The sequence below is a fragment of the Amycolatopsis sp. NPDC051716 genome (genome assembly GCF_040681595.1).
In the GTDB taxonomy this organism is placed as follows: domain Bacteria; phylum Actinomycetota; class Actinomycetes; order Mycobacteriales; family Pseudonocardiaceae; genus Amycolatopsis.
This window is the reverse complement of sequence record NZ_JBFAZA010000008.1, coordinates 73,994-186,556: the sequence shown is the minus strand read 5'-3', so window position 1 is coordinate 186,556 and position 112,563 is coordinate 73,994. Positions and strand designations below refer to the sequence as shown.

103 protein-coding genes and 3 pseudogenes (2 of these 106 only partly in view) are annotated in these 112,563 nt (G+C 70.4%); 66 read left to right on the top strand and 40 right to left on the bottom strand.

The features are described from left to right. Together AB0M30_RS13460 and AB0M30_RS13455 are read left to right on the top strand one after the other, a co-directional pair. A protein-coding gene (locus tag AB0M30_RS13460; RefSeq protein ID WP_364583708.1) for a hypothetical protein crosses the window boundary here: on the top strand, positions 1-232 show its 3' portion. Its footprint begins 182 nt before the window's first position; 232 of the gene's 414 nt are visible here — the last part of the coding sequence; the start codon falls outside the window, past its left edge; it ends in the stop codon at positions 230-232. After that, entirely contained in the window at positions 232-555 is a 324-nt protein-coding gene (locus AB0M30_RS13455; RefSeq protein WP_364583706.1) for a hypothetical protein, read from the top strand. The genes AB0M30_RS13460 and AB0M30_RS13455 overlap by 1 nt, the downstream gene beginning before the upstream one ends. 391 nt (positions 556-946) lie before the next feature. Here the strand turns inward: AB0M30_RS13455 and AB0M30_RS13450 are convergent, their stop codons facing one another. Continuing rightward, entirely contained in the window at positions 947-1,390 is a 444-nt protein-coding gene (locus AB0M30_RS13450) for a hypothetical protein (protein WP_364583704.1), read from the bottom strand. Between the two features lie 359 nt (positions 1,391-1,749). Here AB0M30_RS13450 and AB0M30_RS13445 point away from each other — a divergent pair, with 359 nt between their 5' ends. The 5 genes from AB0M30_RS13445 to AB0M30_RS13425 all read left to right on the top strand — a co-directional run bounded on the left by AB0M30_RS13445 (position 1,750) and on the right by AB0M30_RS13425 (position 5,818). Next, entirely contained in the window at positions 1,750-2,106 is a 357-nt protein-coding gene (locus AB0M30_RS13445) for a hypothetical protein (RefSeq protein ID WP_364583701.1), read from the top strand. A 253-nt stretch (positions 2,107-2,359) separates the two neighbouring features. Then, entirely contained in the window at positions 2,360-2,974 is a 615-nt protein-coding gene (locus AB0M30_RS13440; RefSeq protein ID WP_364583699.1) for an RNA polymerase sigma factor, read from the top strand. Continuing rightward, positions 2,974-3,732 (top strand): hypothetical protein, encoded by a 759-nt coding sequence (locus AB0M30_RS13435; protein WP_364583697.1) that lies wholly within the window; start codon positions 2,974-2,976, stop codon positions 3,730-3,732. Before AB0M30_RS13440 ends, AB0M30_RS13435 begins: the two co-directional genes overlap by 1 nt. A gap of 137 nt (positions 3,733-3,869) precedes the next feature. Then, positions 3,870-4,763: a helix-turn-helix transcriptional regulator gene (locus tag AB0M30_RS13430; protein WP_364583695.1), complete on the top strand. Its 894-nt coding sequence runs from the start codon at positions 3,870-3,872 to the stop codon at positions 4,761-4,763. 89 nt (positions 4,764-4,852) lie between these two features. Next, on the top strand, positions 4,853-5,818 hold the full coding sequence (locus tag AB0M30_RS13425; protein ID WP_364583692.1) for a hypothetical protein: 966 nt from the start codon (positions 4,853-4,855) through the stop codon (positions 5,816-5,818). A gap of 40 nt (positions 5,819-5,858) precedes the next feature. Here the strand turns inward: AB0M30_RS13425 and AB0M30_RS13420 are convergent, their stop codons facing one another. Then, entirely contained in the window at positions 5,859-6,686 is an 828-nt protein-coding gene (locus AB0M30_RS13420) for a hypothetical protein (RefSeq protein WP_364583689.1), read from the bottom strand. A gap of 151 nt (positions 6,687-6,837) precedes the next feature. Here AB0M30_RS13420 and AB0M30_RS13415 point away from each other — a divergent pair, with 151 nt between their 5' ends. The 3 genes from AB0M30_RS13415 to AB0M30_RS13405 are packed head-to-tail and all read left to right on the top strand — an operon-like array spanning position 6,838 to position 9,521. Further along, on the top strand, positions 6,838-7,674 hold the full coding sequence (locus AB0M30_RS13415; protein ID WP_364583686.1) for an alpha/beta hydrolase: 837 nt from the start codon (positions 6,838-6,840) through the stop codon (positions 7,672-7,674). A gap of 22 nt (positions 7,675-7,696) precedes the next feature. After that, entirely contained in the window at positions 7,697-8,236 is a 540-nt protein-coding gene (locus AB0M30_RS13410; RefSeq protein WP_364583684.1) for a TetR/AcrR family transcriptional regulator, read from the top strand. 43 nt (positions 8,237-8,279) lie between these two features. After that, positions 8,280-9,521 (top strand): low temperature requirement protein A, encoded by a 1,242-nt coding sequence (locus tag AB0M30_RS13405; RefSeq protein WP_364583682.1) that lies wholly within the window; start codon positions 8,280-8,282, stop codon positions 9,519-9,521. Between the two features lie 170 nt (positions 9,522-9,691). Here the strand turns inward: AB0M30_RS13405 and AB0M30_RS13400 are convergent, their stop codons facing one another. Then, positions 9,692-10,408: a TetR family transcriptional regulator gene (locus tag AB0M30_RS13400; protein ID WP_364583680.1), complete on the bottom strand. Its 717-nt coding sequence runs from the start codon at positions 10,406-10,408 to the stop codon at positions 9,692-9,694. 182 nt (positions 10,409-10,590) lie between these two features. Here AB0M30_RS13400 and AB0M30_RS13395 point away from each other — a divergent pair, with 182 nt between their 5' ends. Beyond that, positions 10,591-11,064, top strand: coding sequence for an SRPBCC domain-containing protein (locus AB0M30_RS13395; RefSeq protein ID WP_364583977.1), 474 nt, complete (start codon positions 10,591-10,593; stop codon positions 11,062-11,064). A 197-nt stretch (positions 11,065-11,261) separates the two neighbouring features. On the opposite strand, the gene AB0M30_RS13390 is transcribed toward AB0M30_RS13395, so the two are convergent. The 4 genes from AB0M30_RS13390 to AB0M30_RS13375 all read right to left on the bottom strand — a co-directional run bounded on the left by AB0M30_RS13390 (position 11,262) and on the right by AB0M30_RS13375 (position 14,419). Continuing rightward, positions 11,262-12,218 carry an alpha/beta hydrolase gene (locus AB0M30_RS13390; RefSeq protein WP_364583677.1) on the bottom strand — a complete coding sequence of 319 codons (957 nt, stop codon included), beginning with the start codon at positions 12,216-12,218 and terminating at the stop codon, positions 11,262-11,264. After that, entirely contained in the window at positions 12,215-12,772 is a 558-nt protein-coding gene (locus tag AB0M30_RS13385; RefSeq protein ID WP_364583674.1) for a cupin domain-containing protein, read from the bottom strand. The genes AB0M30_RS13390 and AB0M30_RS13385 overlap by 4 nt, the downstream gene beginning before the upstream one ends. 51 nt (positions 12,773-12,823) lie before the next feature. Next, entirely contained in the window at positions 12,824-13,186 is a 363-nt protein-coding gene (locus tag AB0M30_RS13380; RefSeq protein ID WP_364583673.1) for a zinc-binding dehydrogenase, read from the bottom strand. A gap of 69 nt (positions 13,187-13,255) precedes the next feature. Then, a complete protein-coding gene (locus AB0M30_RS13375; RefSeq protein WP_364583670.1) occupies positions 13,256-14,419 on the bottom strand; it encodes an epoxide hydrolase in 1,164 nt (387 codons plus the stop codon). Between the two features lie 234 nt (positions 14,420-14,653). Between AB0M30_RS13375 and AB0M30_RS13370 the strand changes: the two genes are divergently transcribed. Next, positions 14,654-15,844: an amidohydrolase family protein gene (locus AB0M30_RS13370; RefSeq protein WP_364583667.1), complete on the top strand. Its 1,191-nt coding sequence runs from the start codon at positions 14,654-14,656 to the stop codon at positions 15,842-15,844. A gap of 21 nt (positions 15,845-15,865) precedes the next feature. On the opposite strand, the gene AB0M30_RS13365 is transcribed toward AB0M30_RS13370, so the two are convergent. Next, positions 15,866-16,303 (bottom strand): MarR family winged helix-turn-helix transcriptional regulator, encoded by a 438-nt coding sequence (locus AB0M30_RS13365; RefSeq protein WP_364583664.1) that lies wholly within the window; start codon positions 16,301-16,303, stop codon positions 15,866-15,868. A gap of 221 nt (positions 16,304-16,524) precedes the next feature. After that, complete coding sequence (locus AB0M30_RS13360) at positions 16,525-19,401, bottom strand: glycoside hydrolase N-terminal domain-containing protein (protein WP_364583661.1); 2,877 nt, start codon at positions 19,399-19,401, stop codon at positions 16,525-16,527. A 559-nt stretch (positions 19,402-19,960) separates the two neighbouring features. Here AB0M30_RS13360 and AB0M30_RS13355 point away from each other — a divergent pair. Continuing rightward, complete coding sequence (locus tag AB0M30_RS13355; RefSeq protein ID WP_364583658.1) at positions 19,961-22,633, top strand: RICIN domain-containing protein; 2,673 nt, start codon at positions 19,961-19,963, stop codon at positions 22,631-22,633. 272 nt (positions 22,634-22,905) lie between these two features. On the opposite strand, the gene AB0M30_RS13350 is transcribed toward AB0M30_RS13355, so the two are convergent. Both AB0M30_RS13350 and AB0M30_RS13345 read right to left on the bottom strand, forming a co-directional pair. After that, on the bottom strand, positions 22,906-23,988 hold the full coding sequence (locus tag AB0M30_RS13350; protein ID WP_364583656.1) for a cytochrome P450: 1,083 nt from the start codon (positions 23,986-23,988) through the stop codon (positions 22,906-22,908). Positions 23,989-24,150: 162 nt separating this feature from the next. Next, positions 24,151-24,492 carry a hypothetical protein gene (locus AB0M30_RS13345; protein WP_364583654.1) on the bottom strand — a complete coding sequence of 114 codons (342 nt, stop codon included), beginning with the start codon at positions 24,490-24,492 and terminating at the stop codon, positions 24,151-24,153. A gap of 191 nt (positions 24,493-24,683) precedes the next feature. Between AB0M30_RS13345 and AB0M30_RS13340 the strand changes: the two genes are divergently transcribed. After that, a complete protein-coding gene (locus tag AB0M30_RS13340) occupies positions 24,684-27,440 on the top strand; it encodes a BTAD domain-containing putative transcriptional regulator (RefSeq protein ID WP_364583652.1) in 2,757 nt (918 codons plus the stop codon). An 86-nt stretch (positions 27,441-27,526) separates the two neighbouring features. Here AB0M30_RS13340 and AB0M30_RS13335 read toward each other — a convergent pair whose 3' ends face one another. Both AB0M30_RS13335 and AB0M30_RS13330 read right to left on the bottom strand, forming a co-directional pair. Continuing rightward, the gene (locus AB0M30_RS13335; RefSeq protein ID WP_364583649.1) at positions 27,527-28,309 is read right to left on the bottom strand and encodes a hypothetical protein; all 783 of its coding nucleotides are present in this window, start codon (positions 28,307-28,309) and stop codon (positions 27,527-27,529) included. A gap of 315 nt (positions 28,310-28,624) precedes the next feature. Beyond that, entirely contained in the window at positions 28,625-29,131 is a 507-nt protein-coding gene (locus tag AB0M30_RS13330; RefSeq protein WP_364583647.1) for a ricin-type beta-trefoil lectin domain protein, read from the bottom strand. Between the two features lie 282 nt (positions 29,132-29,413). Between AB0M30_RS13330 and AB0M30_RS13325 the strand changes: the two genes are divergently transcribed. Further along, positions 29,414-31,993 carry an AAA family ATPase gene (locus AB0M30_RS13325; RefSeq protein WP_364583644.1) on the top strand — a complete coding sequence of 860 codons (2,580 nt, stop codon included), beginning with the start codon at positions 29,414-29,416 and terminating at the stop codon, positions 31,991-31,993. A 193-nt stretch (positions 31,994-32,186) separates the two neighbouring features. Then, positions 32,187-32,918 (top strand): annotated as a pseudogene (locus AB0M30_RS13320) (tetratricopeptide repeat protein); the annotation flags it as partial. A 214-nt stretch (positions 32,919-33,132) separates the two neighbouring features. Here AB0M30_RS13320 and AB0M30_RS13315 read toward each other — a convergent pair. From AB0M30_RS13315 to AB0M30_RS13305, 3 genes are all read right to left on the bottom strand, one after another. After that, a complete protein-coding gene (locus AB0M30_RS13315) occupies positions 33,133-36,288 on the bottom strand; it encodes a tetratricopeptide repeat protein (RefSeq protein WP_364583641.1) in 3,156 nt (1,051 codons plus the stop codon). A gap of 110 nt (positions 36,289-36,398) precedes the next feature. Then, positions 36,399-37,274, bottom strand: coding sequence for a hypothetical protein (locus AB0M30_RS13310; RefSeq protein ID WP_364583638.1), 876 nt, complete (start codon positions 37,272-37,274; stop codon positions 36,399-36,401). A 61-nt stretch (positions 37,275-37,335) separates the two neighbouring features. After that, positions 37,336-37,794, bottom strand: coding sequence for a peptidase inhibitor family I36 protein (locus tag AB0M30_RS13305; protein ID WP_364583635.1), 459 nt, complete (start codon positions 37,792-37,794; stop codon positions 37,336-37,338). 429 nt (positions 37,795-38,223) lie between these two features. Between AB0M30_RS13305 and AB0M30_RS13300 the strand changes: the two are divergent. Both AB0M30_RS13300 and AB0M30_RS13295 read left to right on the top strand, forming a co-directional pair. Then, positions 38,224-39,377, top strand: a pseudogene (locus AB0M30_RS13300) (glutathione-independent formaldehyde dehydrogenase). Positions 39,378-39,697: 320 nt separating this feature from the next. Next, a complete protein-coding gene (locus AB0M30_RS13295) occupies positions 39,698-40,042 on the top strand; it encodes a hypothetical protein (protein WP_364583632.1) in 345 nt (114 codons plus the stop codon). 122 nt (positions 40,043-40,164) lie between these two features. Here AB0M30_RS13295 and AB0M30_RS13290 read toward each other — a convergent pair whose 3' ends face one another. Further along, positions 40,165-40,392 carry a hypothetical protein gene (locus AB0M30_RS13290; RefSeq protein ID WP_364583629.1) on the bottom strand — a complete coding sequence of 76 codons (228 nt, stop codon included), beginning with the start codon at positions 40,390-40,392 and terminating at the stop codon, positions 40,165-40,167. Between the two features lie 402 nt (positions 40,393-40,794). Here AB0M30_RS13290 and AB0M30_RS13285 point away from each other — a divergent pair, with 402 nt between their 5' ends. Further along, positions 40,795-41,079, top strand: coding sequence for an isoamylase (locus AB0M30_RS13285; protein WP_364583626.1), 285 nt, complete (start codon positions 40,795-40,797; stop codon positions 41,077-41,079). Positions 41,080-41,113: 34 nt separating this feature from the next. Here the strand turns inward: AB0M30_RS13285 and AB0M30_RS13280 are convergent. After that, positions 41,114-41,188, bottom strand: a pseudogene (locus AB0M30_RS13280) (DNA-binding response regulator); the annotation flags it as partial. 156 nt (positions 41,189-41,344) lie between these two features. Continuing rightward, positions 41,345-42,247 carry an AraC family transcriptional regulator gene (locus tag AB0M30_RS13275; RefSeq protein WP_364583623.1) on the bottom strand — a complete coding sequence of 301 codons (903 nt, stop codon included), beginning with the start codon at positions 42,245-42,247 and terminating at the stop codon, positions 41,345-41,347. Between the two features lie 89 nt (positions 42,248-42,336). Between AB0M30_RS13275 and AB0M30_RS13270 the strand changes: the two genes are divergently transcribed. The 6 genes from AB0M30_RS13270 to AB0M30_RS13245 all read left to right on the top strand — a co-directional run bounded on the left by AB0M30_RS13270 (position 42,337) and on the right by AB0M30_RS13245 (position 47,793). After that, a complete protein-coding gene (locus tag AB0M30_RS13270; protein WP_364583621.1) occupies positions 42,337-43,401 on the top strand; it encodes an acyl-CoA dehydrogenase family protein in 1,065 nt (354 codons plus the stop codon). A 67-nt stretch (positions 43,402-43,468) separates the two neighbouring features. Continuing rightward, on the top strand, positions 43,469-44,326 hold the full coding sequence (locus AB0M30_RS13265; protein ID WP_364583618.1) for an oxidoreductase: 858 nt from the start codon (positions 43,469-43,471) through the stop codon (positions 44,324-44,326). A 47-nt stretch (positions 44,327-44,373) separates the two neighbouring features. Continuing rightward, positions 44,374-44,988, top strand: coding sequence for a helix-turn-helix domain-containing protein (locus AB0M30_RS13260; protein ID WP_364583615.1), 615 nt, complete (start codon positions 44,374-44,376; stop codon positions 44,986-44,988). A gap of 44 nt (positions 44,989-45,032) precedes the next feature. Beyond that, positions 45,033-45,626, top strand: a complete 594-nt coding sequence (locus AB0M30_RS13255) for a TetR/AcrR family transcriptional regulator (RefSeq protein WP_364583613.1) — start codon at positions 45,033-45,035, stop codon at positions 45,624-45,626. A 186-nt stretch (positions 45,627-45,812) separates the two neighbouring features. Then, on the top strand, positions 45,813-46,376 hold the full coding sequence (locus tag AB0M30_RS13250) for a hypothetical protein (protein WP_364583612.1): 564 nt from the start codon (positions 45,813-45,815) through the stop codon (positions 46,374-46,376). Between the two features lies 1 nt (position 46,377). Continuing rightward, entirely contained in the window at positions 46,378-47,793 is a 1,416-nt protein-coding gene (locus AB0M30_RS13245; protein ID WP_364583610.1) for an NAD(P)/FAD-dependent oxidoreductase, read from the top strand. A gap of 183 nt (positions 47,794-47,976) precedes the next feature. Here the strand turns inward: AB0M30_RS13245 and AB0M30_RS13240 are convergent, their stop codons facing one another. After that, entirely contained in the window at positions 47,977-48,828 is an 852-nt protein-coding gene (locus AB0M30_RS13240) for an NmrA family NAD(P)-binding protein (protein ID WP_364583608.1), read from the bottom strand. 166 nt (positions 48,829-48,994) lie between these two features. On the opposite strand from AB0M30_RS13240, the gene AB0M30_RS13235 reads away from it, so the two are divergent. The 7 genes from AB0M30_RS13235 to AB0M30_RS13205 all read left to right on the top strand — a co-directional run bounded on the left by AB0M30_RS13235 (position 48,995) and on the right by AB0M30_RS13205 (position 55,268). Further along, on the top strand, positions 48,995-49,627 hold the full coding sequence (locus tag AB0M30_RS13235; protein WP_364583606.1) for a TetR/AcrR family transcriptional regulator: 633 nt from the start codon (positions 48,995-48,997) through the stop codon (positions 49,625-49,627). A gap of 116 nt (positions 49,628-49,743) precedes the next feature. Then, positions 49,744-50,298: a sigma-70 family RNA polymerase sigma factor gene (locus AB0M30_RS13230; RefSeq protein WP_103343098.1), complete on the top strand. Its 555-nt coding sequence runs from the start codon at positions 49,744-49,746 to the stop codon at positions 50,296-50,298. 28 nt (positions 50,299-50,326) lie between these two features. Further along, positions 50,327-51,355 carry a hypothetical protein gene (locus tag AB0M30_RS13225; protein WP_364583603.1) on the top strand — a complete coding sequence of 343 codons (1,029 nt, stop codon included), beginning with the start codon at positions 50,327-50,329 and terminating at the stop codon, positions 51,353-51,355. 81 nt (positions 51,356-51,436) lie between these two features. Then, on the top strand, positions 51,437-51,895 hold the full coding sequence (locus AB0M30_RS13220) for an SRPBCC family protein (RefSeq protein WP_364583600.1): 459 nt from the start codon (positions 51,437-51,439) through the stop codon (positions 51,893-51,895). A gap of 72 nt (positions 51,896-51,967) precedes the next feature. Beyond that, positions 51,968-52,489: a MarR family winged helix-turn-helix transcriptional regulator gene (locus AB0M30_RS13215; RefSeq protein WP_364583598.1), complete on the top strand. Its 522-nt coding sequence runs from the start codon at positions 51,968-51,970 to the stop codon at positions 52,487-52,489. A gap of 107 nt (positions 52,490-52,596) precedes the next feature. Next, complete coding sequence (locus AB0M30_RS13210; RefSeq protein WP_364583596.1) at positions 52,597-54,240, top strand: MFS transporter; 1,644 nt, start codon at positions 52,597-52,599, stop codon at positions 54,238-54,240. A 50-nt stretch (positions 54,241-54,290) separates the two neighbouring features. Beyond that, entirely contained in the window at positions 54,291-55,268 is a 978-nt protein-coding gene (locus AB0M30_RS13205; protein WP_364583594.1) for a phosphotransferase, read from the top strand. A gap of 57 nt (positions 55,269-55,325) precedes the next feature. Here AB0M30_RS13205 and AB0M30_RS13200 read toward each other — a convergent pair whose 3' ends face one another. The 3 genes from AB0M30_RS13200 to AB0M30_RS13190 all read right to left on the bottom strand — a co-directional run bounded on the left by AB0M30_RS13200 (position 55,326) and on the right by AB0M30_RS13190 (position 58,262). Beyond that, entirely contained in the window at positions 55,326-56,273 is a 948-nt protein-coding gene (locus AB0M30_RS13200) for an NmrA/HSCARG family protein (protein WP_364583591.1), read from the bottom strand. A 68-nt stretch (positions 56,274-56,341) separates the two neighbouring features. Beyond that, on the bottom strand, positions 56,342-57,292 hold the full coding sequence (locus AB0M30_RS13195) for an alpha/beta hydrolase (RefSeq protein ID WP_364583588.1): 951 nt from the start codon (positions 57,290-57,292) through the stop codon (positions 56,342-56,344). Between the two features lie 31 nt (positions 57,293-57,323). Continuing rightward, positions 57,324-58,262 carry an NADP-dependent oxidoreductase gene (locus AB0M30_RS13190; protein WP_364583586.1) on the bottom strand — a complete coding sequence of 313 codons (939 nt, stop codon included), beginning with the start codon at positions 58,260-58,262 and terminating at the stop codon, positions 57,324-57,326. A 156-nt stretch (positions 58,263-58,418) separates the two neighbouring features. Here AB0M30_RS13190 and AB0M30_RS13185 point away from each other — a divergent pair, with 156 nt between their 5' ends. Next, a complete protein-coding gene (locus AB0M30_RS13185) occupies positions 58,419-58,940 on the top strand; it encodes a MarR family transcriptional regulator (RefSeq protein WP_364583583.1) in 522 nt (173 codons plus the stop codon). 214 nt (positions 58,941-59,154) lie between these two features. On the opposite strand, the gene AB0M30_RS13180 is transcribed toward AB0M30_RS13185, so the two are convergent. Both AB0M30_RS13180 and AB0M30_RS13175 read right to left on the bottom strand, forming a co-directional pair. Beyond that, positions 59,155-59,832 (bottom strand): response regulator transcription factor, encoded by a 678-nt coding sequence (locus AB0M30_RS13180; RefSeq protein WP_364583581.1) that lies wholly within the window; start codon positions 59,830-59,832, stop codon positions 59,155-59,157. Next, entirely contained in the window at positions 59,829-61,025 is a 1,197-nt protein-coding gene (locus tag AB0M30_RS13175; protein WP_364583579.1) for a sensor histidine kinase, read from the bottom strand. The genes AB0M30_RS13180 and AB0M30_RS13175 overlap by 4 nt, the downstream gene beginning before the upstream one ends. A 141-nt stretch (positions 61,026-61,166) precedes the next feature. On the opposite strand from AB0M30_RS13175, the gene AB0M30_RS13170 reads away from it, so the two are divergent. The 4 genes from AB0M30_RS13170 to AB0M30_RS13155 all read left to right on the top strand — a co-directional run bounded on the left by AB0M30_RS13170 (position 61,167) and on the right by AB0M30_RS13155 (position 65,931). Next, positions 61,167-61,610 (top strand): hypothetical protein, encoded by a 444-nt coding sequence (locus tag AB0M30_RS13170; RefSeq protein ID WP_364583576.1) that lies wholly within the window; start codon positions 61,167-61,169, stop codon positions 61,608-61,610. 84 nt (positions 61,611-61,694) lie between these two features. Beyond that, on the top strand, positions 61,695-63,911 hold the full coding sequence (locus AB0M30_RS13165) for a tetratricopeptide repeat protein (RefSeq protein WP_364583573.1): 2,217 nt from the start codon (positions 61,695-61,697) through the stop codon (positions 63,909-63,911). A gap of 80 nt (positions 63,912-63,991) precedes the next feature. Next, entirely contained in the window at positions 63,992-64,564 is a 573-nt protein-coding gene (locus AB0M30_RS13160; RefSeq protein ID WP_364583571.1) for an RICIN domain-containing protein, read from the top strand. A gap of 32 nt (positions 64,565-64,596) precedes the next feature. Continuing rightward, positions 64,597-65,931: a hypothetical protein gene (locus tag AB0M30_RS13155; RefSeq protein WP_364583568.1), complete on the top strand. Its 1,335-nt coding sequence runs from the start codon at positions 64,597-64,599 to the stop codon at positions 65,929-65,931. A 16-nt stretch (positions 65,932-65,947) separates the two neighbouring features. On the opposite strand, the gene AB0M30_RS13150 is transcribed toward AB0M30_RS13155, so the two are convergent. Next, on the bottom strand, positions 65,948-66,766 hold the full coding sequence (locus tag AB0M30_RS13150) for an alpha/beta fold hydrolase (protein WP_364583565.1): 819 nt from the start codon (positions 66,764-66,766) through the stop codon (positions 65,948-65,950). 101 nt (positions 66,767-66,867) lie between these two features. On the opposite strand from AB0M30_RS13150, the gene AB0M30_RS13145 reads away from it, so the two are divergent. Further along, complete coding sequence (locus AB0M30_RS13145; protein ID WP_360167455.1) at positions 66,868-67,248, top strand: helix-turn-helix domain-containing protein; 381 nt, start codon at positions 66,868-66,870, stop codon at positions 67,246-67,248. Between the two features lie 24 nt (positions 67,249-67,272). Here AB0M30_RS13145 and AB0M30_RS13140 read toward each other — a convergent pair whose 3' ends face one another. After that, the gene (locus tag AB0M30_RS13140; RefSeq protein ID WP_364583563.1) at positions 67,273-67,761 is read right to left on the bottom strand and encodes a carbonic anhydrase; all 489 of its coding nucleotides are present in this window, start codon (positions 67,759-67,761) and stop codon (positions 67,273-67,275) included. Between the two features lie 204 nt (positions 67,762-67,965). Here AB0M30_RS13140 and AB0M30_RS13135 point away from each other — a divergent pair, with 204 nt between their 5' ends. The 7 genes from AB0M30_RS13135 (at position 67,966) to AB0M30_RS13105 (ending at position 75,790) form a co-directional block, all read left to right on the top strand. Then, the gene (locus AB0M30_RS13135; RefSeq protein ID WP_364583561.1) at positions 67,966-68,904 is read left to right on the top strand and encodes an ABC transporter permease; all 939 of its coding nucleotides are present in this window, start codon (positions 67,966-67,968) and stop codon (positions 68,902-68,904) included. Further along, positions 68,904-69,899, top strand: a complete 996-nt coding sequence (locus AB0M30_RS13130) for an ABC transporter permease (protein WP_364583559.1) — start codon at positions 68,904-68,906, stop codon at positions 69,897-69,899. The genes AB0M30_RS13135 and AB0M30_RS13130 overlap by 1 nt, the downstream gene beginning before the upstream one ends. A 10-nt stretch (positions 69,900-69,909) precedes the next feature. After that, positions 69,910-71,583: an ABC transporter substrate-binding protein gene (locus tag AB0M30_RS13125; protein WP_364583556.1), complete on the top strand. Its 1,674-nt coding sequence runs from the start codon at positions 69,910-69,912 to the stop codon at positions 71,581-71,583. After that, positions 71,580-73,289, top strand: a complete 1,710-nt coding sequence (locus tag AB0M30_RS13120) for an ABC transporter ATP-binding protein (protein ID WP_364583554.1) — start codon at positions 71,580-71,582, stop codon at positions 73,287-73,289. Before AB0M30_RS13125 ends, AB0M30_RS13120 begins: the two co-directional genes overlap by 4 nt. A gap of 11 nt (positions 73,290-73,300) precedes the next feature. Next, positions 73,301-73,441: a hypothetical protein gene (locus AB0M30_RS13115; protein WP_364583552.1), complete on the top strand. Its 141-nt coding sequence runs from the start codon at positions 73,301-73,303 to the stop codon at positions 73,439-73,441. Positions 73,442-73,517: 76 nt separating this feature from the next. Continuing rightward, entirely contained in the window at positions 73,518-73,904 is a 387-nt protein-coding gene (locus tag AB0M30_RS13110) for an STAS domain-containing protein (RefSeq protein ID WP_364583549.1), read from the top strand. Next, positions 73,901-75,790: a SpoIIE family protein phosphatase gene (locus tag AB0M30_RS13105; RefSeq protein ID WP_364583547.1), complete on the top strand. Its 1,890-nt coding sequence runs from the start codon at positions 73,901-73,903 to the stop codon at positions 75,788-75,790. The genes AB0M30_RS13110 and AB0M30_RS13105 overlap by 4 nt, the downstream gene beginning before the upstream one ends. 40 nt (positions 75,791-75,830) lie before the next feature. Here AB0M30_RS13105 and AB0M30_RS13100 read toward each other — a convergent pair whose 3' ends face one another. Continuing rightward, positions 75,831-77,057 (bottom strand): PP2C family protein-serine/threonine phosphatase, encoded by a 1,227-nt coding sequence (locus AB0M30_RS13100; RefSeq protein WP_364583544.1) that lies wholly within the window; start codon positions 77,055-77,057, stop codon positions 75,831-75,833. Between the two features lie 189 nt (positions 77,058-77,246). Here AB0M30_RS13100 and AB0M30_RS13095 point away from each other — a divergent pair, with 189 nt between their 5' ends. Beyond that, positions 77,247-77,594: a hypothetical protein gene (locus AB0M30_RS13095; RefSeq protein WP_364583541.1), complete on the top strand. Its 348-nt coding sequence runs from the start codon at positions 77,247-77,249 to the stop codon at positions 77,592-77,594. Positions 77,595-77,597: 3 nt separating this feature from the next. Further along, on the top strand, positions 77,598-79,286 hold the full coding sequence (locus tag AB0M30_RS13090; RefSeq protein ID WP_364583537.1) for a transporter substrate-binding domain-containing protein: 1,689 nt from the start codon (positions 77,598-77,600) through the stop codon (positions 79,284-79,286). A 160-nt stretch (positions 79,287-79,446) separates the two neighbouring features. Here AB0M30_RS13090 and AB0M30_RS13085 read toward each other — a convergent pair whose 3' ends face one another. Continuing rightward, positions 79,447-80,004, bottom strand: coding sequence for a TetR/AcrR family transcriptional regulator (locus AB0M30_RS13085; protein WP_364583535.1), 558 nt, complete (start codon positions 80,002-80,004; stop codon positions 79,447-79,449). 82 nt (positions 80,005-80,086) lie between these two features. Here AB0M30_RS13085 and AB0M30_RS13080 point away from each other — a divergent pair, with 82 nt between their 5' ends. Next, the gene (locus AB0M30_RS13080; protein ID WP_364583532.1) at positions 80,087-80,824 is read left to right on the top strand and encodes an SDR family oxidoreductase; all 738 of its coding nucleotides are present in this window, start codon (positions 80,087-80,089) and stop codon (positions 80,822-80,824) included. Between the two features lie 30 nt (positions 80,825-80,854). On the opposite strand, the gene AB0M30_RS13075 is transcribed toward AB0M30_RS13080, so the two are convergent. The 3 genes from AB0M30_RS13075 to AB0M30_RS13065 all read right to left on the bottom strand — a co-directional run bounded on the left by AB0M30_RS13075 (position 80,855) and on the right by AB0M30_RS13065 (position 83,591). Further along, positions 80,855-81,181, bottom strand: coding sequence for a hypothetical protein (locus AB0M30_RS13075; RefSeq protein ID WP_364583529.1), 327 nt, complete (start codon positions 81,179-81,181; stop codon positions 80,855-80,857). A gap of 59 nt (positions 81,182-81,240) precedes the next feature. After that, complete coding sequence (locus AB0M30_RS13070; RefSeq protein ID WP_364583527.1) at positions 81,241-82,764, bottom strand: catalase; 1,524 nt, start codon at positions 82,762-82,764, stop codon at positions 81,241-81,243. Between the two features lie 83 nt (positions 82,765-82,847). Continuing rightward, a complete protein-coding gene (locus AB0M30_RS13065; protein ID WP_364583524.1) occupies positions 82,848-83,591 on the bottom strand; it encodes a GAF and ANTAR domain-containing protein in 744 nt (247 codons plus the stop codon). A gap of 550 nt (positions 83,592-84,141) precedes the next feature. Here AB0M30_RS13065 and AB0M30_RS13060 point away from each other — a divergent pair. Together AB0M30_RS13060 and AB0M30_RS13055 are read left to right on the top strand one after the other, a co-directional pair. Next, positions 84,142-84,642: a helix-turn-helix domain-containing protein gene (locus tag AB0M30_RS13060; RefSeq protein ID WP_364583523.1), complete on the top strand. Its 501-nt coding sequence runs from the start codon at positions 84,142-84,144 to the stop codon at positions 84,640-84,642. A 2-nt stretch (positions 84,643-84,644) separates the two neighbouring features. Next, entirely contained in the window at positions 84,645-85,175 is a 531-nt protein-coding gene (locus AB0M30_RS13055; RefSeq protein WP_364583521.1) for a pyridoxamine 5'-phosphate oxidase family protein, read from the top strand. A 372-nt stretch (positions 85,176-85,547) separates the two neighbouring features. Here AB0M30_RS13055 and AB0M30_RS13050 read toward each other — a convergent pair whose 3' ends face one another. Together AB0M30_RS13050 and AB0M30_RS13045 are read right to left on the bottom strand one after the other, a co-directional pair. Then, a complete protein-coding gene (locus AB0M30_RS13050) occupies positions 85,548-86,891 on the bottom strand; it encodes a hypothetical protein (protein ID WP_364583520.1) in 1,344 nt (447 codons plus the stop codon). A 474-nt stretch (positions 86,892-87,365) separates the two neighbouring features. Beyond that, entirely contained in the window at positions 87,366-88,583 is a 1,218-nt protein-coding gene (locus AB0M30_RS13045; RefSeq protein WP_364583518.1) for an amidohydrolase family protein, read from the bottom strand. 91 nt (positions 88,584-88,674) lie between these two features. Here AB0M30_RS13045 and AB0M30_RS13040 point away from each other — a divergent pair, with 91 nt between their 5' ends. After that, positions 88,675-89,118, top strand: a complete 444-nt coding sequence (locus tag AB0M30_RS13040) for a MarR family winged helix-turn-helix transcriptional regulator (protein ID WP_103336523.1) — start codon at positions 88,675-88,677, stop codon at positions 89,116-89,118. A 9-nt stretch (positions 89,119-89,127) separates the two neighbouring features. Here AB0M30_RS13040 and AB0M30_RS13035 read toward each other — a convergent pair whose 3' ends face one another. After that, positions 89,128-89,286 (bottom strand): hypothetical protein, encoded by a 159-nt coding sequence (locus AB0M30_RS13035; protein ID WP_364583516.1) that lies wholly within the window; start codon positions 89,284-89,286, stop codon positions 89,128-89,130. A gap of 705 nt (positions 89,287-89,991) precedes the next feature. On the opposite strand from AB0M30_RS13035, the gene AB0M30_RS13030 reads away from it, so the two are divergent. From AB0M30_RS13030 to AB0M30_RS13020, 3 genes are all read left to right on the top strand, one after another. Next, positions 89,992-90,492 (top strand): ricin-type beta-trefoil lectin domain protein, encoded by a 501-nt coding sequence (locus AB0M30_RS13030; RefSeq protein ID WP_364583513.1) that lies wholly within the window; start codon positions 89,992-89,994, stop codon positions 90,490-90,492. A 256-nt stretch (positions 90,493-90,748) separates the two neighbouring features. Beyond that, positions 90,749-90,913 carry a hypothetical protein gene (locus AB0M30_RS13025; protein WP_364583510.1) on the top strand — a complete coding sequence of 55 codons (165 nt, stop codon included), beginning with the start codon at positions 90,749-90,751 and terminating at the stop codon, positions 90,911-90,913. Further along, positions 90,910-91,113, top strand: a complete 204-nt coding sequence (locus tag AB0M30_RS13020; protein WP_364583508.1) for a hypothetical protein — start codon at positions 90,910-90,912, stop codon at positions 91,111-91,113. The genes AB0M30_RS13025 and AB0M30_RS13020 overlap by 4 nt, the downstream gene beginning before the upstream one ends. An 84-nt stretch (positions 91,114-91,197) precedes the next feature. Here AB0M30_RS13020 and AB0M30_RS13015 read toward each other — a convergent pair whose 3' ends face one another. Both AB0M30_RS13015 and AB0M30_RS13010 read right to left on the bottom strand, forming a co-directional pair. Then, entirely contained in the window at positions 91,198-92,043 is an 846-nt protein-coding gene (locus AB0M30_RS13015) for an SGNH/GDSL hydrolase family protein (protein WP_364583505.1), read from the bottom strand. A 27-nt stretch (positions 92,044-92,070) separates the two neighbouring features. After that, positions 92,071-93,141 carry a glycosyl hydrolase 53 family protein gene (locus tag AB0M30_RS13010; protein ID WP_364583503.1) on the bottom strand — a complete coding sequence of 357 codons (1,071 nt, stop codon included), beginning with the start codon at positions 93,139-93,141 and terminating at the stop codon, positions 92,071-92,073. Between the two features lie 204 nt (positions 93,142-93,345). Between AB0M30_RS13010 and AB0M30_RS13005 the strand changes: the two genes are divergently transcribed. After that, positions 93,346-96,282 carry a glycosyl hydrolase 115 family protein gene (locus AB0M30_RS13005; protein WP_364583502.1) on the top strand — a complete coding sequence of 979 codons (2,937 nt, stop codon included), beginning with the start codon at positions 93,346-93,348 and terminating at the stop codon, positions 96,280-96,282. Here the strand turns inward: AB0M30_RS13005 and yicI are convergent. Both yicI and AB0M30_RS12995 read right to left on the bottom strand, forming a co-directional pair. Beyond that, on the bottom strand, positions 96,260-98,554 hold the full coding sequence (gene yicI, locus AB0M30_RS13000; protein ID WP_364583500.1) for an alpha-xylosidase: 2,295 nt from the start codon (positions 98,552-98,554) through the stop codon (positions 96,260-96,262). The two genes, AB0M30_RS13005 and yicI, sit on opposite strands and share 23 nt — an antisense overlap. Before the next feature lie 76 nt (positions 98,555-98,630). After that, entirely contained in the window at positions 98,631-99,359 is a 729-nt protein-coding gene (locus AB0M30_RS12995) for a GntR family transcriptional regulator (protein ID WP_364583499.1), read from the bottom strand. Positions 99,360-99,436: 77 nt separating this feature from the next. Between AB0M30_RS12995 and AB0M30_RS12990 the strand changes: the two genes are divergently transcribed. Genes AB0M30_RS12990 through AB0M30_RS12975 form a run of 4 tightly spaced genes read left to right on the top strand, consistent with a single transcriptional unit; the run spans position 99,437 to position 103,241 of the window. Then, positions 99,437-100,711, top strand: a complete 1,275-nt coding sequence (locus AB0M30_RS12990; protein ID WP_364583496.1) for an MFS transporter — start codon at positions 99,437-99,439, stop codon at positions 100,709-100,711. Between the two features lie 49 nt (positions 100,712-100,760). After that, positions 100,761-102,128, top strand: coding sequence for an acyclic terpene utilization AtuA family protein (locus tag AB0M30_RS12985; RefSeq protein ID WP_364583494.1), 1,368 nt, complete (start codon positions 100,761-100,763; stop codon positions 102,126-102,128). After that, positions 102,121-102,438: a DUF4387 domain-containing protein gene (locus tag AB0M30_RS12980; RefSeq protein WP_364583491.1), complete on the top strand. Its 318-nt coding sequence runs from the start codon at positions 102,121-102,123 to the stop codon at positions 102,436-102,438. The genes AB0M30_RS12985 and AB0M30_RS12980 overlap by 8 nt, the downstream gene beginning before the upstream one ends. Beyond that, on the top strand, positions 102,435-103,241 hold the full coding sequence (locus AB0M30_RS12975; RefSeq protein WP_364583488.1) for an alpha/beta hydrolase: 807 nt from the start codon (positions 102,435-102,437) through the stop codon (positions 103,239-103,241). Before AB0M30_RS12980 ends, AB0M30_RS12975 begins: the two co-directional genes overlap by 4 nt. Before the next feature lie 50 nt (positions 103,242-103,291). Here AB0M30_RS12975 and AB0M30_RS12970 read toward each other — a convergent pair whose 3' ends face one another. Continuing rightward, positions 103,292-105,898: a hypothetical protein gene (locus AB0M30_RS12970; protein WP_364583485.1), complete on the bottom strand. Its 2,607-nt coding sequence runs from the start codon at positions 105,896-105,898 to the stop codon at positions 103,292-103,294. A gap of 125 nt (positions 105,899-106,023) precedes the next feature. On the opposite strand from AB0M30_RS12970, the gene AB0M30_RS12965 reads away from it, so the two are divergent. The 7 genes from AB0M30_RS12965 to AB0M30_RS12935 all read left to right on the top strand — a co-directional run. Further along, on the top strand, positions 106,024-106,512 hold the full coding sequence (locus tag AB0M30_RS12965) for a hypothetical protein (protein ID WP_364583482.1): 489 nt from the start codon (positions 106,024-106,026) through the stop codon (positions 106,510-106,512). A 78-nt stretch (positions 106,513-106,590) separates the two neighbouring features. Further along, positions 106,591-107,091, top strand: coding sequence for a SigE family RNA polymerase sigma factor (locus tag AB0M30_RS12960; RefSeq protein WP_364583479.1), 501 nt, complete (start codon positions 106,591-106,593; stop codon positions 107,089-107,091). After that, entirely contained in the window at positions 107,091-108,134 is a 1,044-nt protein-coding gene (locus AB0M30_RS12955; RefSeq protein WP_364583477.1) for a hypothetical protein, read from the top strand. The genes AB0M30_RS12960 and AB0M30_RS12955 overlap by 1 nt, the downstream gene beginning before the upstream one ends. Before the next feature lie 315 nt (positions 108,135-108,449). Next, the gene (locus AB0M30_RS12950) at positions 108,450-109,196 is read left to right on the top strand and encodes a methyltransferase domain-containing protein (RefSeq protein ID WP_364583474.1); all 747 of its coding nucleotides are present in this window, start codon (positions 108,450-108,452) and stop codon (positions 109,194-109,196) included. Between the two features lie 430 nt (positions 109,197-109,626). Next, a complete protein-coding gene (locus AB0M30_RS12945; protein ID WP_364583471.1) occupies positions 109,627-111,105 on the top strand; it encodes a BTAD domain-containing putative transcriptional regulator in 1,479 nt (492 codons plus the stop codon). Between the two features lie 17 nt (positions 111,106-111,122). Next, entirely contained in the window at positions 111,123-112,361 is a 1,239-nt protein-coding gene (locus AB0M30_RS12940) for a tetratricopeptide repeat protein (RefSeq protein ID WP_364583468.1), read from the top strand. 85 nt (positions 112,362-112,446) lie between these two features. Beyond that, positions 112,447-112,563, top strand: the 5' end (the start) of a protein-coding gene (locus AB0M30_RS12935; protein ID WP_103336567.1) for a peptidase inhibitor family I36 protein. Its footprint extends 291 nt past the window's final position; 117 of the gene's 408 nt are visible here — the first part of the coding sequence; it begins with the start codon at positions 112,447-112,449; its stop codon lies beyond the right edge, outside the window.

Here is a 112,563-nt window from a genome sequence, read left to right as displayed (position 1 = left end):
AGCTCGCTGGCTGTGGGAGGCCATCGTCGTCAACGACGAGACAGTGGCTGTCAGGCAGATCGAGCTGGGTTCGTCCGGGGTCGCTCGCTGCTACTGGTGGCGACATCTCGAGGATGACGCCGGCGGACTCACCGATCAGGCGCTTGACCTCGCCGAACCCGGCCTCGCCGCAGTACCCCGCTCTGTGTTCCGTGCGCTGTGGAAGAGCGGGTTGAGCGCACCTAATAAGTGATGAACGATGATGTCGGTGTGTCCCGCCGTCGTTGGTTTCCGTGGGCCGCTGCGGGTGCTGTGACGGCCGTGGCCGGCGGTGGCACCTTGTGGGTCGGGCTGTTGCGAGCCCAGCAAGCAAAGCCTCTGGCATCGGTGACGAACTCCGTCGTCGATGCGACGAACATCGACGTGGTACTGCAGGCCGGATCTATAGGGGGTGCGGTCACAGCCGGCGACGGCAACCTCGTCGGGGACCATGATTTGGTGGCCGGTCCCGGTGGGATCGTCGCCGGACCGGGCGTGCAGGCGTGGAGCGCCGGCCGGTCGGCGTTGCTGCCATGACGTCCGGGCTGACGCAAGGATGCGAGGCTGTGGCCGAGTCAGGTCACCTGATGCTCCGACCGCGCAGCAGCGAGCCGTTGTCGCTCGGGTTGCCGGCGGTCGAGAGGAAGGCCGTTCGTGGCGCCATCGGCTACTGCGTCCTGGTCGACGGCGGACGAGGGTCTGAAGGCGAGCCGGAACTGGCGTTCGAGCTGCTACCGCCGAGTCTGACGTCGGGTGTACGCGACGGCAGCTTCGTCGGCAATCCTGGATGGGCGAGCTTTGAGGGGGCCGCCCGCGCAGCGGCGATGGCGTCAGCTGGCCCATTCCGGTCTCGTGTCCGCGGCTTTCAGTGGCGCCTGTCGCCGGCAGGCGGCAGTGCCCGGCGCGATGTTCGGCGATCCGCATATCGTCAGGGCGTGGTGTGTCGGTTGCAGGTTGCTTCGGCCTGCTCCAGCCAGGTCAGGTACCAGCGGTCGAATGTGACGCGGTCGGTGGCGTCGGCGTGCGGGGAGACGGGACCGTCGGAGGCTCGTTCGTCGAGCCACACGTGGCCGGCGTCCGGCCCGTTGACCACCAGCAGGTCGTAGTAGCCACATCCCTGGTGGGACAACGGGATAGTGCCATAAGTGTCGGCTTCATCGCGATGCTCCCACGCCTGCACGAGTTCCGCGCGCCGGCGCACGGCCTCGGCGTGGTCGGCCGGGGTCGGGAACTGGTCAGGCGCCGGGACCGCATCGAACTGTGGCCACGGGTCGGGATGGAAGGCGTCGCGGTGAGGAAACGCGACGCGCAGGTTGAGCTGGGTCGGCCGTCGCCATTTGTCGCCGGCCCAGTGAGCGATCCCGTCGATCACCCGGAATCCCAGTAGTCCGTAGTACGGGCCCGCCCCGGCGGCGGCGACCTCGGTCAGGAAACTCCGGTACGGAAGGGGCAGGGTTGCGCCGGCTCGTGTCTCCCAGTCAAGGAGCTGCTCTCGTGTCAGGGGCGAGTCCAGCGCGAAGCCGTGGCCTGACGCGCCGAACACCTCGGCTTTGGCAGGCCGACCTGCCAAAGCCTCGACTCGTCTCCGCACACCCGCCCAGATCCCATGCACTGTCCGAGTTTACGCACTTCGAACGATGAACTGCCGACTCGCCCGCTCATCGGCAGAAGCGACCTCTGTGCGCTGGAAAAGGAGCGGAGGACCGTCGCGTGGTCTGCCACGATGGGCCGGTGGACGTCGCATGGCCGGAGCGGCGCGAGGATGTGGTCGCCGCACTCAGGGTTCTCGCAGCCGAGGCTCCTGCGCTGGGGGTTGTGGGTCGGGATCCGCGGTTTCCCGACCTGACGAACGCGGTCCACTGGCTGGTGGATGACACTTCGTGGGATTCGGAGGATCCGGTCGCGTCTGTCGGGACGATCCTTCGCGACGGTGCTGAGGCCGAGGTGATCCGCGCGGTCGTGGCCGCGGTCGTCCTCGTGTCGGATCGTCAAGGTGCCGCGGCTTCGGATGCGGCCTGGTTCGGTGATCGTGGCTGGTGTGAGGTCCGGCGGCTCGCTGCCGAGGCGCTGTCCTGTCTTGCGCCGTGACGGCGCGGCCGGCGGCGGCGCGCAACGTCCGTTCAGCGGTCGCCCGGCACCTGCCGGCATCCGGGTGGCCGGGTTCGGCGACGACCCGGTTTCCGGACCTCACGTCGTCGTCGTGAGCTGCGGCAGCATGCCGCGCCGTCACCACATCCACCCACGAGAATCACCGTGGCCGGTCCGTGGGACGCAACGATGGGGGAGCGAGCGGGGACAAGGGGGTGTGACATCGATTGTGGATCAAGGGTGGGGGCGAAGGATGCAGTCCGACGACAGCCCGGACGATCAAGACCCTCCTACCGGCAGTGACCAGGCACTATGGGCGCGAGCCGCAGGCGGGGACATCGCCGCGTTCGGGGAGTTGTTCGGCCGGCACGCCGGCGCGGTGTGGAACTACGCCTACCGGCTGACCGGGTCGTGGTCGGCGGCCGAGGACCTGACGTCCTCGACGTTCCTCACCGCGTGGCGACGCCTCGGTGACGTGACACTGGTCAACGAGAGTGCGCGGCCGTGGCTGTACACCGTGACCAGCAATCTGGCTCGCCGTGAGCAGCGCAGGCTGGGCCGGTTCTCCAGTGCGCTGTCGCGCCTGCCGCGGGGTCGGGTCGTTCGTGATCACGCCGAGGACGTCGCCGAGCAGGTCGACGCGGACCGCCGGTTGCGGGTGGTCCTGGACGCGGTCGCCACGTTGCCTCGCGCTGAGCGGCAGGCGGTCGAACTGTGCCTGCTGGGTGACCTGTCCACCGCGGCCGCCTCCGCCGTCCTGGGGATCACCGAAACGAGCGTGCGCGCCCGGATCTCCCGGGCCCGCAGCCGCCTGCGCGGCCTTCTGCAAGACACCACGCCCACCGTACTGACCACCGAGGAGCCGTGATGATCGACCTGCCACCGGACCGTCCGATGCCCGATCACCTGCAGAATGCCGTGTGGGACCGGGTCGTATCGGAACTGCCGGGCCGGCACCGCAGGAAGCTGGGCACGCCCTTGACGGTCGCCTCCGCGGTCGGTGTCCTCGCGGTGGGCGCCACCGTGCTGTTCGGACCGGTGCGTGAGCCGGGTCCGGGCAGCATCGCGGCACCGGCCGGCACCGGATCCGAGTCTCGTGCTCAAGCCAAGCCCGCACTCGACGCCGGGAAAGTGAAATTGGTCAGGGACTGCGTCAGCGCCACCCTCGCCTACGGGTATGCGGTGCCCGATCGGGACAGCTGGCGACCGGCCGCCGAGATCGACACGGATACCCGGCACGGATTCCTGGTCATCCGCAACGACACGTCCGCGGCGGTCTGCATCATCGACGATGGCGTGGCCGTCGGCATGATGGGTGCCGACGTCGACGGAATGGCCGGCAAGCGCTTCGGCTACGCCAAGCTCACCCCCGAGCGTCCCTTCAACTGCTTCACCGGCATCGGTGGTCTCGACGAGCCGACGTTTCAATTCGGGATCGTGACCGACGATGTGACCGCGGTTTCGCTCGTGGATCCGGACGACTCGGTGTATCCCGCGACGGTGCGCGACGGCACGTTCGCCGTGAAGATCAACCACGACGCACGCTACCGCGGCAGCTACCGCGCCCGAATGACCATGAAGAACGGGCATGTCCTCGAAGCCCCGTTGATCTTGAAACCCCGTTGAGGTAGCGGGAATCCGCGCCGGGTTCTCGTGCCACGTTCCTTCTCCGGCGATCGCCTGGCCGCGGCCCACCAGCCCCGTCGCTGCGTATCCCTGGCTGGGGCAGGCAGAGAGCGGAGCCGTCGGTCGATACTGGATCCATGACCGGAAAGCCACAGCTCGGGGACTTCCTCAAGGCCCGGCGATCGCAGCTGCAGCCGGAGGACGTCGGGATTCTCACGTACGGCGAACGGCGGCGGGTGCCGGGGCTCCGGCGTGAGGAGCTGGCGCTGCTCGCCGGGGTGAGCGCGTCCTACTACACGCGGCTGGAGCAGGGCCAGTCGTCGAGTGCCTCCGCTGAAGTCCTCGACGCGCTGGCCGTGGCGCTGCGGCTGGACGAGTCCGAGCGGCGGCACCTGCACGACCTGGCCAAAGTGGACCGGCGCCGTTCTCGGAACCTCGGGCCGGTGCGAGAGAGCGTCACCGTGGCAGCCGGTCAGCTGCTGGCAGCACTGGCCGATGTACCGGCGATCGTGCTGGGCCGCCGCGCGGACGTGCTGGCCTGGAACCGGCTGGGGCACGCGCTGTTCGCCGGTCACCTGGACTTCGGCGCTCCGACGACGCCGGCGGGGCGCCCGAACATGGCCCGGCTGGTCTTCCTGGACAGCCACACCCGTGAGCTCTACACGGACTGGCCGGGCAAGGCGCGAGCGGTGGTCGGGAACCTGCGGTTGGTGGCGGGAGGGCAGCCGGAAGACGCCGCGTTGTACGCGCTGGTGGGGGAGCTCACCTCGAAGAGCGCCGAGTTCGCCGCCATGTGGGCCGATCACCGGGTCAAGGCGTGCGCTGTCGCCGGCTACGAGATGCGACATCCGCTGGTCGGGACGCTCACGGTCCTGCAGCAGACTTTGAGCAGCGGCCCCGGTCCTACCGTCGTGGTCGCGACGACGGAGCCGGGCTCGTCTTCGCAGGCGGCACTGACGTTGCTCGACCAGGCCATCGACCACGATGCCTTCCCAGCGCCGTCCCCTTCGCGGAAGGACCAGGAGGTCTGACCTCACCCGCCCGGGTCACCCGGCCCGGGTTTCGCACACCTGCGCGTCAGCAAGTCGCTGACGCACGCCCTGAGAACAGTGGAGGAACCATGGACAAGAAGCTGTTCAAGTCGGCTGTGTTGTCGACAGTAGTTGCCGCGGCGGCCATGACCGCTATGAGCCTTACCCCGGCTTCGGCCGCGTCGGCGCCGTTGTGCGGCGCGAGGATCGCCGTGCACTTCGATCTGGCCGCAGGCCAGACACCGGAGAACGTCGCATTGGCTCCGGGCGGTGCCTTGGCGGTCACCTTCGCCAAGGGCCGCCAGATCGCGGAAGTGTCTCCGAGGGGCGCGGTTCGCGTTCTGGCCACCCTGCCCGAGCCCGCTGATCGTGGCGCCCACACCCCGGCCCTGGGTTTCCCGCTGACCGTCGGGATCACCCGCGCGGCGGACGGCACCCTGTACTTCCTCTACGCCACCGGCACATCCGATCTCACGGGTGTGTGGCGCCTGCGCCCCGGTGGCCGTCCCGAACGGATCGCCTCACTGCCGGCCAACGGCCTGCCCAACGGATTGGCGCTCGATCCGAGCACCGGCATGCTGTACGTCTCCGATTCGGTCCTGGGCACCATCTGGCGGGTGCCCAGGACCGGTGGAACGCCCACTGCTTGGTCGACGGCCCCGGAGCTCGCGGCTGAGGGCTTCCTCGGTGTGAACGGGCTGCAACTGCGCGACGGGTCGGTCTGGGCCACCAACCTCGACAAAGGCACCGTCCTGCGTATCCCGATCCGGCGGAACGGCAGCGCGGGCGAGACGCGGACCGTGGCCACCGGACTGACCGGAATCGACGATTTCGCCTTCACCGGCAACGGAAACCAGCTCCTCGCGACGCTCGATGCGCCGAACGAAGTCGTGCTCGTCCAGCCCGACGGCAGTCACTCGACCGTGTTGACCGCCGCCGATGGCTTGCAGAATCCCACGTCGGTCGCGGTGCGGGGCGACACCGTCTACGTGCTCAGCGCCGCGTACGTGACCGCCGACGACCCGAACTTGACCGTGGCCCACCTCGGCCGCTGACGACTTCGCCAGACCGCGGCCGGCGGGCGATCACCGGCGCTCAAGGGTTGTAGTCCACGAGGACCCGAACGCGGTCGAGGCGCCGCACGCCCAGGTCCTCCCGCCGGATCATCCAGAAGATGTCGGCGCCCGGCGCCCGGTAGATGGCGCACTGGGCCAGCAGGACCCAGTCCTCGTCGCTGGACGGCACCGCGTCGGGATCGGGCGGATGCCCGGATTCTTCCGAGAAGGCGGCCTGGCGAGCGGCCTCGTGGACCGGGTCGAAATCATGGCTCATGCCGTGCCCGCCCAGCATCAAGGTCGGGTAGTCCCACAGGTCTTTCCACAGCTCGGCCAGTGCTTCGCCGTGCGGATGTCCGGGCATCGGTGCGAGGTACCCGGGCGGCGGGACCGAGATGTGTCCATCGGTGGGGAGGCACACGCCGAGGGACAGGTGGATGTCGCCTTGGGGATATTCTTGGAGAATCTCGGCGGTGTCCTCGTGCACGTTGTCGCTGAGCCAGCTCGCCGGGCGGTGTTCTTCGACCGCCGTACCTTCCGGAACGTATACGGCGCTGCCGCTTTCCTCGTGGTCCGGATATCCGAAGAGTAGCAGTTTGCCGTCGGGCGGCAGCGGGATGTCCGTCGCTTCCTCGGGCAGGGCGGCGCAGTCGATGGTGGCGACCAAGGGGCACGAGGGCTCCGCGGCGTCGGCGGGAAGCATGATCGGTCCACCGAACCGGCCGACGACCGGACCGTCCCCGTCCGCGGTCAGGGACGCGAACGGACGGACGAGTGCCATCCACTTTCCCACCTCCGTGGCCGGAATGCCCTGCGCGAGCGCTTGACTCTGGAATTCGTCGAGGATCTGCGTGTTCCGGGAGTCCATGGCGCGCACCGTACCGCCAGGCCGGTGTGCGCCAGTTCGCCGCGGGAACCCCGGAAAGAGCCGCGGACCGGGTCGGCAGGGCCCATTGACGCGGTTGGCTAATGCCGCTAGCTTTACGCTATCGACGTTAGCCAGTCCCCAGGAGTGCATCGTGACCGAGTACCTGAGCATCGCCGGCAACACCATCGCCTATGACGTGACGGGGGAAGGGCCCCTGGTCGTTTTGGCGCACGGTATCGGCGACAGCCGCCACTCCTACCGGTTCCTGGCCCCGGCGTTGGCCGCGCAGGGGTACCGGGTCGCCAACGTCGATATCCGCGGGTGTGGTGACTCGAGCGTGGGCTGGGACGGCTACAGCCGCACGGACATCGCCGGTGATCTGGTCGCGCTCGTCCGCCGGCTGGGTGGCCCGGCCGTGATCATCGGCCAGTCGATCAGCGGGGGCGCCGCGACCATCGCGGCTGCCACCGCGCCGGAGGTGATCGCCGGGGTGATCGAGCTGGCGCCGTTCACCCGGGCGCAGCCTTTCGACCTCGGTGGGCTGGTGCGGGTGAAGCGTTTCCGGACCGGTTACACCCAGATGGCCTTGGTCATCATGCGTGGAAGACTGGCGAACTGGACGAAGTACCTCGATCTGGCGCTGCCGGTCAAGCCGGCCGACTGGGACGGTGAGCTGGCCCGGATCGAAGCGAAGTTGAGTGAGCCCGGCCGGATGCAGGTGCTGCAGGCGATGTGCAAGACCAGCCCGGCTGACGCCGGTGAGCAGTTGGGCAACGTGAAGTGCCCGGTTTTGATCATCGAGGGCAGCGCCGACCCCGACTGGGCCGACCCTCGTGCAGAAGGCGAAAAGATCGTCGCTGACCTGCCACAGGGTCTTGGTGAGCTGGCGGTCATCGACGGGGCCGGGCACTACCCGCACGTCCAGATGCCGGATGAGGTCGTCGCGCTGGCTTTGCCGTTCCTGGGCAGGACGTTGACTCGTGCCTAGGGCCGGGCTCACCCCGGCGATCGTGACTGAGGCCGGGGCCGCGCTGGCCGACGAGGTCGGCTTCGCGCAGCTCAGCATGGGCCTGGTTGCCGAGCGGCTCGGGGTGAAAACTCCGTCGCTGTACAAGCACGTCAGCAGTCAGGCCGACCTGGTTCATCGCATCGCTGTCCTGGCGGCGAACGAGCTCGCTGACTGTATTCGGGACGCGACTCAAGGGCGGGCCGGTAGTGAGGCCTTCACCGCGGGGGCGCAGGCGATGCGGCGGTACGTGAAGGACCATTCCGGCCGGTATGCGGCGGGCAACGCCGCCCGTCCGGCCGGGCCTGAGGACCCGCTGATCGCGGCGCTCGGCCGGGTGCTGGCTTCGTGGGCGGCGATGCTGCACGGGTATCGGATCGACCCCGGTCAGGAGATCCACGCTCTGCGGATGCTGCGCACCATGCTGCACGGGTTCGCGACACTGGAAGCGGCCAGCGGGTTCCGGATCGACGCGGACGTCGAAGACAGCTTCACCTGGATGGTCGACTTCGTCGACCGCGGCCTGCGGTCCTTGGACCGATGACTTGCCGTGTTCCACGGCCCTTTTGACAGGAGTTGCGAGGTCCGTGAGCGACCCGAACATCGTCGACGAACCCGAGGACACCAGGGTCGAACGGCACGCGAGCTGGGCCGAGCTGTTCTTCGACCTGGTGGTCGTCGCGGGCGTGGCGGCCTTGGCGCATGTGCTCGGCTCCGGCCCGGACCTCGCGGCGCTCGGTCTCTACGCACTGCTGTTCCTGACTTTCTGGCTGTCATGGACGACGTTCATGCTGTACAGCAACGTCGCGGCCGGGAAGACGCGCATCACCCGGCTGCTGATCGGGATGTTCGGCCTCGGGGTGATGGTCGCGTCCGTCCCGGGCGTGGCGCACTCGGTGCTCGGACACGACGGCGACCTCCGCCCGCTCACCGTGTTCGCGATCGCGTACGTCGCCACGCGCATCTACGGGTCGAAGTCGTGGAGCAAAGGCGAAGTACTCCTGGACTTCCCGGTGGTGCAGGCCTCGGCGGGACTGCTGCCCTGGATCGTGTCGATCTGGGTCGACGGGCAGGGGAAGCTCGTGCTCTGGGCGGTGGGGATCGGCCTCGACCTGCTGTTGATCCTGGTTGTGTCCGGCGACCGGATCCTCAAGCGGATCCAGGCGAAGTTCGCCGCGCAGGCCACCACCCGGCGCCGACCACGACGCGACCTTCGACCCGACTCGGACGTGCCGGCGATTCACGGGGTGTCCGTCGATCCGGCGCACTTCTCCGAGCGGCTCGGACTCTTCGTGATCATCGTGCTCGGTGAATCGGTGGTGCAGGTCATCGGCGCCGCGGCCGATGCGCACTACGACGTCGGCCTGCTGGCGACCGGATTGGCGTCGTTCGTGTTGCTGGCCGGCATGTTCGGCTTGTCCGTCGTGTTCGGATACGCCGGCTTGCCGCACCTGCGCGCCGGCCGCATCCCCGCGCGCGCCGCCCTGGGTCTGCACTGCCTGGTCACCGGAGTCGTCGCCACCGTGGCGGTGTCGCTCTCATCGGCGGTCAAGCACGGCTCCGATCCGCTGTCCGATCAAGGACGCTGGTTGCTGTGCGGCGCGATCGCGGCCTACTTCACCCTCGGCGTGGTCACCGGTGTGGCCAGCCACAGTTCGGATCTGCAGAGGACGGCCTCGCGAATCATCACCGGCATCGCGGTTCCCCTTCTGCTGGGCTTGCTCGCGACCGACGTCGCCGGCCGGACGCTGGTGGTCTGCATCGCCCTGGTGGTACTCGCCCATCTCTGGTTCGAACGGCGATTGACACCGATCCCGGGCCACGTCTGAAGAATTGCCCGCTAGGCTGTCGATCGGACAATTCCCGGTCGGTCGTCGCGGCGTTGCCCGAGGAACTTTCCTTCTCGGGAAAGGCTGTCAGCGTGATGGTTGTGGTGCGGCGACCGGTGGCTGGGTCGTTCCCGGCTCGCGCCGGGCCATCGTCTGGCCGGAAGCGCCCGTCACCGGCGCTTCCGAGCCTGTTTCGGACCGGTGGCGAACGTCGACAGGCCGGCTTCGAGCAACCGGGCCGCCCGCTGGACATCTGTGGTGACCGCGCGCTTGACCTGCTGCGGGGTGCGCTTTCCGTCCAGGTGCCGGCTCAGGCTGCCGAACTGGATCTGCCACAGCCCGAGCAGCGCCGTCGCCGCGATCTGCGGTTCGGGATCGTCGGCGCGCATCCCCGCCCGGTCGGCCAGCACGGTCACGGCCGCCGCCGCCAGTTGCTCGGTCGTGTCCCGTTGATGAGCGCGCAGCGCCGGAGTGGTCTGGATCATGTTGTTGAACCGGGCAAGCTGAGCGCCGGCCTCGGCCGGGTCGTCATGACCGGTCAGCCAGGACGTCAGGGCCTTCAGCTCGTCCGTCAGGATCCGCAGGGCCGCGTCGACGGGCGTGACCTCCGGATCCGCCAATCCGGTGCGCAGCACATCCATCAGGGCGTCGGGGTGGTCCAGAACCAGCGACTCCTTGGTGGGGAAGTAGTTGAAGACCGTCTTCTCGGACACGTCGCACGCCGCGGCGACCTCGGCCACGCGAACAGCCTCGAAACCGCGTTCGAGGAACATCGCCGTCGCGGTGTCGGTCAGCTTCTGCCGTAACTGCCGTTTCTTGCGCTCACGCAGCCCCTCGGACTTGGTCGCGTCGGACTGCGTGGTCCAGTCCACGGTCTTCACCCTCATGGCGGGGAGTGTAGGCGGCAGGTCCCGAATTTTCCAGCGACGCGAATTTTTCAGTCCCGCGGTCCTGATCGAGCCCGCCTCGATGGCACAGGGTGACTGACGTGTTTGCCGATCGGCCGGAGTGTTGTTACAGTCGCTATAAAGATACTGCCGCACGACCAAGGAGAACCCCGGTGAGTGACATGAAGATCGTGCGCGACTACCCCCAGCCGCGGCAGATCGTCTGGCGGGCCTTGACGGACCCGGCGCTGGTGCCGCTCTGGACCTCGACCGGCCAGGGCGGCCGGCCGGAGGGGTTCAGGACGGAGGTCGGCGCCAGATTCCGGTACATCGGCAAGCCCTTCCCCGGGTGGGACGGCATCGTCCGCTGCGAGGTCCTCGCCGTCGAGGAGCCTCGGCTGCTGCGCTACGACTGGCGCAACAAGGAGACCGACGAGCCGACGGTCGTGACGAACGCGCTCGAGGACCTTCCCGGCGGCGGCACGCGGCTGACCTGGGAGCACACCGGCTTTCGGGGCGTCGAGGGCATGGTCATGTCGAAACTGCTCGGCCGCGTGCGCCGCAAGATGCTTACCGAAGGGCTCCCGGCCGTCCTCGACGACCTCGACCAGGACGGCAATCTGCGTCCGGGCAGCGCGGCGCGCCCCGAGCGGTGACGCGTCCGACCGGCGAGGGCGTCGGCCGCCCGGTCAGGAAGATCCCGGCCGGCACCAGGGGAAAGGTCTCGCTCGGCAGCTGACATTCCGGCCGGATATTTCGCGAGCCAGGCGAGCATCGGCTTCGGTCGGCGTTGGAACTCGAGGCAGCCGTCCAGTGGGCGGTCGTTCCGTCGACCACATCGGAGCGTCTGTACTCAGAGTGACTGTAGGACGCGGTGGCGATCGGCTTGGGCGCGGTGGGCGACGTCCGTGGCGAAGGCGATGGCGTCGTACTCGTGGGGGACACCGGGGTGCAGGTGCAGTTCCACTGGTACCGCTCCGCGGCTGAGCGTCAGCGCGTAGGTGACGTCCTCGTCACGGAAGATGTCCAGCTGGCCCACCTCGATGTAGGCCGGCGGGAGTCCGGTCGCGTCGGTGAGCCTGGCCGGGGCCGCGGACGGATCGACCTGAGGTCCGCCGATCCGGTCGCCGAGCAGAGCCGTCCAGCCGGTGGTGTTGTCGTCGTAGCTCCAGGCGGCGAACGGTGCGAGGTGGGGATCCGGCGTGGTGTTGCGGTCGTCGAGCATCGGATAGATCAGAATCTGGTGCGCGAGGGCCGGGCCGCCACGATCGCGGGCCACGATGGCGACGGCCGCGGCGAGGCCACCCCCAGCGCTGTCGCCCATCACCGCGAGGCGATCCGGGTCGACGCCGAGTTCGCCGGCGTGCTCGGCCAGCCACACCAGCCCGGTGTACGCGTCCTGCACCGGCGTCGGGTGCGGGTGCTCGGGTGCGAGCCGGTATTCGAGCGACAGCATCGACACCTCGGTGTTCGCGACGTATCGGGAGACGGGCCCGTCGAAGATCGGGACATTGCCCAGGATCATCCCGCCGCCGTGCAGGTACAGCACTGCCGCGCGGTTGTCACTCGACGGCAGCCGGTACCACCGTGCGCGCAAGACGGTGCCGTCTGGGGCAACGACCTCCCGTTCGGTGATCTCGACGTCTCCGGCGATCGGTTGAGCGAGATTGTTCGCCTGCTCCAGCATCGCGTTCAGCGCGACGCGTCGATTCTCGACGTCGCCGACCGGCGGCGGGGGCGGCATGGGTCCGTTCTCGGTCGCCAGAGCGGCGAGTACCGCCCCTACCTCGGGGTCGATCTGCAGTGTCATGACGCTCCCTGTCCGGGCGGGGGGATCAGTTCGGTGCGGAACTGCGGTGCCAACGCCGCGGCCTTGGCGATGAAGGCCGCCTGCTTCGCGTCGTCGAGCGGCGGCGGTGCCTCGGTCCGCGTCGCGACCGCCTGGCCGACCAGGGTGAAGAACTCGTCCTGTCCTGCCGGAGCACACAGGCACAGCAGCCGGGCCGGGGCCTCGGCCAGGTTGCGGAAGCTGTGCGGTGCGTTCGCGGGCACGTTGACGGTCTCACCCGCCGTCAGTTTCATGGTCACGCCGCGGAAGGTCACCTCGACCTCGCCGTCCAGCACGGTGAACATCTCTTCGAAGTCGTGCCGGTGCGGCGGCGGGCCACCTCCGAGCGGGACGTGCATGTCGATGAGCGTGTACTTTCCGGCGGTGTCCTGGCCGCTGACGAGGATCGTGTAGGTGTCCCCGACCAGACCGATGTGCGGCAGGCTCAGGTCCTGATCGGGACGGGCCACGGTGAGAGATCGGGACAGGTCGTCCGCCGGGATCGGCGCGGGCGAAGGCAGGTGTTCATCGGTCACGGAATCTCCTTTTGTCGAGCGCGTCGGCGACCGGTCGGTCGCAACGCGCGATCACGGGCGGAGGACGACGCGTCCGGTGAGGCCGCCGGCGGCCTGGCGGCGGTGCGCGTCGGCAGCTTCGTCAAGGGGGTAGGTGTACTCGATGGAGGTGGACAACAGCCCCTGCGCGGCCTGGGCGAGCAGGGAGTCGAGCCGGTCGGTGTCCGGGGAGATCTGGTACACGTCGGGGGACATGGTGCGGTCGGGCTCGAGACCAGGTCGATCGCGGCGTCGACACCATGAGAGTAGCGCTCCCGGACTGCGCCGGTGAAGTCGTTCCGGCCGACCGTCACCGAGGCGAGCAAGCCCGCGTCGAGGTTCACGTACTTGGCGTAGGTGCCGCGCTGCCTCGGGGCCGCCGTAGCCGTTGATCACGGCAGCGCGGGTGGCCGCCGGGATTGCCGGGGTGGTGGGTTCAGCAGTCGTGTCGTCTCCTAGGTGGAATCAGGTCCGGTACGGGCGGAAGAAGGCGCGCAGTTCCTCCGCGTAGAACTCGGGCTCTTCGAGCGGCGCGAAGTGCCCTCCGCGCGGGGCCCGCGTGAACCGGACGAGGTTGGTGGTGCGCTCCAGCCACGTCCGCGGCGCCCGGCTGATGTTGCCGGGGAACAGCGTGAAGCCGGAGGGGGTCTCGACTCGGCGGCCTTGCTGTGCGGGCGGGATGTTGCCGTTCGCGTGGTACATCCGCATCGACGAGCCGATGGTCTCGGTGAGCCAGTAGATCGTGACGTTGGTGAGGATCTCGTCCATCGTGAACGACCGCGAGATGTCGCCGCCGCAGTCGCTCCACGTCCGCATCTTCTCGACGATCCACGCGGCGAGTCCGGCCGGGGAGTCGGTGAGCCCGACCGCCGCGGTCTGCGGCTTGGTGCGGTGCATCGCCATGTAGGCGCCCTCGGCCGCACCCCAGGCCGCCATGTCCGCCATCCAGGCACGTTCCCCGGGCGTCAGGTCGGCGGGGTCCCCGGAGTGGACCGGCACCCCCGCGTCCATGCGGTGGACGGCTGCGACCCGTTCGGGGTGGTTCAGCGCGAGGTAGTTGCTCACGCCGGCGCCGATGTCCCCGCCGGCGGCGCCGAAGCGCCGGTAGCCGAGGCCGTCCAGCAGCCGGGCCCACAGGCCCGCGACGGCGATCGTGTCGAGCGGCGGGCCGGGCGGGCGGTCGGAGTACCCGTAGCCGGGCATGTCGGGCACGATCACGTCGAACGCGTCGGCGGGGTCGCCGCCGTGCGCGCCGGGGTCGGTCAGCAGTGGAATGACCTTGTGGTAGCGCCAGAACGAGTCCGGCCAGCCGTGACAGAGCACAAGCGGCAGCACCGGACCGGCCGGGTCGACGGCCCGGGCGTGGACGTAGTGGATGCCGACCCCGTCGAGCCGGGCACGGAAGCGCGGGAACTCGAACAGGGCCTTTTCCTGGGCTGCCCAGTCGAAGCCGTCGGCCCAGTAGGCCACCAGATCACGAAGGTAGGCGAGGTCCGTGCCGAGAGACCAGCCGGCGTCCTCGGGTGCGTCCGGCCAGCGTGTGGCCCGCAGCCGGGTGCGCAGGTCCGCGAGCGCCTCGGGGGAGGCCTGGACGGTGAACGGCTCGGGAAGAAACGCGGATTCCGGCATGACTACCTCGCTACCTCTGTCGTGCGGCACCACGCAGGACTCACGCCCGGCGGGCGTCCACCTCGGACTGTTCGGCGCCCTGGGGGCTGGTGGTGGTGCGCATCGACGATGCATTTCCCGCATTGGGCAGCAGCACGCCTTCCTTTGCCCGGAACGAAATCTTGCCGTGTCACCTCGACACCCTACGGCATCATGTACGGGTCAGTATATACCGGGACATGCATAGGAGGAGTCGTGACGCGATATGTCATCGAGGGCGCCCGGGTGTTCGACGGCGAGCAGCTGATCGGCGTGCGGACCGTGGAAGTGGCGGGGTCGCGGATCGTCGGGGTCGGCGCGCCGGTGCCCGCGGCGGCCGAGCGGGTCGACGGCAGCGGTGCCACCCTGCTGCCCGGCCTGATCGACGCGCACACCCACGCCGACCTGGACACGCTCGGCCATGCCCTGCGATTCGGCGTGACCACCGAGTTCGACCTGTTCTCGTTCCCGCAGAAGATGGCGGGGGTTCGTCGCGCCGCCGCCGAACGGACCGACATCGCGGATGTCCGTTCGTCCTCGATGGGCCTGACGGCACCTGGCGGGCACCCGACCCAGCTGCACGGCGGCCTGAACGACCCGGAGCTGCCGACGGTCACCCGGCCCGAGGACGCCGCCCGCTTCGTCGACGAGCGGATCGCGGAAGGCGCCGACTACATCAAGGTGCTCATCGAGAGCGGCAAGACCCTCGGCAAGAACGTCCCCGTCGTCGAGGAGCGCATCGTCAAGGCGGCGGTGGCCGCCGCACACGACCGCGGCCGCATGGTGATCGCCCACGCGCTGACCATCGAGGCGACCCGGCAGGCGCTGGCCGCCGGTGTCGACGGGTTCGCGCACCTGTTCATCGACGGTCCGTGCCCGCCCGAGCTGATCGAGGCGTTCCGTGCGGGAGGGGCGTTCCTGACCCCGACACTGAACCTGCTGGCCTCACTCACCAACCAGCACGTCGGCGCCGACCTGGCGGGCGATGCCCGGGTCACTGGTCGCCTGCCACAGTCCTGGCTGGACAACCTCAGCCGTGAATTCGCCACGTTCCCGGCCGGCGACTTCGACGCCGCCCTGGCCGCCGTGAAGGCGATGCACGCGGCCGGCGTGCCGATCCTGGCCGGCTCGGACGCCAACCACCATTTCGGTGCGCCCGGCATGGCCCACGGTGCGAGCCTGCACGGCGAACTGCGGCTGCTCGTCCGGGCCGGTCTCACTCCGGCCGAGGCGCTGCGGGCCGCCACCAGCGTGCCCGCGACGACGTTCGGCCTGCACGACCGCGGCCGGATCACCCCGGGCGCCCGCGCGGATCTGCTGCTGGTCGACGGCGACCCCACCACCAGGATCGCCGACACCCTGTCGATCAGGGACGTGTGGCGGAGCGGTGTCCGGGCAGCCCGCTGAGATCCCAGGCGTCCGGCCTGGTCACGTCGGGAGGGCGGCCTCCGCGATCGATTGCAACGAGGTCCGCAGTGCCCGGAGACTCCGATCGGGCAGGCCGGCGAGCAGCGGGGTCATCACGTCCTCTACCAGGGTGTTGCAGCGTCGCACGAGCTTCTCGCCGTCCGGCGTGAGCCGATGCAGAATCGCCTTGCCGGCGCCGGGCCGGCGTTCGAGCAACCCGCGCTGTTCCAGACGGGCGACCACCGCGCCCGCGGACTGATCGGACTGCCCGATGAACAGGGCCAGCGCGTGGGTCGAGGAATCAGGCTCGGCTGCGACGGCGTACAGCATGCCCCACTGCGGCAACGTCACCCCGACCTCAGCGAGCGCGGCTTCGCAGGCCAGCTGCTTGCGCAGCTGCGCCCGCCGCAGCAGCATCGCGACATCGACCCCGCTGGGCACGTCCTGAGCAGCCGACACCCGGGCAGTATATAACAACACGTATACGCGGCTCGGAGACGCTCGCTCGATCGGTCTGGCGGTTCCGGTGGGACAGGGGACGGGGACCGGACCGCGGCGGAAGCCCTGAGCCGCCATCCGACTCCTACCAGGGGCTGCGGGGCCTTGCCCTTGTTGCGCCACAGGCCGCGGGTCTCGCCCGAACCTTGCCGCTATTGCGGTGAAGGACCAGGGCGACGGGGCTATCCGTCGACGATCTGCCATTGCTGGTTGGTGCCGGTGTTGGCGGGCCAGGCGATCACGCGGGCGCCGTCGTTCGCCGAGCCGCCTTCGACGTCTGCGCAGAGGCCGGTGCGGGTGTTGACCAGCTGGTAGTAGCCGTCGCCGGTGGTGGCGAGCTTCCACCACTGGTTGTCGCTGCCGGTGTCCTGGGACTGGTCCAGCTGAGTGCCCTGGCCGCCCCCGGCCGGGCTGTCGAGCAGCCGGCCGCTGTTGCGGTTGACCAGGCGGACCGAACCGTCCGGATTGGACAGCAGCTGCCACTGCTGGCCGGCACCGCCGGACCAGGTCCACTGGACGACCTTGACGCCGTCGGCCGTTCCGCTGCCGGTGACGTCGAGGACTTTGCCGCTGCGCCGGTTGACCAGCCGCACGTACCCGCTCTGCAGCGCGACGGTGATATCGATGCGCTGGTCTGCGGTCAGGGACACGATTCTGGCGTACGACCCCAACGGTGACGCGGTGACGGGTGCGGACGTGGTCACGGTCGTCATGCCCCGGCGGCTGATCAGCGTGACGTCCTGGCCGATCGCCGAGGTCACCGACAGTGTGGCCGTGCGGGCGGACAAGTCCCAGCTGAGGCTGTGGATCCGGATCCGGCCACGCGCCCGGACGCCGGTGATCGAGCCCTTGGTCAGCTGCCCAGGCAGGGCCGGGAGGATCTCCAGCACGCCCGGCCGGGAGTAGAGCAACGCCTCGGCCAGCACCCCGGGTATCGCGTGGGCGGCGTCGGCGTTGTAGGTCTGCAGTTTCGGGTTGTGCGAGGTCATCAGCGACCGGAAGATCATGGTGTTGCCGATGATCTTGCGGAGGTTGGCGTAGACCTTGCCGCCGTCCTTCAGCCGGGCGGCGGCCAGCGCCCGGTGCAGGCTCCCGTGGGCGGAGAGGTTCTCGTCGCCGCGCAGTTCCAGTGCCCGCAGGGCGGGGGCGATCAGGTCGGGCCGGGTCTCGGGGTTGATCTCGTGCAGCGGCCAGGCGCCGTACAGGTGGTGGACGTGCCGGTGGTTGTAGTTGTCGTTGAGGCTCGGCCACGACCACTCCGCCAGGGCGTTGTCCCCGTTGATCCGGTACGCGGGCAGTTTCCCGAGCAACGCCGTCCAGCGCTGGACGCCCTGGCCGCTGCCCTGCTCCACGCCGAGCGCGTTGGCCGCGGCGATGGCGGCTTGGAGGGCGTGCTTGCCGGCCATGATGTCGCCGGTGGCGTTGACGGACAGCAGCACACCGGTGTTGCTCGGCGCGTTTTCCATCGAGAACGCCGGGACGAACACGACCTTGCCGCTGGAGTCGGTGCGGGTCAGGAAGTCCTCGTAGAACAGCGCCAGTTCCATCAGCGCGGGGCCCAGCTTGTTTCGCAGGAACGCCTGGTCGCCGGTGACCTCCCAGTACTCGACGAGCGGGTGGAGCAGCCAGTCGGCGCCACCGGTCCAGGTCTGGCCGGGGAAGCCGGCGTCGAAGTGGAGCATGTGCCCGTACTCGCCGTCGGTCCGGGACGGGGCGAGGAACCCCCGTGCTCCGTAGAGGTTGCGCGCGTTGGTGCGCCACTGGGCGAGCTGGCCGAGGATGAGGGCGAAGTAGCCCTGCATGGCCTCGGGGGTGTCCAGGGTGTTGCCGCCGGCGACCTGGAGGTTGATGTTGGCGTCGGTGGTGAAGTCGTCGGCCCAGGCACCGGTCCACGTGCCCGTCCAGATCCCCGTCAGCCGTGGTGGCAGGATCCCGCTGGAGCTGATGAAGAGGTACCGGCCCGAGTCGTAGAGCCGTTCCAGCAGGGCGATGTCGATGACGCTCTGGTTGTTGTTCTGCCGGGTGATCAGCTGGCCGACCGGCAGTGCCCGGTCGGTGGCCGAGACGTCGAGGTCCAGCCGGGAGCGGTCGTACCAGGCGGTGTGGATCGCGGTGTGCCGGGCCAGCAGCGCGGGGTAGTCGGTGTCGATCGCGGCCAGCGCCGCGTGCAGCGGCTGGGAATCCCACGCGTTCGGCGTCTCGTACCGGTCGAGCTTGGTGAGCAGCAGCAGCCGCGTCGCTCCGGACACGACGATGGTGGCCCCGCCGGCGGAAACGGTGCCTCCGGCCGGAACGACGCGCGTGACGCCTTCGTAGCCGAACGCGCCCTGTCCGGCGGGATAGGTGCCGCGCAGGTTCAGGTAGCCGGAACCGGTGCCGACGGTGGCCCGGGTGGCGAAGCCCACGCTGCCGGGCACGCCGTCCAACGCGGTGTTCACACTCAGGGTCGCGTCGATCGTCCGGCCGGGTGCCGGGGTCAGTTCGTGGACGATCACCCGGTCGGCGCGGGAGACGAACGCCCGGCGGGTCCACGTGCCGTTGCCGTCGGTCCAGCCGGTGGTGACCTCACCGGTGCGGAAGTCCGTCAGCCGGCTATAGGCGTTGGCCGTGGTCATGTCCGGCGTGGCGATCCGGAGTTCGTACGCCGGGTGGTAGGTCTGGGTCCAGCGCAGTGACCAGCCGGCCGCGAAGTCCCGGTTCGCCCCGGCGTAGTCACCGGCCAGCGCCTTGTCCCGGACACCCTGCAGGCGTCCCGAAATCACCGGCGGGGTCACCGATCGGCTGCCGTTGGGCAGGACGAGGCGGTGGTAGTTGAAGATCACCTTCTCCAGCGCCGGCGCGCCGTACAACGTGGCACCGTACTCACCGTTGCCGGTCAGGAAGCCGTCCGTCCAGGCCGTGGCCGGGCCGGTGTCGTAGATCCCGCGTTCGGGCAGGGTGATCCGCGATGGTACGGCCGCCGCTGCCGCAGTGGTGCGCAGCCCGCCGGGCAGGGCGGCGGCTCCGGCGGTCAGCGCGGCGGCGGTGAGGAAGCGCCGGCGGTCGATGGGCAGGTCCATCACGGAAGCTCCTTCGCCGAGCCGGTCAGCGGCGTGGACAGCCGCCTGAGCAGACCTCGCGGCTCGGCCGTGAGAGAGCGACGTTCCGCGGAGACGTGACAGCGGGGATACGGCGAGTGCGACAACGGAACCCCCATCAGCATTGACGGTGAGCCGGACCGTGGCAGGATGTGAACGCTAACACGAGGCGTCGGGTGTCTCAATACCGTGCGGTCGCTCGGTTATCGGATTACCGGTCAACCACGCGGGGCCGGCGCTCGCCTTTTTGTTCGACGGGTCTCGTCCCGAGCCACGCGCAATGGACGGCCGGTCCGGGACCGGTGAAATTTTCAATTCCGGGCGCTCCCGGTGAAATTTTCAAAAGCCCGCTCGCGCCCGGATGGTCGATGCCACATCGAGCGCAAGAATGCGCCGTGAAACGAACCTTGTTTCTTGACGTCGCGCACGACGGGGTGCTGTCATTGATCCCTGCTTACGCCGACAGGGTGCCTTTCCCCGGTGCTGCGAACTCCGCTCGGTTCGTGATGGCGACCCCGACTCCGACGAAAGGGCTCGTGTCATGCGACGACACCTCCGGCCGCCGCGCCGCCGGGGCTTCACGCCGGTGCTCGCGGCGCTTCTCATCGCGGTCGCGGGAACGGGTCCAGCCGCGGCGGCGGGTCCGCGCACCGCGGAGCCGGTTCCTGTCACGTCGATGTCGCGGGTGGACGGTTTCACCGCGGGCGACGGCGCGATCGGGGCGGTCGATCTGGCCGGGACGTGGAGTTTCACCCCGGCAGGCCGAACGACGACGTCGATCACCGTACCCGGTGGTGGCTGGTACAAGCAGGGTTTCACCGACGTGAACGAGGCGGTGTACTCGCGGAGCGTGACGGTGCCGGACTCGGGTCAGCCGCAGTCGGTGTGGATCGAGTTCGGTGCGGTGAACCACCAGGCGACGCTGTCGGTGGACGGGCGGGTGGTCGCCACCCGGACCACGGCCTTCACCCCGTCGAACTTCGACATCACCGCGTTCGCCGCCCCCGGCACCACGCACACGATCAGCGTGGCGGTGAAGGGCCGCGGCGCGTTGCGAAACAGCGCGGGCAAGTACCTGGTCCCGGTGGCCGCCGACTGGTCGGAGGCCGTGCCGCAGGGCATCTTCCGCTCGGCGTTCCTGCGGACGTACCCGGCGGTGTACGTCAGCGACACGTTCGTCCGCACGTCCGTCGCGAACCAGTCCCTCACCTACGACGTCTCCGTGACGAACACCTCCGCCGTCGCCCGGTCGGTGACCCTCACCGGGACGCTCGCCTCGGACGGGAGCGGCTCGTTCGCCTATCCGGCCTTGCCGAGCCGGACGATCAGCGTGCCGGCCCACTCGACGGCCAAGGCGATCGTCGGCCCGATCGCGTGGAACCTCGGCACGACCTCGTACTGGTGGCCGAACGTGCCCTACCGCCCGGGGTACCGGGCCCAGCTGCACCGGCTTTCGGTGCACGCGGCCACCGACGACGGGCGCACCAGCGACGCCGCGTACCGGTTCGGGTTCCGCGAAAGCACGCAGAACGGCGAGTACTTCGAGCTCAACGGCGTGCGCGTGAACTACCGCGGCGACAACCTCCAGGGCGCCGACTACGACCGGATCAACAGCGGCGGGAAGGGCGACGCCTACGACACGCTGCCCGGATTCCTCCCGCCGTCACCGGGAAATCCCGGCTGGCCCCAAGCGGTCGACAACTACCAGCGGCTGAACTTCAACGTCGTGCGGGTCCACCAGGAACCGGCCAGCCCGTACATGCTGGACGTGGCCGACGAAATGGGCCTGATGGTCATCGACGAGAGCGGGGTCCGCGGCGGTGCGGAGGACTTCGCCGGCGGGCACGACAACATGGTCGACCACGTCCGGGCGTTGACCCTGCGGGATCGCAACCACCCGGCGGTCGTCCGCTGGAGCCAGGCGAACGAACCCAGCTTCAGCAACGATTCGGAGCAGTTCGAACAGGACCTCTACGCGGCGGTGAACGGCACTGACGGCACCCGCCCGATCAGCGTGGACGCCGCGCCCGGCGCCGACTCGCCCAGCCGGTACCCGAACATGAACCAACCCAACTTCGCGATCTTCGCGCACTACCTCGACGGCACCGGCCAGTACGGCGAGCGGGTGCCGTCCGTCACCGGCCGGCCCGACGGCGAGGGGGAGTACATCTGGCCGAAGTGCAACACCAAGCAGGGCTTCGAGTGGTTCGCCACGGCGACGGCCGCCAAACGCGGCAAGGGCGCCAACGACCTACGGCCCTACACGCTGCTGTCCGCTTGGGCGGGTGTCATCCCGGGCGTGCGATCCACGGACTTCACGCCCGAGGAGGGCGGCCATCCGATCTACGGCGCGGACAACCTGACCGATCCGTGGAGCAACCCGCAGTTCCAGCGGGTCCAGGCCGCGTTCGACCCGGTCGCCGCGCTCGACCTGCCGTACTGGTCGGCGTCCGGTGTCTCGGACGCCAATGACACCTTCCCGCTGCCGCAGGCCGTGCCGAGCTACGCCGCCAACGCCACGGTGACCCGCACGGTCACCGTGTTCAACGACGACCTCGCCGGTACCGCCGTGGACTTCGCCTGGAGCGCCCGGCTCGACAGCCCGACCGGCGCGGTGATCGCGTCCGGCGGCGCGACCCTTTCGGTTCCGCTGGGCTCGCGGGTGGCCCAGCCCGTGTCGTTCACCACCCCGGCCGCGGGCTCGCGGGTGTACCTCGTCCTGTCGACCACCAAGGCCGGCACGGCCGTGTTCGGCGACGCGGTCGAGTACTTCACGCTGGGCGGCTCGAGCACCGGCCCGGCGCCGGGCACCTACCGCATCGTCAACCGCAACAGCGGCAAGCCGCTGGCCATCGCCGGCAACTCGACGGCCGACGGCGCCAAGGCGATCCAGCAGACCGGGACCGCGACCTGGACCCTCAGCACCGTCCAAAGTGGCGCCTACACCCTGCGTTACACCGCCAGCGGCAAAGCCCTCGACGTCAACGGCTCCGCCACCACCCCCGGCCTGCAGCTGCAGCAGTGGGCCGCCAACGGCGGCACCAACCAGCAGTGGTACCTGCGTCCCACCGGCGACGGCTACTACACCATCACCGGCCACGACAGCGGCCTGGTCGCCGACGTGTACGGCCAAGCGACCACCGATGGTGCGCAGGTCGTCCAGTGGACGGCCAACAACGGACCCAACCAGCAATGGCAGCTGACACCGGCGTGAGCGAACGCCACACCCCGTCCAACCGGCCGCGGCGGCCGAGTGCGGCTGAGGAGGACGTGGTGCGGCGTCGTTCTGGCCGCGGGCGTGTGCGGCATCGGCCGGCGACAGCTCGCCGACAATGCGGTGAGGCACAACGTCATTCCGGTGTGACCCCGGCCCGCGGATGTGGACGGCCGAGCTGGACGTCCACGCCCGCGGGCCGGGTGCCGGGTGTTACGGCCAGAGCCATTCGCGGGCCGGCTTGGTGTCGAAAATGCGTCGCAGCATCGCGGTCATGGTTGTTCACCTCCTTCCGATGTCGTGGTGGCTTGCTGCCCGGTGGCGCGGTGGAGGACGAAGGGACGGGGAACGTTGCCTTCGATCCTGATTGCCCGGGTGTCGCCTCCGGTGACGGTGAGGCGGGCGTCGTCGGCCAGGGCGATCAGCGCCTCGGCGATCAACGTCCGCGCCACCGAAGCACCGGGGCAGGCGAACGGGCCCGCCCCGAACGGAACGTAGGGGCCACACTCGTCCGGTTCCGCCCAGCGTCCGGGCCGGAACACCGCGGGATCGGTCCAGTGCTGCTTGTCGTGGTGCAGCAGGTACGGGCTGACCGACAAGAGGTCCCCGTCGTCGAAGGCGGTGCCGCCGAGTTCGGCGGAGCGGGTCAGGGTGCGGCCGAGCATCCACACCATCGGGCGGTGCCGCAGCGCCTCCCGCACGATCTGATCGGCGGGCCACGGCCACGGTGAGTCGTCCAAGTGGTGCAGGCAGGCCAGCAGCACCGACCACGCCAGGGTGGCACCTACGGGCGCGACGATGGATCGGAACATCGTCAGGTGCACCTCGGCCACGGTCCGGTCGGTCACCTCGTCCGGGCAGGCGCCGAGCACGGCGTCCAGCACATCACGCGCCTCGCCGACGCCGTGTTGCCGGCGTTGCCGGGCCTGCTCGGTCACTGCCGCCACCAGCCTGGCCCGCAGCAGCTCGGCGCGCGCCCGCTGCCATGCGTGCGGGGCGCGGAACACCACGCCGCCGTGCACGGCCTGAGTCATCCATCGCCGTGCCGCGGCGGGGGTGCCGGGGTGCAGCAGCAGGTCGGCCAGGCACTGGTAGACGAGCCCGGTACCGGCGGCAGGCCACCGCGTGGCCACCGGCAACTCGGCCACCGCCGGCGCCAGCGCGGCGCGGTACTGCGGTAGCCGTTTCCGCAGGAAGTTCCGCACCGCGTGACCCACCTCGACCTGCGCGGTCCGCGTCGGCAGCAGATCTGCGAAGAAGCCTGACCGGCCAGCGTTGAATTCCGGGCTGCGCAGCAACGCCTGGGCCAGATCCGCGTCACTGACGCACCATCCGCCCCACGGCAACTGGATCACCTCTGCCGCGCCGCGCCCGCGGAGGTCCCCTAGGTACGCTAGGGGATCCCGCCGGAAGCGGCGCCTCTCCCTGATCCTCATCGAACGACCTTTCCGTGCGCGTCCGGACGTTCCCGCCTGTCACGCGCCATGGCCGAGCCGATCGCGGCCGGCACAGTGACGCTAGTTCCAGTACATGACAACGGTCGTGTTGCCGGGCACGCTTCCGTACGAGTCACACGGGTCGGTACGTCGCTGGAACTTGTACCGGTACGCCTCCCCGGGGTTGCGTTCCCACACGTACGTCGTGTCGATGAAGGCGCAAACGGCGTACACGTGCTCGACGTGGATCGACCGGACGCCGGACTGCGGGAAGCAGAACGTCCCGTCGTCGCTGACCACCTCGAACGAGCAGTCCTGCGCGGACGCCGGCTTGGCGACGGCGGCGGAAGCCGGAGCGGCCGTGGCGGCCACCAGTGCTGCCGCCCCCAGTGCGGCCGTGGTGAGTTTTCTGAGCAGAGTCATCTTGGATCCCCCGTTGTTTGTCGAGTCGCCTGCGGTTTTCGTTCAGGAACGGAACCGATCCTGCGCCCGGCGTCTTGCCCGATTCTTGAACCGGTCGTGAATGCCCAGGTGAACGCGGGAATGCCGGTTCGGGTGCTGGCCAACCGCCGTCACGGGCCGGAAAATGGACGGACAGGGGCGAGGGGGACGAAATGGTGGCGATCAAGTTGCTCGGCGAAGTGACCGCGCAGGCCGGCCGACGACAGGTGGACCTGGGGCCGGCCAGACAGCGGTGCGTGCTGGCGGCTCTGGCGGTCGACGCGGCGCGGGTCGTGACGCTGGAACAGCTGGCCGGCCGGGTGTGGACACCGGAGGTGGCGGGACGGCGGCGGGCAAGCCTGCACAGCTACCTCACGCGCCTGCGCCGGGCTCTCGCCGGGGACGACGGCGCCGACATCGTCCGGCGCTCGGGTGGCTACGTGCTGGTCGGCGGGCATACCGACCTCGTCCGGTTCCGCGAGTTGTGCGCCCGTGCCCGCGGCGAAACCGACGACCGGCACGCCGAACGACTGCTGACCGAGGCACTCGCACTGTGGCGCGGCGAAGCGCTGACCGGCTTGGACAGCGAATGGGCGCAGGCCGAACGCGACCGCCTGCACCACGAGCGGCTGGCGGCCGAGCACACCCTCACCGACTTCCGGCTCCGCCTCGGCGAAGGCTCGGAGCTGCTGCCCAGGCTGGGCGAGCGCGTCTCCGCGCAACCGCTGGACGAACGGACCGCCGGGCAGTACATGCTGGCGCTGCACCAGGCGGGCCGGCCGGCCGAGGCATTGGCGTACTACCAGCAGCTCCGGGAACGGCTGGTGGCGGAACTGGGCACCGATCCCGGTCCGGCGCTGCGGGACCTGCACCGGCGGCTCCTCGGTTCCGATCCCACCCTCGCCGGCACACCGGTGCCCGCACCACCGCCGGTGTCCCGGCAACTGCCGGCCGCGCCAGTGCCGTTCGTGGGCCGCCGCGACGAACTGGACCAGCTCGGCACCGCCCTGCGGGACGCCGTCGGCCGGACCACCGTGGTCCTCTCCGCGATCGCCGGTGCCGGCGGGATCGGCAAGACCTGGCTGGCGCTGCACTGGGCCCACCGGTACATCGAAAAGTTCCCCGAGGGGCAGCTGTTCGTCGACCTGCAGGGTTTCAGCCCCGCCGGACCGCCCATGAACCCCATGATCGCGCTGCGCGGATTCCTCGACGCCCTGGGCGTCGAACCCGACCGCGTCCCGCTCGACCTGCACGCCCAGGCCGCCTTGTTCCGCAGCCTCATCGCGGGCAAGCGGATGCTCGTCGTCCTCGACAACGCCGCCGACACCGCCCAGGTCACCCCGCTGCTGCCGGGCAGCGGCACCTGCACCGTCATCGTGACCAGCCGCAACCGGATGCCGGGCCTGCTCACCGGGCACGCCGCCCGGCCCGTCCTGCTCGACGTACTCTCCGCCGCGGAAGCCCGCGCCGTGCTGACCGGCAGGCTCGGCGCTGCCCGCGTCGACGCGGAACCAGCCGCCGTCGACGAGCTGCTCGGCTTCTGCGGCGGCTTCCCGCTCGCGCTGGGCATCGTCGCCGGGCACGCCCACCTGCGGCCGCGCCTGGGCCTCGCCGACCTCGCCACCGAGTTGCGCGAGGCCGGGCTCAGCGCGCTCGACGACGACGACCCGGCCGCGAGCCTCCCAGCTGTGCTGTCCTGGTCCCAACGCGCTCTGCGCCCCGAATCGACCAGGATGTTCGTCCTTCTCGGCATCGCGCCAGGCCCCTGCATCCGGCTGCCGGCGGCGGCGTGCCTCGCCGGCCGTCCGGCCGGTGCGACCCGGACAGCGCTACGCGACCTCGAAAACGCGTCACTGCTCGCCGAGGGCGCCGCCGGCCGGTACTGGATGCACGAGCTGATCCGTGACTACGCGGCCGGGCAGGAGTTCGACGGCGCCGAGCGGAACGCCGCGTTGCGCCGGATTCTCGATTTCTACCTCCACACCGCCTACGCGGCGGACCGGCTCCTCGCTCCGGAACGCGACCCGATCGGCCTGGCCGGGCCCTCCCCGGCGTGCGCACCCCTGGAGCTGCCGGACAGCGCGGCGGCGCTCACCTGGCTGATCGACGAACACGTCAACTTGCTGGCCGCGCAGCGGGCCGCCGCCGCACTCGGCGACGATCGGTACGTGTGGCAGCTGGCCTGGGTGCTGAACACCGTGCACCACCGGCGCGGGCTCCTGCACGACGAAGTGGACGTGTGGCGGGCCGCACTCATCGGCGCCGGGCGCCTCGGCGAGCCGGCGACCAGGATCCTCGCCCTGCGCATGCTGGGCCGGGTGCTCGGCGAGCTGAACCACGACCAGGACGCCGAACAGCATTTCCGGCAAGCACTCACCCTGGCCGAGCGCGAGGGCGACCTCGTCGCGCAAGCCTATGTCCACGGCCACCTCGGCGCCCTGTCGGACCGGCGGGCCGACCATCAACGCGCGTTCGAGCAGACCCGCCGGGCCTACGAGCTGTTCCGGGCCGCGGGCAACCCGGTGCGAGAAGCCCAGACCGTGAGCAACCTCGGCTGGAGCGCAGCCCGGCTGGGTCGGTACGCCGAGGCCCGCAAGTACTGCGAAACCGCTCTTGCTCTGTGCCGCAGCCTCGACGACCGCGACGGCGAAGCGCACATCTTCGACAGCCTCGGCTACCTCGAAGACCGCGACGGCCACCCCGAACTCGCTGCCGGCTTCTACCGGCAAGCCATCGCCGTTCGTCGCGAACTGGGCGACCTCTACCAGACGGCGAACACCCTCGAGGACCTCGGTCGTTCGTATGCGACCGCCGGGAACCACCGGCAGGCTCGTGCGGCGTGGGGGGAAGCCGCGGACCTGTACCGAGCGCAGCGGCGAACCGACGAAGCCGCCCGGCTCGAGCGGGGGCTTGCCCAGCTGCCGGGGTGAGGGCCGCTCGCGCTCCCGGCGGCGGTCATCAGCCGGCCTGCGGCCGGCCGTTGACGCCCGGGCAGCCGTCGTGAACCTCCTTCGGGTCAACGGCGAATCGCATGCCCGGTGAGGAGGCTGACCGCGTGGGGGACTCGACCTTCCTCGGGTGGTTCGCCGAAGCATCGAGCGAGCGCTTCGACGACGACGCGCTCGAGCCGTTCTGGGGATACGCGGCCGAGATCGGCGTGAACGTCCGATAGCAGTACGACCGTCTCGCGCACGACATCAGGGTATTCCGGGGTCTGGTCCGGGTACACGATATCCATCGGGTCGGCCTGCTCCAGGCACTCGAGCAAGATCGACGCTGTCGGCGCGAACTCCCGGTTCACCACCGCATTTGCCGCCAGGTGTTGTTCCGGGGTATTGAGCAGTGCCCAAAAGGGCGGGCTGAGCGGTCGTGTGTCTTCCGGGCGCGCGCCTCCGTCGGAATCAGTTGCCTCCCAGGTGAGGGCCTCCCAGTCGACGCTCGCCGATTCAGTGCTGAGCAGCCGGATTGCTTGCTGGGTGAGACCAGGGTCGGGCACGTGGCCAAAACTTCGTGCAATGCCTTCGCCGACGATGTCGTGCAGTTGTGCGGTGGAGATTCGGTCGAGGTTCCCGTTGACGCCGGCGAGGAGAGCGAGGGTTTCCGCGATGGCGTCGTTGTCGCCGTCGGGGTTTCCCGGGCGTGCGATGTCGACGGCGAGCACGGCCTCGAAGGCGTTGGCGAGAAGGCTTGTCAGGCGAGGGAACCGGCGGTACAGGACATCGCGCACGATGCGGCGTTCCTCATCGGACTCGAAACGCCAGAACGCGGCTACCGCCGGCTCGTCCTGCTCTGCGGTCACTTATCCTCGCTTTTCCAGGATGGTCTCGAAGACGGCGTTGCCGTTGGGCTTGATCTGGCAGACAGCGTACGTCTCGTTCAGCGGCACCAGCAGGCGGTCGGCGTCGGCCGTGTCCGGCGGTCATGGCGGTGCATGCTTCGGCGTCGAGTAATACGCAGGCCCAGACCCTGCCGGGTCCGAACGCAGGCCCGGCAGGGTCGTTTCTCTGAGCACGGGCCAACCCGGCGCTCAGCGCAGGCGGGCCACCAGCGCCAGCCTGGTTTCGGCCTCGGCACGCTCGGCGCGGAGAGGCCGGCCGCGGTCGAGCTGCAGTTTCTAGCTGGACGGAACGAGCCATTGCTGGGGAAGGGATCCGTTGCACCTGCTGAGCCACGCGCCGTTGCCGACACCGGGAAACCCTCCGGGGAGCTCGAGGCAGGTGTTGCTGGTGCCGGAGACCCGCGAGATCAGGGCGGTGACAGCGCCGGGTACGGAGGACGCCGGCTGCCAGTTCTCGTTGCTGATCGCGTTGCAAGGCCACTGGCTGGCCAGGATGTGGCCGGACTCCCGTTCGCCCCCGGCATTCAGGCACAGGCCGCTACCGAGGTTGACGTAGTGGAGTCCGTCCCGGGTCCAGCGCTGCGCCGCCGACCCGTTGCAGGCTGCCTGGAGGATCAGTGCTCCAGCACTTGTCGATCCGTTTTCGGGCTGGAGGCAGACGCTCTGCATCGGATTGCCGATGCGGTCGGGGTTGGCGGCCGAAGCCGCCGTCGGGAACGCCAGGACGCCGGCGGCGAGTGCCGCGATGCTGCCGAGCACGGTCGGGAATGGACTCTTTCTCATCGAATTGTTCCTTTCGTTTGGCATGCCACTCGTGGCTTTCAGCGGCGTGGGGTGGCGCGGACCCCGCCCCGGCAACCGGCGCTCAGCGTGCGGCGGATCGTCATCCTGCCTCCCTCTGTCGCTCTCGGACCGGCAGGACGCTATGGCGAGCCTGAGGCTCGGTGACAGGGTGAGGCTGCCCATATTGGTGACTCGGCGGTGCCCACAACTCAGGGACGAGGTAGCCGGTACCCGACAGAAACGCCGGACCGACAACTCGGTCCATGCCATTACTATCCGTCTATGGAGTTGTGGGAACGCTCCTCGGCGTTGGACCTGCTGGACGCGCTGCTGCACAAAAGCGCGGCCGGTGGCCGGATTGCGCTGGTGCCGGGCGAGGCGGGGCTGGGCAAATCGGCGCTGGTGACGGCGTTCGCCGAGCGGTGTGGGCGGCGCGCCCGCGTCCTCTGGGGTGGGTGTGACCGCCTGGTCACCCCCAGGGCGCTCGGGCCCCTGCATGACATCGGCCGGCAGGCGGGTGGTGTGCTGGCCGCCCGGCTGGGTGCGGGCGCGGCTCAGGAGGAGATCTTCGCCGCGTTCCTGGACGAGTTGTCAGGGCCTCGGCAGCGACCCCGGCCGGTGATCGTGGTCGAGGACGTGCATTGGGCAGACGAGGCCACGCTGGACTGGATGGCGCTGCTCGGCCGGCGAATCGGGCGCCTGCCGGTGCTGCTGGTGGTGACCTACCGCGACGACGAACTGGGATCCGGACATCCGCTGCGGGGAACGCTGGCGATGCTGCCTGGTGCAGTGGTGCGTCGAATACCGCTGCTGCCGCTGTCGCCGGAGTGCGTGGGCGAGCAGGCGCGCAAGGCCGGGCGGGACCCGGCTCTGGCCTACCGGCTGACCGGCGGTAATCCGTTGCTGGTGACCGAGCTGGTCAAGGCCGGCGGACGGGCGGTACCGGGTGCGGTACAGGATCTCATCCTCGACCGGCTACGCGCATTGCCGGCGCCGGCGCGGGATCTGGCCCGGCTGGTGTCGGTCGTACCGACTCACGCAGACGCCGCGATCGTCGCCGGCGCGGCCGACCTGGTCGATATTTGCGTCGACGCCGGGGTGCTGATCTCAGCTGGCGACGGCGTGTCGTTCCGGCACGAGTTGCTGCGCAGCGCAGTGGAGGACGCGTTGTCGCCGCCCCGCCGGGCCGAGCTGCACCGACGGGTACTGGATGTGCTGGTCGGGGTGCCCGGGATCGATCCGGGCCGGCTGGTGCACCACGCGCGCCACGCCGGTGATTTCCGTGCCGTGCTGCGGTACGGGCAGTCGGCCGGGGCCGGCGCGGCCCGTCAGGGCGCGCACCGGGAGGCGGCGGCGCACTACCGGGCGGCCATCGATCATGCGGGCCGGCTGTCGCCTGAGCAACACGCCGGGCTGCTTGAGCGGTACGCGCTGCAGGCGTACCTGGCCGGGCTGCTCGTCGAGGGGCTGCAGGCCAGGCACCAGGCCGCGACCATCCGGGAAGAGCTGGCGCAGCCCGAGCAGGTCGCGGAGAACCTCCGCTGGATCTCCCGGCTGGCCTGGTGGACGGGGCATTCGGCGCAGGCCCTGGAGGCGGCTGATCGGGCGGTGGGTGTCCTGGCGGCCGGGCGGCCCCTCCGGCAACTCGCCATGGCGTACAGCAACCGGGCTCAGGTGCACATGCGGGCCTACGAGCACGGCGCGGCAATCGCCTTGGGGGAGCGGGCGCGCGCACTCGCAGAACAAGTGGGCGACGTCGAGACCGCGATCCACGCGACGATCAACGTGCAGACCGCGCGGTTGGCCGACGAAGCAGGCGACGCCCAGGCAGCGCTGGAAGAGGCACACGAACGCGCGGCCGCCAACGGATACGTCGATCTGGCCGTCCGCGCCAAGCTGAACCTGGCCTGCGTGACAGCCGAAGAGCTTGCCCAGTACGGAAACGCCGTCGCGCTGATCGACGGGGCGCTCCGCTACGCCCGGGAACAGAACCTCGACGGCTACGCCCAGTATCTGATCGGCGCTCGCGCGAACGTGCGGATGCAGCGCTGCGATTGGGCTGGTGCGCTCGCCGACGCCGATGCCGCGCTGGCCCGGCCGGGGCAGTTCGCCGTCACCGCGGTGATGCCGCTCGTGGCCAGGGGCCGAATCCAGGCTGCGTGCGGGAATCCTGATGCGATCTCCACCTTGGACGAAGCGGCACGCCGAGCCGGCCAGATCGGCGAAGCTCAGTGGCTGGCACCGGTGGCCGCGGCCCGTTCGGAGTACTTCCTGTGGAACGGCGATGCCGACCGTGCCGCCGACGAGGCTCGGCAGTGCCTCGAACTGACGGCGCCGGTGCACCAGCCGTTCCAGCTCGGCGTGCTGGCGTACCGGCTTTGGCGGGCTGGTGCCACCGAGCGCCCGGCGACCGCCGTCGCCTCGCCGTTTCAGTTGATGATCAGTGGCAGCTGGGCGGAGGCGGCGGCGGAGTGGGCCGCGCGCGGAGCCACCTACCTGCGGATCGAGGCGATGTCGGCCGGTGATCCCCCCGCGGCCGTCGAGGCGCTGCGGACCCTGGACAGCCTCGGCGCGACCCGGGCGGCCGGGTGCCTACGCGCCGCGCTGCGGCGACGCGGTGTCACCGGAATGCCGCGCGGTCCCCGTCGCAGTACGACGGCCCAGCCGGCGGGTTTGACCGTCCGTCAGGTGGATGTCCTCGCCCTGCTCGCCGACGGGTTGTCCAACGCCGAGATCGCGGGCCGGTTGACCTTGTCTCGCAAGACCGTCGAGCACCACGTCTCCGCCCTGCTGGCCAAGCTCGGCGTAGCCAACCGCGTTCAGGCCGCCGCCGCGTACCGGAACCACGGCTCGGCAAGGTAGTGTCCCCGGGGTTCGCACCGTGCCGCACGATTCTGCTGAATCGGCCTCCGCCGGGGTGTGGACCACTTTTTCCGTGGTACGCGGCCGAAGTTCGGCGCGATTCGCGTCATCGCCGGGCGGGCGAGTCCGGACGAACGGTGTGCTCCCACTGGGTGAACCTCGATGGGTTTTGCCCTGGAGCGGCGCGGTGGCGATGGATGCTGGGGTGAAGCCGACGTGCTCGGGAGGTGCGCAGGTGGCGACACCCGAACCAGACCGTGTTGTCCCTGCGGCCGACAAGAGTCCACAGGTCAGCAACGAGTCGACCGCCGGCTCGATCCACAACGTGATTCAAGCCGGTGTAATCCACGGCGGTCTGCACATCCATGCCCCCACCCACCACGTGGTGCCGCGCCGATTGCCTCCGCCACCGGGTGCCTTCGTCGGCCGGAGCGCCGAACTGGACGTTCTCGACGAGGTGTTGGCCGCTCCCGTCCGGGCGACGCCGTCATCGCAGGACGGCCAAGGGGTGGCGATCTGCGCCATCAGCGGGGCAGGCGGGATCGGCAAAACCTGGCTTGCTCTGCACTGGGCACACCGCAACATCCACCGCTTTCCCGATGGGCAACTCTTCGTCGACCTGCGCGGCTTCAGCTCTACCGGCCGGCCGGTGGAGCCGCTGACCGCGGTTGGCGGATTTCTCGACGCCCTTGGTGTCGACCCCGTCCACAGCTCTGCCGACCCGGATGCTCAGGCCGCCCGGTACCGCAGGGAGGTCGCGGGTAAGCGGATGCTGATCGTGCTGGACAACGCCGCCACCGCCGACCAGGTCGAGCCGCTCTTCCCCGGCACGGCCACCTGTACCGTCCTGGTCACCGGCCGGAGGAGACTCGACTCTCTCATCGAGAGATATGGCGCCCATCATCTGCACCTGGACACCCTCAGCCACCAGGCGGCGACATCCGCGCTACCGCCCGAGCACCGGATCGAACCGGTGCCACACCCGCCTCCGGCGGTGCAGCACATCACCGCGTCCGGCCAGGGCTCCGTTGCCACGGGCGCCATGTTCGGCAACGTCACCCATTACCACCTTCCCGACACACGGATGCCGCCCGCGCCCATGGACGCCGGTGACGGCACCGGACAGCACCAGTGACCGGCTAGCCGAACCTGCCGATCGGCTGTACATCGAAATGGAAAACAAGGAGGTTGCTGTTCGGGTCCGAGGTGCTCACCAGGTGTCGAATCTGGTCCGCCTCTGCTTTGCTGCCGACCAGCTCGAAAAATATCGCGGCCACTTTGTATTGTTCGTACAGTGGTTCCCCGAATATATGCGGTTCGGCTCGGGCAAACGGGATCAGGATCTCGATTCCCTCGTGGATCGTCTCCCAAACATGCTGTAGGTCTTGGCGTACCGCCAGCCTGGCCATGGCGAGGGAAAGTAACGCCTTGGCAAGGTGAGGAGCGAATTTGTGCGGATTCTTGTGTGCCTGCTGGCGAAAAATGCGAACGGCTTCCTCTGCCGCCGCCAGCGCCTCGTGCTGTCGCCCGGACTGAGAGAGGAGCACGCCGAGGTTGCCCAGAGCCATGGCGAAGTCGCTTGCGTACAGTTCCGGTTTGGCCGTCCTGATGCGACGGTAGATGCGCGCGGCTTCGTCGGCCGCTGTGATCGCTTCTTGCAGTCGTTGTACTTTGGCGAGGCGAATGCTCAGATGGTCCAATGTGCCTGCGAGACCTGCCTCATACCGTTCCGGGTCGACTTGGGCGAGGCGTCGGTAGATGCCCACGGCTTCCTCGGTTGCCGTCAAGGCTTCCTGCTTGTGTCCCGCTCCATGGCACACTACGCCGAGGGCGGACAGCGACCGTGCCAAGGCCGGAGTGGCCTCATGCGGCTTTTTTTCGGCTAACCGGCGATGAACACGCGTCGCTTCTCTAGCGGTCTGCGCCGCGTCTTCCCGCCGTCCTCCCTCGTGGAAACGCATGCTGAGGTGCTCCAACGTCTGACCGAGTCTCTGCTCGAAAGCCGACGGGTTGACCTCCACGATCCGCCGGTAGATTTGGGCGGCTTCGGCGGTCGCTGCCACCGCCTCGTCCGGGCGGCCGGCTTCCGCCAGCCTGTCACCGAGGTTGTGCAGGGACATGGCAAGATCCGGCATGAAGGTCCGCGGGTTGGCTTCCGTCAGACGCCGGTAGAGCTTCGTGGCCTCGGAGAGGGAGAAGATGGCTTTCTCTCGCTGTCCGGCATCCTTGACATCCTGAAAACAACCATAGTTGTTGAGGATGCCGGCGAAATAATCCGCCCATTTCGCGTCATCGGACGCCGCGCCGGCCAGCTGGGTCATGATGCGTAGCGCCTCCTCGGCAGCGGCCATTGCTTCTGTCCTCCGGCCGACCCGGGAGAGGGCGGCGCTGTAGTTCTCCAGCGCGCCTGTCAGGTTGATCGCAGCCGTCTGCGGAGCACTCTCCGCCGGGCGTCGCAGGATTTGAACGGCTTCCTCTCCGGCGGCTACCGCTTCGTGCGGGTGGGCCGGCGTCAGGTGCCCTGCGAGAGCGGCCAGCGATGTGCCCAGCCGCCATGCGTGGCGTTCAGGGTTCTGCGCGGCCAGTTGCCGGTACAAGGCGGTAGCTCGCCGTGCCTCTGCCAGACCCTCGTCGTCGCGGCCGGCATACCACAGCCGTGGGGCGAGGTCGTAGTGGATGCGGGCGTGCACGGCAGGATCGTCGGTGCCCCCGAGACGGTGGCGGGCGATGCGGGCGGCGACGTCGGCGATCCCGGGGTCGAGATCAACGGCGTGCTCGGTGGGGAAGTGAGCGGCGATCTCCTCAAGGAGTTCGGGGCTGATGTCCGCCATGCTGGCCAGTGTGGACAGCGCGGCGCTTCCGGCCGCCACGGCCAGTTGTGGGTCGCTGTGCAGAATCGGGTAGAGGTGCAGGGGACCCAGGTGCGGCCATCGCTCGGCGGCGCTGGTCAGCAGCACGATGGCCCGAGGGGTCCAAGCGGCCGGCAGGTGGTCGGGCCCGCGTGCGAGCAGTGCGGTCGTGGTGGGCGCGGCCCAGTCCTGGGCCGGGTAGTCGGCGCGGTGACCGGGGAAGGTGAGGGCAAGGAAGTCCTCGGCCAACCGGTCCGGGTTGAGCGGCTCGAGGACCGTGTCGCGGATCGGATCGGGCGAGGGGTAGCAAACCGTGTGATCGGCGATGACTTGCTCGGCGGCCGGCGGCCGGCGGAGGATTCGCCCGACCACGCCGGTGCCGGTGGTGCGTTGGACCGGTCCGGTGAGGGCCGCGGTGAACACCGTCCGGTTCATCACGGACGGCGGGGTGTGGAAGACCCGGGCGGCCGGGTCCAGCTCATGGGTCGAGTCGCCGTACAGGCGCGCCCAGTGCAACTGCTCGCGATCCAGGAGGTAGACGGTGAGACCGGCCAGGTCGGGGGGTGGGCGCGAGCCGGTCCGGCTGGCCTCGACCGCGACCAAGGCAGCCATGTGCAGCGCCAGTGTGAGACCGAAATCCGGCTCGTCGAGGGCACCCGGCGGCGCGATGTCCGCCGTGGACGGGATGCCGTACGGGGTGGCGAAGCTGTCCCGGGCGACGGCGAACATCGCGGCGCGCGGCCCGGACTCGTCGACCGGCAGCGGCTCGAGGAGCTGGGTCGATGTGCTGACCTCCCGGTTGGCGAGGCTGGCCCGGATCGCCGGCCAGGGGTCGGTGGTCCGCGCCAGCAGCAGCACACGGGTCGGCATGCCGAGCTGGTGCAGCAAGGCATTGCTGAACAGCCAGGTCAAGTGCGTCAGCGGCCACCGGTCGGCGTAGTCGACGAGCAGCAGCAGTCCTGCCTCGTTGCCCAGGCGCAGGTCCTGGCTGCCGGGCGGAGGAAGGACGGTGCCGGGGCCGTGCGTGGCCGTGACGACCTTCCAGCGCGCGGCCGTGCTGTCGGCCGCGAACTGTGCCGCGAGCCGGGTTTTGCCTTGCCCGCCAGGGCCGTGCAGCCACCGGTAAGCGAGCCTGGGGCCGGTCTGGCGCCATTCGTACAGCTGAGCGAGTTCCTCCTGCCGCCCGGTGAACGGGACGACCGCGTACCGGGAATTCAGCATGCGGCTGGGCAGCTCCCGCAGAAAACCGGGATCCGCCACCGGCCCGGGGGACCAGTTCTCCAGCAGGTACAGGGGAAGCCCGTCGCCGAAGACGTGGATGTCCGCACCGACAACCCCGTATCCGAATCCGCTCTCGACGTGGATCACCTGCCGCGGACCCGCGAGCTCCTCGTCCGGCGTCCCCACCTGGGGGTTCCACCGCCGTGGGATCTCGGGATACGACATGTGGCTTACTGTAGAAACGGCGAACCTGCTTCGTGAACGGCTGCTGAAGTTGTCCTTGTTTTGTCCCCTGGCCGTGGGGCTGCGAAACCGGTGCCGGCCCCGAAGTGCCGTCACCCGGTGATCTTGCGGGCCGCGGCCAGTTGCCATTCCTTGTGCTGCTGCTCGCGTGCCAGGTCGGCGGTGTGGTACGGCACAAGCGCTTCCTGCACCACCCGCTCGACCGCGACCCACGTCCGGACCCAATCGGCCCGTTCCTTGCACCGCACGTCCCGGGTGGCGACGGCTATTTCGTGTGCCGACGCACGGCCGGCACCGAACGCGGGGTCGCCGATCGCGGCTTGCGGGTCGCGGTACCGGAAACCGGCCTCGGCCATGCACCGCGACCACGCCGCCGCGGCCGCGGTCACCGGCGGGGTGGTCCGGGTGATCTCGTAACTCCGTTGGCTCAACCCGAAACTCACCGGTTCCTGCCCGGGTTTCGCATCGGGTGCGAGGGCGCGGTCCGCCTCACCCGCACAGCCGCCGGACGGGACGTCGTGACGGTCGCTCCTGCCGGTGATCATCGCGACGACGTCCGGCGATGGCTGTTCCGGCACGCCGGTGGGGCGTCGGGTGAACACGGCCGGCTCGCGGTAGCCGTACGTCGCGGCCTCGGCCACGTCGACAAGACCGTGCCGCCTCGGCTTGGCGGCGTCTCGCACGGGATCGACCGGCGGGAAGGTGAACACGAGCCCCCGAGCGGCGAGGCAGCGTTCCATCACCGTGTTGCGTGCCTTGACGACTTCCAGTTCCTCGACCGGCGTGAGCTGCGACCGGTCGAGGGGGAGATCGAGGCCGTGCACGGCCGCCAGGTCGCGGGGGACCTTTCCGAGCGCGGCGTCGAGGTCGCCCGCACCGAAGCCGGGCGTCGCGGCGGGCGCCGCCGAGCAGGCCGCGGCGACCGCCAGCACTGCGGCGAACGCGGCCAGGCGATGGAATGTGGCCACGGCTGGACCTCCGGGTCGCGACCGGGGCCGCGCCTCTCCGGCGCGGCCCCGATCCGGGCGGCTAGAACTGATCGCGGTTCGCGCAGTCGAAACCGCCGCCGGTACTCCCAACCCACTTGAAGCTCGCGTTCTGGTTCTTCATGGTGGAGTTGAAGTTTCCGGAGGAGTACGCGCCGAACGTCTGCGAGGCGACGCTGCCGTTGCAGCCGCTGTTGTAGTAGACCGTCGCGGGGAAGGCGAAGTTGTTGCGCACCGACGCGGCGTTGTTCTTCACCTGGACGCCCAAGCCCCTGGTGGTGGTGCCGGCCTTGTTGAACAGCTCGTCGCCGAGGTTGCCGTCGGAGAGCAGGTAGTCGGCGTGGGCGCCGCCGTAGTCGCTGTTGAAGTAGAAGCAGAAGTGGTAACCCGGGCAGGCCGAGCTCGCCGCCGGGCTCGCGGTCGCCGCCTGGGCTGCCGGGGCCGCGATGAGCCCCGCCGCGGCCAGAACGGCGCCGATCGCGGTCCTCCGTACCTTCGACATCGTGTTCCTCCCTCGATAGTGGGTCCTGCCGTTGCCTTCACGCCCGAACTGCAGCGGGGTTGAGGCCGCGCGCGGGGGAGAACCCGAGTGGAGTAACCGGCATCGTCGGAGAACCAGCATGAGCCGGTCCGGCGCGTCCGCTGTCCAATGCGGCCGTCACCGGGGAAGGGGACGAACGGCTGACGGCAGGGGCGCCGGTGGTGCGGACCTGCTCGAGGCGCGCCAATTTCCACGGCGTCTCCTTCGCGCGCGCCCGGTCGCCGACCTGGTGTGTCACGTTCCAGGACGCATCCGATGCGGGGCGGCTACCCCTTGGCCATCCGGCTAACCCACCGATCGAACACGTCCAAGCGGCCGGGGTCGGTCGTGGTTTAGCGGGTTCTCCGGAGGAAATCCGGCCCCGCAGGCAGCTACGACAAGGAGGCAGTGATGAAGGCAGTGGTGTACGAGGTCCGCGGCAGGTCAGTGTCAAGGACGTGCCGGACGCGCGGATCGAGCGGCCGGCCGACGTCCTGGTGCGGATCACGTCGGCGAACATCTGCGGCTCGGACCTGCACATGTACGAGGGCCGGACCGGCTTCGAGACCGGCCGCTGGTTCGGGCACGAGAATCTGGGTGAGGTGGTCGAGGTCGGCTCCGGGGTCGACAAGGTCCAGGTGGGCGACTGGGTCGTCCTGCCGTTCAACATCGCCTGCGGGCATTGCAAGAACTGCGAGCGTCAGCTGACGAACTACTGCCTGACCGCCCAGCCCGAGCCGAAGATGGCCGGTGCCGCGTACGGCTTCGCCGACATGGGCCCGTACGCCGGCGGACAGGCCGAGCTGTTGCGCGTGCCCTGGGGTGACTTCAACTGCCTGCGGCTGGGCGAGGACGCCGAGCAGCGTCAGACCGACTACGTGATGCTCGCCGACATCTTCCCGACCGGCTACCACGCCACCGAGATGGCCGGCGTGCGGCCCGGTGACCAGACGGTCATCTACGGCGCCGGCCCGGTCGGGCTGATGGCCGCGCTCTCGGCGACCATCCGCGGGGCGAGCAGGGTGATGGTCGTCGACCGGCGCCCCGACCGGCTGCGGCTGGCGGAATCGATCGGCGCGATCGCCATCGACGACTCGAAGGTCGACCCGGTGCAGGCGGTTCTGGACGAGACGATCGGGCTGGGTGCGGACAACGGTTGCGAATGCGTCGGCTACCAGGCGCACGAACCCGACGGACGGGAGAAGGCGAACCTGACGATGAACCGGCTGGTCGCCTCGGTGCGCTTCACCGGGCGGATCGGCAACGTCGGCGTCTTCGTGCCCCAGGACCCCGGGGCCGAGGACGAGCTGGCCAAGCAGGGCAAACTCGCCTTCGACTACGGTATGTTCTGGTTCAAGGGCCAGCACATCGGCAGCGGCCAGGCGCCCGTCAAGAAGTACAACCGGCAGCTGCGCGACCTGGTCGCCGCGGGCAAGGCCGAACCGTCGTTCATCGTCAGCCACGAGCTGCCCCTCGAACGCGCGCCGGAGGCCTACGAGCACTTCGACAAGCGAGACGACGGCTGGACGAAGGTCGTCCTGCACCCGGCGATGGCGGGTGCCTGACAGGACGGGAAGCTGAACGGACGCCGGATCGCCGTCTTCGCGGCCGACGGGGTGGCGCAAGTCGAGCTGGAGCGCCGCGAACGGCGCCGGCGCCCGGACCGTCGCAGCGGCGAAATCCAGGCGCGCGACCACGACTTCCGCAGCTGCGCGCGTCGACCTTGCCGCGACGGTGACGATTCCCGGCTTCGTTGTTCAGCGATTGTCGTTCAGCCCGGTCAGAGCCTCTCCTGAACACCGCGCGCCGGTATGACTTGATCGTCGAGAACACGATCGCGTCGGCCACGAAGCTGAGGCCGGGGCGTCACAACGGAGGGGACTGTATGAGATCCGAGCGGACGACCACGACGAAGCCGAGAAAGACACGGACCGTGGTGTTGCGCGCGCTGCCGGTCGCCGCGGCGGTGCTGGCGCTGGCGGCGGTCGCGCCCACGGCGGCCCAGGCCGCTCCGGCCGGGACAGCGCGGACGCAAGCGGTGCCCGCCGCGGTCAGAGGGCCGGGTCCAGGGCCGGTCGGCTACTCCTTCACGGGCTACTACACGTGGAAGTCCGACTGCGAGAACCGGGGACGCGACGGTGTGGCCCAGGGCTCTTGGAAGGGCTACGAGTGCATCAACGGCAGCTGGCTCCCCGGCGACGACTACGAACTTTGGGTCCGCTTCTGGTGACATCGCCAGGCGCACCGGACGCGGGGGGACATCAGGGCGGCGCGGCACCGGTTCCCGGCTCCGCGCCGCCCTGAGACGGGACAGTCGTGAGGTCGCGTCCGACCTGGTCAAGCCGGTCAGAGTCACATCAACGCGGGCGCTCCGCGAGGCGCACGCCGCCGACCGGGGAAGAGGACGTTTGAGCGGCGGTGTGAGTCCGGCAAGCATTCCTGCGGCAACCTGGCGGCGTCCCACACCAGGTGGGTCGTGCCGCTCGCCGGGAGGCAGTGCCACTGCCCGAAGCCGTCGGGCAGGTCCATGCCGAGGACGAGCAGCATCCCGCCGGGCAGGGGGAGCGGTCCGTGCAGCACCGACAGGGTTGTCGTCGTGGTCCCAGCCGAAGGAGGACGGCGGCGAAGCCTTGCTCCGCGATCACCACACGGGCGGCCTCGAGGATGCGGCGCCGCGCATCGGTCTGGCGTGCGGCCACCCGGGCTCGGTCGCGCACCACCGGTTCCGGAGGTGACAGGTTCTGGCACGTGCACCGCTCCTGACCGTTGCTCGACCGAGGGAGGTTCACCCGTCCGGATGTCGGCAGCAGGGCACACGGCGGATCACTCGCAGGCGAGGCGATACCGCGTCGCGGCGGCGGCCGATCGATCGAGTGATCACGGTGTCGGCGGGGGTGATCGGCGACGGCGGGATGGCATCATGGACGCGCTCAACGTCGAGCGCCCGGACTCCGACAGACACACTGAGAGGGCTACCGCGGAGTGATCAAGATCTGCCGAGGCCGCGACGGAAGCGGCGCGAAGCGCATCGTCTTCAGCTTGCCCGCCGACGAGCCGCCCGGCCGCGTCAGCGTGGTGGGTTCGTTCAACGACTGGACTCCCGGCCAGCACGACCTGCAGCCCCGCACCATCGGACGCCGCTCCGTCAGTGTCGAGGTGGCCGCCGGTGTCGCCGTCCAGTTCCGCTACCTCGGGGAAAACGGTTATTGGTTCGACGACCCCGATGACCCGGACGTGCTCGGCCGGATCGCCGACTCGCCGGCGTAGCAGCCCCCGGGATCACGACTCGGCACTTGTGGCGAAGCCCGGTCCGATAGGCGAACACGACCGCTTGGACCCGTTGGCGCAGGTCCAGTTTGGTCAGGATGCCGGAAACGGCGGCGGCGCGGTCGTGAACATCGCCTCCTGGCCGTCCTGGTTCGTCTTCCCGGCAGCAGCGCCTACCCGGTCTCCAAGGCCGCCGTCTGGAGCATGAGCAACGCGCTGCGCCAGGAACTGGCCGGGCAAGGCACCCTCGTCAGCTCCTGACCGATCAGTGAACGTCGGCGGCGGTGAGGGTGGGCGGGGTAGTGCGGAACCGTCCCGGCGAGACGCCGTACTCGCGGCGGAAGGCGGCCGAGAAGGCGAACTCGGTCGAGTACCCGACTCGCGGGGCGATGCTCGCCAGCGCGGCGTCGGTTTCCCGCAGCAGCCGGGCGGCGCGGCCGAGCCGCCAGCCAGTCAGGTAGCTCATCGGCGGCCGGCCCACCGCGGCGGTGAACAGCCGGGAGAAGGCGGTGCGGGGCATCCCCGCGACCTCGCTCAGCCGGCCCACCGTCCACGGCCGGTGCGGGTTTTCGTGGATCTCGCGCAGCGCGGCCGCGATCCCCGGGTGGGCGACCTCCGGCCACCCCGCCGCGGTGTCCCGCTCGTGCCACTGGCGGAGGACCTGGACGAGGATCAGGTCCAGCAGCGCCCGCCGCGTCGCGCCGGAGCCCGGCCGGGCCGCCGAGACGTCGGTGAGGAGGAGGTCGATCAGGGAGCGCAGCTCCGGGTGGCGGTCGTAGTCCGGCGACAGCGCGATGAGGTCGGGCAGCGCGCGCAGGTACTGGGGTGCGTGGCCGTGGTCGAGCCGGTAGGCCCCGCATAGGAACTCGAAGGCCGCGGGCTCCGGGGCCGGCGGGGGCGCGCCCAGCTCGAACAGCGGGATGTCCGCCAGCGCGCGGGGTTCCTGGCTGAGGCCGTGCTCGGCGCCGGACGAGGTGAGCACGATGTCGCCCGGGCGCAGGGCCACGGGCTCGTCGTGGCCGATCAGCCAGCAGGTACCGCGCGTGATGATGTGGAACCCGCTGCCGGCGAACGCGGCGAACCTGAGGCCCGCCGGAGGCTGCTTGATCACGCGAGCCCCGGCGCTCCCGACCCGCACGGTGCGGATCACCTCGCTGATCAGGTCCATACCGGCGATGCTACCGGCGCACAGCCGCGTATGAACCGGTGCCGCCGGCGCATGGCACGCCGCGCGCGTCCGGTGCTTGAGTCGGTGGAGTGATCGAATACGCGAACGCCGGAACCACGGACCTCCTGCGCGCCCACGCCGGAAAAGTGGAACAGAACGAGCGGCCGGCGGCCGAAGGTCTGGCCGCCCTGCACGAGGACGGCGTCTTCGCCTGGCGGACCCCGCGGGAGCACGGCGGGGAATGGGCGGACACGGAGACCATCGCGCGCCGGCTGACCGGCCTCGGCCGGGCCTGCCCGTCCACCGCGTGGGTCGCCGGGACCTGCGTCACGGCCAAGAACCTCGCCGTTCGCTTCTTGCCCGGTTCCGCGACGCCGGAGTTCTTCGCCGATCCGGACGCGCTGTTCTGCGGTTCAGGGGTGCCCGGCGCGCGGGGCGAGCGGGTTCCGGACGGGGTGCGCGTCACCGGCCGCTGGCCGAACGTCTCGGGCTGCGAAGACGCGGTTTGGGCCACGCTCGCGTTGCTGGTCGACGGCGAGTTCTCCTTCGCGGTGGTGCCGACGGCCGACCTCGTCGTCGAGCGCACCTGGGACATGGCGGGCATGCGCGGCACCGGCAGCCACACTTTGGTCGCCGACGGCGTCCTCGTGCCGGTCGGCCGGATCACGGCGGCGGCGCCCTTCCCCCTGGGAGACTTGATGCTGTACGCCATCACGGTGCTCGGTCCGGTGGTGGGTGCCGCCCGAGGGGCGCTCGACGCCGTCATCGCGATGTTCGCCTCGGACCGCAAACCGTTCATGACCGCGTACTCGCGCATGGGGGAGTCGGCGGGGGCCCGCCATTGGCTGGCGGAGGCCGCCTATCTGGTGGACCGCGCCGAGAAGACGATGCTCGAGGTCGCCCGCGAGGCGGGCTCGGCCGAGTTGCCCCCGGCGGACGGGCCGCGGCTGCGCATGGCCCTCGCCGACGCCGGTCGGGACTGCCGGGCCGCCCTCGAGCGGATGCTCGACCTGCACGGTCCGAGTGGTTTCGCGACGTCGAACGCCCTGCAGCGCTTCTGGCGGGACATCGCCGTCGGCAGCAGGCACCCGCACCTCAACCCGTACCTCGCGGTCGAAACCCTGGGCACGGCCCTGGCGCCCGCCGAGCAGTGACCGACCGGGTCGGCGGCGATCGTCGACACAGTGTCGAGTTTTCTCGACAAGGCGTAGAGTCGAGGGCATGACGAAGCGAACCCTCCTGATCACCGGCGCGAGCAGCGGCCTCGGCCGCGCCTTCGCCGAAGGCGCGCTGGCGGCCGGGCACACCGTCGTCGGCACCGTGCGCAAGCCCGAAGACCTCGGGCGGTTCGAGGCGCTCGCGCCCGGCCGCGCCCACGCGCGTCAGCTCGACGTGACCGACGACGAGGCGGTTTTCGCCGTGGTCGGCGAGGTCGAGCGCAGCGTCGGCCCCATCGACGTGCTGATCGCGAACGCCGGATACGGGCACGAGGGCGTGTTCGAGGAGTCCCCGATGGCCGAGCTGCGTGCGCAGTTCGACGTCAACGTCTTCGGCGTGGCGGCCACCGTCCACGCCGTCCTGCCGGGGATGCGGAAGCGGCGCTCGGGGCACATCTTCGCGGTCAGCTCGATGGGCGGGCTGATGACCGTCCCCGGGCTGGCCTACTACTGCGGGAGCAAGTACGCGGTGGAGGGCATGCTCGAAACCCTGGCCAAAGAGGTCGCCGGGCTCGGCGTGCGGGTGACCGTCCTCGAGCCCGGTTCGTTCCGGACGGACTGGGCGGGCCGCTCGATGGTCCGCAGTGAGCGGTCGATCGCGGACTACGACGAGCTCTTCGAGCCGATCCGCGCGGCCCGGCAGGCCGCCAGCGGCCACCAGCTGGGCAACCCGGCCAAGGCCGCCGAAGCCGTGCTCGCCGTCATCGAGGCGGAGCAGCCGCCGGTGCACCTCGTGCTCGGTTCGGACGCGTTGCGGCTCGTCGCGAGCGGCCGGGCCGCGGTGGCCGCGGACATCGAAAGCTGGGAAGAGCTGTCGCGATCGACCGACTTCCCGGACGGGCACCGGATCGCGGCGAACTGACCGCCGTGCCATCGTGAGGGGTACCGGTGGGAGGGGAGGGGCACGCGATGCCTGACAAGGCGGTCCGGCGGCGGTCCGGCGCGCCGTCCAAAGGGGACCTGCGCGAGCTGAAGATCCTCGAGGTGCTCGAGGAATTGCTGGCCGAGAAGAGTTTCGACGCGCTCACGACCGGCGACATCGCCGAGCGCGCCGGGCTCTCCCGCGCGTCGATGTACTTCTACTTCAGCTCCAAGCAGGAGGCGCTCGTCGCCCTCTTCGCCCGGACCGTCGAGGCGCTGCACGAGAAGTCGCGCGCGGCGGCCGGCGACCCGGCGGCACCCGCGGACGCGATCGCGACGGCCCTGCGGCGCACCCGCGACCGCTGGCACGAGCACGGCCTGGTCATGCGCGTCGCGATCGACCAGTCCTCGGCCATTCCCGAGCTGGGTGCGTTGTGGCGGGAGACCGCGGAGATCTTCATCGACGCGATCACGGCGATCCTGGTCCGCGCCGGCGTCCCGGACGGCGACGGCCCCGCGGGCGCACGGGCCGTCGCGGGGGCGGTGTGCTGGATGATCGAGCGGACGTTCTACCACGCGTCGGCGGCCTCTCCCGAAGCGCTCGATCAGGCCGCCGAGACGTGCCGGGTGGTGTGGCTCCGGGTCGCGGGGATCGAGCCCTGACCAGCTGTACGATACCGACCGTTCTATCTGTTACACTCGGGCGGATGGTGCACAACACCCGAGGCCAGGTATCCGAAGCGCGGTCGAGGCTGCTCGCGACGGCCACCCGGATCTTCTACGCGGAGGGGTTGCACTCCGTGGGGATCGACCGGATCGTCGCGGAGGCGCAGGTCACCCGCGCCACGCTGTACCGGCACTTCCCCGGCAAAGAAGATCTCGTCGTCGCGTATCTGCAGGGTGTGCACGAGATGGAGCGCGAAGGGTTCGGCAAGGTTCTGGTCAGCGGCCTGTCGGCCGCGGACAAGCTGCGAGCCATCGCCGGATCGATCGCCGACGGCATCCGCTCCGCCCAGTTCCGCGGCTGTGCGTTCCTCAACGCGGTCGCGGAGTACCCGGATCCCACGCACCCCGTGCACCAAGCCGTCCTCGCGCACCGCGAGTGGTTCCTGAACATCGTCACGGACTTGCTCGCGCAGGTCGGCGACACACCGCCGGAGCTCGCGGGACGGCACTTCGTCATGCTGCGCGACGGCGCGATGGTCTCGGGTTGCCTGGCCGACTCGGCCGGCGTCGGCGACACGTTCCTGCAAGGCGTCGACGGGATCCTGCGGCACCGCATCGACTCCGCCTCGAAGTAGCCGATCGGCGTAACCGAGCCGGCACCTGTGCCGCCGGCCGCCGTGGGCGATCGGCGCGGTCCTTTCCCGCGCGTAAGGATTCGGATAGAACGTTCTGTCTTGACAACGCGTGGCGCGCCGACCAGGCTGAAGTGAGATAGAACGTTCGGTCTCGTCGGGGAGGTTCCCCGCCGTCTCGAGAGGATCATGGTGACTACTGTCGACTCGCCCGCCGTAGGTGGGTTCGCCCCGGCTCTGCGCCGGCTGTACTTCGTGCGCTTCGCGTTCGCCATCGTGTGGGCGGTCCTGATTTTCGTGACGACCAAGTCGGGCCTGGGAGTGGTCGGCATCGGCTTGGCCGTCCTGTACCCGCTGTTCGACGTGGGTTCGGCCATCGTGGACGCCCGCTCGTCCAAGGGCGGCGGGTCGGTGACCGCGCTGTACGTGAACATGGCGATCAGCCTGCTCGCGGCCATCGGGATCGGGATCGCGTCCGCGTCCGGTGTGCCGGGAGTGCTGCGGGTGTGGGGCGCCTGGGCGATCGTGGCCGGGGTGGTCCAGCTGATCGTCGGCGTCCGCCGCCGCAAGATGGGTGGCCAGTGGCCGATGATCCTCAGTGGCGGCATCTCCGTGCTGGCCGGCGCGAGCTTCGTCATCGGCGCCTCCGCGGCGAACGCGTCACTGGCCAATGTGGCCGGTTACGCCGTGCTCGGCGGCGTCTTCTTCCTCGTCTCGGCGATCCGGCTCGGTCGCGCCGCGAAGGCGAACTGACATGAGCACGTACGACGTCGTCGTCATCGGGGCCGGCCCGGTCGGGGAGAACGCGGCCGACCGGGTGGTGCGGGGTGGCCTGACCGCCGCGATCGTCGAGCGCGAACTGGTCGGCGGTGAGTGCTCCTACTGGGCGTGCATGCCGACCAAGGCGTTGCTGCGCAGCGGGGCGGCGCTGCGCGCGGCCCGGCAGGTGCCCGGCGCGCGGGAAGCCGTGACCGGTGAGCTCGACGTGGCGGCGGTGCTCCGGCGTCGCGACTCCTTCGCCTCGAACTGGAACGACGAGGGTCAGGTGTCGTGGCTCGAGTCGGCCGGCATCCCGCTGTACCGCGGCCACGGCCGGCTCACCGGAGCCCGGGTCGTCGAGGTGACCGGCGCCGACGGCACCACCACCACGCTGACCGCGCGGCACGCGGTGATCGTCGCGACCGGCAGCAGCGCACTGGTTCCGGACATCGACGGCCTCCGTGCGGCCGAGCCGTGGACCAGCCGGGAAACCGTCGCGGCGAAGGAGGTCCCGGGCCGGCTCGCCGTCATCGGCGGCGGGGTGGTGGCTTCGGAGATGGCGACCGCGTTCAGCGAGCTGGGGTCGTCGGTGACGATGCTGGCCCGCGACGGCGTGCTGCACCTCAACGAGCCGTTCGCCGGCGAACGCGTCGCGGAGTCGTTGCGGGAGAAGGGGGTTTCGGTCCGCATCGGCGCGGAGGCCGGCTCCGTCAAGCGCAACGAAGACGGCACGGTGTCGATCACGCTCACCGACGGCGAGCAGTTCGACGCCGACGAACTGCTCGTCGCGATCGGCCGCGCGCCGAACACCCAGGACATCGGGCTGGAGAGCGTCGGCCTGCAGCCGGGTGCCTGGCTTGCGGTCGACAGCACGATGCGGGTACTCGAAGCGGACGGCTGGCTCTACGCCGCCGGGGACGTCAACCGGCGTGTTCTCCTCACGCACCAAGGCAAGTACCAGGCCCGCGCGGTCGGCGACGTCATCGTGGCGCGCGCGAAGGGGGAGCCCGTCGACGACGCTCCTTGGGGCCGCCACGCGGCGACCGCCGACGAGCGCGCGGTGCCGCAGGTCGTGTTCACGGACCCGGAAGTCGCTTCGGTGGGTCTGACGGCGGCCAAGGCCGAGGCCGCCGGACTGCGGATCCGCGTCGTCGACTACGACCTGGCCGCCACCGCCGGTTCCGCCGTGCACGCCGAGGGCTACCGGGGACACGCCCGGATGGTCGTCGACGAGGACCGCAAGGTGCTCGTCGGGTTCACCCTCGTCGGCCCGGACGTCGCGGAAATGCTGCACGCGGCGACGATCGCGGTGGTCGGTGAGGTGCCGCTGGACCGGCTTTGGCACGCGGTCCCGGCGTTTCCGACCGTCAGCGAGGTGTGGCTGCGGCTGCTCGAAGCCTACGGCCGCTGACCCGCCCGACGCCCCGGCCCCGCCACGATCCGGCGGGGCGGGGCGCCCTCTTTCCCCGCCGGCGTGCGCGGCACTGAACTGGCCGGCCGAAGGGGTGAGCACCACCGCGCTCATGCCCGCGGGGCAGCGGATCTTCGAGATCGACCGGGCGGGCGGCGGTGTAGGGGCCGGCTCCCTTGCGGCTCAAGAGAAAGCCGCGGCGTGCTCGGCGATGAACGCCTGGGGACTGCGCGGTGCGGCGCCCGTGAGGGTCGCCACTTCGTCGGTCAGCCAGGCCGCGTCGCCTTCGGCGATCAGCCCGAACGCCTGGGCGTTCGAGGTCGCCACGGCCTCGGGGAGCCCGGCCCGGAGCATCGCGGCTCGATGCTCGTCCGGACTGATCCGGCGGTACTCGATGTGGTGTCCGAGGGTGCGGGACAGTTCCTTCGCGATGTCGCCGTAGGTGATCAAGGCCGGCCCGGTCAGCCGGTAGGTGCGGCCCGCGTGGGCCGCCGGTGCGAGGGCGACCCGGGTCGCGGCGGCCGCGACGTCCCTGGCGTCGATCATCCCGATCTGTCCGTCGCCGGCCGACATCGTGAAGTTCCGGGTCTGCCGGACCGACGGCGCCAGGGCGAGCAGGTTCTGCAGGTAGGCGTTGGACCGCAGCAACGTGTGCGGAAGGCCCGTGGCGGCCAGGTGCGCCTCGATCCGGGCCTGTCCCCGCCGCCGGTCGACCGGGGAATCGGGCGAGGCCTTGCTGGTGATCTTGACAATGTGCGTCACGCCGTTTCGCACGGCGCTGTCGACGACCGCGATTTCCTGCGCGGGCACGGCCGGGCTCACCAGGATGACGGTGCCGACGCCGGCCAGCGCCGCGTCCAGCGTGTCCGGGTGGTCGAAATCGCCGGTGACGACCTCGATCTCGTCGGCGAGGCCGGCGCGGTGCGCCACGCGGGACGGGTCGCGGACCAACGCCCGCGCGGGCTGGTGCCGCGCGGACAGCAGCCGCACGGTTTCGGAGCCGACCGTGCCGGTAGCGCCGGTGACCAGGATCATCGTGTCCCCTTCGGGTGGTGGAGGTTCGGAGCGGGGCGACGCGGCCCGCATCGGGTCGGTGAGCCCGGCCCGGCGGCCGCGAGGGACGGTTCTCGGCAAACTGGATCGCGCTATCCGATCTAGCCACGCTAGGATTGGATCGTCAAATCCAGTTCTGGAGGGTCGGATGCCGGCTCGCGTGGTGCCGCAGGAGGCGCCCAGCACAGCGAAGGGGCGCGCGACGCGCGAGCGGATCGTCGCCGCCGCGGCCGACCTGATGTACCGCCACGGCGTGGCGGGTACCAGCACCCCGGCGGTGCGCGATGCCGCCGGGGTCAGCTCGTCGCAGATCTACCACTACTTCGCCGACAAGGACGACCTCACGCGAGCGGTCATCGCGTTCCAGTCCGAGGCGATCCTGTCCCACCAGGCACCGCTGCTGGCCGAGCTCGACAGCATCGCGGCACTGCGGTCGTGGCGTGACGTGGTCATCGACGCCGCTCGCCGGCAGCACGGGACCGGCGGCTGCCCGCTGGGCAGCCTGTCCAGCGAGCTGTCCGACGATCACCCGTGGGCCCGCGACGCCTTGGCCGGCAGCTTCACGGCGTGGTCCGAAGCCATCCGCGCCGGTCTGGCCGCCATGATCGACGGCGGCGTCCTCTCGCCGGAGGCCGACGCCACCGCGCTGTCACTCGCGCTGTTGGCCGCGGTTCAGGGTGGCCTCGTCCTCGCGCAGGCCCAGCACACCACCGACGCCCTCGAAGCCGCTTTGGACACCGTGATCGCCCACATCCAGGACCACGCCGGACCGCCGGCCTGAACCGTCCGGCGGTCGCCTGACCAGCGATGTTCGTCATGGGGCGACGGAGCCTGAACGCTTTGCGCGCGCGTTGGCAAAGACGGGGTGTCAGGGCGAAGCGAAACCCGAGGAGCTTCATGTCGTCAGACGCGGAACTGATCGGTAGGTCGCTGCGCGGGGACACCGATGCCTTCGTGGAAGTGATCAGCCGGCACGAGACCGCGCTCGGGAACTACCTGGCGCGCAGAGTGGGGCGGCAGGCCGCCGAGGACGTGCTCGGCGATGTGTGGGTGGCGGCTTACGAGTCCCGTGCGAACTACGACCGTTCGTATCCCGAAGCCAGGCCTTGGTTGTACGGCGTCGCGCTGAACAGGCTGCGCCGGCACTGGCGGTCCGAACCGGCCGAGGAGCCGGCGTCGGACTTGACCGGCGTGGCGAACGACTGGGATCCCTGGCCGGCGGTGGATGCCCGCGTGGACACGCAGGCACTGCTGGGCCGGGCACTGGCCCGGCTCAAACCGGAAGAGCGGGAAGTGCTGGGCCTGGTCGCCTGGGAGGACCTGACCGTCGCCGAGGCCGGGCGGGTGCTCGACATCCCGGCCGGCACGGCCCGCCGCCTGTTGCACCAGGCGCGCAAGGCATTGCGTGAAGCCCCCGAAGTGGTCGCGCTGCTGCGAGTCCCGACAACCTGAAAGACAACCCATGGATGAAATGGATCTCATGAAGAATCTGCGTGACGTGCCGTCCCCGAGTCCCGAGGCCTATGACCGTGCCCGCACGGCACTGCAGGCGGCGATGGCGGAACCGGCGGCCACGGTCGTGCGACCGAAGCGCTGGCTCTCCTGGCCCAAGGTCAGCGTCGCCGCCGTGGGCGCGGCGGCCGTCGCGGCGGCTGTGGTGCTGGCTACCTCCGGCGGCAGCGTCCCGGCCGGCCCGTCCGACGCGGCACCGCAGGCGGCCGGCGGACCGCAGGCGGTCGAGGCACCACTGGTCAAGCTGGCCTCCGCGGTCAAGGCGGCCGGCACCCAGCCGGGAGACGCGTCGCTGATCGTCAACACGAAGTTCGGGCTGAACAACAAGCCGGACCTCAACTACACCATCTACACCGACAAGGGTGAGCAGTTCACGGGCGACTCGGAGAAGACCCTGGTGGACGCGGTCGCCAAGGGCGACGCCCAGCCTGCCACGCCGTACGACGGAAAGGTGATGGCGGCGGCCCGTCTCGCCGCGAACGGCGACGTCGAGAAGGCCAGGATCGCGATGATCACCGCGGCCGGCAACGCCCTGGGCGTCGGCCTGAGCCCCGCCGAGGCCGACAAGGCCTGGGCGGACGCCCAAGCGGAGACCGCGGAGATGTTGCGCAAGATCGGCAAGCCGGTACCCGCCCCCAAACCGCGTCCGACGGGCAAGGACCTGGAAAACCTGATCAACAACCACCTGTGGAGCAACGCCGAACACGCGCTGTTCACCAACGCCGCCGACGCGGAGGTCCGCGCGGGCGCGCTGAAGCTGTACGCGACCATCCCGGACATGATCGTCGGCAAGACCAGCGTCGACGGCCAGGCCGCGCTGACCCTCACCACGCCCCCCGCCATCCTGGACGGCAGTACGGACGTCCTCATCATCAACGCCGACAACGGCCTGCCGATCCGCGAGGAGATCACCTCGGCGAAACCGTCCAAGCACTATGTGGTGAACTACAAGTCCTCCCGCGTGACCCTCGCCGACGTGGCCGCGGGCAAGATCTGATCTTCGTACCGAACTATCCTGGGAGGGCCGAGATCATCTCGGCCCTCCCAGGATAGTTCCGTCCGTGCGCAGGAGGCCGGCATGGCTGTCGATGTGCAGACCGAGGTCGTGATCGGCCTTCCGCGTGAGGTGGTCGCCGAGTACGCGATCGATCCCTCCCACGCTCCGGAGTGGTACGCCAACATCGAATCCGTGGAATGGGAGACGCCGCCGCCGCTCGGCGTGGGCTCCCGGCTCGCGTTCGTCGCGCGGTTCCTCGGGCGGCGGCTGGCCTACACCTACGAGATCGTCGAGCTGGTTCCCGGTGAGCGGCTGGTCATGCGCACCGCCCAGGGCCCGTTCCCGATGGAGACGACCTACACCTTCGCCGCACGCGGGAACACCGGCACGCACATGACATTGCGCAACCGAGGCGAACCGAAGGGCTTCTCGGCGATCAGCGCGCCGCTGATGACCGCGGCGATGCGGCGCGCCAACCGCAAGGACCTGGCTGCTCTGAAGGCCTTGCTGGAACGAACTCGCTCCGCGCCGGAGCAGTGACCGGAAAGCCGGCGCGCCGTCCGGGTCCGGGCCGACGCCTACGATGGTTGTCCAGGGAGGTCCTGGCTGACCATGAAGACTGGTGACACCGAGGCGCAAGGGGCCGGTTCGGGCGATCCGGCGACGCCGCCGCCGACTTTGCTGTACCTGGTGAAGCAGGTCGAGCTGTCCGTGCGCGCCGGACTCGACGCTCTCGTCCGTCCGGCGGACATCACGACGCTGCAGTACACCGCCCTGACCGTCCTCGAGCGCCACCCCGACCTCACCGCCGCGCGCCTGGCCCGGCACTCGTTCGTCACCGACCAGAGCATGGCCGACATGGTGACCACGCTGCTGAACCGGGGGCTGATCGAGCGCCATCGCGACCCCGCCGACCGCCGCCGCCTCGTCATCGCCCTGACCCCCGCCGGGCAACGGCTGCTCGACGGGCTCCGGCCGCAGGTGGCCGCGTTGCAGGACCACATGCTCTCGCTGCTGTCCGACGGCCAGGCCGGCGAACTGCAGCACTCGCTGGAACTGTGCCGTCGCGCGTTGCTCGAGCGCCCGGTCGAAAGTGACCCACCACCCCGCCCGGTCGACGGAAAACCCCGGTAGGAGCCCACCTTCAGGCGATAGGCAGGAAACCTGTACATCTGGTTTTCGGTGTGGTTTGCTTCACAATCGTGAGTGATACCGTGGTCCCCGCCGACTCGGCTGCACCAGTGGAGCTCCGACGCGGCACCTTGGTAGCCGCGGCCGCCGCCGTCGCCATCGCCCAGATCGGCCTGTCCATCCCGGCCGTGATCAACGGCTTCATCAACCAGGACCTCCACACCACGTCGACGACGCTGACCTGGATCTCCGACGCCTTCCTGGTGCCGGTGACGCTGCTCGAGCTGTCCTTCGGCGTGGTCGGCGACCTCTTCGGCCGCAAGCGGCTGCTGGCCGCCGGCGCCGCGCTGATGGCCGTGGGCGGCCTGCTCGGCTTCTTCACACCCAGCGGCGGCACCGGCGTGCTCATCACCGGTCAGGTGGTGTCCGGCATCGGAGCCGCGGCGATCTTCCCGACGTCGATTGCGATGCTGGCCGCGGGTACACAGAGCGTCCGGCAGCGTGCGCACTCCATTTCGATCTGGGCCGCCGCCCTCACCGGCGCCGGTTTCATCTCCCCGGTGCTGGCGGGCCTGCTGGCTCGCATTCCCCATTCGGGTGGTGAGTACGCGAGTTGGCGCTACGCCTTCCTCGCCATGGCTGTCCTGGCGGTGGTCAGCTGTGCGATCACCCTGGTGGGTGCGCAGAACTCCGCCGCGCCGGTGGGCCGGTCCCTGGACTGGCCGGGCCAGATCACCATCGCGATCTCCCTGTTCGCGTTGCTGTACGCGGTGATCCAGGGAGCCGAGGACGGCTGGGGCAGCGTTCCGGTGATCGGCGGGTTCGTCGTGGCCGTCGTGTTCATGGCGCTGTTCGTGGCGATCGAGCGCCGGGTGGACCGCCCCCTGATCCGCTTGGACCTGTTCGGCAACCGGATGTTCACGGTCTCCGCGGTGGTGACCGTCGTCGGCATGTTCGCCTACCTGGGCACCGCGTACGCGACGAGCATCCGGCTGTCGGCCATCCAGGAGTACACCCCGCTCGCGACGTCCCTCGGCTTCTTCTGCCTGAACGTGATGGGCGTGGTGCTGTTCCCGGTCAGCACCCGGGTCGTCGAGCGCTTCAGCCCCGGCGTCGTGCTCGGCACCGGGATGGCGCTGATCGGGATCGGCGACTTCGTGCTCGCCGCCATTCCGGCCACGAACCTCTCCATCGGGGCGGTCGCGGCTCCGCTGCTGGTCGTCGGCGCCGGGTTCAAGCTGGCCGTCACCTCGATCACCGTCGTGGCCGTCAACAGCGTCCCGACGTCCAAAGCCGGCATGGCCAGCGGGGCGACGAGCATGTTGCGCGACGGCGGCCTGACGCTCGGGCCCGCCATCGTGGGCGCGATCGCGCTGACGAACGCCGCGAACGCGATCAACGCCGAAATCGCCTCGTCGCCTTCTCTCAAGTCCGCATTGGACAGTTTCTACGCCGCACCGCAGCACGTCCCCGCCGCACAGCGCCCGGCGGTGGAAGCCGCCGTCCACGCGGTGAAGTCCGGCCCGCTCGGGCAGAACGGCGTCCCGGCGACGGTACCGGGACCCGACGGCACACCGATCCCGTTCAACCCCCTCAAAGACGTCGCGTTCCACGCACTTTCCCACGCCTACGCCATCGGCTATCTGGTGTGCGGCATCGCCGCCGCGGCGGCGGCCCTCATCGCGTTGACGATGCTGGGCCGACGGCGAAACCAGGATGTGTTCACCGAACCCGATGCGGACGAACGGCCTTGAGCGCAGCCGGCTCTCGGGCATGACAACGGCTTCGGTTGTAGGCTGCGGAAATGGTCGGGATCCGGGCGCAGCTCGACAAAGTCGAGCTGCTCGGCGTGGTGCGAGCGGCGTTCGGGGAGCGTGACCTGGTCTCGGTGGAACGGCTGCGTGGCGGTTCCAAGAAAGGCGTCTACCGGCTGGTGCTGGATGACCGCACGACAAGCATCGCCTACGTGTGGAACGCCGACGAGAACTACTGGCCGGATGCGGCGTCGCAGGAGGAGAACGATCCGTTCGGTCATGCCAGTGGTCTCGAGCTGTTCGAAGCCGCTCATGCCGCCCTGTCCTCGGTCGCCGTCCGGGTTCCGCGGGTGGTGATGGTGGACCGCAGCAGGAGTGTGCTCGCGGGCGAGGTGGCTGTGCTGGAGGACGTTCGTGGTGGCACGCTCGAAGCCCTGGGGGAAGCGGACCCGCGGCGAGCCGGGCGGGTGTTGGCTCGCCTCGGTGACGTGGTTCGGGCGATGCACGGCAGCCGGCGCGATCGATACGGCCGCCCAGGCGCCGACCGCGCCGGTGGCACCGGTCCGGTGGAGCAGATCGTGCTGCGCCGCGCGTTGGGCCACCTTGCCGAGGCCGCGGCTCGCGTCGATCGGATCGCGGCGGTCGAACACCGGCTCCGCGACCTTCTCCAGAAGCGACATGCCGCGGTGGCTCCCCGTACCGAGTACGGGTTCATCCACGGCGAGCTGGGTCCCGATCACGTCTTGGTGGACGACCATGACGAGCCGGTGCTGATCGACATCGAGGGTGCCATGTTCTTCGATGTCGAGTGGGAGCACGCGTTCCTGGAGCTGCGCTTCGGGACCAGGTACTCCTTTTTGCGCCGCGACGACCTGGACGGTGACCGATTGCGTTTCTACCGCCTCGCCTTGTCTCTGTCGCTCGTGGCAGGCCCGTTGCGGCTCCTGGGCGGTGATTTCCCGGATCGGCCGGTCATGCTGGAGATCGTGGAACGAAACATCGGTCGGACCCTGGCGCAGCTTCCCTGAGAGCATCTGATGGACGCGACAGTGGCCACGACCCCAACGCTGTACTGCCGGTAGGGGTCATGCGGGCTTGACCGCTTCGACGTGCTCGGTCAGCCAGCTCCGGAAGGTCTGCAGGCGCGGGTTGAGCGACCGCACCACGTCCAGGTCGCGCGCACCGACGAAGGCACGCTCGCCTTCGACGTAGAACTGGAACATGTTGCCGAATTCGTCACCCGCGGGCAGGCCGATCGAGCGGAACTGGTCGTGCGTGAGCGGCCGGTAGTCGACCGGTTCACCGAGTGCGTCGGCGAACGCGGCGGCGTACTGGGCGCCGGTCAGGTGTTCACCCGCGATGCTCACGGTCTCACCCACATACCTGTCGCCGGCGGCGAACACTCCGTAGGCGGTGCGGCCGATGTCTTCGGCCGCGATGCCCGCCAGCCTGGACTCGCCCATCGGCAGGGTGAGCACGAGCCTTCCGTCCTCGCCCCGCCTCGGTCCGGTGCCCTGGGTGAATCCTTCCCAGTAGAAAGTGCTCCGCAGGTAGGTCGTCGGGACACCCGAGTCGCGGAAGAACGCGTCCGCCTCGGCTTTGACGTCGAAGTGCGGGACCGTGTAGCGGTCCTGCAGCACCGGGGCCCGCCCGGCGGACACGGGAATGACCTCGCGGGTGTCCTCCAAAGTGGACCAGACGACGTGGGCGACCCCGGCCGCCTTCGCGGCACGGGCGGCGTTCGCGGCCTGTGCCAGTTCGACGTCGGCGGACATGGACTCCCAGAAGTTGGTCACCACGTAGGCGCCGTGGGCGCCCTCGAACGCCTTGCGCAGCGACTCCTCGTCGTCCAGGGTCGCCTCCACCACCTCGGCGCCACGCTCGGCCAACGCGCGGGCCTTCGCCGAGTCCGCGTTCCTGGTGACGGCCCGGGCGGCGAACGGACCGTCCGGAGCGTCGAGAATCGCCCGGACCAGACCTCCGCCCTGCGCACCCGTCGAACCCAGCACCGCGATGATCTTCTTGTCGCTCATGAACACTCCCTCTGAAATGTCACCGCACTCTCGCGGCGACTTGCCTGGTCGAAATCCCGGCTGAACGGTCAGATCGCCTTGAGGACTCGGATGCGGTCGGCGATGGCGCGACGGGCGACGTCGGAGCCGAAGGCGATGGAGTCGAATTCGTGCGGTGCGCCGGGGTGGAGGTGGAACTCCACCGGCACGCCGGCCCGGCTGAGCTTCGTCGCGTAGGCGATGTCCTCGTCGCGGAAGACGTCGAGCTGCCCGACCTCGATGTAGGCCGGCGGGAGACCGGTCGCGTCTTCGAGCCGGGCCGGCGCCGCCGTGGCGGGGACGTCGGGGCCGCCGGCCGCGTCGCCGAGCAGGGCCGGCCACGCGGTGAGGTTGTCGTCGTAGGACCACAGCACGAAGGGCGCGATGTGCGGGTCGGGGGTGGTGGTGCGGTCGTCGAGCATCGGCATGAGCAGGAGCTGGCGGGCGATCTTCGGGCCGCCGCGCTCGCGGGCGAGGATCGACACGGCCGCGGCCATGCCGCCTCCGGCGCTGTCGCCCATGACGCCGATCCGCTCGGGGTCGACCCCCAGTTCGGCGGCGGTTTCGTGCAGCCAGCGCAGTGCGGCGTAGGCGTCTTCGAGCGGGGTGGGGTAGGGGTGCTCGGGGGCTCGCCGGTATTCGACCGACAGCATGGGCACGCCGCTGGCGGAGACGTAACGGGCGACGGGGCCGTCGAACAGGTCGATGTGGCCGAAGATGTAGCCGCCGCCGTGGAAGAACAGCACGGCCGGGCCCGGTGTCGCGCCTTTCTTGGTGTACCAGCGCATCGTGATCCGCGCGCCGTCGCCGGCGGTCGTGTGGTGCTCGCTCGTCTCGACGTCGGCCGGGATCGGCTGGGCGGTGCTCGCGGCTCCGATGATCGGCTCCCACATGGCGCGGCGCGCGGCGACGTCGCCCACGGCCGGCGGTGTGGCGTCCGCCATCGCGCCGGCCATCGGGGCCAGTGCCGCGGCGATTTCGGGGTCCAAGCTGAGTGTCATGGTCGCTGCCTTCCGGGATCGGGTGGGGGAGTCAGGCGGTGGGCGGGAGGACGATGACCTTGCCGTGCACGCCGCCTTCGGCGGCGCGCGCGTGCAGGGCGGCCAGTTCGGCCAGCGGTACCTGCTCGGCGACGTCGACGCGCAGTTCGCCGTGGTCGACCTGGGCGACCAGTTGCGCCAGTTGGTTGGCGTCGCTGCGGACGAACAGGTCGATGCCGCGCACGCCGCGCTCTTCGTCGGAAGGGGCGGGCATCCACACGGTCGTGTTGACCAGGACGCCGCCGGGGCGGACCAGGGTGACCAGCGTGGCCAGGTGTTCCGGGGTGACCGGGGCGAGGTTGAGCACGACGTCGACCGGTTCGGTCACCGCGGTGGTGACGTCGGTGGTGGTGTGGTCGATGACCTCGTCGGCAGCCTTGACCGTCTCGGTGCTGCGGGGGCCGGCGGTGGCGATGACGTGGGCGCCGGCGTTCTTGGCCAGCTGCAGGGCGTAGCCGCCGACCGCGCCTCCGGCCCCGTTGATCAGTACGCGTTGCCCGGTTGTCAGGTGGGCGTGGTCGAACAGCGCTTGGTACGCGGTGAGGGCGACCACTGGTAGCGCGGCGGCCTCGGTCAGTGGGACGGTCTTCGGTGCGGAGGTGAGGATTTCGGCGGGGGCGAGGACGTATTCGGCGGCGGCGCCGGGCTGGTCCATCGGCAGGAAGCCGACGACCTCGTCACCGACCGCCAGGCCGTCCACGTCTGCGCCGAGTGCGTCGACCGTGCCGGCGACGTCGATACCCGGGGTATGGGGCAGCGACGTCGCGATCGGGCCCTGCATGAACCCGCCCCGGATGTTGCCGTCGACGGAATTGAACGACGTCGCGGCGACCCGGACCCGGACCTGCCCCGCGGCCGGGACAGGCAGCTCGACGTCCTCGTAACGCAGGACGCCGGGGGCACCGTACTCGTGGAAACGCACTGCCTTCATCGGAGTTCTCGCTTTCACTCATCACTTGCTTCGAAGTCGAAGCAACTGGGAACGACAGTACTCGTGCTTCGAATTCGAAGCAAGTGACACCGGTCACCCTGGTTCGCGCTGCTGCTCTCGTCGAGCTCTTCGAATTCGAAGCAGTACACTCCGGGCATGTCTGACGCACCGCCGTCGCTCGACCCCGTGCAGCTCGGCGCCTACTTCGACCTCATCGAGGTGACCAGCCTGCTGCGGCACGCGGTCGAGCAGCAGCTGCGCGAGGCCGGCGACCTCAGCTACGTGCAGTTCCAGCTGCTGGCCCGCCTCGGCGACTCTCCCGCGGGCAGCCACCGCATGACCGACCTGGCCGACGGCGTCGTCTACAGCCGCAGCGGCTTGACCTACCAGGCGGGCCTGCTCGAGAAGGCGGGCTTGGTCGTGCGCGTCCCTTCCGCGGACGACGAGCGGAGCACCACGGTGACCATCACCGACGCCGGACGCGAGCGGCTCGCGCAAGTGCTGCCGGGGCACGTCGAGGTGGTCAGCGGCCTGCTCTTCGAACCGCTCTCCCGCGACGACGTCAAGACCCTGGCCGGCCTGCTGGCACCGGTGCGAGACCACATGCGCTCGGTGCCGCCTCGCTCGGCAGCGCCTCGCCGCCGCAAAGGCGAAGCCACCCGCGATCGGCGCCACTGACATCCGAGCGCTTCGCCACTAAGACCGTCGACGACAAGAGGGACGTGGTGCTGTTTCGGCTGCGCTGCCCGAGCTTGCTCGCCGTCCCTACTTGGTGGCGACCAGCCGGACCGATGCATTGATCGCTGCTCTCGCCGGAACAGGCTTTCGGGTCGTCAGTGCGTCGGGTGAGGTGGAGTCTTCGGATTTCGCGGACGACCGGCGATCGTTCCGCCTACCGTCTACGCGGCACGAGCCCGGTCTCGAAGGCGATGATCGCCAGGTGGACGCGGTCCCGAGCCTCGAGCTTCGCGAACAGGCGCGCCACATGGGTCTTCGCCGTCGCCGTGCTGATCACCAGCCGCTCGGCTATCTCCGTGTTCGACAGGCCCTGGCCGACCAGTGCCAGTACCTCGCGCTCCCGGTCGGTGATGTCCGCGAGGAGACCTGAGTCCGCGGCGGGCTCGGTGTCCGGTCGGGGGGCCGTGGGGACTCCGGCGAAGTCCGCGATCAGCCGCCGGGTCACGCTGGGTGCGATCAACGCGTCGCCGGCCGCCACCACGCGGATCGCGTCCAGGATCGCGTTCAGGGCCATGCTCTTGAGCAGGAATCCGCTGGCCCCGGCGCGCAGTGCGCCGTACACGTATTCGTCGTCGTCGAAGGTGGTCAGCACCAGGACCTTGGGCGGGTCCGGCTCGGCGGTCGCCTGCCGGGTTGCCTCGATCCCGTCCATGCCCGGCATGCGGATGTCCATCACCACCACGTCCGGCCGCAGCTCACGCACCAGACGCATCGCCTCGCGGCCGTCGGCGGCCTCGCCGACCACCTCCAGATCGTCGGTGTCGCCGAGCAGGATCGCGAGCCCGACCAGCATCAGCGGCTGGTCGTCGACCAGCAGCACCCGCACGCTCATGCCGGGAGCTTCGCTGCCACCCGGAAGCCGCCCTTCGGACGCCGGCCGGCGCTGAACTGGCCGGACAGCAACGTCACCCGCTCGCGCATGCCCAGCAGGCCGAAGCCGCGCTCGCCGGGCTGGGGACGGCCCGGCGCGCCGAGGCCGTCGTCGCCGTCGTCCACCACCTCGATCGTCACGCCCTCCGGCTCGTACCCGACCGCGACCCGGCACGTCCGCGCCCCGGAATGCCGCACCACGTTCGTCAGCGACTCCTGGATGATCCGGAACGCCGACAGCTCGATCTCCGGCGGCAGCGGACGCCGCTCGCCCTGCCAGCTCACGTCGACCCGCACCCCGGCGCCGGCCGTGTGTTCGGCGAGTTGCGGGACGTCGGCCAGGCTGCCGGCCGGCGCCAGCGGAGCGGCCGGCGGCATCGCGTCGTCCGGCTCGGCGCTGCGGAGCGCCCCGAGCATGCGCTGCAGCTCGAGCAGCGTCTGGCGGCCGGTGGTCTCGATGCCGGTCAGCGCCTGCCGCGCCTGCTGGGGCTTGGTTTCCACGACCCGCGCCGCCGCTCCCGACAGCACCGTGATGACCCCGATGCTGTGCGCGACGCTGTCGTGCAGTTCGCGGGCGATCCGCAGCCGCTCGGTGACGACGGCGCGGGCCGCGGTCTGCTCGTGCAGGGCGTCAAGGTATTGACGGCGCTTGCGATACACCCCTCCGAAAACCCACGCGACCGCGAACCACAACGCGTACTGCCCGGCCCACTGGGCCGTGTCGCCGAGGTTCTCCCCGGGGTAGACATCGATGTTGTCGACGAAGACGGCCGCGACGGCCGCCACGGAGCCGGCAGCGGCAGCCTTCGGCCGCCGGACGGCGAGGTGGCCGCCCAAGACGACGAGCACGACGAACACGGCCTCGGACCGCACGCCGAACAGGTAGCCGAGGACCGATTCGCCCAGGAGCGCCGCGAAGGCCGCCGCCGGCAGCCGGCGCATCAGCAGAACCGGGAGGGCGAGCACGACGCACAGACCCATCATCTGGATGGGCTCGAGGCCGGGAAACCGGAACAGGCTGCGGTGATCCGGAACCTGCGCGATCGACCAGCAAAGCGTCACAGCGTAGAAGCAGGCGGTGGCCAGCACCACGGCCTGTGACATCAGCCAGGTCATGCGCTTCGATGTCGAGAGACGCTGGAGAAGCTCTTCCATGCGGAGATCGTATTCAGCGACGCCGGCTCCGCGCGTCGTCCCGGGGATGTACACGCCGTACATCCCCGGGCCGACGGCCTGGGAACGGTGCCATCCGCCGGCCGACGCGACGGACGGCATTCTGTTCGTAGGTTCGTGACCATGACGAACGCACCCGGTATCCGAAGCCCGAGACGTCTCGGCAGGGCCTTCGCCACCGCGGGCCTGATCATGATCCCGTGGCTTCTCCATCTGTCGATGTCCTTGCCGCAGAAGGCGATGGATAGCCACTGGGCCCTGGGCTGGGTCGGTCTGGACAGTGGCGAGGCACTGGCCTTGTTCGCCACCGGCCGATTCCTGAAGCGGGCGGACAACCGCTGCACGCTGACCGCCACCGCGGCCGCCGCGCTTCTCCTGGCAGACGGCTGGTTCGACGTCACCGCGGCGGCACCCGGAAGCGAGGTGGCTCTCGCGATCATGATGGCCGTGTGCGTGGAAATTCCCCTCGCCATCGTGTGCACCGTCTTGGCCTTGCGGCTGACCCGCCACCCATTCCCGCAGTCCGAAACCACCGCGACCGGCCCGTTGACGGCCCAGTCGACCTGACGCTTCGCTCAAGAGCCGGCTTGGCCGGTGACGAGTCCCGGGAGCGAACCGCGGCGCTTCCGCAGCCGTCCTTACTATGTGGCGGTGCACCGGGGGCAGATGGCGTTGGCCGAGATGCTGGCAGGGCTGCGGAGCGGCCGCGGTCTCTCGCAGGAGCAGCTGGCGGAGCTGAGCGGGATCAGCGTCCGCGCGATCGGGGAGATCGAGCGGGGCGCCACCCGGCGTCCACAGCGCGAAACACTGCGTGCGCTCATCGGGGCGCTGGGCCTGACGCCGGAGGAGCAGGAGGCGTTCGCCCGGTCCGCCCGGACGGCGCCGCCGCCGGACACCCGGCGCAGGCGGACGGCGGCCCGCCCGGCGTTGCCCGCACCGGTCACCTCGATCGTCGGCCGGTCCGGCGATCTCGCCGCGGTGCTCCGGCTGGTCCAGGATCCGCCGGTGCGGCTGGTCACGATCACCGGCACCGGCGGGGTCGGCAAGACCCGCCTCGCCCTCGAGGCCGGCTGGCGGGCGGCGAGCCGGTTCGAATCCGTGCACGGCCTCGACCTGAGCGCCCTGCGGGACGCCGACGACGTCCCGCAGGCGCTCGCGGAGTCCCTGCGGACACCCGACCCGGCCACGCTGATCGGCGACGGGCGATGGCTGCTGGTGCTCGACAGCTTCGAGCACGTGGCCGCGGCGGCCACCACCGTGGCCGCGCTGCTGGCCGGGTGCCCGGGGCTGACCGTCCTGGCGACCAGCCGCTCGCCGTTGCGACTGCGGGGGGAACACCTCTGGCCACTGGCCCCGCTGTCCACTCCGGACAGTGACGACCCGGCAGCCCTGGCCGGCAACGCGGCCATCCGGCTGCTGGTCGAACGCACCGCCGCCGTCCGGCCCGGGTTCGCGCTCACCGGGGACAACGCGGTCGCGGTCGCGGCGCTGTGCCGCCGTCTCGACGGCCTGCCGCTCGCCCTGGAGCTGGCCGCCGCGCGGCTGCGCACCCAGGCACCGGCCCAGGTGCTCGCCCAGGTCCGCGACCTGCACGGTGACACGGTGGACCTGGCCGACCGGCACGTGAGCCTGCGCCGCACGGTCGAATGGAGCACGCGCGGGCTCACCGATCCCGACCGGCGGTTGTTCGGCCTGCTGGGCGCGTTCTCCGGCGGCGCCGACCCGGTCGACGTCGAGGCCGTGCTGGGCGCACCGCCGCTTTCGCTGGCGACGCTGGCCGCGCACAGCCTGGTCACCGTCACCGAACGGGCCGGCTGTCCCCGGATCGGCATGCTGGACACCATCCGCGAGGTCGTCGAGGACCAGCTCACCGGCGCAGGCGATCGCGACGCGCACGCCGGGCACTTCCTGCGCCTGGTCCGCGAGGGCGATCCCCGGCTGGGCGACGAGCAGGACAACGTGCGGGCCGCGATCCAGCAAGCCGTCGACGCCGCGCCGGCCCTGTTGTGCGGCGAAACCGTGCGCGCACTGACCAAGCACTACGTGGCCCGGGGCCGGTTCGCCGAGGGACGGCGGATGCTCACGGGAGCGGCCGGTGCCGCGCTCACCGAGCAGGCCCGGGCGTGGGCGTGGCACGGCGCCGCGGTCACCGCCAACGAAAGCGGTGACCCGGAGGCGGCGCTGGCTCTGGCCGCGTCCGCCGCCGAGGCGTTCGGCGCCGACCCGGACGGCCGGGCCGCGACGCTGACCCTGATCGGCAACGCCCACAAGTTCGCCGGCCGGTACGACGACGCCGCGGCCGCGTACACCGGCGTGCTGGACCAGGCGAGGACCACGGGCGACGCGCGCCGCGAGACGATCGCGCTGAACAACCTGGGCGCGCTGGCGCACGACCGCGGCTCGTTCGCCGAAGCGATCGAATATCACGCCGCCGCGCTGCGCCGCAAGCGCGAGCTGGGCGACCGGCGCGGCGTCGCGGTGGCTCAGCTCAACCTCGGCGCCGTGCGGAACGACACCGGCGACCACGCCGGTGCGGCCACCCTGCTGACCGAGTCCGCCGCCACGTTCGCCGCGCTCGGCGAACCGGGCTCGGAGGCGTTCGCGCTGGCCCTGCTGGCCCAATCGCAGGCAGGCCTGGCCCGCTGGGCCGACGCCACCACCACCGGCCGGCGGGCGCTTGAGCTGGCCCGGCGGGCCGAACACGCCCAGGCGACCGGGCTCGCGCTGCTCGCCCTCGGCGAGACGGCCGCCGCCGACGGCGACGCGGGAGGTGCCGCCCGGCTGTTCCGCGAAGCGCTGACGTTCCCCATCGGCCTGCCGGACCAGGCCCGCGTCCGCGCGCACCCGGCGATGGCCGCGGACCGCTGATCGGGAAACCGGCTGGTTCTGCCGGCTTTTCCGCCGGTTCCGCCTGGAGCCGGACGTGGGGTGATCCCTAGGGTTCGCGCATGCTTCAGCTACCTCGCGCGATCCGCGCCGCCGTGCTGGTTCCGCTCGCGACCGCCGCACTCGTGCTGACCGGTGCCGGGCCCGCGCATGCCGACCACACCATCTACCCGCCGGTGAGCGGCGATGTGCTGGCCTGGTGGACCAACGATGCCAGCTGGATCGGCGGCCTCAAGTGCCTGCAGGTCGACAAGGGACGTCTCGACGACTTCGCCCCGGTCGACCAGTTTTCGTGCCAGTACGGCAACAACCAGCGATGGCGGATGGGACAGGCCACCGACGACCCGGCCGTGTTCTGGCTGCAGAACGTGCGCACCGGCAAGTGCCTGGACGACTACGCCTACGGAATGAACCAGGGAAACCCCATCATCCAGTACACCTGCCTCGTCGGCACGAACCAGCAGTGGCGGATGCTCTGGGACAACTACTACGGCGTCGCGGAGTTCCAGAACGTGAACAGCGGCCTGTGCCTTTCGGTGGACGCCATCAACACCGACAACTACCGCCGGTTGGTGCAGAACCCCTGCTACGGCTTCATCAACGAACGGTTCCAGCCGGTCGAGCCGCCGCGGTGAATCGCCGTTTTTTTCCGCAGAGAAAGGCAATGATGAGAAGTCATCGAACCGGGCGCGGCACAGCCGGACTCGCCCTGTGCGCGGCGACCGTCGCGGCGCTGGTACCGGGGGGCGCCGCGGACGCCGCGACCGTGGCCGCCACCACGTTGATCAGCGTCGCCGTGGACGGCAAGCCGGGCGCCGGGGTGAGCGGGGAGCCGTCGGTGTCCGCCGACGGACGGTACGTGGCCTTCCGGTCCTCGGCCCGGAACCTCGTCGGCGGCGACACCAACGGAGTCGACGACGTGTTCGTGCGGGACCGGGTGGCCGGGGTGACCACCCGCGTCAGCGTCGACCGCAACGGTGCCGAGGGGAACGGCGCCAGCTGGGCACCGTCCATTTCGGCCGATGGCCGGTACGTCGCGTTCGTGTCGGACGCGACGAACCTGGTTCCGGGCGACACCAACGTGTTCCGGGACGTGTTCGTCCACGACCGGCTGATCGGGTGGACGAGCCGGGTCAGCGGCGGGTTGCTGGGCGCCCCGGGCAACGACGACAGTCTCCACCCGGCGATCTCGGCCGACGGGCGGTTCATCGCCTACGACTCGTTCGCCGGCAATCTCGTCGCCGGCGACACGAACCGCGTCCGGGACGTCTTCGAGTACGACCAGCAGCTGGACCGGACCGTCCGCGTCAGCGTCGATTCGAGCGGCACGGAGGTCAGGGGCGCGAGCCGGCTGCCGTCGATCTCGGCCGACGGCCGCTACGTCACGTTCGAATCCGACGCCACGACCCTGACCGGCTCCGACACGAACCAGGCGACCGACGTGTTCGTGCACGACAAGCTGACCGGGCTGACCGATCGGGTGAGCGTCAACGCCCACGGTGACCAAGGGCAAGGCGCCAGCACCTTCGCCACGATGTCGGCCGACGGGCGTTACATCGCCTACCAGTCGGCCGCGGGGAACCTGCTGCCGAATCCGGGGGACACCAACGGCAAGGTCGACAACTTCCTGCTCGACCGGCAGACCTCGACGGTCACCCGGCTGAACGTCCTTTCCACGGGCGGCCAGGACATCGACGGCACCACCCCGGACGTTCGCCCGTCGATCTCGGCCGACGGTCGTTTCACGGCGTTCGACTCCTTCGCGTGGAGACTCGTGCCGTTCGACCGCAACAGCGTGGGGGACGTGTTCGTCCGCGACCGCGACACGGCGACCACGACCCGGGCCAGCGTCGCCGGGAACGGCACGGAGGGCAACGGAAACTCCGCGACACCGTCGATCTCGGCCGACGGCAAGCACGTCGCGTTCCAGTCCGTCGCGACCAACTTCGCGACCGGCACCGACATGTGGACCCCCAACGTGTACCTGCGTGACCTCGGCTGAACTTTCGCCTGCCGGCTCAGCCGGCGACCAGAAGCGGCACCAGGGCGTCGGGGCGGTCCAGCGGGATGATGTGCCCGCAGTCCTCGATGAGGTGGGCGGTGAGGTCGTCGGTCACCGGGCGCAGCTGGCGGGCGAGGGTGCCGCCCACCGGGTGGGCGCCGATCGCCACGGTGGGCACGGTGAGCCGGCCCGCCGTGGTGGCGTCCGCGATCTGGGTCGCGCTTTCGGGCATGGCCCGGTAGTGGCCGAAGGCGCTGCGCAGGGCGTCGCGCCCGGTGTACGCGGCGACGAACTGGTCCCGGATCGCCGGTGGCACGCCGCGGCCGTGGGTGCCGGCGTCGAGGAACCAGTCGAGGTATCCGGCTTCGTGCCCGGCGAGAACCGTCTCGGCGAGGCCGGGGACGGCGTGGAACCCGAACCACCACGGCGGGCCGCCGGCGAGGAAGTCCTCGGCGCCGGGCAGGCGCCCGAGCAGGGACTCCATGAGGACGAGCCGGCGGACCCGCTCGCGCCGCCGCATGGCGAGCAGGAACGCGGGCGGGGTGCCCGCGTCGATGCCGACGACCGTCGCCGCCGGTTCGTCCAGCGCGTCGAGGAGCGCTTCGGCGTCGGTCGCCAGGGTGCCGGCGTCGTAGCCGCCGGCGGTGCGGGTGGTCGCGCCGAGACCGCGCAGGTCCGGGGCGATGACCCGGTGGTGCCGGGCCAGGTGCGGGATGACGGCGGTCCACAGCCGCCAGGTGTGCGGGAAGCCGTGCAGCAGCAGGAAAGCCGGTCCCTGCCCGGCGACGACCACGTTGATGTCGATGCCGTTCGCCGTCACCCGCTGCTCGCGCACGCTGTCTCCTGAAGGGGGGTTACCATTGGTTACCAGATGAGGCTAGGTAACCGGCGCCGCCGGGCCAAGACGGCACTTTCCCGACAGGTGGTGAGCTCCAGGTGACCCCCTCGCCGAAGGGCACGCGCGGTGACCTCTTCGACCCGGCCTGCCCGACTCGCAAGCTGCTGGACCGGATCGGCACGAAGTGGACGTCGATGGTGGTCAAGGTGCTGGCCGAGGCCGGCGCGGACGAGGTGCGGTTCGCCGAACTGCAACGCCGGATGCCCGGCGTTTCGCAGAAGATGCTGTCGGTGACCCTGCAGAGCCTCACCCGCGACGGCCTGGTCGAGCGCCGGGTGGAGCCGGCGGTTCCGCCGAAGGTGCACTACCGCCTCACCGGCCTGGGCCACTCCCTCGAAGTGCCGCTCGCCGCCCTGCGCACCTGGGCGGAGGAGAACATGCCGGCGATCGACCGGGCCAACGCCGCAGGACGTGACTGACGCCGGCGGTAAGCCACCGCGGGGTCACTGCACTTCGTTCAGCTTTCCGGTGGCGACGTCGAACACGAAGCCCCGCACGGAGTCCTTCTTCGGGATGAACGGGCTGTTCCTGATCCGGGCGATCGACTGGCGGACGTCTTCGTCGAGATCGGTGAACGCCTCGGCGGCCCAGGCGGGTTTGACCCCGACGTCCTCCTGGATGGACTTCTTGAAGTCGTCGTCGGTGAAGGTGAGCATGCCGCAGTCGGTGTGGTGGATGAGGATGATCTCCTCGGTGCCGAGCAGCCGCTGGCTGATGGCGAGGGAGCGGATCTCGTCCTCGGTGACGACGCCGCCGGCGTTGCGGATGACGTGGGCCTCGCCCTCCTGCAGGCCGAGGACGCCGTAGACGTTGATGCGGGCGTCCATGCAGGCGAGCACGGCGACGTGCTTGGCGGGCGGCAGCGGCAGCGGCCCGGTGAAGTTCGCGGCGTATTCGGCGTTGTTGGCCAGGAGTTCGTCGGTGACCGACATGGTGGTCCCTTCCACGTAGCGGGGTGGGCCGAGTGGACCCCTCCGCACGCCGGGTCCGCAACCGCGCCCACGAGCTGGAAGAGCGTTCCACGAAACGGACGTCGCCAGGGACTATCATTCCACCTGATGAGACGGTGGATCGATCACCGTCCGGACTGCCTAAGGTCCTGATCGTCACTCGATCGGCTGAATCTTGAAGGTGCTGTGATCAACCCTCCGCCGACACCCGCCGGTGTCCCGGCCCTCGCGGCACGTTCCCTGCCGGCCGCGGTGTGGCGTGCCGTCCGTTCCGGGTGGTGGACGTCCGTCTGCGCGCTCCTGATCGTCGTCATCGTGCTGCTCGCCGCCGGGGCCGACCTCTTCGTCCTGCTCGAAGGGCAGAGCCTGACCCCGGACATCGCCACGCTCGGCCCGACCGGGCTGCCCGCCGGGTCGCTGGGCGGGGTGAGCGGGTCCCACTGGTTCGGTGTCGAGCCGCTGACCGGTGTCGACCTCTTCGCGCTCGTCGCCCAGGGCGCGCGGACGTCTCTGCTCGTCGGCCTCGGTGCGACGGTGCTGGGCACCGCGCTCGGGGTCGTGATCGGGGTCAGCGCCGGCTACCTCGGCGGCTGGTGGGACCGCCTGGTGATCTGGACGGCCGACGTCATCCTCAGCTTCCCGTACCTGATCTTCATGATCGCGCTCGGCGCGGTCCTGCCGGTCGACTTCCCGCGGCAGGTCACGCTGGTCGTCGTCCTCGGGCTCTTCGGGTGGCCGCGGGTGGCCCGGATCGTCCGCGCGCAGACGCTGACCCTGTCCCAACGCGACTTCGTCGCCGCGGCCAAGGTCGTCGGCGGCGGGCCGTGGCACGTCTTCACCAAGGAACTGCTGCCCAACCTGTGGGCGCCGGTCATCGTCGTCGCCAGCCTGGCCATCCCGTCGATGATCGGCAGCGAAGCCGCGCTGTCGTTCCTCGGCGTCGGCGTCCTGCCCCCGACACCCAGCTGGGGTCGCACGATCAGCACCGCCATCGACTTCTTCGAGACCGACCCGATGTACCTGGTCTTCCCGGGGCTCCTGCTGTTCCTGATCACCCTCGCGTTCAACGTCGTCGGCGACGCGATCCGCGACACCCTCGACCCGCGGTCCGGCGGTGCGGCCTGATGCGCACCCTCCGCTTCGTCGCCACCCGGTTCGCCGGGATGCTGCTGGTCCTGTTCGTCGTCGCCTTCGTGACGTTCGTGGTGTTCTACGTCCTGCCCGCCGACCCGGCCCGGCTGGCCTGCGGCCGCCCGTGCTCGCCGGAAGGACTGCGGCTCGCGCGGGAGTTCATGGGCTACGACGTCCCGTGGTACCGGCAGTTCTCGGACTTCCTCGGCGGGATCGTCGGCGGCCGCACGTTCGGCACCGGCGCCGCGGCGATCCACTGCACGGCGCCGTGTTTCGGCTGGGACTTCCAGAACAACGTCGACGTGCTCCGCGAGATCGGCGGCCGGATCGAGGTCAGCTTCTCGGTCGCACTGGGCGCGGCCGTGCTCTGGATCGTCCTCGGCGTCGGCCTCGGCGTGCTTTCCGCGCTGCGGCGCGGAACCGCCGTCGACCGGATCACGATGGCCACCGCGATGGCCGGCGTGTCGATGCCCGCGTACCTGGCCGGGATGGTCGGCATCACGATCTTCGCGTTCGCGCTCGACGTCGTCCCGAAGTCCGGGTACGTGCCGCTGACCGAAGATCCGGCGCAGTGGGCGTGGCACCTCGTGCTGCCGTGGTTCGTGCTGGCGTTCCTGCACGCCGCGATCTACGCGCGGCTCACCCGCGGCCAGATGCTCGAAACCCTCGGCGAGGACTACATCCGCACCGCGCGGGCCAAGGGCCTCACCGAGCGGAAGGTCGTGGGCCGGCACGCGCTGCGCAACGTCCTGCTGCCGATCATCACGGTCTTCGGCGTCGATCTCGGCGGGCTGCTGGCCGGGACGGTGATCACCGAGCGGATCTTCGGCATGGCCGGCGTCGGGCGGTTGCTCGTGGACGCGATCGCGTCGCTCAACCTGCCGGTGCTGCTGGGCGTGACGCTGTTTTCGGCCCTGCTCGTCACGGTTCTGAACTTCCTGGTCGATCTCTGCTACGGCGCGCTCGATCCGCGGGCGCGCCTCGTCTGAAGGGGACACGATGAAACGGGGACACAAACTCGCCGTGGGGTTGGTGGCCGCCGTCACGCTGCTGACGGCGTGCGGGGCCAACGACACGCCGGCCGGCCAGGGCGGCGCCGTCAAGCCGGGCGGGAACCTCGTCCTGCTCAACGACGCGCCGTCGATCACCTGGGACCCGGCGAAGAGCTCGAACCTCGTCGTCACGACGCTCGGGCTGATCCACCGGCGGCTGACGTCGTGGGACGTCGCGCCGGGCAAGGACACCACGATCGTGCCCGACCTCGCCACCGACACCGGACGGCCGAGCGACGGCGGTCAGACGTGGACGTTCACCCTCAAGGACGGCCTGAAGTACGCCGACGGGACGCCGATCAAGAGCGAGGACGTCAAGTGGGGCCTGGAACGCTCGTTCGCGCCCGCGTTCTCCGGCGGCCTGGCCTACCACAAGGACCTGCTGTCGCCGGGCCTGGCGTACAAGGGCCCGTTCGAGGGCCAGGAACTCGACTCCATCCGGACGCCGGACGCGAAGACGATCGTCTTCCACCTCGCCCGCGCCTACGGTGACTTCAACTGGGTCGCGAGCACGCCGGCGTTCTCGCCGGTGCCGAAGGGCAAGGGCGCCGAGGCGAACTACGGTGACCACCCGGTCGCGTCGGGCCCGTACCAGCTGGCGAGCTACGAGCGCGGCAAGTCGGCGAAGCTCACGCGCAACCCGAACTGGAGCCGTGACGAGGACAAGACGCGCCTGGCCAACCCGGACACCATCGAGTTCCAGCTCGGGCAGGACACCAGCGTGATCTCCAAGCGCCTGGTGGACGACACCGGCACCGACCGCACCGCCTTCGGCATGACGTTCGCCTCGCCCGCCCAGCTGGCCCAGATCCAGGGCAACGCTTCGGCGAAGTCGCGGCTCGTGACGTCGGAATCCGGGGCGCTGGCCTACCTTTCGCTGAACACGCAGCGCGGGAACCTGACGAACCCCAAGGTGCGCCAGGCTTTCCAGTACGCCGTGGACAAGGCCGCGTACCAGGTCGCGAGCGCGGGCAGCGCCCAGCTGGCCGGCGACGTCGCCACCACCCTGATCACGCCCGGCCTGCAGGGCCGCGAGCAGTACGACCTGTACCCGGCGCCGCCGTCCGGCGACCCGGCGAAGGCCAAGCAGCTGCTGGCCGAGGCGGGCTTCCCGAACGGCCTCGACGGCCTGGTCATGGCCACCCACAACGAGCGGGGCTTCCCGGAGAAGGCGGCGGCGATCCAGGCCTCGCTGGCGCGGGCGAACATCAAGGTGACGATCAAGCCCCTCGACGACGACACCTACACGTCCGAAGTGGACACCAAGGGCCTGTCGGACTTCGACCTGACGCTGACCTCGTGGCAGCCGGACATCCCGTCGGCCAACGCGAACATCCAGCCGCTGTTCCAGTCGACCGAGATCGGCAACGGCGGGTACAACGAGTCCCGCTACAGCAACCCCGAGGTCGACAAGCTGATCGGCGAGGCACAGGCCACCGTGGACCCGGCCGAGGCGGGCAAGAAGTGGGCGGCGCTGGACAAGAAGATCCTCGCCGACTCGCCCGTGGTGCCGCTGATCTACACCCGCAACTCGTTCCTGCACGGGTCGAAGGTCGGTGACGTGCAGATCGGGCGGTTCCCGGCCTACGTCGACTACCGCAAGTTCGGGATCGTCCAGTGAGCGGAGCCGGGCTCCTGCGGCTGCACGACGTCGCGGTCTCGTTCGGGGACGTCGAGGCCGTCCGCGGGGTCGGCTACGAGGTCGACGTGGGCGAGGTCGTCGCGGTGGTCGGGGAGTCCGGCTCCGGCAAGACGGTCACCGCGATGTCCCTGCTCGGCCTGCTCCCGCCCACGGCCCGTGTGACGGGCCGCGCGGAGCTGGCCGGGCGGGACCTCTACGCGATGACCCCGGCCGAGCTGCGGGCGGTCCGCGGCGGCGAGGTCGGCATGGTGTTCCAGGAGCCGATGAGCGCGCTGAACCCGGTGTTCACCATCGGGGACCAGCTCGTCGAGGTCATCCGGACGCACCAGCCGCTCCCGGCCACCGACGCCCGGGACCGGGCGATCGAGCTGCTCACCCTGGTCGGGCTGCCGGAGCCGCGCGAGCGGTTCCGGTCCTACCCGCACGAGCTGTCCGGCGGGCAGCTGCAGCGGGTCGTCATCGCGATGGCGGTGGCGAACGAGCCGAAGCTGCTGATCGCCGACGAGCCGACCACGGCGCTGGACGTCACCGTGCAGGCGGAGATCCTCGAGCTGCTGCGGGACCTCCGCGCGCGACTGGGGACGGCGATCCTGCTGATCACGCACGACATGGGCGTGGTCGCCGACCTCGCCGACCGGGTCGTGGTGCTGCACGACGGCCGGGTCGTCGAGCAGGGCGACGCCGGGCAGATCTTCACCGCCCCGGCCGAGGAGTACACGCGGCAGCTGCTCGGCTCGGTGGTCTCGCTCAGCAGCGCGGCGACGTCCGGCCTCGAACGCGCGCCGGCCGCCGGCATCGAGGTCGGCCCGGCCCACGTCGCCGCGGCCGGGCACCCCGCCGTGGCGTCGGTTCCGGACGTTCCCGCCCGGGCGCCGTTGCTGCGCGTGGAGAACCTGGCGGTGACCTACCGCGGCCGGTTCCGCGCGGTCAGCGTGCGGGCTGCCGAAGGGGTGAACCTGCACGTGGAGCCGGGCGAGGTGCTCGGCCTGGTCGGGGAGTCGGGATCGGGGAAGAGCACGGTCGCGCGTGCGGTCACCGGGCTGCTCGCGCCGACCGCGGGGGCGGTCCGCATCGGGGACGCGGACATCACCCGGGTGCGCGGCCGGGCGGCGAAGGCGCTGCGGCGCCGGATCGGCGTGGTGTTCCAGGACCCGCTGTCCTCCTTGAACCCGCGCACCACGGTCGGGGAGAGCGTCGCGACCCCGCTGCGGCTGCACCGCGCGGCTCACGGGTCCGAAATGGACGGCCGGGTCGCGGAACTGCTCGACGCCGTCCAGCTCTCGCCGTCGCTGGCTTCGCGGTACCCGCACGAGCTGTCGGGTGGCCAGCGCCAGCGCGTGTGCATCGCGCGGGCGCTGGCGCTGCGGCCGGACCTGCTGGTGGCCGACGAGCCGACCAGCGCGCTCGACGTCACCATCCAGGCCCGGATCCTGGACCTGCTGCGCGAGCTGCAGCACGAATTCGGGTTCGCGTGCTTGTTCATCAGCCACGACCTCGCGGTGATCGAGCAGCTGGCCGACCGGGTGGCGGTGATGCACCGCGGCCACGTCGTCGAGCAGGGACCGGCGAAGGAGGTGCTCACCGCACCCGCACACCCCTACACGCGGCGGCTGCTGTCGGCGGCGCCGGTCGCCGACCCGGAGGCCCAGCGGCGGCGCCGCGAAGCCTGGCGGCAGCTGCGCTGAGCCAGGCCGGGGTGCTCGCGCGGGGTCGTGCCTTCGTGCTCGGCGCGGTGGACGCCGCGGTCCCGCAGCTCGGGAAACCAGCCCGTGCGGAGCCGAACATGACCGACTCGATCGTCTACAACGGCGACGCCAACCTGGTACACCTGAGCTGAGTTCCGGGCCGGGTACACCGGCGGGCGCCGCGCCGCTTGATGAGCACGGGCCGTCAGGTCGGGGCAGAATTGCTGCATGTTCGAGACATCTGATTCGGGCACCGAGGAACCGCTGGGAGATGCCGGAGGCGCGGCGGACGGGGTGAGACTCGAGACGCTGGACGACGCGCTCGTCCTGCGGATAACCGGAGCTCTCGACCTCTCCCTGGCACCGAAGGTCCGCCAAGGGGTCGACCGCGCGCGGCGGCTGGCCGCCCCGGTACTGGTCATCGACTTGACCGAGGTCGACTTCCTGGCGTCGGCGGGGATGGCGGAGCTGGTGCGGGCCCATCGCCTCACGGGGTCGATGGCCGTACGGGTCGTGGCCGCCGGGCGGGTCACCCTGCGCCCGCTCGAGCTCACGCGACTGGCCGACGAGCTGGTGATCGTTCCCACGCTCTCGGCCGCGCTGGATCGCGTGTGACCGCTCAGAGCGGATTCGATGACCTGATCGACGCGCTACGCGGCGTTTTCGTCAGCAGCGAAGGCGACCCGGTCGAGGTCAAGACCCACCAGTTGGACGACGTTCAGCTGCGCCGCTTGACGGATGGTGACCCGGACCACGGTCTGGCCGTGGTCGTTCCCGGCGATGCCCTGCTGGACGAGCTGCTGCCGGGGTTGACGGTGTCCGCGGCCGTCGGCGTCGTCAGGCGTGGACACGGTGTGCTGATGTTCGCCACCGACCCGGTCGGCGATCGCCATCGGGCCCTGGTGGAGGGCGCCGGCCTGGTGACCGGCCCGATCGCCGGGCTGGTGCGGGAGCTGCAGGCCGAAGCGTCGGTCCTGGACCTGTTGCACTCGGTGGGACGGGAACTGACCGCTCAGCTCGACCTCGACCTCGACCGGATGGTGCAGGAAGCGGCCGACGCGGTCACGAAAGCGACGGGTGCCGAGTTCGGCGCGTTCGCTCCCACGTTCGACGGCGCCGGTACCTTCCGCAGCGCCGATATCACCCAGGACCCCCGGCCCGGCCGGAACCCGCCCTCCTACGGGATGCCGGAGGGTCACCTTCCGGTGTGCAGCTACCTCGCCGTCCCGGTGATCAGCCCGACGACCGAAGGGGTGCTGGGCGGCTTCTTCTTCGGCCACTCGCAGCCGGACCGCTTCACCGCGCGGCACGAGTTCCTCGCCGAGGGCATCGCCCGCTATGCGGCCATCGCCCTGGACAACGCGCGGCTGTACGAGCGCGAACGCACCCTGGTCACCGAGCTGTCACGCAGCATGCTGCCGGTCGTCCCCGACGTCGCCGGGGCGCACGTGGTGACGCGGTACCTGCCGGCGGCGATGGGGAGCAAGATCGGGGGCGACTGGTTCGACGTCATCCCGCTCGCGTCCGGCGCCACCGCGTTCGTCATCGGTGACGTCGTCGGCCACGGTGTCACTGCCGCCACCATCATGGGGCAGGTCCGCACCGCCATCCGGTCCTACGCGCTGCTCGAGCTGCCGCCGTCCGAGGTCCTGCGCAACGTCTCCCAGCTGACCGCCGGACTGGCCGAAGCCAGCTTCGTCACCTGCTTCTACGCCGTGCACGATCCCGGGCGGCGCACCCTCACCTACGCCAACGCCGGCCACCTCCCCGCCATCCTGATCAGGCCGCCGGGCGAAACCCACCAGATCGGGGAGGCACTGGCCCAGCCGCTGGGCGTGGGCGCCGAGTTCCCCGAACGGACGACGTCGTTCCCGCCCGGGGTCGACTTGGTGCTCTACACCGACGGCCTGGTCGAAAGCCGCACCCGGGACCTCACCGTCGGCATCGAATGGCTGCTAGACGGAATTTCCCGCGTACTCGACGCGGCCGACCTGGAGACGGCGTGGGACGAGCTGATCTCCGAGCTCACCCTCGGCCGCCACGACGACGACATCGCGCTCATCCACGTCCACCGGCACTTCGATGCCCCGGCGGCCGAATTCCACCAGCGTGCCGACGCCACCGTCGACCAGCTCGCGGGCCTGCGCAGCGGCTTGACCCGGTGGGCGGCGGCGCTGGGAATGAGCGCCGAGCGCCACGAAGACCTGGTCCTGGCCAGCTACGAGGCCATGTCGAATTCGGTCGAACACGCCTACCGCGACCACCCGCGACCCGGCGTCGTGGAGGTGCACGGCGAGCACCACCGCGGCGAGGTGACGGTGACCGTCACCGACTACGGCACCTGGAAGGCGCCGGACGCCACCAACACACTGCGTGGGCGCGGTCATCTGCTGATCGGCGCCTTGGCCGACCACGTCTCGACCGTCCAGCGGGACAACGGCACCACCGTCACCCTGACCTGGACCCTTCCCGGCACCCCCGGACAACCCGCAGCGGAATAGCCCCGGTGCCGCCCGTGGACGCCGATGCGGTGCCCGGCGGTCACACCGGGTCGTCGGAGGTGCCGGCGGGGGAGGCGATGCCGGTGTCGGCGCCGTTGTCGGCTTGGCGTTCGGTGCGACCGGTCCCGTGCCAGTCCAGGCACAGCACGGTGGCGTCGTCCTGCAGGTGACCGTGGCTGGCGTGCGTCACGGCCCTGGTCGTGGCCCGCACCAGCTCCCTGGTGTGCAGCCCGGCGGTCTGGCGGATCAGGGCGGGCAGGTCGGCGCCGGCGGCGTCGCGTTCGAGCATGCCGTCGGTGAGCAGCACCAGCCGGTCACCGGGGCGCAGGTCCAGCCGTTGCACCCGGTACCGGTACGGCCGGACGCCGAAGAGCAGGTCTCTCTCCAGCTCGATCGGCTCCACCGCACCGTCGCGCAGCAGCAGGGGTGGGGGATGTCCGGCGTTGACCAGCTCGACCCGGCCCGTCTGCAGTTTCACGCGCAGCAGCAGCCCGGTCGCCAGTGCCACCTCGCCGCCGTGGTCGAGCAGGGCCTGGTTGGCGTGCTGCGCCTGCTCGGCCAGGTCGCGACCGGCTCGGCGGGCGCCGCGCAGCGCCCCCACCAGCAGGGTCGCCGTCAGTGCCGAGGCCACTTCGTGACCGGCGGCGTCGGTGATCGACAGGTGCAGGGTGTCGCGGTCCAGGGCGTAGTCGTAGGTGTCGCCGCCGATGTCGTCGGCGGGCACCAGGGCTCCGGCGATGGTGAACTGGGCCGCCTCGCAGCAGGCGGCCGAGGGCAGCAGCTGGTGCTGGATCTCCGCGGCCAGGCTCATCGGCGTGGTGCGCCGGCCGGTGTGGTAATGGTCGGTGAAGCGGCGGTCGGTGACGATGACGTAGGCCAGCGCGTGCGCGGCCTGCCCCAGCTCGGCGAGCACTTCGTCGTCGCAGAAGGGCACGGTCGCCTCCAGGACACCGACGCAGTCGCCCCGGTTGGTCACCGGCAGCACCGCCCGCACCCCGGCGTCGTTCTCCTCCCGCCACGGCTGCTGGGTGCGCAGCACCCGCTCGTAGACGCTGTCCCGCAGGTCGACCGGCTCCGGGGCGCGCCCGTCCGGGTCCTGCGCGGTCGAAGCGAGGCGCACCAGGTGTTCCTCGACGAGGTCGACCAGCAGGAACGACACGTCGAAGGCGCCCAGCCGCTTCGCGAGATCGCGGGCGACGACTTCGACCGACTCCACGGGCGGCGCGGTCTCGGCGGCCGCCAGCACGTCACCCGGTCCCAACCCCACACCGCCCACGGCAACTCCGATCACCCGGAACCCAACCAATCAATAACATCATCACATCCGGCCGGACAGAAGCCCGCCGGCGACTCACGAACGGGGACCGCCGCGCCGATGCGGCCGCCGGCCGGCGTAACACCGCCCAACCCGATCACGACTTCTGCGTGCCAGGGCGAGCTGACCGGGAAGAGGGCGATGGAGCTGCAGCTGAAAGTCATCGGCGGGGCGGGCTCGTTGTACCGGTGGCTGCTGGCCGACCCCGACACGGCCGGGTTCGTCCGGGGCACGGCCGCCGTCGAGGCCGAGGAGGATCTGGGCGCGTTCGAGGTGATCAACACCCTCGTCGCCAACGCGGCCGCTCTGTCGAGCCTGGTGGTGTCCATCCTCGCGTGGCGCTCCCATCGCCGGGCCGGCACGGACGAGGTCCGGATCGAGCACCACGGCGTCAGCATCGTCGTCCGGGATCCGGCACCGGAAACCGTCGCGGCGATCACGGCCGCGCTTGCCGAACCGGTGGATGTGGACGGCGATCAGGCGGTCTGACCCGTGCCGGCCTTGGCGGACCCCGGATCGTCGCGCGCCCTGCTGGTGGGCTGCGGGAGGTACCGCCACCTGCGTGACGTGCCGGCCGTCGCCGCAGGCGTGCGGGGGTTGCAGGCGGCGTTGACCGATCCCCGGCTGTGGGGTTTGCCGCCCGCGCATTGCCCCACCCTGACCGACCCGCCTTCGGCCGGGGACGTGCTCGACCGCATCCGCGACACCGCGGCGGCGGCCACCGACCTGTTCGTCTTCTCCTTCGCCGGGCACGGGTTCATCGACCTGGAGTCCGACGAGCTGTTCCTCGCCCTGCCCGGCACCGACCGCACCCGGCCGTGGACCGGGCTGCCGTATGACTGGATCCGCCGCGCGCTGCGCCACCCCGGGGTCCGGGCGAAACGCAAGCTGATCGTGCTCGACTGCTGCTACAGCGGTGTCGCGCTCGGCGGGACACTGGCCGCGGACGCTGCCGACCACGCCGCGGTCGACGGCGTCTGCGTGCTGACCGCCAGCGCCGAAACCAGAACCGCGCTCGCCCCGCGCGGTGAACCCTTCACCGCGTTCACCGGGGAGCTGCTGACGACGCTGACCCGCGGTATCCCCGGCGGGCCGGCCATCCTCGACATCGACACCGTGTACACGCACCTGCGGGCCGGCTTGCGGGCCAAGGGCCGCCCGCTGCCGCAGCTGCGCAGCCGCAACGCCGGCACCCGGATCCCGCTCGTCCGCAACCTCGCCGGGCCGCCCCTGCCACCGGCCACCCGGCCCGGCCGGAAAGCCCGGGTCACGACGGCCGCCCTCCTGGCCACCACCCTGCTCACCGCGGCCGACACCGTGCCGCTCCCGGCGCCCTCGCCGCTGGTCGCGATGGTGGCCTGCCAGGGCAGCGAGCCGCTCGCCACGCCTGCCGAGCCGGTCACCCGCACCCCGGCCGTCGCGGCGGCCACGGCGTCGCTGGCCGGCCGGCCGACCTTGAACATCGGCACGATGTTCGCGCGGCCGGGCCTGGCGGAACGCTGTCCCGACGGCACTTTGCGCGGCTTCGACGTCGCGATCGGCCGGCTGGTCGCCGCCGACCTCGGATACCCGCCCGAGCGGGTCCACTGGCTGGACCTGGCCGCCGCGGAACGGCTCTCCGCCGTGCAGACGTCTCAGGTGGACCTGGTGGCCGGGAGCATGGCGATCACCGATTCCCGTAGGCGATACCTTTCGTTCGGCGGCCCGTACGAGAGGTCCGGCCTGTCCCTCATGGTCGCCGGCGCCACCACGTCCGTCGACGGCCGCGACTCGTTGCGCGACCCGGCCGTGACGGTTTGCGCGGCCGAGGGCAGCTCCGCGGTCGAGAACTTACGCCCGTACCTGGACAACCCCGCCCAGCTGCGCACCCGCCGCACGGTCGCCGACTGCCTCCAGCTGCTCCTGCAGGGCCGGACAACGGCGGTGAGCGCCGACCGGTCGGTCCTGCTCGGCTACCTCCTCGGCCTCGGCGCCAAGGCGAAGATCGTGGGCCCCGCGTTCGCCGACAGCTCCTACGGCCTCGCCGTGAGCAAGGACCGGCACGAGCTGGCCGAGGCGCTCGACGACATCCTCGAGCACAGCTACCGGGACGGCCGTTACCAGTCCGCCTGGCGTCACTCCCTCGGCAAGCTGCTGCCCGAAGTCACCACCGGTCCACCGATCGACCGGACCATCGGCTGATCCGAGCCCTGTCCCGGCCGGCGAATACGCGCCGGCAAATCGTGCGGTGGATGCCGTGGACGGCTGCGACGCCACCCGACGATGAGCAGGAAGACCGTGGACGCTGGTCTTGGTGTCCTTTGTGGAGGGTGGATGGGCCGGCGCGCCGGGCGGCGCGGGGTCAGGCGCGCAGGCCGTCGACGATCACGGCTACGATCCTGGCCGCCCGCTCGTCCCACTCGGCTTCGGGGATCCGCGACAGTGCCCCGAGCAGCAGGATGACGTCGCCGGCATCGACGCCGCCGCGGATCTCCCCGGCCGCCTTTCCCCGGTCCAGCAGCGTTTCGAGTGCTTCGTCGAGCCGGTGGTGGTGGCCGGAGTAGAGGTCTTGCCACACCGGGACCTCGATCGCCGCCATGACGCCGCGTTTGACGCGCGCGTACTCGACCAGCCGGTCCAGCCACCGGGCCAGCGCGTCGAGCGGGGAGTGCTCCGCCAGCAGGGGCGCCACGGTGTCGACGAGCTGGGTCAGCTCGGCCCGGTACACCTCCGCCAGCAGGTGCTCGCGCGTCGGGAAGTGCCGGTACAGGGTGCCCTGCCCGACGCCCGCGGCCTTGGCGACCCGGTGCAGCTTCAGGTCGTCGGTCGCGCCGTTGGACTCGCTCAGTTCCGCCCGCGCGACCTCGACGATCCGGTCGCGGTTCGCGACGGCGTCCGAACGGCGCTCTCGTCCGGCCACAGCACTCTCCTCGCATAAGTGGACAAGTGTCCGGTACAGTCGAGGTTATCCGGACACTTGTCAGCTTAGTGGAGGCAGCACGATGAACGAACTGGACAAGGTCGTCGCGATCACCGGCGCGAGCAGCGGGATCGGCGAAGCGACCGCGCGGGAACTCGCCGGCCGCGGCGCGGCGGTCGTGCTCGGCGCCCGGCGCACCGACCGGCTGCAAGCGCTTGCGCAAAAGATCCGCGGCGACGGCGGCCGGGCGGAAGTGCTGGACGTCGACGTGACGCGGCGCGCCGACCTCGAGCGGCTCGTGGCGCTCGCCGTCGACCGCTTCGGCCGCCTCGACGTCCTGGTCGGCAACGCCGGCGTCGCCCGGATCGCGCCGGTGGCCGACCTGGACGTCGACGCCTGGGACGCGATGATCGACGTCAACCTCCGCGGCGTCCTGCACGGCATCGCCGCCGCGCTCCCGGTGTTCCGCGCGCAGGGCCGCGGTCACTTCGTCACGACCGTCTCGACGTCGGGGCTCAAGATCGTCCCGACGCAAGCCGTCTACGCGGGGACCAAGAACGCCGTGCGCACGCTGCTGGAGGCGCTGCGCCAGGAGTCCACCGACGGTGTGCTGCGCACGACGTCGATCTCGCCGGGGTTCGTGCGCACCGAGCTGGTCGACTACGTCGAGGACCCCGCGCAGCGTGAGCAGGTCCAGCGGGCGATGGCGACGCTCGGCATCAGCCCGGACGCCGTCGCGCGGGCGATCGCGTTCGCCATCGAGCAGCCGGACGACGTCGAGATCGGCGACCTGACCATCCGGCCCACCCGGCAAGGCTGAGGCCGGCCTTCGGCAGCTCGCCGAGGGTGCTCACGCGAGCATCCGCATGCCTCCGAACAGCAGCACCAGGAACGCGCCGATGCCGAAGCCGACCAGGAGAGCGCCGCCGACGCCGGCTCGCAGCCGGACTCCCGCGTAGGCCAACCCCAGGCACAGCATCATCCAAGCGCCCACCGAGGCGATGCTCAGCATCATGGTGGAGCCCAGTTCGAAGGCGACTTTCGCGCCGCCCGCCACGAACAGGGCGGAAACGATGACGATTCCCGCCGGCACCAATCGTTTCCGGGCAGGATGACCGATCGGCGCTGGTGCTGGATGAGTACTGGTCATGGCGACCTCCTCGTCGGATCGCCTCATCGTCGCACCGTTTGCGCCCGGAGATCCTTACCGCGCGGTTACCGGCATCCGGGTCGGGCTCAGGCCTTGTGCTGCATGCTCGACCGGGCCGGGTTGCCCTGGTCGGCGGCCTTCGGGTCCTTCTCGTCCTGCTTGGCCCGGACGCCGGACTCGATGCGGTCGCCGAGGTCCTTGTCGACGTTGCGCCAGTATTCGAACGCGCGCGCCAGCACCGGCTCGGAGACGCCGTTGAGCAGGTGCCCGACGACGTTGTCGACCAGCCGGCCGCGCTGGTCGTCGTCGAGCACCTCGCGGACCATCGTCCCGGCCTGGCCCCAATCGTCGTCGTCCTTGCGCAGCGTGTACGCCGTGCGGACCATGTCGCCGTCGGTGTGCCAGCCCGCCGGCTGCCCGTAGCGGGCGGGGTCGGCGTGCGGGCCGCCCTTCGAGTTCGGTGCGTACACCGGGTCGGCGACCTTGGTGTAGCGCATCGCCCCGTCCTTGCTGTAGCTGTGCACCGGCGCGACGGGGGCGTTGACCGGCAGCTGCTTGTAGTTCGCGCCGATCCGGTAGCGGTGCGCGTCCGGGTAGGAGAACAGCCTGCCGAGCAGCATCTTGTCCGGGCTCGCGCCGATCCCCGGCACCAGGTTGCTCGGCTCGAACGCGGCCTGCTCGATCTCGGTGTGGTGGTCGGTCGGGTTGCGGTCGAGCGTCATCCGGCCGACGTCGAGCAACGGGTAGTCGCCGTGCGGCCACACCTTCGTCAGGTCGAACGGGTTGAAGCGGTAGGTCTTGGCGTCGTCGAACGGCATGACCTGCACCTTCAGCGTCCAGCTCGGGTGGTCGCCGCGCTCGATCGACTCGTACAGGTCGCGCGTGTGGTAGTCGGTGTCGGCCGAGGCCATCTGGTCGGCTTCGTCCTGGGTGAAGCACTCGACGCCCTGGTCGGTCTTGAAGTGGTACTTGACCCAGAAGCGTTCACCCGCGTCGTTGACCCACATGTAGGTGTGCGAGCTGTAGCCGTTCATGTGCCGCCAGGTGCGCGGGATCCCGCGGTCGCCCATCAGCCAGGTCACCTGGTGCGCCGACTCCGGCGACAGCGTCCAGAAGTCCCACTGCATGTCGTGGTCGCGCAGGTTGTTGTCGGCCCGGCGCTTCTGCGAGCGGATGAAGTGCTGGAACTTCATCGGATCCCGGACGAAGAAGACCGGCGTGTTGTTGCCGACCATGTCGTAATTGCCTTCGCTGGTGTAGAACTTCACCGCGAATCCGCGCGGGTCGCGCCAGGTGTCCGGGCTGCCGCGCTCGCCGGCGACTGTCGAGAACCGGACCAGCAGGTCGGTCTTCGTGCCCGGCTGGAACACGGCTGCCTTGGTGTACGCGCTGACGTCACCGGTCGTCTCGAACCGCCCGAACGCGCCGCTGCCCTTCGCGTGCGGCTGCCGCTCGGGAACGCGTTCGCGGTTGAACTGCGCCATCTGTTCGATGAGGTAGTTGTCGTGCAGGAGGATCGGCCCGTCGGGACCGACGGTGAGGGAGTGCTCGTCGCTTTCGACCGGGATGCCCGCGTCGGTGGTGGTCGGTTCGGGACGGATCTGCGTCACTGTTCTCCTCCATCACGGCGACCGTGCACACCCGGCCGCGTTCACCTGCCCAATCGTGATCGCTTACCCGATCTCGCCCGGTTCTAATCTTGGCGGCGAGCGGTGACCTCGGCGACGAAGTTGGCGGCGACGTCGCGCAGTTTCCTGTTCTGCTCCTGCGACGCCTTGACGAGCAGGTCGAACGCGTCGTGGGACTGGATGCTGTGCAGGGCCATGAGGATGCCCTTCGCCTGATCGATCACCGCGCGAGAAGTCAACGCGGTGCGCAGCTGCCCCATGGTCTCGCGGGCGGCTTGGTGCCGGCGGGTGCTGCGCAGCGCGGATTCGGCGGCGGCGGTGTAGAGGTCCAGCAGGGCTGCGTCGAGCGCGCCGAAGCTGTTGCCGCCGGTGTCGTACAGGTTGAGCGAACCGTGGTACTGGTGGTCGACGAACAGCGGGGCGGACAGGTAGGCGACGACCGAGCATTCGTCCGCGGCAGCGGCGAACTCGGGCCACTGTTGTGCCGCCTCGGTCACCCTGACGCGCTGGAGTTCGCCGGTCCGGGCGGCTTCCAGGCACGGCCCCCGGCCGGCGTCGTACTGCGCCTGATCGATGTGGTGCGCGCTGTCACCGGTCGCTGTCGCTGTGTAGGGGGAGCCGTCGCGGAGCAGCGTGATGCTGGCGATTTCCGCGTCCGGTACCGCGTGCATGACCTGCCGGCACACTCGCTGCAGCACCACCAGCAGTTCCTCTTCCTCCGCGAAGGTGCCGGCCAGGCGATCGAGCGCGTCGGTGACGTCGTCCACTCTCCGTGCGGCGTCCCGCTCGTACAGCAGGTTGTCTTCCATGTGGTGCTCCATCGAGGTGGGGACGGGAGTCCGGGACAACAGTAGATGTTGCCGGGCGGCTCGGCAGGAGCGGAGAACCAGGTCGGCGATCCGGGCCGCGGCGGCGCCGATCGCGTGACGATAGATCGGGCAATCCACCTGAATATTTCGTCGGTGAAGGCGCTCCCGATCCTTTCCGGGCTGCTCTTCGGGATCCGAAGGATGGCGATTCATTTCACCTCCGACTTCTCCATCGGGCACCGGCGCGCCAGGCTGATACCGCGCCGGTCGCGCGGTCGGAGCCGCGGGCCCGCCGGCGGCGGTTCGCCACCGGCTTCGAGAGACCGGAGCGGGCATGGGCGAGCCTGGCCGCCGCGGCCGCGATCCCGGCGTTCGCGACGGCGTTCGCCAGCCCGTGGGGACTGCTCGTGCCCGCCGTCCTCATCGCCGCGTCCATCGCGGGGGACAGCGGGATGTACCGCTTCGTCCGCCACCAGCGCGGCGCGGTTTGGCACCGGTCGCCCCGGGGTACTACTGCTCTCGTAATGCAACCAGTTTCGAGGTGAGAGCGGTGAAGGAAGCGCGGTCGCGGTGTCCGATCAACCTGTCGCTGGAGATCTTCGGCGACCGGTGGACGCTGCTCGTCCTGCGTGACGTCGTTTTCGGCGGGGCGCGGCACTTCCGGGAGCTGCTCGGCGGTGAGGAACGGATCTCGTCGAACGTGCTGGCCGACCGGCTCGCCACGCTCGTCGAGCACGGGCTGCTCACCCGGGCCGGGGACGCGTCGCACAAGCAGAAGGTCACCTACAGCCTGACCGAACGCGCGATCGACCTCGTCCCGATGCTCGCGCAGCTCAGCGCCTGGGGAGTGCGGCACCTGCCCGTGGCCGACGCCTACGCGGCTCGCGCGGACGTGCTCAACGCCGGCGGTCCGCCGCTGTGGGAAGCCTTCATGGACGAACTGCGCGAGACTCACCTCGGCACCCGCCGCGGGGAGGTGCCGGACGGCCCGACCGTCACCGAGCGCCTCGATGCCGCCTACGCGGCATCCGCGACCGACCGAACGGAGTGACGATGGAAACCCGGCTCGACGAACGGTTCAGCGATCCCGGCTCCGCGGCCACCGGCTGGGCCGAAACCACGCGGGCGCTGGAAGAGGCCCAGATCAGCTGGCTCACGACCGTCCGTGCCGACGGCCGCCCGCACGTGACACCGCTGGTCGCGGTGTGGCTGGACGGGGCGGTCCACTTCGGCACCGGCACAACCGAACAGAAGTACCTCAACCTCACGGCGAACCCGAACGTCGTGCTGACCACGGGCCGCAACGCCTGGGACGATTCCCTGGACGTGATGGTCGAGGGCGCGGTCCGCCGCGTCACGGGCCGCTCGAAGCTCGAACAGCTCGCCGCGGCGTGGCGGCAGAAGTGGGACGGCAGCTGGGCTTACGAGCCGACCGACAACGGGTTCCGCCTGGGTGACCACGACGTCGCGGTCTTCGCCGTCGAGCCCGCGAAGGTCCTGGTCTTCGGCCGGCAGCGGAAGGAGCCCTCGGAGCCGCCGACGCATTCCACCGTGGAGTTCACCCACACCAGCCACCGCCCCTGACAGGTCAAGCCCGGCCGGCGACGGCGTCCTCGAGCAACGCCTCGACCGTCTCACGGGCCACGCCGTCGGTATGCGCCTCACTCGCGTTGGGTTCTTCGTCGTGGTCCTGAGCCGCCGGTCGTGCTCGAGCCTGGCGCCATCGTGACCACTCCGATGTTCCGCGCCTGGACCACGGCATCGGCGGTTCCCGACAGGTCGTTGCTATGCGCTCCCGCACCGGCCTGCGCCCCTGGAACTGCGGATTCGTCCTCGGGTCGGCCGAGGTGGACCTCGTCTGCCTCGGCGTGAGCGTCGTCGCCCACCGCTGCCGACCCGATGTTCACCGTGCCACCGAATACCTGGAAACCCTTGTTCATCCCAAACCCCTCGGCATCACGTTGTCGCTTTGGTCTTTTGAGGATTGTTCCGCTGGGTCGCCCGCGCCTGGTCACCCACCGCGAGGGCTCCGATGTTATTCGTACCGTCGAATTGAATGATGCCCTGATTGAGTATCGCGGCCTGCCGGGAGTGGAGTTCGTCCGTGTTGACGCCGTGTCCCTTGAGGAACAGGATCAGTGCTTCCAGAGTGTGCCGTTCGATGAGCTTGAAGTGCCGCTCGGCGTCGTTGGCCTGGAACCTGTTGGCGTAGTCGCCGGTGGCGGCGAATTCCCGCACCGAGAAGTCTGTTCCGTAGTCGAACTGCAGGTCGTGCAGTGCGTCTCGGCTCTGCCGACGGCTGGCGTGAAGGTCCTTGAGCAGGGTGAAGCTATCGAGCAGCCAGAAGGGTGCGGCGAAGAACGGCTTGATCCAGCCGGCGAAAGCCGATGCCACCTCGCTGTCCGTGAAGTCGCCGAATCCGACTTTTCTGGTAGTACGTTCGTCCATGCGCAGTGCCGGATGGAGCGGCGGCAGCACCGTGCGCTCGCACTCTGCGTAGAGCATGTGGTCATCGACAAGGAACCGCAGGAATGTGCTGGTAGCCAGTCCGCTTCGCTCCGACCGCAGATGGGCCACGAGATAGCAGCGCGCCGAATCGTCCACCTGGTTCGTCATCGTGGTGATCTCTTCCCGGCCCACTTCGAGAACCGGCGGCGCTTTTCGATCGGGGAGGAGGGCGTCGTGATCGTCGGACAGGTGCCCCTCGACGAACAACCGCTCTTGCACGTACAGGCCGGACAGTGTGGAGCGGGGGTCACCGGCCGCGGTCCCTGCGAGCACGTCCCGGAGGTGCGCCACCAATTCGGTCCCGGTGAACTGGCGAATCGCCCGGCCGCTGCCGTTCGTCAGCTCGGTGGAAGGCAGCAGCGGCAGGGCGAAAGACCACCCGCCGACCGGCACGCCGTGGCCGACGAACGGCCGGTGCCCCGAGAACAATGTCACGTTGCCCCGTTGGGCGCGTTCGATCGACTCGACACGCTCCTCCATCCATCGGCGCGGTGGCCGAGGTGCACCGAGGTCGGTCCGGAATCGTCCCCGCCGCAGCCGGTCGAAGACAATCTTCTTTACCAGGATGCGGTGCTGCACTGCCAGCACGGCGGCCGCCACACCGCCCAGCGGCGCGTAGGCCGGTGCGATGAACAGCACCGATATGGTTGCCGCCAGCAGCACGGTGGACAGTGCCCAATAGATGCGGTGGTAAAGCAGGGCGGTGAGGCAGTGCCGGAGGACAATCGTAAGGTCGACACCCGGAGTGGGAGCGACTGGTCGAAGCCGATCACGCAACAGCCTGCTCAGCACCTCGCGAGCGAACCTGCCGTCCAGGTACGGCGCCCCGCACAGGGCGCGAGTGATTTCGGTAGGATCGGCTGACGTGGGACCCGCCGCGTCAGCCGGGTCACCATTCTCGCTCCGCGCATTCATCCTGAGCCAATCCGGATCGTCGTCACCACTCGTTCGAACAACTCCAGTTTGTCGAACGAGTCGGGGACGCAGTGCGATTCAGGAGATTTCCCCCGATTGGACCACGCACTTCGATCTTCGCGAGAGCGTCCGGCATCGGCCACTGAGCCGGGCGCATTGGATCGGTGACGCTTTCGCCGATGTGGGTTTCGCCGACGCCGAACCGGTGCACCAGCGAGCCCGGCGGTCAGGCCGGTGGTTTCGGCGTCAGGTACCGGAGGCCGTGTCCCGCAGTCGGCGGGGCGCGCGGTACCGATCGATCCACCCGCCCCGCCGACGACCTGCCCACCGGGCGCGGAAAGCCGGCAGCTGTTAAGAATTCTCCAGCCGGCTGCCGCGTCGCCAGACCGCTCGGGTGTTGAGCGTGTCGCCGATGTTCGTCGTGGGGTCGCCGTCCACGAGCAGCAGGTCGGCGCGGAGTCCTTCGGCGATGCGGCCTCGGTCGCCGAGGCCGAAGCGGCGGGCTGTGGTTGCCGTCGCGGCGCGCAGTGCCTGGGCGGGCGTCAGGCCGGCGGTCACGAGGTACTGCAGTTCGTGGTGCAGGCTGGCTCCGTGGGCCAGGCCGCCGAAGAAGGTTTCGGCCATGGAAGCGTCGGTGCCGGCCAGCAGGTCCACGCCCGCCGCGGCCAAGGCCGCTACGGTCTCCAGGACGTCCTCGAGCTTGCCCTGGGGGTAGCGGTTGTAGCTCGACCGCAGCGTCTCTTCCCACTTGTCGTCGAGGCGGCGGGCGACCCGGGGGTCGTCGGCCAGGGTGCTGCCGGTGATGCCCATCATCGACGCGTCGAGGCTGACGCACGGGACGACGAACATCCCCGACCCGGCGATCAGGTCCACGATTTCCGTGGTGTGCGGGCGGTCCATGAACACGTGCACGACACCGTCGATCCCGGCTTCGGCGGCCATGCGGGTGGCGTCGAGGGTCAGGGTGTGCGCGACGGTGAGGGCGCCGTACTTCTTGGCCTCGGCGACGCCCGCGGTGAGCGTGGCCTGGTCGAGCATCGGCAGCCCGGGGTGTCCTTCGACGCTGCCGTCGTCGACCATGAACTTGATGTAGTCGGAGCCGCGCGCCAGGAGCTGCGGGATGTACGCGGCCGCCTGGTCCGGGGTGGTGGAGAACGGCATCAGGGGCATCACCGGCGGCAGGTCGCCGGCCGGCCGGAACCCTTCGGGCATGAGCTCGCTGGGGTGACCGCCGGGTGGGGTGATGCCGAAGCCGGCCGACCGGACGTCGGCGACGGTGTCGTCTTCGGTGATGTGCGCGCGGTTCTCGCGGGTGTTCATGCCCTGCATCTCCAGTTCGGTGGTGACGCCGAACCGCAGGGCCAGTGCGAGGGAGCCGGGGCTCGAGTGGACGTGCGCGTCGATCAGCCCGGGCAGCAGGGTCGCGCCCCGGCCGTCGACGACTTCGGCGCCGTCGGGTACTTCGCCGCCGACCTGGCGGATCTTCCGGCCGTCGAGGACGACGGTCTGCACTCCCAGCGTCTTCTCCCCGTCGAACACCCGGGCACCGGTGATGGCAGTGGTGGCCATGGCGGCCTCGCTTTCTCGCTCACAGTTACATACCTGATGCTATGCAGTTTGGCTCTGGTATGCAAATGCGGGGGGTACTACGATCCGGAAGATGACCGACGAGGACGCCCTGCTGGACCAGATCGGCCCGGCGCTGTCGCGGTTGCGCCGGCGTGTCCCGGCGTCGAGCCGTGACGTGTCCCGCAACCTGGTGCTGAACGTGGTCGCCGACGTCCCGGGGGAGCTGACGGTCGGCGGGCTCGCCGCGGAGATGGGCGTCGTGCAGCCGGTGGCCAGCCGATCGGTGGCGGCCTGCATCGCCGACGGCCTGCTGCGGCGGGCGGCCTCCCAGGCCGACGGCCGCCGGACGGTGCTCGAGCTCACCGAACGCGGCGAGGCCGAGCGAACCCGGTTCGCCGCCGAGCAGCGCGCGGCCTTCGAGGGCATCACCGCCGGGTGGTCGCCGGAGGAACGCACCCAGTTCGCGCGGCTCCTCGTCCGCTACACCACCGACGCCGGCGCTTGGTCCCGCCGCCGGGCGGAAAAAGAGCAGTGAGCCGCCCGCTCACCGGTTGCCCACCACCCGGCTCGGCTCGTCGCCGGGCCCGGTGGCGGCAGCGCGGGTGACGAGCCGCCCGAAGAGCGGGATGATCAGGAATTTCAGCAGGCCGTAGCCGGTGGCGGGGATCGCGATGACCGGGTCGGCGAGCACCGCGATGGCCACGGTCGTCGCCAGGGTTTCGTTGTGCGTTGGTCAGGCAGAACACCGCGGTCAGCAGCCCGGCCCGCGCCAAGTATCCGGCGAGGTTGGCCGACTGCAACCACAACGTCCCCGGTCTTACCGATCACCCTGTTGACCGGTCTGTTCGGTTGTTGTCGTTCAGGGACTGAACGACGACTCTGAACAGGATCGGCTCACCGGGTGCACCCCCACCGAACTTCGGACCCACCTCCGGCAGTTCGGATTTCTACAAGCCCGACCCGTCCGTCGCCCGATAACGCCAAGGTCGCCTGGACCAACTCCGTCGGCCGCGTTCGACTGGGCTGAAGGCAAGGCACTGTTCGCGATGCTCGGCCCGGAGGAGAAGAGGGATTCGGCTGTTCGGGCGACCATCTGCGAATGCGCGTGGGAATCAAGGGCACTTGCTGAGTCTTTGCCGTCTCGAGTCAGGCCGACGAGCGCCCTGCCCGACCGGAGGGTTCTGGGTTCGAGTCCAAGCGGGGGGTCTTCCAGACGAGAGAAGCCCAGGGGCGGCGGCCTGGGCTTCTCTGCGGACGCAGCGTCTGGCATCCCCACGTCCGGCGGGCTCCGCCATCAGGCCGGGCGCTCTGAGCTGCGCTTTGCAGAAACCTTGCAAGCGGTTCACACGATCGGCCGTCCACCCTGGTGCCAGTGCGCAACAAACGATTCACGAGAGGGGAACCGACAATGGAAACCAGGGGAATGGCCCGCAGATTCGCCGGCGCCGGAGCAGCGGCGGCCTTCGCCGCGACGCTGCTGGCCGGCGTCGCTACCGGGGCGCAGGCCGCCGGAGCTGCCACCACTGACACCGCGACGCAGGGCGAGTTCGGCGCCTCGGCCGTGTCGCGAATCCTGTACGCCAGCGACCACCGCTTCTGTGTGGACGCCTGGCCTGGAGACGTCGTGCAAACGATGTTCTGCGACGGCACGCCGACCCAGAACTGGGACAACTACACGGCGGGCAAGTTCAGGAACGTGGGCAACGGGCGTTGCCTCGGCTCCGATGGCGCGGTCGTCTTCACCACGGCTTGCACGTCTCCGTCCACCAACTGGACGACCACGTCCGGCTCGCCGAAAAAGTTCACGCACGTGGCGACCGGCAAGTGCATGCACGGCTATCCCGCAGCCGTGGAACGCGTCGTCGTGGTGGAGTGCTCGGGAGCCACGCGGTGGAGCACTCTCGTTTGATCACGACCTGGACGGGCCGTCGGCGCACCTGCGCCGGCGCCCTACCGGGTGGGCGGGACACGACCAGCGCACCGCCACCGCCCTCCTCGAGGCCGCCGAGCATGCTCTCCAGCACTCCGGCCCGGACGGCATCCCCGTCCGCGGCACAGCGTCGGACGTCGGCACGACCACCCGCGCCGTCTACAGCCTCTTCGGCTCCAAGCAAGGCCTCCTCGCCGCGCTCGCGGCCCATGCCTTCGACCTGCTGCGCGAGGGAATGGAGCAGTTCCCCGAGACCCCGGCACCGGGCGACGACCTCATCGAAGCCGGCCTGGTCATCCGCCGCCTCGCCGTCGAGCACCCCGCGCTGTTCCACATCGTCTTCCAGAACCGCGCCGACCTCACATCCGTAGCGAGCCCACCGTCCACACCGCCTCCATGAAGGCCCTCGCCATCCTCAAAGACCGGGTGGCGCGACTCGGCACGGCGGGCCTGACGACCGACGAGGCCGCCCTCTATTTCCGCGCGCAATGCGACGGCCTCGCCGGCCTCGAACTCGGCGGCGCCATCCCGGCCGAAGAGGGGGAACGCCTGTGGTGTGCCGGGCTGGCCACGCTGATCCGGGGCCTGAACGGGGCATGAATCGTGCAGGCAGCGCGCGAGAGCGGGCGAATCCCCTACGGACCTCCTGAAAGCCCGCGGATCCGCCCGCTGCGACGCACCCGGCTACTTGAGGTAGCCGGCGAGGCCGATCTGCTGATCGCGCAGTGCCTTGGCGACGACCCGCGCGATCTGGTCCGCGCCCGCGGCTTCGAAGTGCGTGTGGTCGTTGCAGAAGAACGCGCCCACGGCGCCCTTGCTGTAGTCGCCGTTGTTGGGGCACAGCTTGAGCGTGTTGTAGAGGGTGTAGCTCAGCTTGTGCAGGTCGATCACGGGCGCTCCGGTGGCGGCGCCCGCGGCCGTCGTCGGGGACAGGAATCCCCGGTTTCCGACCGCCGTGCTGCCGCTGCAGGTGATCGCCGCGACCGGGGTCAGCAGCACCGGGTGGGCACCTCGGCTCTTCGCCGCGTTCGCCATCGTGGTGAGCAGGCTCTGGTAGCGGGCCGTGCCGACGTGGCGTGGGCAGTTCGGATCGCTGTCGTTGATGCCGAACTGGATGAACAAGTAGTCGCCCGAGTGCATCCCGTTCGCGGGATCGAGCATGTCCAGCCAGCGCTGGGCGTAGGTGTTCGGGCTCACCACGCATTCTCCGGCGGAGTTCTTGGTGCCGGTCACGTTCGATTCGTAGAGCCACGTCTGGATGCTGCGACCCGACACGGCTTTGTTGACCACGGTCACCTGGTCGTTGAACAGCGGGTCGAACCTGCTGCCCCAGCCGACCGGACACGCCGACTTCGGATCCGCCATGGTCGAGTCGCCGGCGAGCCAGACCTTGACCGGGGTCGCTGCCGTGGCGTTCGACCCCGCCGGGCGCGCCGCGCAACTCGGTGCGGCGGACGCGACTGCCGGAACAGCGCCCGTCGACACCAGTGCCGCGATCACCGTCACGAGCGTGAGAATGAGCTTTCGCATAGCGGTCTCCGTTCTGGCGGTGTCGGGCTACCGGAAGCCGTCCATGATGGCGGTGGGCTTGCGGGTGGCGGCGTCCCAGGCGACATTGGCGTAGCCGGTGAACGGCGAATAGCCCTCCGGCTCCCAGTAGAACAACCCCTGCCCACCGGTGCTCTTGAGGGCGTTGAGGTAGGCCACCAGGGAAGCTTTCGTGGCGGACACCTTGCTCACCGGGCCGCCGAACTCGCTCTGCAGGAACGGTTTCCCGTACTGGTCGGAGATCTTCTTCATGTTCGCCACGATGCCGGAGGCCAGGCTCGCGCTGCCGTAGGAGGAAAAGACCGACATGTCCCACTTGCCGCCGTTGCCGGCGTAGCGGCTGAAGAAGGTCTGCATCGAGTCCCACTTCTGCGGCTGGGCGAGGTGGATGCACACGGTGGTGCTCGGCGACACCTGCTTGACCTGGTTGTAGGCGGCGTTGAGCAGGCCCGTCATCTGGGCTCCGTTGGAGACGCTGCCGACCGGGCGGCAGATGCCGCTGTTGATCTCGTTGCCGATCTGCACCCACGTCGGGAGGACGTCGTTGCTCTTCATGACGTTCATGGTCTGGTTGACGTAGGAGTTCATGGCCGACAGCAGCTGGCTGTAGCCCAGGTTCTTCCACGCCGCGGGCGGGTTCTGCACGCCGACGGAGTTCCAGGTGTCGCCGAACATGTAGTCCAGCATGATGGACATGCCCGCGGCCTTGACCCGCTTGGCGAAGGCGGCGACCTCGGTGATGCCGCAGTGACCGTTGGCCGGATCGCTGGGCGGGTTGACGAAGGTGCGCAGCCGGATGGCGTTGATGCCGTAGCCCTTGAGGATGGTCAGCAGGTCCTGGCTCTGCCCGCTGGAATTCTTCCAGGTGTAGCCGTGGGCTTCCATTTGCGGTGCCCAGCTGATGTCGGCGCCCTTGACGAAGGCAGCCGCGGCGGCCGTCGCCTGCGTCGCGGTACTCGCGCCCAGTGCGAGCGCGCCCACACCCGCGGCGGCGCCGAGCAGCACGCTGCGGCGTCCCAGCGGAGACGATCCGAATTCCGGCCCTTGGTTCACGGGGAACTCCGTTTCGTGCGTGGTCATCCGATCTCCCTTGATCGACGACGAAGCCGCGGTGCCATGATAGCGCTTTCAGAGAGAAGGCCGACAACGCTTCGACTAATTCGAAGTCGGCGCGCTGAACGTTCACGGAAACCGGGCGCGAGAGCCTTGCGACGTGCTCCGTTGTGCGGTTCCATTTCCAGGAACCATGCGCCGCCGAGCCGCCACGTGGAAGGGGACAGTCCCGTGATCGCCAAGCCGCCGGGGCATCCGGATGACGACGCGTTCGTGCCATCCCGCCGGTCGTTCCTGCGGGGGCTGGCCGCCGTGGGGGCGTTGCCGCTGACCCCGGCCTTGCTCGCCGCCGGGCCGGCCTCCGCCGCGGGCGACGGCTTTCCCTTGGTCACGGGCGGCGTCGCCGCCGACGTGTTCGTGGACGCGGGCGACGACGTGGCGGTCCGCCGCGTGGCCGGTGACCTGCAAGCGGACGTCGAGCGGGTCAGCGGGGTGCTGCCCATCCTGACGAACCGCACCGCCGGGCTGTCCCGTGCGGCGGTGCTGATCGGCACGATCGGCCACAGCCCGGTCATCGACAAGCTCGTCGCGTCCGGCCGCCTCGACGTGGCCGAGGTCGCCGGGCGCTGGGAGGCCTCGGTGACCCAGGTCGTCGAGGCGCCCATGGCGGGCGTCGACCGCGCGCTCGTCATCGCCGGAAGCGACCGGCGCGGCACCGTCTACGGCGTGTACGACCTGTCCGAGCGCATCGGCGTCTCCCCGTGGTACTGGTGGGCCGACGTGCCGGTGCCGCACCGGGACACGGTGACCCTGCCGCCGGCCACGGAGAAGCGGCGCGAGCCGGCGATCCGGTACCGCGGCATCTTCCTCAACGACGAGGACAACCTGTCGCAGTGGGCGTACCGGACGGCGGAGCCCGGCAAACACATCGGGCCGGTGACCTACACCCGGGTCTTCGAGCTGATGCTGCGGCTCAAGGCGAACTACCTGTGGCCGGCCATGCACCCCGAGTCGGACCACTTCAACAAGTACCCCGACAACGCCCGCCTGGCCCACGAGTACGGCGTCGTCGTCGGGTCCAGCCACCCGGAAGCGTTGCTGCGCAACAACGTGCACGAGTGGCAGCCGTGGGCGGACGCGCACCGCAACGCGGACGGGAGCCTCCCGGAGTACGACTACACGGTGAACCCGCAGACGATCCTGGACTACTGGCGGGCCCGCGCGAAAGCCAACGCCCGGTACGAAAGCGTCTGGACCGTCGGCATGCGCGGCATCCACGATTCGGGCCTGGTCACCAAGAACGCCAAGACCACGGCCGAGCGGGTCGCGGTGATGAACGACATCCTCACCCAGCAGCGCCGGATCCTGGCGGAAGAGGTCGGCGCCGTGCCGCAGATCTTCATCCCGTACAAGGAGGTGCTCGACCTCTACAACGCCGGGGTGCGGGTGCCCGACGACGTGACGCTGATCTGGCCGGACGACAACCACGGGAACCTGCGGCAGCTGCCCACGGCGGCCGAGCGGCAGCGCTCCGGCGGCAACGGCCTGTACTACCACCTCTCGTACTGGGGAGCACCGAAGAGCTACCTGTGGCTGGACACCACGGCGCCCGCCAAGATCTGGCAGGAGCTGCGCCGGGCGTACGACAACGGGGTCCGCCACACCTGGATCGTCAACGTGGGTGACCTGAAGTCGCAGGAGACCGGGCTGTCGTTCGCGATGGCGCTCGCCTGGGACATCGACCGGTGGCGCGCGGAGGACGTCCAACCCCGGCTGGCCGAATGGGCCGGTCGCCAGTTCGGCGCCGCGTACGCCCGGGAGATCGCCGAGATCCGGCAGGGCTACTACGAGCTGGCCGCGGCGCTGCGCCCCGAGTTCATCCAGAGCGGGGTCTTCTCCCTCGTCCACCACGGCGACGAGGCGGATCGGCGGATGACGGCGTACCGGAGCCTGATCGACCGCGCCGAGGTGGTGGGCCGGCAGCTGCCGGCGGCCTACCAGGACGCCTTTTTCGAGCTGCTGCTGTATCCGCTGACCGGCGCGTACCTGATGAACCTGAAGTTCGTGTGCGCCGACCGCAACGCGCTCGCCGTCAAGCAGGGCCGCGGGGCCGGGGTGAACGTCTTCGCCGACCTCGCCGAGCGGGCCCAGGCCGACGAGGAGGCGCTGACCCGCCGCTACAACACCGCGATCGCCGGGGGCAAGTGGAAGGAGATCATCAACCCGTACCCGGCCAACGTCCCCAAGGCACCGCGGGTGCCCGCCGTGACCAGACGGACCCGGACCGGCGCGGTGGGTCTCGGCGTGGCCGCCGAGGGCAACGAAACCGGCGTCGCCCGGCCCTTGACGTTCTCTTCGTACCCCCGGAACCGGCGATTCATCGACGTCTTCAACACCGGCTTCGCGTCACTGACTTGGCAGGCGGCCCCCAGCCACTCCTGGGTGCAGATCAGCACCACGAGCGGGATCACCCCCGACGAGGCGCGGATCTGGGTCAGCATCGACTGGGCCGCCGCCCCGCCGGGCGTCAGCAGCCCCGAGGTGCGCATCACCGGCGCGGAGACCACGGTGACCGTGCCGCTGCAGGTCGTCAACGACGGCGAGCGGGGCCGGGCGACCGGTTTCGTCGAGGCACTCGGTTACGTGTCGATCGAGGCCGAGCACTACGACCGGCTGGTGCCCCGGTCCGGGGCGACCTGGCAGACCGTTCCCGGCCTCGGCCGGTCCGGCGCGGCGGTGATCGGGGTGCCGTTCGACGCGCCGCGCCTCGACGGCGACAGCCGTACTGTGGCACCCGAGCTGCAGTACAACGTGCGCTTCGCCACGGCCGGCACTTTCCCGGTCACGGTGTACCGGCTGCCCTCTCTGGACGAACGCGGCACCCGCCGGCTCGCCATCGGCCTCGATGCCGGCGCCCCGATCCTGCTCAAGGGCACGGGGGTCACGTCCGCCACCGCCGCGTGGTCGCGCAACGTGGTCGAGGGCATCGAGAAGCTGACCACGAGCATCACCGTGGACCGGCCGGGCGAGCACGTCCTCAAGCTGTGGATGGTCGACCCGGCGAACGCCGTCGACCAGATCGTCATCGACACCGGCGGGCTGCCGGCGAGCTACCTCGCCCCACCGGAAAGCTTCCACCCCGCCTTCAACCCGAACCCCGGCCGGTGAGCGTGACCGTGCTCGCCCCGTTCGCGTGCGCTTCGCGTCCGCCCGCTTCGAGACTCCACGGACCCGGAGCGTTCTCGGTGCTGGCCAGGACATCGTCGCCGTCACGCCGAATCCGGAACGTCGCGGCAGTTCCCGATCCACCGGGCACCGTCACCTCGCCGTCGTACCCGTCGGGCAGCTCGAAGCAACGCAAAACCACCCCCTCCGCCCAGGCGTACTCGGGCCGGTCGCTGCGGGAGCCGACCGGGAGGACGGTCCCCGGGCGGACGAGGAGCGGCAGCGAGCCGAACGGGTGCACCTCCCGGACCCAGCGTGGGCCGTGGACCCTGCGTCCGTCGAGCAGGGAGGTCCACGTGCCTTCCGGGACGTAGTACTCGACAGCTCCTTCGCCGTCGAACACCGGGGCGACGAGGAGTGCGTCGCCGAGCATGTACTGGGTGTCGGCTTCGTGGCCACCGCGGTCTTCCGGCAGCTCGAGCACCAGCGGCCGCATCATCGGCACGCCGGTGGTGTGTGCTTCCTCGGAGAGACGCCCCAGGTACGGCATGAGCGACAGCTTGAGGTGCGTGAACCGGCGGGCGACGGCCACCGCCTCGTCGTCGAAGGCCCAGGGCACCCGGACCGACGTCGAACCGTGCAGCCGCGAGTGGCTGGAAAGAAGGCCGAACGCGAGCCAGCGCTTGAACACGCCGGGATCGGGCGTGCCCTCGAAGCCGCCGATGTCGTGCGACCAGTACCCGAACCCGCTCATCGCCAGGGACAGCCCGCCGCGCAGCGACTCGGCCATGGAGGCGTACGTCGATTCGCTGTCACCGCCCCAGTGCACGGGCAGCCGCTGGCCACCGGCGGTCGCCGAACGGGCGAACACCACGGCTTCACCGGCCCCGCGGCGCCGCTCCAGGAGCCGGAACACGGCTTCGTTGTAGAGCTGGGCGTAGTAGTTGTGCATCTTCCGGGGATCGGAACCGTCGTGCCAGACGACTTCGGTGGGGATCCGCTCGCCGAAGTCGGTTTTGAAGCAGTCCACACCCTGGTCGAGGAGCCGCTCGAGCCGGCTCAGGTACCAGGCGGTGGCGTCGGGGTTGGTGAAGTCGACCAGTCCCATGCCGGCTTGCCACTGGTCCCACTGCCAGACTCCGCCGTCCGGGGTGTGCACCAGGTAGCCCTTCGCGGCACCCTCCTCGAACAGCGCGGAACGCTGGCCGAGGTACGGGTTGATCCACACGCACACCTTGAGGCCCCGCTCGTGGAGCCGGGCGAGCATGCCCTCCGGGTCGGGGAACGTGCGGGAGTCCCATTCGAAGTCGCACCACTGGTATTCGCGCATCCAGAAGGAGTCGAAGTGGAACACGCTCACGGGCAGGTCGCGCCGGGCCATCCCGTCGATGAACCCGGTGACGGTGCTTTCGTCGTAGCTGGTGGTGAACGACGTCGACAGCCACAGGCCGAACGACCACGCGGGAACCCGGGCGGGCCGGCCGGTCAGCGCGGTGTAGCGGGTCAGGACCTCCTTGGGTGACGGCCCGGCGATCACGTAGTACTCCAGTGCCTGCCCGGCGACCGAGAACTGCACCCGCGAGTTCACCGCCGAACCCACCTCGAACGACACGTTCTCCGGGTGGGCCACGAACACGCCGTAGCCCCGGTTCGACAGGTAGAAGGGAACGTTCTTGTACGCCTGCTCGCTCGCGGTTCCCCCGTCTTCGTTCCACGTGTCGACCACCTGGCCGTTCTTGACGAACGCCCCGAAGCGCTCGCCCAGCCCGTAGATCCGCTCGCCGGGCCGGATGCTCAGCTGCTCGTGCACCCAGGCGCCGGCGGGTACCCCGTGGCCGCCTTCGGACGACATCACCCCGACGGACTTCCGCAACGACGAGGTCGCGACCCGGCCGTCCTGTTCGAAGTCGACCTGCCAGCTCTTTCCGCGGCCGACCCGCACCACGAGGCCCTGGGCGTCGAGGACACCGGCTTCGTCGTCGACGGTGATCAGCGGGCGGAACCCGTCGGCGCCGGTCACCGTGAACCGCGGCCCCCGGCGGAGTGCCCCGGTGTGGTGCTCGGCGCGGACCTTGACCACTCCCGGGGCCGGCGCGGAGTACGTCAGCGTGACCATCGGCCGGCCGATCGTGTTTCCCCGGCGCTCGACGTGGGCCGTCGGGGCGTAGACCGTCATGGTCCCGGCCTGTTCGTCGACGCGGATGTCGTCGACTTCGACCGCGTAGAGCGGATCGACGCCCTTGCGGATCAGCCAGTGACCGTCGGTGAACTTCATGCGTGGTCTGCTCCTTCGGAGGACCTGGTCGCTACCGCCGTCGTGGCGGAGGGCCGACGTCGGCCGTGACGATCCTTCAAGCCGGGGCGACGGCGTCCGGCGCGGCGAGCAGGTCTCCCAGCCCGCCACGGGCGTCTTCGATGACGAGCGACTCGGCCACCGCGGAGTCGCCGGCCCGCAACGCCCGGACGAGCGCGCGGTGGCTGCCGTAGCGGTCCAGGCCGAACTGGTCGTTCCCGGCGATGCGTTCGATCAGGCGCGCCCGGCGCTCCGGCCAGGAGAACACCCGCGTCTGGCCGAGCAGGCGTACCAGCACCGGGTTGTGGGCGCACGACTCGACGACCTCGTTGAAGCGCTGCATGGCGTCCAGCAGCCGGTCCAGGTGGCGGGCCACGTCCTGCCCCGCCTGGTGCCGTTGCTTGATGACGATCAGCAGGTCGTCGGCTTCGTCGAGGACGGCGTCGAGGTGGTCCAGCTGGGCCGCGCTCGCGTGCCGCGCGGCGAAGCGGGCCACCATCCCGCGCAGGGCCACCTCTACCTCGGCGAGGTCCTGGATCGCGGCGTCCCCGAACGCGGCGACCTGGACGGTCCGCGGTCCGGTCCGTTCGAGGAGACCGTCCTGTTCGAGGCGCCGGATGGCCTCCCGCACCGGCGTCGGGCTCACCGACAGCCGCTCGGCCAGCCCGCGCTCGGTGACCTTCTGTCCCGGCCGCAGCTCGCCGGTGGTGACCGCGTCACGGATGGCGCGGTACGCGCGGTCGGCCAGCGTGTCGGCCGTCAGGCCCTTCAGCGTCTCACCTGCCATGGCGTCACTCTATCTGCCATGGCAAAGTCGACAAGAAATACTTGACGTTCTTGCTATAGCAAAAGTAGCTTGTCGACATGACGACGACGTCGAGCACACAGCGCGTGCGGACGGGCCGGATCACGTTCTTCGTGGCCCTGGCGGTCTTCGCGCAGGAGTCGACGTGGAACCTCTACGACTCGCAGGTTCCGCCGCTGCTGCGCGAGCACATCGGCAGCGCCGCGCTGATCGGTCTCCTGATGGGGATGGACAACGTGCTCGGCATCTTCCTCCAGCCGTGGATGGGCAACCGGTCGGACCGCACGCGCACCTCGTGGGGCCGGCGCATGCCCTACCTCCTCGTCGGAATGCCCGTGGCGGCGCTGCTGTTCGTCGTCATCCCGCACGCCGCGGCCTCGTTGCCGCTGCTGATCCTGACGATGTTCGGCTACGCGCTCGTCGCGAACTCGTTCAAACCGATCGCCGAGTCCCTGCTCCCGGACTTCGTCCCGCCCGAGCGGCGCAGCCGCGCCAACGCGGTCGTCAAGATCGCGGCCAGTCTCACGGTGATGGTCGCGGCGCTGATCAGCATCTTCCTGATCGACACGCACCCGAAGCTGTCGTTCGCGATCCCGGCGGTCCTCATGGTGGTGTCCTTGATCGTGCTGGCCGCGAACGTGCGGGACAGCCGGTCGCCGGCCTACCGGACCGCCGTCGGCGAGGAACGGGACCAGGGCGGCCCGGCCGCACCGGCCGCGCGGGTGCGGGACACCGTGCTCGACATCGTGCGGGACGCCGACCGCAGCCGGCTGCTGCTCATCGCGGCCATCCTGCTGTTCGGTGGCGCGTGGGCCGCCTCGCGGGCGCTCATCACGCCCTACGGCATGGAGGTGCTGGGCCTGTCCCGCGGCGAAGCGGGCGGGCTGACCCTGCCCAGCGGCGTGGCCTTCATCGTGGCCGCCTACCCGGTGGCGCGGCTCGCCGAACGCTTCGGCCGGCTGCGGGTGATGACCGCCGGGATGACGGTCTTCGCGGCCGCCCTGGTGCTCGGCACCGTGGTCCGGACGCCCGCCGGGGTCGTCGCCGGCCTCTGCGTGGCGTCCGCGGGGGCCTCCGCGTTCCTGGTCAACGCCGTCGTCGTCCTGTGGAACCTCGCCCCGTCCGACCGGGTGGTCGGCACCTACACCGGGCTCTACACCGTGGGCTGGGTGAGCGGCGGCTTCCTCGGCCCGGCCGCCGTCGGCGGCCTGGTCGACCTGACCGGCTGGTCCCTGCTGCTGCTCCACGTCGCGATCGTCGCGCTCCTCGCCGTGCTGGCCGTCGCGCGCGTCAGCGCCCTGCAGCGCCGGTCGTCCGCCGGGCGAGCGCTGTGAAAGCGCCTGGGCCCTTCGGTTTCGGGCTGAACGAAGAGAAATGAGGGACATGGACACAGTGCGCGTGCTGGCGCCGAGCGGCATGCTCGGCGCCGGCTGGGACCACGCGACGGTCGAGCGCGGCATCGCCCTGGGCGCCGACGTCATCAGCATCGACGCCGGCTCCACGGATTCCGGCCCGTACTACCTCGGGTCCTCGATGCCCAAGACCACGGCCAAGGCGGTGGCTCGCGACCTGCGCAGCCTGTTCACGGCCGCCGCGGGCGCGGGCATTCCGGTGATCGTGGGCTCCTGCGGCACGAGCGGGACCGACCGCGGCGTCGACTGGGTCGCCGGGATCGCCGCCGGCGTACTGGCCGAGGAAGGCCTGGACCTGAAGGTGGCGCGGATCTACAGCGAGCAGAACGCCACCGACCTGAAGGAACACCTCGACGCGGGTCGCGTGCATCCGTTGCCCCCGTTGGGAGAACTGACCGCCGAGACGCTGGAGAGCTGCACGCACATCGTCGGCGCGATGGGGCACGAACCGATCGTCGAAGCACTGCGCGCCGGCGCCCAGGTCGTGCTCGCCGGCCGCGCCACCGACACCGCGGTGGCGGCCGCCTACCCGCTCATGAAGGGCATGCCCGCCGGGCCCACGTGGCACGCCGCGAAGATCGTCGAATGCGGCGGCCAGTGCACGAGCAACCCGCGGGCGGGCGGGGTGCTCGCCACCATCGACGCGCACGGCTTCACGATCGAGCCGCTCGACCCCGCCGTGTCGTGCACGCCGATTTCGGTGGCCGCGCACATGCTCTACGAGTCCGCTGACCCGTTCGAGATGCGGGAGCCCGCCGGTACCCTCGACGTCCGGGACGCGCGGTACACCGCGGTCGACGACCGGATCGTCCGCGTCGAGGGCTCGCGGTTCCACGTCGCCGGCCAGTACACGATCAAGCTCGAAGGCGCCCGCATCACCGGCTACGAAACCGTGTCGTTCTCGGCGGTCCGGGACCCGCTCATCCTCGCCGACATCGACGCGTGGGCGAACCTGATGCGGACGATGATCACCGAGCGGGTGCGCCAGACGCTGGCCCTGGCGGACGCCGAATACGCCTTCGATCTCCGCCTGTACGGCCACAACGCGGTGCTGGCCGACCTCGAGCCCGAGAGCGGGCCGCCGCGCGAGGTCGGCGTGATGCTGCTCGTCAGCGCGCCCGACCAGGCGACGGCCACGGCGGTCGCCAAGGTCGCCAACCCGCTCATGCTGCACCTGCCGACGCCGGGGATGAACTACCTGCCCAGTCTCGCGTTCCCGTTCTCGCCCGCGGAGGTCGAGCGCGGCGCGGCGTACGAGTTCGTGCTGAACCACGTCGTCGACTGCGCCGGCCCCACCGACCTGTTCCGGACCGAGCTGGGGGAGAAGACCCGTGCCTGAAACGACTCTGGCGGATCTCGCGTACGAGGTCCGGTCCAAGAACGCGGGCCCCTTCTGGGTGACGATGGAACTCTTCATGCGCGACACCGAGGGCTACCGGATCGCCGCGGACCTGGTGGACGAGCCGATGATCGCCCGGCTGTACCGCTTGCCGGAAAGCACCGTCCGGATCTTCCGGATCCCTTCGCTCAACGTCGTGAAGATCTCCTTCCCGCGCCCGGTGAGCCAGGGGTCGCTGCGGGACCGCGACGTCCACGCGGGACAGCACCACGTCCCGCTGGCCCGCGTCGTCATCGGCCGCGTCTCGTGATCCGGGTCGCGGACCTGCCCGCCACGCACCCCGGCCGCCGGCTGCTCACCAAGCGCACCCCGTTCTTCGCCGCGCCGGACGAGCCGCGCTGCAGTTACAGCGCTTACATCCCCACGAGCTGGACCCCGGCCGCCGAACTGCCCGTCCTGGTGGCCGTGCACGGGACCGGCCGCAGCGTCGGGGAGCTGCGCGAGGGGCTCATCCCCTTCGCCGAACAGCACCACGTCATCGTCGTGACCCCGCTGTTCCCCGTCGGCATCGACGATCCCGACGACGTGCACGACTACAAGCTCGTCGACGCCCACGGGATCCGGTTCGACCGGGTCCTGCTCGGCATCCTCGAGCAGGTCCGGTTCCGCTGGAACGCGCGGGTCGGCAAGGTGTTGCTGTGCGGGCACTCCGGCGGCGGCCAGTTCGCCCACCGCTTCCTCTACCTCCACCCGGACCGCGTCGCCGCCGTCGCGGTCGGCGCGCCCGGCGGCGTGACCTTGCTCGACGACTCGCTCGCCTGGCCGGAAGGCATCGGCGACACCCGGCAGCGGTTCGGGATCACCGTGGATCCCGGCGCGGTCGCCCGGGTGCCGGTGCTGCTCGTCATCGGCGGTGACGACGACGGGCGGGCCGACCTGGCCGTCATGGGCGACCACGGCCGCAGCCGGCCGGAGCAGCTCGACCGGCTGGCCGAAAGCCTGACCCGCCACGGCGCCACCATCCGGCGGGTCGTGGTCCCCGGGGTGGGGCACAGCGCCGCGGGGACCCGGCCGCCGATCGTCGAATTCTTCACCGGCTTGCTGCCCGGATGATCGGCCGGCGGCCCCGCTCCTCGAAGGGAGCGGGGCCGCCGGTCATGCGGTCAGTTGACGTACACCGAGTAGCCGATGCCACCCGACCTGGTGCCGTCGGCCGTGTTGCCGCGCACGATGACCGAGTAGGTGCCCCGGTCCGGTGGGGTCCACGTCATCGTCCCCGCACCCGAACTGTCCGCCGGCACGGTGGATTCCGCTGTCACGGCACCCCCGTCGTCCCGGACGGAGTAGGTGTACGAGACGATGCCCGGCATACCCGGCGTGAAGGTGAACGTCCCCGGCACACCGGCACCGCCCGACCACACGCCTTCCGGGTATTCCTTCGACGACACGTACGGCGCGCTCAAGACGCTGAAGTAGTACGTCTTTTCCTGCGAGGAGACGTTGCCGGCCGTCACCGTACGCACCCGCAGGTTGTGGGAAGCCGAGCCTTCCGGTGGCAGCGGGGGCGTCCACGGCAGCACGGCGCGCCCGTCCTGAGCGGCGATCTGCTGGAACGGACCCCAGTCGAACGAGTACTCGAACGCCACCGCGCCCGGCTGGCGGGCATCGAAGGTGAAGGTGCCGGGGAACACCCGCGCGTTCGCCTGGAACTCCTTCGAGGTCACCGCCGGATCGTTCGTCACCGTCCATGTGAGGTTGTCCGTTGCCGACCACACGCCCGCCGGGTTCTTGGCGCGCACCAGCATCTCGTAGTCGCCGATCTTCGGCGGGGTGTAGCTCACCTTCGCGCTGTTACCGCTGACCGGCACGGTCCACCTGGTCGCCGGGTCCGCCGTCAGCCAGTACTCGAACTCCACGGCGTTCGGCATCGGGGTGGTGAACGTGAACGTGGCGGCTCGGCCCTCCGTCCCGATGTCGCCCTCGTAGCCGATCTCCGGTCGCCAGGTGTTGAGCGACAACCGTTTCTCCGTCACCGGGGACAGCCCGCCGGACGCGTCGCGGGCCTGGACCCGCAGCAGGTTCTGGTCGGCCGAGGTGAACTCGACCGGCAGCGTGGTGGTTCCGCCGGCGTTCGCCCTGACTGTCCACTTAGTACTCTCGGCACTCGCGAACCAGTAGTCGTACTCGACGACGTCCGGCATTCTCGGGGTCGCGGTGTACGTGGCCGAGGTGCCCAAGTCGACGTTTTCGGGCCCGCTCACCACCGGTGACGCGTCAACGAAGAACCGGTACTCCCGTTCCGGCGACGCCACGCCCGAGGCGTCGGTGCTGCGCACGAACAGCACGTGATCACCCCCGGTGGCCGGCGTGATCGTCACCTCGGCGACGCCGTCCTGGCCGGCCCTGACCGTGGCGGACGCGCCGTCGTCGAGCCGGTAGCCGTACGCCACGACGTTCGGCATCCCCGGCGCGAACCGGAACACGCCCGGCACGCCGATGCCGCCGTCCGGGCCGCCCCGCGGCGGGTAGCGGTCGGACGTGACCGTCGGCCGCGTCTCCTTGACGATGAACGAGTAGTAGGTGCTGAGCGAAAGGTTGCCCGCCCGGTCCCACGCCCGCACGACCACCGACTGCCGGCCGTTGGCCGCCGGCGTGAAGCTGACGGTGGCCTTGCCGTCGGGGCCGGCGGCGATCTCCCGAGTGTCCGCGCCGAAGTTGTAGTCGTACTTCGCGACGTCGGTGGAACCGTTGGGGGAGAAGGTGAACTGGCCCGCCAAACCGACCCCGCCGCCCTCGGCGTTCGCCGGGTACGTCGCGGAGACGACGGCCGGTGCCTTCGGATCCGTGCGGTCGACGGTGAACCGGCACGGGCCTGCCGTGGCCGACTTCGCACCCCAGCTGTCCTGGGCGTACACCTCCCACGCGTAGGTGCCGTCGGCGAGGGCCGAGGTGTCCGGGTACGCCGCGGCGGAGCTGCCCGGCCCGGTACCGGTGTGCCGTTGCGACGGGTCCGCGACCGGCCACCACGTGAACTGCCCGGACGTGAAGTCGCCGTCCGGGTCGGACACCTGCGCGCTCAGCTTCAGCTGGCGGCTCGCCATCGCGCCGGTGCCGTCCTTGGCGCAGGGTGCGTCGTTGGCGCGGAGATCGGCCGGCGTCGCGGGCGGCGCGTTGTCGACCACCCGCAGCGTTGGCGGCGCCTGGATCAGCCGGTAGAACGCCGGGTCCGCCTCGTGGGCTTCGGCGACGCGGAAGCCCAGCGTGAGGTGCCGGACCTGGTGGTCGACCGCGTCCCGCACCGCGGTGGTGACGTCGAAGGTGGCGTCGTTGTCGAGGCAGGTGCCGTCGGCGCCCCTGGACGCCACCCGGGTCCGCTCCGCCGGGCGGTTCTGCCAGGTCGACTGCTTGGTGTAGGCGGAAGTCCGCCACACCTCGGTGGCGCGGCCGTCGCAGCTGACGTAGTGCGTCTCGCCGGCCGACAGCAACACCGTCGTGAACGGCTTACCCCGCAACGAGCTCAGGTCGAAATCCACGTAGGAGCGTTGGAGGTGCGGTGTGGTGTCCCAGGTGCCGATCGGCAGGTTGCCGGACGGCTTGAAGGAGGCGGTGGTCGGTGCCGCCGAGTCGACGTAACCCCAGGACGTCGCGGACAGCGTCACCGCGGAACGTTGTTGCCCGGCGGTTCCCGCTGCCGCCATCGCACCATCCGTGCCGGTGAGCGCGACGGCGAACGCGACGGCGAGCAACGTCGATGATCTTCGTAAGGTCATGCTGGCCCTCCCTGTTGCAGGCATGCACGGCGTACACGCCTGAAGGGGAAGATCGGTTGCACTACCCGGACCAGCTCCCGGGTGATTCCCGATATCCTCTCGGAAACCGCAAGAGGGGGACTTCCATGACCACCGTCGAGCGCACGCTCAGACCGATCGTCGTCCTGCTGTACATCAACGTGGGGATCAGTGTCCTGCTCACGGTGCTGACCTTCGTGTTCAAGAGTTCCGTGCTCGATTACCAGGTCCAGCACATGGTCGAGGCCGGGAAGGTCCTCCCGGGCCGGGAGGCGGCCACGCGTGGCGTGCTGGAGGGCACGCTCTGGATCCGGCCGCTGTCGATCCTGGTCGTTTCGGTGGTTTACGCCCGTTTTGTCGCGCGGCTGAAACTCGGCCTGCGACGCACTTACTACCGGCTCCTGGCCGTCGCGATCTTCGGCGCGGGTGCGCTCGCCTATCTGATCGTCATCTCCCAGTTCCCGGTCTGGTACCGCGTCATCCAGGGCGTGCAGGGACTCGTGCTGCTGAGCTTGCTGCCGATATTGGCCACGAAGGACGTCCGGGACCACTTCGCGCCGGAGCCGCGGGCGATGAAGATCTGGGACGACGCGTAGTCAGGGAAGAGGCGCGGGTTCGCAAGGAAGTTCGGCGCGGAGGTACACGGATCGCGCGCGGCAGCAGTCTTCATAGTGATGGCTGACTACGAGGACTTCGTCCGGACGCACCTGCCGCGGTTGCTGCGCTACGCGACGATGCTGACCGGGGAGCGGGAGCAGGCCGCTGACCTGGTGCAGGACGTGCTGGTCAAGGCGTACCGACGGTGGTCGCGGATCAGCGACGCCGAGCACCCCGACCGTTACGTCCTGCGGATGGTGACCAACGACTACCTGTCCTGGCGGCGCAGCCGGTCGGCGCGGCTGATCGCCGTGGGCGACCCGCCGGACGAGGCGCGGCCGGATGACTTCGCGTCGGACCACGCGGCGCGCGAGGACATGTGGCAGCGCCTGGCGCGGTTGCCCCGGCGTCAGCGCGCGGTCGTGGTGCTCCGGTACTACGAGCAGCTCGCCGACGCCGACATCGCCGGCCTGCTCGGCTGCGCCCAGGCCACCGTGCGGGCCCACGCCCGCAAAGCCCTGACGACCCTGCGACACGGCCTGAGCATCGATCGGATGGCCCAGGCCAAGGAGAGCTGATGGACATCGAGAACCTGATCAAGGACACCTTCACCGCCCACGAGCCCGACGCCCCCGACAGCGACCAGGTGCTGGCGGCCACGCGTCAGCGCCTCGACCGCCGGCGCGCCGTGGTGAGCCCGCCGCTCGCGGCCGCCGCCGGGGTGGTCCTGCTCGCCCTTGCCGCGGTCGCCGTCGTCGCGCTGAACCGGCCCGCGCACGACAGCCAGGTCGCCACGGGCACCGGCCAGACCAGCGGCCCGGCCGCGCTCCAGGCACCGGCCGAGGCGGCCATCGCGGAGCTGACCATGCCCTACTCGCTCGGCTGGCTGCCGCCGGGCAAGGCCGACTACGTCGCGCGCCGGATCAACGTCGGAGGCAGCGCGGCGCAGCCCGACAAGCCGGTGTACGGCGGCGAGTACATGCTGACCGTCACCTCCGGCCCTCAGGTCCTGCTCGTGGACGTGCAGGAAACGCGGATGGTGCCGGTCGACCAGGCCGCCTTCAAGTCCGGTCCGGGCAAGCCCGTCACCATCGGCGGGCGGGCCGGCGTGGAGAGCTCGCACTCCGGCGGCCCGGGCGGCTACGAGCTGTACCTGACGCACCCCGAGGGCGGCTCGCTGTACATCAACGTGGCCGCACAGCCGGGCAGCACGGCTTCGGCGCAGCAACTGATCGACGCGGGCCGCCGCGTCGCGGAGAACGTCGCCTTCCCGGGCAAGACCACGGTCACCCCCGCGTTCGGCCTCGGCAAGCTGCCCGACGGCCTGCGGATGTGCACGTTCGACGTCGAGAAGAACGGCCCGAGCGGTCCGCGCACGGGCTACTCGCTGGGCACGTGCAGCACCCAGCCGCCGATCCAGGTGCACATCGGCGAGCCAGGTCAGGTGGGCGGCACCGAGGGGCAACCGGTCCAGGGACACGCGACGCGCTACGTGGACGAGAACGGTTACCACACGCTCTGGATCCTCAAGGCCGTCCACGACGCGCCGATCGCCGTGGCGGGCCGCGGCGCGCAGGCGGAGCTGTACGCCATCGCCGACCACCTCGTCCTGCCCCACTGAGGTGCCGTGGGTCCTCTTCGGACGCGACCGAGGAGGACCCGCGGTCGGCGGCCCGCGTCTGCCGAGGTGACTCGCTGCCGAGGCGCTGATCTGCCTGGCACCCGGACCGTCAGCCGCTCGTCGGCAGGAGAGCGCGTCCGGGGTCGACGCGATAACCGGTGGACCGGCACGTGCGGCACCCCTAGTGTTCCGTCGAACCGCGTGGCCTTCCGTCCGAAGAGGTGCATTTCATGAGTGTCCGGGTAGCCCGGCCGTCCACGGCCGACTCAGCGCTGACCACTGTGAACCGCCCTTTGGACGTAAGGATTCCCCGAAGTGGATCTACCCCGTAGCTTCACCATCCGCGAGAGCAGCCATCGCATCCACAACCCGCTCACCAGCCGGAAACTGGCTGTCCTGGGCGAGGCGCTGAACCCGCCGCCCGGCAGTCGGGTGCTCGACCTGGCCTGTGGCTCGGGCGAGCTGCTGTGCACCTGGGCCCGCGATCACGGCATCACCGGAACCGGCGTCGACATCAGCACGGTGTTCCTGGCCAAGGCCCGGGCGCGGGCGATCGAACTGGAGGTCGCCGAACGGGTCACGTTCATTCATGGTGACGCGTCGAACCACGTTGCCGACCACCCGGTCGACATCGGGTCGTGCGTCGGTGCGACCTGGATCGGGGGTGGCGTCGCCGGGACCGTGGACCTGCTGCGACGCAGCCTGCGTCCCGGCGGCGTGCTGCTGATCGGCGAACCGTACTGGCGCAGGGAACCGCCGGACCAGGCCACTGTCGAAGGCTGTCACGCCACCAGTGAGGACGATTTCCGCGCCCTCCCGGAACTGCTGGAACAGTTCGGGCAGCTGGGTTGTGACGTCGTGGAGATGGTCCTGGCCGACCAGGACAGCTGGGACCGCTACGTCGCGGCTCAATGGCTCAACACCCGCCGCTGGCTGGACGCCCATCCCGGCGACGAGCTGGCCGGGCAGCTGCGTGCGGAACTCACCGCCGCTCCGGTACGCCACGCCCGGTACCAACGCGAATACCTCGGCTGGGGCGTCTTCGCTCTGATGGACCGCTGACCCCAGCGGGCGAGTGAGTCCCGGTGATCCGGCACCGGGACTCACTCACGTCCCGCACCAGCGACAGGAACACGATCATGCCGGGCCCGCGCTGTCGCGGATGTCGGCCGCGCTCGCCGAGCGGGCCCATCGGCGCAACGGCTGTCCGAAGTTGTTGAATCAACGCAACTTGAGGCGGTCTACGAAGAGACAACGTCCTTCGGGAAGCCGCACCGATCGGGTCTCGTGCCGCCGCCGACGAGGAGCTGACGCGGCCGGCCGTACCCGCGTGGAAGCCGGACCGAAGGCCGGCGGCGTACCGTCCGTGCATGCCCGAGCGCCGTCCACCCTGGTCGATCCGTGCCGGTGTCGCGCACGGCCTTCCGCCGGCGTCCATTGTGGCTGTTGCGCCCGGCTGCCCCCGCGTCCCGGCCACCTGAGGACCTGTCCCGTGCCAGTGCGATTCCGTCTGCTCGGAACCATCGAAGCGGAGGTCGACGGGCGGCCCGTCGACCTCGGGCACGCGCGGCAGCGGTGCGTGCTCGCCGCGCTGCTCGTCGACGTCAACCAGCCGGTGCCGGTCGGCCGGCTCGCCGACCGGGTGTGGGCGGACCGGCCGCCGGACCGGGCGCGCCGCAGCCTGGCCAGCTACGTGTCGCGGCTCCGGCGCCGGCTGGCCGGTGCCGAAGACGTCGACATCGCGTACGGCCCGGGCGGGTACGTCCTGCGCGTGGCGGTGGAAGCGATCGACCTGCACCGGTTCCGCACCCTCGTCTCCGAGGCCCGGGCGGCCCCGGCACTGGCGCGCTTCGACGAGGCGCTGCAGCTGTGGCGCGGCGACGCGCTCGCGGACGTCGACAGCCCGTGGAGCGAAGAGCTGCGGCAGACGCTGGCCGCCGAGCGGGCCGCGGCCGGGCTCGACCGCGTCGATCTCGCCCTGCGCCTCGGCCGGCACCACCTGGTGCTCGCGGAGACCGCCGCGCGGGCGGCGGCCGACCCGCTCGACGAGCGGGTCGCCGGCCAGCTGGTGCTGGCCCTCTACCGCGCGGGACGCCAGGCGGATGCGCTGGACCACTACGAGCGGACCCGGCGGCGGCTCGCCGAGCAGTTCGGCGCCGATCCCGGCCACGCGCTGCGGGAGTTACACCGGAAGATCCTCGCCGCGGACCCCGGGCTCGAGCCGACGGCGGACACCGTGCCCCGCCAGCTCCCGGCCGCCCCGCGGTGGCTCGTCGGCCGGGACCGCGAAACCGCCGCGCTCACCCGGGCCGCCGCCGTCCGCTCCGGCACCGTGCGGGTGTGCGCGGTCAGCGGTCCGGCCGGGGTCGGCAAGACGGCGCTGGCGCTGCGGTGGGCGCACGACCACCTCGAGTCCTTTCCGGACGGTCAGCTTTACGTGGACCTGCGCGGCTTCGACCCGGCGGGCCGGCCGACGACCCCGGAAGCGGCGGTGCGCCGGCTGCTCGGCGCGCTGGGCGCCGACTCCGCCGGACTGCCCACGGACGAAGACGAGCTGGTCGCGCTCTACCGCAGCCGGACGGCGGACCGGCGGCTGCTCGTCGTGCTGGACAACGCGCGCGACGTGGCCCAGGTGGAACCCCTGCTGCCGGGGAGCGGGACCTGCACCGTGCTCGTCACCGGCCGCCACCGGCTGACGGGTCTCGGCGTGCGCGGCGCGGTGCTGGTCGACCTGGACGTGCTGCCCGACGCGGCCGCGCGCGAGCTGCTGGCCCGGTACCTCGGTCCCACCGCGGGCGGCGGCGACCCCGGCGCGGTCGCCGACCTGGTGCGCTGGTGCGCCGGCCTGCCGCTGGCGGTCGGCATCGTCGCGGCCCGGGTCGCCGCCCGGCCCGGGTTCCCGCTCGGCGCGCTAGCCGACGAGCTCCGGGACCGCCGACCCGGCTCGACGCGCTCGACGCGGGTGACCTGAAGGCGAACCTGCGCTCGGTGTTCTCGTGGTCCTGCACCGCCTTGGACCCGGTGGCGGACGAGGTGTTCCGGCTGCTGGGGGCGGCGCCCGGCCCGGACATCGGCCTCCTCGCCGCGGCCGCGCTCACCGGACTCGACGGCACCCGGATCCGTCCCGTCCTGCGGGCCCTGGTGGACGCGCACCTGCTGCAGGAGCACGTCCCCGGCCGGTACCGGATGCACGACCTGCTCCGGCTGTACGCCGCCGAGCTGGCCGGCGACGAGGCCCGGGACGCGGCACTGCTGCGGCTGACGGACAGCCAGCTGCGCGCCGCGCGCGCGGCGGCCCGCCTGCTGCGCCCGGAACACCCCGTCCCCGAGCTGCCGGCCCCGGCCGGGAGCGCGGCACCCGCGTTCGAGCACCGGGCGGCGGCCACGGCCTGGTTCGACGCCGAGCACGCCGGCCTGCTGGAGCTGCTCGACGCCGCCGTCGCGGGCGGCCGGCACCGCGTCGTGTGGAAGCTGGCCTGGTTCCTCAGCGCGTACCACTTCGTCCGCGGGCTGCCGTTCGAAGACCTGGCGGCTTGGCAGGCCGGCGTCGCGGCGGCGCGGACGCTCGGTGAGCCGGAGCCGCTGGCCGTGGCCCACCTCCAGACCGGGACGGCCTACGCGCGGGTGGGCCGCTACGAGGACGCGACCAGGCACTTGCACGAAGCCCTGGCGCTGGCGCCGCGCGGTGAAGTCCACGCGGACGTCCACCGCACGCTGGGCTGGGTGTGGGAGGCGCGCGGCGCGCCGGAACGGGCGCTGCGGTACGCCCACCGCTCGCTCGAGCTCTACCGCGCGGCCGCGAACGCGATGCGCGAAGCCGACGCGCTCAACACGGTCGGCTGGCTGCACGCCCGGCTGGGCGACCTGGGGAGCGCCGGTGCGCACTGCGAACGGGCGCTGCTCCTGTGCCGCCGGCTCGGCCACCGTCGGGCCGAAGCCCTGACCCTGCACAGCCTGGGGTACATCGCGCAGCTCCGGGACCGGCACGAGGAAGCCCTCAGCCGGTACGAGGACGCCCTCGGCGTCGTGCGCGCCATCGGTGACGTCTACGACGAGACCGGCATCCAGCTGGACCTGGGGCAGGTGCACGAGGAACTCGGCCGGCACCGCGAAGCGCGCCGGGCGTGGGAGCGGGCCCTCGAACTCTCCGTGGCGCAGCACCGCCCCCGGCTGGCGGAAACGGCCGGCAGGCGGCTGGCGGAAGCCCGGCTGCCCGCGGGGCGCTGACCAGGCGATTGCACCGATCGGCAACAGTCACGCAGCCCTCGCCGCCTACGGTCGGACGCCCAGCCGGATTTCGTGAGGAGAGCACGTGCGAAAGATCATCTCGATGGCCCTGGTGACCGCGGCGGCGGGGACCGCGCTGACGTTCGCGGCGACACCCGCGTTCGCCGTCGGCAGCTGCGCCAGCGGCAACTTCTGCCTCTTC

What these genes read in the sequence shown, in the direction of transcription:
- AB0M30_RS13455 (WP_364583706.1), top strand. Translation starts at nt 232, where the DNA reads ATGAACGATGATGTCGGTGTGTCCCGCCGTCGTTGGTTTCCGTGGGCC.
- AB0M30_RS13440 (WP_364583699.1), top strand. Translation starts at nt 2,360, where the DNA reads ATGCAGTCCGACGACAGCCCGGACGATCAAGACCCTCCTACCGGCAGT.
- AB0M30_RS13435 (WP_364583697.1), top strand. Translation starts at nt 2,974, where the DNA reads ATGATCGACCTGCCACCGGACCGTCCGATGCCCGATCACCTGCAGAAT.
- AB0M30_RS13430 (WP_364583695.1), top strand. Translation starts at nt 3,870, where the DNA reads ATGACCGGAAAGCCACAGCTCGGGGACTTCCTCAAGGCCCGGCGATCG.
- AB0M30_RS13425 (WP_364583692.1), top strand. Translation starts at nt 4,853, where the DNA reads ATGGACAAGAAGCTGTTCAAGTCGGCTGTGTTGTCGACAGTAGTTGCC.
- AB0M30_RS13420 (WP_364583689.1), bottom strand. Translation starts at nt 6,686, where the DNA reads ATGGACTCCCGGAACACGCAGATCCTCGACGAATTCCAGAGTCAAGCG.
- AB0M30_RS13400 (WP_364583680.1), bottom strand. Translation starts at nt 10,408, where the DNA reads ATGAGGGTGAAGACCGTGGACTGGACCACGCAGTCCGACGCGACCAAG.
- AB0M30_RS13395 (WP_364583977.1), top strand. Translation starts at nt 10,591, where the DNA reads ATGAAGATCGTGCGCGACTACCCCCAGCCGCGGCAGATCGTCTGGCGG.
- AB0M30_RS13390 (WP_364583677.1), bottom strand. Translation starts at nt 12,218, where the DNA reads ATGACACTGCAGATCGACCCCGAGGTAGGGGCGGTACTCGCCGCTCTG.
- AB0M30_RS13375 (WP_364583670.1), bottom strand. Translation starts at nt 14,419, where the DNA reads ATGCCGGAATCCGCGTTTCTTCCCGAGCCGTTCACCGTCCAGGCCTCC.
- AB0M30_RS13360 (WP_364583661.1), bottom strand. Translation starts at nt 19,401, where the DNA reads ATGGACCTGCCCATCGACCGCCGGCGCTTCCTCACCGCCGCCGCGCTG.
- AB0M30_RS13355 (WP_364583658.1), top strand. Translation starts at nt 19,961, where the DNA reads ATGCGACGACACCTCCGGCCGCCGCGCCGCCGGGGCTTCACGCCGGTG.
- AB0M30_RS13345 (WP_364583654.1), bottom strand. Translation starts at nt 24,492, where the DNA reads ATGACTCTGCTCAGAAAACTCACCACGGCCGCACTGGGGGCGGCAGCA.
- AB0M30_RS13340 (WP_364583652.1), top strand. Translation starts at nt 24,684, where the DNA reads ATGGTGGCGATCAAGTTGCTCGGCGAAGTGACCGCGCAGGCCGGCCGA.
- AB0M30_RS13330 (WP_364583647.1), bottom strand. Translation starts at nt 29,131, where the DNA reads ATGAGAAAGAGTCCATTCCCGACCGTGCTCGGCAGCATCGCGGCACTC.
- AB0M30_RS13325 (WP_364583644.1), top strand. Translation starts at nt 29,414, where the DNA reads ATGGAGTTGTGGGAACGCTCCTCGGCGTTGGACCTGCTGGACGCGCTG.
- AB0M30_RS13315 (WP_364583641.1), bottom strand. Translation starts at nt 36,288, where the DNA reads ATGTCGTATCCCGAGATCCCACGGCGGTGGAACCCCCAGGTGGGGACG.
- AB0M30_RS13305 (WP_364583635.1), bottom strand. Translation starts at nt 37,794, where the DNA reads ATGTCGAAGGTACGGAGGACCGCGATCGGCGCCGTTCTGGCCGCGGCG.
- AB0M30_RS13295 (WP_364583632.1), top strand. Translation starts at nt 39,698, where the DNA reads ATGAGATCCGAGCGGACGACCACGACGAAGCCGAGAAAGACACGGACC.
- AB0M30_RS13275 (WP_364583623.1), bottom strand. Translation starts at nt 42,247, where the DNA reads ATGGACCTGATCAGCGAGGTGATCCGCACCGTGCGGGTCGGGAGCGCC.
- AB0M30_RS13265 (WP_364583618.1), top strand. Translation starts at nt 43,469, where the DNA reads ATGACGAAGCGAACCCTCCTGATCACCGGCGCGAGCAGCGGCCTCGGC.
- AB0M30_RS13260 (WP_364583615.1), top strand. Translation starts at nt 44,374, where the DNA reads ATGCCTGACAAGGCGGTCCGGCGGCGGTCCGGCGCGCCGTCCAAAGGG.
- AB0M30_RS13255 (WP_364583613.1), top strand. Translation starts at nt 45,033, where the DNA reads ATGGTGCACAACACCCGAGGCCAGGTATCCGAAGCGCGGTCGAGGCTG.
- AB0M30_RS13250 (WP_364583612.1), top strand. Translation starts at nt 45,813, where the DNA reads ATGGTGACTACTGTCGACTCGCCCGCCGTAGGTGGGTTCGCCCCGGCT.
- AB0M30_RS13245 (WP_364583610.1), top strand. Translation starts at nt 46,378, where the DNA reads ATGAGCACGTACGACGTCGTCGTCATCGGGGCCGGCCCGGTCGGGGAG.
- AB0M30_RS13240 (WP_364583608.1), bottom strand. Translation starts at nt 48,828, where the DNA reads ATGATCCTGGTCACCGGCGCTACCGGCACGGTCGGCTCCGAAACCGTG.
- AB0M30_RS13235 (WP_364583606.1), top strand. Translation starts at nt 48,995, where the DNA reads ATGCCGGCTCGCGTGGTGCCGCAGGAGGCGCCCAGCACAGCGAAGGGG.
- AB0M30_RS13230 (WP_103343098.1), top strand. Translation starts at nt 49,744, where the DNA reads ATGTCGTCAGACGCGGAACTGATCGGTAGGTCGCTGCGCGGGGACACC.
- AB0M30_RS13225 (WP_364583603.1), top strand. Translation starts at nt 50,327, where the DNA reads ATGAAGAATCTGCGTGACGTGCCGTCCCCGAGTCCCGAGGCCTATGAC.
- AB0M30_RS13220 (WP_364583600.1), top strand. Translation starts at nt 51,437, where the DNA reads ATGGCTGTCGATGTGCAGACCGAGGTCGTGATCGGCCTTCCGCGTGAG.
- AB0M30_RS13215 (WP_364583598.1), top strand. Translation starts at nt 51,968, where the DNA reads ATGAAGACTGGTGACACCGAGGCGCAAGGGGCCGGTTCGGGCGATCCG.
- AB0M30_RS13205 (WP_364583594.1), top strand. Translation starts at nt 54,291, where the DNA reads ATGGTCGGGATCCGGGCGCAGCTCGACAAAGTCGAGCTGCTCGGCGTG.
- AB0M30_RS13200 (WP_364583591.1), bottom strand. Translation starts at nt 56,273, where the DNA reads ATGAGCGACAAGAAGATCATCGCGGTGCTGGGTTCGACGGGTGCGCAG.
- AB0M30_RS13195 (WP_364583588.1), bottom strand. Translation starts at nt 57,292, where the DNA reads ATGACACTCAGCTTGGACCCCGAAATCGCCGCGGCACTGGCCCCGATG.
- AB0M30_RS13190 (WP_364583586.1), bottom strand. Translation starts at nt 58,262, where the DNA reads ATGAAGGCAGTGCGTTTCCACGAGTACGGTGCCCCCGGCGTCCTGCGT.
- AB0M30_RS13185 (WP_364583583.1), top strand. Translation starts at nt 58,419, where the DNA reads ATGTCTGACGCACCGCCGTCGCTCGACCCCGTGCAGCTCGGCGCCTAC.
- AB0M30_RS13180 (WP_364583581.1), bottom strand. Translation starts at nt 59,832, where the DNA reads ATGAGCGTGCGGGTGCTGCTGGTCGACGACCAGCCGCTGATGCTGGTC.
- AB0M30_RS13175 (WP_364583579.1), bottom strand. Translation starts at nt 61,025, where the DNA reads ATGGAAGAGCTTCTCCAGCGTCTCTCGACATCGAAGCGCATGACCTGG.
- AB0M30_RS13170 (WP_364583576.1), top strand. Translation starts at nt 61,167, where the DNA reads ATGACGAACGCACCCGGTATCCGAAGCCCGAGACGTCTCGGCAGGGCC.
- AB0M30_RS13160 (WP_364583571.1), top strand. Translation starts at nt 63,992, where the DNA reads ATGCTTCAGCTACCTCGCGCGATCCGCGCCGCCGTGCTGGTTCCGCTC.
- AB0M30_RS13155 (WP_364583568.1), top strand. Translation starts at nt 64,597, where the DNA reads ATGAGAAGTCATCGAACCGGGCGCGGCACAGCCGGACTCGCCCTGTGC.
- AB0M30_RS13140 (WP_364583563.1), bottom strand. Translation starts at nt 67,761, where the DNA reads ATGTCGGTCACCGACGAACTCCTGGCCAACAACGCCGAATACGCCGCG.
- AB0M30_RS13130 (WP_364583559.1), top strand. Translation starts at nt 68,904, where the DNA reads ATGCGCACCCTCCGCTTCGTCGCCACCCGGTTCGCCGGGATGCTGCTG.
- AB0M30_RS13125 (WP_364583556.1), top strand. Translation starts at nt 69,910, where the DNA reads ATGAAACGGGGACACAAACTCGCCGTGGGGTTGGTGGCCGCCGTCACG.
- AB0M30_RS13110 (WP_364583549.1), top strand. Translation starts at nt 73,518, where the DNA reads ATGTTCGAGACATCTGATTCGGGCACCGAGGAACCGCTGGGAGATGCC.
- AB0M30_RS13095 (WP_364583541.1), top strand. Translation starts at nt 77,247, where the DNA reads ATGGAGCTGCAGCTGAAAGTCATCGGCGGGGCGGGCTCGTTGTACCGG.
- AB0M30_RS13080 (WP_364583532.1), top strand. Translation starts at nt 80,087, where the DNA reads ATGAACGAACTGGACAAGGTCGTCGCGATCACCGGCGCGAGCAGCGGG.
- AB0M30_RS13075 (WP_364583529.1), bottom strand. Translation starts at nt 81,181, where the DNA reads ATGAGGCGATCCGACGAGGAGGTCGCCATGACCAGTACTCATCCAGCA.
- AB0M30_RS13065 (WP_364583524.1), bottom strand. Translation starts at nt 83,591, where the DNA reads ATGGAAGACAACCTGCTGTACGAGCGGGACGCCGCACGGAGAGTGGAC.
- AB0M30_RS13055 (WP_364583521.1), top strand. Translation starts at nt 84,645, where the DNA reads ATGGAAACCCGGCTCGACGAACGGTTCAGCGATCCCGGCTCCGCGGCC.
- AB0M30_RS13045 (WP_364583518.1), bottom strand. Translation starts at nt 88,583, where the DNA reads ATGGCCACCACTGCCATCACCGGTGCCCGGGTGTTCGACGGGGAGAAG.
- AB0M30_RS13040 (WP_103336523.1), top strand. Translation starts at nt 88,675, where the DNA reads ATGACCGACGAGGACGCCCTGCTGGACCAGATCGGCCCGGCGCTGTCG.
- AB0M30_RS13030 (WP_364583513.1), top strand. Translation starts at nt 89,992, where the DNA reads ATGGAAACCAGGGGAATGGCCCGCAGATTCGCCGGCGCCGGAGCAGCG.
- AB0M30_RS13025 (WP_364583510.1), top strand. Translation starts at nt 90,749, where the DNA reads ATGGAGCAGTTCCCCGAGACCCCGGCACCGGGCGACGACCTCATCGAA.
- AB0M30_RS13020 (WP_364583508.1), top strand. Translation starts at nt 90,910, where the DNA reads ATGAAGGCCCTCGCCATCCTCAAAGACCGGGTGGCGCGACTCGGCACG.
- AB0M30_RS13015 (WP_364583505.1), bottom strand. Translation starts at nt 92,043, where the DNA reads ATGCGAAAGCTCATTCTCACGCTCGTGACGGTGATCGCGGCACTGGTG.
- AB0M30_RS13010 (WP_364583503.1), bottom strand. Translation starts at nt 93,141, where the DNA reads ATGACCACGCACGAAACGGAGTTCCCCGTGAACCAAGGGCCGGAATTC.
- yicI (WP_364583500.1), bottom strand. Translation starts at nt 98,554, where the DNA reads ATGAAGTTCACCGACGGTCACTGGCTGATCCGCAAGGGCGTCGATCCG.
- AB0M30_RS12995 (WP_364583499.1), bottom strand. Translation starts at nt 99,359, where the DNA reads ATGGCAGGTGAGACGCTGAAGGGCCTGACGGCCGACACGCTGGCCGAC.
- AB0M30_RS12990 (WP_364583496.1), top strand. Translation starts at nt 99,437, where the DNA reads ATGACGACGACGTCGAGCACACAGCGCGTGCGGACGGGCCGGATCACG.
- AB0M30_RS12985 (WP_364583494.1), top strand. Translation starts at nt 100,761, where the DNA reads ATGGACACAGTGCGCGTGCTGGCGCCGAGCGGCATGCTCGGCGCCGGC.
- AB0M30_RS12970 (WP_364583485.1), bottom strand. Translation starts at nt 105,898, where the DNA reads ATGACCTTACGAAGATCATCGACGTTGCTCGCCGTCGCGTTCGCCGTC.
- AB0M30_RS12965 (WP_364583482.1), top strand. Translation starts at nt 106,024, where the DNA reads ATGACCACCGTCGAGCGCACGCTCAGACCGATCGTCGTCCTGCTGTAC.
- AB0M30_RS12960 (WP_364583479.1), top strand. Translation starts at nt 106,591, where the DNA reads ATGGCTGACTACGAGGACTTCGTCCGGACGCACCTGCCGCGGTTGCTG.
- AB0M30_RS12955 (WP_364583477.1), top strand. Translation starts at nt 107,091, where the DNA reads ATGGACATCGAGAACCTGATCAAGGACACCTTCACCGCCCACGAGCCC.